Consider the following 105,554-nt stretch of genomic DNA (forward strand, 5'->3'; position numbering starts at 1 on the left):
TGGATGAGAGCTGGATATCCCGGCTGGCATTGAGTTGCAGGTCTTTGCCCGCCTGCAACTGGCCGCCCTGAATGCGGATATCGCCGTTCTGGTCTGGTGTGCCGGAAGCGGTGAGGGTGAGATTATCGCCGGTCATCAAGCTGCTGCCCTGTTGAGTGGTCTGGTGCTGTTTCAGTTCTGACCGGGAGGACTGGCTGCCGTAGGAGAGGTTGACGCCCACCAGATTGTTATTGGCTTTGTCGTCACCGCCTTTAGCGTCGGCCAGACGGGCTGCCTGGACAGCCTGTACTCCGCTAAGAGCGGCTTTGGTGCCCTGTAAAGCTTTGATACGGCTGTCACTTTCACTTCTGGCCGCTTGAACCGTTTGAACGGCGGAATTCAGGGCCCCGCCTGCGGTGCCGGATAGCGCCACGGTCAGGCCGCTTTGTTTCTGTTCGGTTTTGGTGATGGCGGTGTGACTGTTTTCCGCGCTGGTGATGTTAATGTTTTGACCGGAAAGTTGCATATCTTGGCCCGCCACGACATCACTGCCGTGAATGTTGAGCTGTTTTCCGGCGCTGAATGTCACACTGCCCTGGCTGCTGCCTACCGTGCTGCCTTTGTTGAGGTTGCTGTCGATATCGGTAGTGGATTTTTGGCTGGCTTTGCCGACGGAGAAGCCGATACCGCCGGTCTCCATCAGACCGGATTTTTTCTCTTGTTTGAAGTGCGTTTCATGGCGGGCTTCATCAGCGGTGGTGATGGTGAGCTGATTGCCTGAGGCCAGATTAACGTCCTGAGTGCCTGCTACGTTACTGCCGGTGATATTCAGGTTATTCCCGGCCTGTACAGTCACGCTGTCGCCACTGAGCGTGGTGCTCTGTGCGCGGCGTTCATGCACTTCGTCGTGGGTTTCGACGGAGGATTTGGAGAGTAAGCCTTTACTGGTCTGTTTGCTGTGTTCTACCAGGTCGGATGAAGCGGTACCGGCATCTAGTGTGATGTTGTTCCCGGCCTGAGCGGTAAGCTGTTGACCGGCGTTCACGTTAGCCGCGGTAGCATTGAGGTTCTTACCCGCTCGCAGTGCCAGGTTGCCGGCGGTGGTTATCTGGCTACCGACGTCACGTTGTTGTGTCAGATGGCGATAGTTGTCGCTCCCCCAGTCACTGTTTTCTGTGCGATGAGTGCGCAGGGTGTCCAGAGTCAAGTCGAGGCCCGCTGTTATCTCTGTCTGACCGTCTTTGCCCGCGTTCTCCACATCACTGGCCGTGAGATGGATGTTGTTGAGGGCTTTTAGCGATAAGGTGCCGTTGTCATTCTGGACATAAATGCCCGCAGGCCGATCTTGCCAACGGTCAGCACCTGCTCCGCGCAAGGTAGAGGCACTGGTGATATCCCGATCTGCCTGTGCAGAAACGCGGTCACGGCCCCGAATTTGTCCGCCGAGGTTGGTGATGTCCTGCCGGGCGGTTAAATCCACTTTGCCGCTTTGGATAAAGCCGCTGTTGGTCAGATTGCTGGCTGTCAATTTGGTGATTTCACGTCCGCTGATGGAGCCGCTGTTGGTAATATCTTTTCGGCTATTTATTGTTACGTTTTTGCCGGAGAGCAGGGCGCCGTCACCGGTCAGGTCGCCTTTATTTACGCGAGCGTAGACCTGTGGCACGGTGACCACCTGCGTGGTGCCGTCTGGCAGAGTCACGTTCCGGTTGGTCAGCCAGATAATGTCAGAGGTGAGCAGCGCCATCTGAGAGGGACTCAAGGCGATGCCGGGGGTGAGCTGTTGCTGTTTGCTGAAGGCAACACCGGCTTCCATTAACGCTTTGAACTGGGTTTCATCGTTGTTGTGGCCGGCCAGATAACGCTGACCAGTCAGTTGGGTGATTTGATCACGTACCAAGCGTTGTTCGTAGAATCCATCTCCCAGGCGTTTGTGCGCTAGTGACGGGTCGCGGGTTAACTGTTGTTGCATGTAATCCGTGCCTAGCCACTTTTTATATTGGGTGAATTTAGGGTCGGTTTCCACTAAATAATGGCTGTCACTGCCCGGCTGTACGACAAACAGGCTGTTGTCCGGCAGGCGGGTATCTGGAGCAATGATACGGATAAGGGGTTCGACGCTTTGACCTTTAACGGTATCAGACGGTAGCGTCAGTTCAAATTGTTGGCCTGTTGGTAACACCAGCGGGCGCTCATCTAATGTACCACTGTTTGGTAGAGTGATCGTCACAGGGGGGAGTACCCGTTCAGTTTGTTGAGTCGGCGAGAGTGATGGATGTTCAGGCAGTGCGTCCCGGTTTGGTAGTGCCACTGTGCCGGATGATAATATCTGCTCAGTCTGTTGACTGGTAGGCGGAAGTGTGGGGTGTTCAGGCAGTGTGTCCCGGTTTGGTAGTGCCACCGTGCCGGACGATAATATTTGCTCAGTCTGTTGACCGGTAGGTGGAAGTGTGGGGTGTTCAGGTAGTGTGTCTCGGTTTGGTAGTGCTACTGTGCCGGACGATAATATCTGCTCAGTTTGTTGGCCTGTAGGAGAAAGAAATGGACGATCGATCGGTATGTCCCTGTTCGGTAGTGTGATGGCATTGATAGTGGCGTTTGTGAACGTAACTTCACCGGCTTCCGCCATTCTTGAGGTCTGGTTAATCCTAGCCGGCGCGCTTTGAACATGACTTTGCTGCCTGTCACCTATCGTTATGCCGGTGGTGTCAGGGCGGGTATTGCCCTTCCAGGCCAGGGCTTTCAGGTCAATGGTTTCGATTATCGGTGCCGGGCGATAATCACTCCAGTCTTTTCCTTGGGATCTTTTACTCTTTCTCAGTCGACGTTTTTTCTTTTTAGGGTACCAGCGGATTTCACTGCCTTCATCTGCGGTGATACGTTCGCCTTTAGTGGCGTTATTGTGCAATTCGTCAATATCACCCCCTAGTATTCCACCCGCTATGATCTGACTGTCGTTGTTAGTCAGCATCGTGCTATTGATTGTCATATTACCGCCGGCCAGAATTTTACCTGGGTTGTTCTCTTTTATCTGGGTCTCTGTAACGGTACGGGTATACTGATACTCGTAAAATTCATTATCTCTGCTACCGTCCGGCATAATGGCATCGCGTATGCCATATCTGTTTCGATAGGAGGTGTCCACTTGTGACCAGTCATAGCGGGTAGTGTGACCACTGAGTACCGCTTCATGATGTTGAGATTTTTCTGTTTCAACGATCTGGGTGACTAGACCTTTGTTGGTATTTTTGATAATAGCGGCATCAATCCTTAGGTCACCTCCGGCCTCAATGGTTGCCGCGTCGTTGTTGAGCATCCCGGCCAGACTGGTAGCAGTCAGATTCTCATCCAGTTGTCCACCAATGCGCATGTCACCCACGCTGTAAATCAGGGCATGGTCACTGTTGTTGAGAGTCCCGGTGCCGATATCTAATTGGTCCCGGGCGGCAATGACAGCGGCTTTGCCATCTTTTGCTGTGTTATTGAGAGTGCCAGTCTTGAGGGCTATTTGGTCACCGTAAATACGTCCGGTTCCGGTGTTGTCCAGTACTTTGGCGGTGAGATGGGTCAATTCGCCGTCAATGAGTCCGGTGTTGGTCAGTGTGTTGCGGACATTGACTTCGGTTTGCTTGGCACTGATTTCCGCAGTCTGGGTATTGGTGAGGTTTTGGGCTCCCAGATGCAATGTTTGCCAGGCTTTAATTGTGCTGTCATTGATAATGTTGCCGTCGGTTTTCAGAGATAGCTTACCGTCGGCGGCGATGTTACCAGTGTTGTGGAAGTCCTGTTTTAATATTACCTCCATATCGCCCTGTGATAAGGTCTGGCCGTCACCGCTCAAGGAGTTGGCTTTAATATTGACCTTTTCACTCCCAATCAGTGTACCTTGCTGGTTATTTACTGTCAGTTTCTGGGTTTCATCTTTGATGATGAGTTGTTTTCCACCGGAGATTAGTCCTTGTTCGTTTTTCAGTGACTGGTTAATGATGGCTTGCAGGCGGTTGGTTCCCCGTAATGCGCCTTGGGTGTTATCCACTTGTTGAGATTCAATTATCAGGTCTTGGGCTTCGATACCCTGGTCAGGGTGATTAGTCTCCCGGTTAATGAGTTCTGCTGTTTTAAGTGTCAGTTGGTGGTCACTGTGGATAAAGCCGCCAGTGTTGTTCGTTTGTTTTTGCGAGTCAATCGTCGCGTCACCTATGGCGTTGACCTGCCCGCGGCGGTTGTCGAGCTGGTGAGTATTCAGGCTCATGGTGTCTGTTGACAACAGCTTACCGTCTTGGTTATCCGTATCGGCTTGCCCGGTGTCGATGGTGAGTTTTTTGCCCTGAATTTGTCCGTGTTGGTTATTCAGTTTGCCACTGGTAACTGTGGTGTTGTCATCGCCAATAATACGGCCATGTTGGTTGTCCAGTAGCTGTCCGTTTGTGTCAATATTGACAGTTTTTGCTGATTTTAATGAACCATTGTTGTTGATAAGCGTCTGGCTATGAATCTCCAGTCCACTATTGCCAGCAATCAGTCCTTTTTTATTGGAGAGGGTTGTACTGGTAATCTTAGTTTTGCCATCAGCGGCTATAAAGCTAGCATCGTTGTTTAATTCTCCGATATCTAGTGTTAAATCGCCCTGAGCAGATAATTTGCCTGATTTGTCTTTGTCGCCGACGTTATCCAGGCGTTTGCCTTGAGTGTTGAGGTTCAGGTTGCCATCAGAATCGACGGTGCCTTGTTGGTTATTAAATGCTTGGGTAATCAGCTTTATCTGTTGGGTGCCAACAATGGTGTCTTCAGTATTATTTACGGTTGCGATTTTGCGATTGGTAATCATACCAGCCTGATTATGTAAATCACCGCTGGTAATTAACATGTCGTCCTGGCTGCGGATACCGCCCCGATCACCACTGTTTTTATTGGTCAGGGAATGGCCGTGCGTATTGAGAGTCAGCTTACCTGCGGATTGCAACAAGCCGCCGCTATTGTCAGTTTGGTTCACTGATAATGTCAGCGCATCTTTTTCGCTGATGAGTGTTCCGCCTTGGTTTTTCAGTTCACCAGCAGTAACTGTCGTTGCTCCTGTACCGATGATCGCACCATCCTGATTGTCGATTTCACCGGTAGTAAGGGTCATAGTTCCTTTACTGATAACGCCTCTGGTATCGCCGCTTTTGGCGGTGGTCAGTTTTTTTCCGTGAGTATCTATCGTCATGTTGCCGTCAGACTTTATTAGTCCACCGGTACTGTCTAACGCGCCGCTGTCGAGTTGTAGGTTTTTCCTACTGACTATAGTGCCAGTTAGATTGCTTAATGTCTGTTTATGCGTATCAATATGTGTTTCATCGCTACGGATATATCCGAGATCATTGATGAGTTCACCTGTAATCAGTTTTAAGCCATCTAGTGCGAGGATTCCGTTAAATTTTCCACTATTGGTATTCGTTAGTTTCTGCTGTTGGGTATCCAGTTTCAGACTGGCTGAGGATTGTATTAGTCCGCTTTGGTTGTTGACCGCCTGTGTTGTCAGCTCGGTTTTTTTCCGCGAGATGATTTTACCGTCGGTGTTGTTGAGGTTTTGGCTGGTTAGAGTGGTTTCGCCTTGTGAATCTATCTTGCCGGCGGTGTTATCAATTTCACCGGCTTCCAGTGTCAGGTCACTGCCGCTGAGTATGCCGTGTTTATCTCCGCTTTGAGTGTTAATCAGCTTCTGGCCGTGAGTGTTGAGTGAAAGAGTTGTGTGGGATTGCAACAGACCACCGGCGTTATTTAGTTCGCCGGTATTGAGTTCCAGTTGTTGATGCTGACTGACCATTTTACCGCTGGTATTATCAACGGTGCCTGTTGATGTCACGTTGAGTCGCTTATCAGAGATAATTCTTCCCTGTTGGTTATCGATAGTGTCCGCGGTTATTGTCAACTCTCCCTTGCTTGAGATCCCCTGTTTAGGCTGGCTGTTGCGGTTGATTATTTTGCCTTGTTTCCCATCTAGAGTCAGGTTTTTATCCGCATGGATCCAGCCAGCTTCATTATTGATGCCTTGAGCGGTCAGCTTGACATTGCCTGTACCGATTATGCCTCCGGTCTTGCCGCTGTTGAGGTTAGTCAGTAGTTCACCTTGTGTATCGAGTGTCAGATCACCCTTGGATTGCAACAGTCCGTTGCTGTTATCGGTTTGTTTCACGGTCAATGTGAGTGCGCTGGTTTCACTGGCAAGGGTTCCGCCTTGGTTTTTCAGTTCACCGCCAGTAACGATCGTTGTTCCTGTGCCGATAATCACACCGTCTTGGTTGTCGATCTCGCCAGTGGTTAGCGTCAATGTTCCTTTACTGATAACGCCACCGGTATCGCCACTTTTGGCAGTGGTCAGTTTTTCTCCATGTGTGTCGAGTGTCATATCACCGATAGATTCTATTCGTCCTCCGGTATTGTTGAGTTCTCCACTGTCGAGCTGTAGGTTTTTCTTGCTGAATATGGTGCCAGCCAAGTTATTTAGTGCTTGCTGATGGGTGTTAATGAGGATTTGCTCACCACGGATAGATCCGCGGTCATTGATTAGTTTGCCGGTAGTCAGTTCCAAGGCATCTTCTGCGACGATTCCGTTTTTACCGCTATCGGTGTTAGTGAGTTCATGCTGTTGTGTATCTAATTTCAAACTGGCTAAGGATTGTATCAGTCCACGTTGGTTGTTGACTGCTTGTGTTGTTAGATCGGCTTTTCCTTTCGAGAGGATTTTACCGTCGGTGTTATCAATTTCACCGGCTTCTAGGGTTAGGTCACTGTCGCTGCGTATGCCGAGGTCATCCCCGCTTTGCGTATTAGTCAGCTTTTGGCCGTGGGTGTTAAGAGAAAGGGTTGTTTTGGATTGCAGCAAACCACTCGTGTTATTCAGTTCACCGGTATTCATGGTGAGTTGATGCTGCTGACTGACCATTTTACCGCTGGTATTATCAACGGTGCCTGTTGATGTCACGTTGAGTCGCTTATCAGAGATAATTCTTCCCTGTTGGTTATCGATGGTGTCCGCAGTTATTGTCAACTCTCCCTGGCTTGAGATCCCCTGTTTAGGCTGGCTATTGCGGTTGGTTATTTTGCCTTGTTTCCCATCTAGAGTCAGATTTTTATCCGCATGTATCCAGCCAGCTTCGTTATTTATGCCTTGAGCGGTCAGCTTGACATTGCCTGTACCGATTATGCCTCCGGTCTCGCCGCTGTTGAGGTTAGTCAGTAGCTCACCTTGTGTATCGAGTGTCAGATCACCCGCGGATTTCAACAGGCCGCCGCTGTTATCGGTTTTTTTCACGGTCAATGTGAGTGCGCTGGTTTCACTGGCGAGGGTCCCGCCTTGGTTTTTCAGTTCACCGCCGGTAACGATGGTTGTTCCTGTACCTTTGATAAAACCATCTTGGTTGTCGATTTCACCGGTGGTAAGGGTCATTGTCCCTTTACTGAAAACACCACCAGTTTTACCGCTTTTAGCGGTGGTCAGTTTTTCTCCATGCGTATCCAGCGTCATATCGCCGGTAGACTCTATTCTCCCTCCGGTACTGTTAAGTTCTCCACTGTCGAGCTGTAGGTTTTTCTTACTGAATATGGTGCCAGCCACGTTGGTTAGTGCTTGTTGATGGGTGTTAATGTGCGTTTCGTTACCACGAATATCGCCGTGGTCATTGATTAGTTTACCGGTAGTCAGTTCCAAAGCGTCTTCCGCGACGATCTTGCCGCCAGTGCTGGTCAGTTCATGCTGTTGTGTATCTAATTTCAGACCGGTTGCGGATTGTATCAGTCCATGTTGGTTGTTGACTGCTTGTGTTGTCAGATCTGCTTTTCCCTTTGAGAGGATTTTACCGTCAGTGTTGTTGAGGTTTTGGCTAGTTAGTTTGGTTTCGCCTTGTGAATCTATCTTGCCAGCGGTGTTATCAATTTCACCGGTTTCTAAGGTCAAGTCACTGCCGCTGCGTATGCCGAGGTCATCCCCGCTTTGCGTATTAGTCAGCTTTTGGCCGTGGGTGTTGAGTGAAAGAGTTGTTTGGGATTGCAGCAAACCACTGGTGTTATTCAGTTCACCGGTATTCATGGTGAGTTGTTGATTCTGGCTGAGTATTTTGCCGCTAGTATTATCAACGGTTCCTGTTGATGTCACGTTGAGCTGTTTATCGGCGATGACTCTTCCCTGTTGGTTATCGATAGCGCCCGCGGTTATTGTCAACTCTCCCTGGCTTGAGATCCCCTGTTTAGGTTGGCTGTTGCGGTTGGTTATTTTGCCTTGTTTCCCATCTAGAGTCAGATTTTTATCCGCATGGATCCAGCCAGCTTCGTTATTGATGCTTTGAGCGGTCAGCTTGACATTGCCTGTACCGATTATGCCCCCGGTTTTGCCGCTGTTGAGGTTAGTCAGTAGCTCACCTTGTGTATCGAGTGTCAGATCACTCGCGGATTTCAACAGGCCGCCACTGTTATCGGTTTTTTTCACGGTCAATGTGAGTGCGCTGGTTTCACTGGCGAGGGTTCCGCCTTGGTTTTTCAGTTCACCGCCGGTAACGGTGGTTGTTCCTGTACCGATAATCACACCGTTTTGGTTGTTAATATCGCCAGTGGTCAGCGTCATATCGCCGGTAGACTCTATTCGTCCTCCGGTACTATTGAGTTCTCCACTGTCGAGCTGTAGGTTTTTCTTACTGGTTATGGTGCCAGCCACATTGCTCAGCGCTTGCTGATGAGTGTTAATGTGGGTTTGATCACCACGGATAGATCCGCGATCGTTGATCAGTTTACCGGTAGCCAGTTCTAAAGCCTCTTCTGCGATGATCCCGCCGTCAGTGCTAGTCAGTTCATGCTGTTGTGTATCTAATTTCAGACCGGTTGCGGATTGTATCAGCCCACGTTGGTTGTTGACCGCTTGTGTTGTCAGATCGGCTTTTTTCCGCGAGAGGATTTTACCGCCGGTGTTGTTGAGGTTTTGGCTAGTTAGCGTGGTTTCACCTTGTGCATCTATCACGCCAGCGGTGTTATCAATTTCACCGGCCTCCAGTGTCAGATCACTGCCGCTGCGGATACCGCGTTTTTCTCCGCTCTGTGCGTTAATTAACTTTTGGCCTTGGGTGTTGAGCGACAGGGCTGTGCCGGATTTCAACAGACCACCGGTATTGTCAACGGTCCCGGATGTTACGGTGAGTTGTTTATCAGCTTCTACAGATCCTTGATGGTTATCAATAGCACTTGCAGTCAGCGTCAAGTCTCCTGAGCTACGGATACCCTGATTAGGCTGGCTGTTGCGGTTGGTTATGGTTCCCTTCTGCCCGTCAAGGATCAAGTTCTTACCCGCATGGATTAGGCCAGCATCGTTGTTGACGCCTTGGGTCGTCAGCTTCAGGTTGCCTATGCTGATTATGCCCCGCTCTTTGCCGCTGTTGGTGTTGGTTAGTAGCCCACCTTGTGTATCTAGTGTCAGATCACCCGCGGATTGCAGTAGTCCACCGCTATTGTCAGTGTTGTTTACCGTTAATGTCAGTGAACTGGTCTTGCTGACAAGTTTTCCTCGTTGGTTGTGGAGGTCTCCACCCGTTATCGTTGTCGTTCCTGTACCGCTGATGGTGCCATCGTGGTTGTCGATCTCGCCTGTCGTTAAGGTGAGCGTTCCCTCACTGGTGACACCGCCAGTGTCGCTACTTTTAGCGGTGGTGAGCTTTTTCCCGTGGGTGTCTAATGTCATGTCGCCATCAGATTTTATTTGTCCACTGGTACTGTCGAGCTCTCCACTGTCAAGTTGCAGATTTTTCTTGCTCTCTATGGTGCCTTTTTGGTTGCTTAGCCGTTGTTCATGGGTATCGATGTGAATGCCATGACCAAGGATAACGCCCGCATTATTAGTCAGTTTACCGCTGGAAATACGTAATGAGTTTTTGGCAATGATACCGCCAGTTTTGCCACTGTCGATATTGGTCAGGGCTTGGTTTTGGGTATCCAACAACAGGCTTGACTCTGATTGGATCTGTCCACGAGTGTTATCTAATGCTTGTGTGGTCAGTTCCGCCATCTGTTGTGACAAGAGTTGGCCGTCGGTATTGTTAACGTTACCGGCGTTAAGGGTGGTTTTTCCTTTAGCGGAAATAATGCCGGCGGTGTTGTTGATATCCCCTGTACGGAGTTCCAGATTACCTTTGCTTAATATGGTGCCTTTTTTGATCTCTTTTTCGTCACTATTTTTAGTGTCTTTAGTATTAGTCAATTTCTGTCCATGAGTATTGACTATCATGTCACTGTCGGATTGTAACAGACCAGACGTGTTATCCAGCTCACCGCTGTTTAGGGTGAGTTTTTCTTGAGCAATAACTTGTCCTGCGGTGTTGGTGAATTTATGTCCTTTGGTTTGGCTATCTATTCGCTGAGCCAGTAATGATCCTTGATGGTTATTCAACGCCTGACTTTTTGTGGTGAGCTCTGTTTTGGCTTCGATTCGTCCGTCAACGTTTTCAATGTCTTTCCCAATGATCAGTTCTGTGCTGCCACCGGTTGCAGCGATTTTTCCCCGGCTGTTATCAAGCTGTGTTGCGGTAAGTTGGATATCTTGACCGGCTTCCAGGTGTCCATCTTGGTTATTCAGAGCATCATCAACAGTCAGTTCCAAAGCGCCTTGTTTGGCTGCTATGATTTTGCCTTTGCTGTTATCCAAGGTGGCGGCGTCGATTTTCAGGTTGCCATTACCTTTAATCTCGCCATCTTGGTTATTCAGCGTCTTGGCAGTGAGGGACAGTTTACCTCTGCCGGCGAGTTGAATTGTCCCTCCTTCTGTGTTGTCTGCTTTCTCGTGGACGGTTAGGTTCAGGTCATTCCCATTACTGGCGATTTTTCCATGATGGTTGTCCAGATTTCTTGTGGTGATAGCCAATCGTTTCCCTTCATTGAGAAGGGTCCCGCTTTGGTTATTCAGTGTTTGGGTGTTCAGTACCAGCTCGCCGTTGCCGGTTTGATTAATTTTTCCCTGCTTGTTGGATAAGTCTGGAGTCGTTAAGTTGATTTCTCGTGCTACCAGTATGCCGCCGTCATTGTTAAATTGGCCTGGTGTTTTAGCTGTAAAGCTGTCAGCGGTGACTGTAGCGTTGGCGGTGCTAACCTCTTGCTGACTGGCAGTGAGTTGAATGTTGTTAGCAGAAGTTTGGCTGCCGCTGAGATCAATCTTTTTACTCTGTGCTTCCAGAGTATTGGTTGCCAGATTTTTTCCATTGGCCTGAATGTGCTGTTTGGCGGTCAGTGTCAGCGATCCGGGCAGCGTGGCTTTTCCTTTATTATCAATACCGGCGGATAGGGTGCTGCCGCTGGCGCTTTGTATCGACTCCGCTTTGATTATGGTATTGCTTCGTGCGGCAATTGTGCCGCTGTTCTCAATCAGTCCATCAACCGTGAGGCGAACTTCACCGGCGGTTGCTCCGATGTGGCCGGCGTTACGTACCCCTACGCCAAATTCGGTACCCACCAGCATGATTTTATTGGCGTACATGCCGCCCAAAGCTGCTACATCCAGCGTAAATGATGGATTCTTGCTGCTGTCAGCAGATTTTTTCTCAATGTTCTGGTGAGCTGCATCAACGATATTACGTCCGGTTGTGATTTTTAGATCTTTCGCGTGCAGTTTGCCGTTGATTACCACCGAGCGGGCAATAATTTCGGTGTAATTTTGTTGTGAGCTGTCTAGTCCCAGCCCTTCTATGCGGACTTCTCCCCGGTCAATATCAAAGCCTTTCAGTCGGCCTTGTTCCATCATGGCCTGTCCTGTGGTGAGTGTTGCGCGATGGGCGTTAATGAATCCACAGCCGTTGCAAGTGATGCCCGCCGGGTTGGCGATAATAACGTCGGCTTTTTGTCCGGCGACTTCTATCCAGCCATTAAGTTTACTGGCGTTAATACTGTTCACTTCATTGAGAATGATTTTGGCTTCTGCTTTGGCAAGCCAAGGATTGCCTGCCACCATGCCGCTCAGTTGAGTTTGGACAGCATTGTGACTGTTGTTAAGGATGACGCCTCGTTGATCGATATCAAATTGGCTGTAGGTATTACGCGAGATACCCGCGGCGTTAGGGGTCTGAATATCGATTTGTGGCGTACCGTTTGCGCTGTTCAGGATAGTCGGTTGCTGATTACCCGGTGCTTGTCCGTCGGCCACAATATTTGCTTGCGCTGTTAGGGAGATGCTGCCGGTCGCCAATAACAAACTCAGTCGTAACGCCGTTAGTCGGCAAAGGCATTGGGGTGACTGCCGACGACTGCGGCGGCGTACCGTACTACCTTGCCCGGAGGTGGCAATATCGGCCACGACCATCAGCATGTTCCGGGCTTTGTTAAAGATAATACGATACAGATGCTTGTTCATTGTTTTTCTCCACTAACACTTTTTATCTGGGATAACTTTGGCTGCGTTGTTATTTTGAATTAGTACTGCCAGTACAAACTGAATCCGGTTGTGACTGATGAGGTTTGAAAGCCATCCGGTTTGGATAACGGGATACCAGCAAACAGGTCATAGCTCACGCCTTTAAGACTGCCGCGACAGCCCAGAACGCCGCCCGCCAGATGTTTTCCCAGTCGTTGCTCATTCCCCGGCCCGCCAATTTCGCCGTAATCCATGCCCATATACAGGGATTGACCATTCAGCGGCGTTTGCCATTCCAGTTCGTTACGGCTGTACCAGCCATGATCTCCGTTTAGCGTGCGTTCGCCGTCAAATCCGCGTACGGTCCAGCGGTTGCCAATTGAAAATTGATCCTGTGGCGTCAACGGTCTGGCGCTTATTTGGCGCAAGTACTGGGTTTTGTAGATGAATGGCTGAGAAAATAGGGTAAATGGCGCAGAAAGTGCCGCAGAAAACTGGGTTGTTTTAAGTAAGGCGGTCGCTTTACCGCGGACCTCTTCTTGTGCGGGCTGTGCCCCAAACCAGCGTGTTCCCTGTTGGTAAGTCACTCCGGCATCCACGGTGGCACTACCGATGTAGTGACGATGAGATAATCCCAATTTCCAGCCAGCCGTTTCCCGGCGTTGTACATCGATTTCCAGGTCATTAATGAAACTCTTGGATGTACGACGATAAATTTCGCCGTTAACCACAGTTTTCTGGCTGGCGTTACGATGCAGGATTCGGCTGAGCTGGACATTCAGGTTTTTGCTTTTACCGCTGTATTTGTTGTCTTTACTTGGCCCGGCTACCTTTTGGTTGTAATCGTAATTACTGGCAGTGATGCCTGCCATCCAGTATCCCACCGGTAGGGAGTAGTGGATGGTGTAGTTTTTGCTGCTGCGGCCAGAAGGGGAGTGAATATCGCGCCCACCGGAGATATAAAATAGATCACTCAACGCAAGAGGATTATCCAGATATAAAGTTAATCCGCCTTGGTAACGCCCAGTGCTTTTAGAACCCGAATCGTCCAGATAGCTAGCGAGTCGCCAATGTCTTGACTGACGCCAGTTCAGTACGATATCGCTTTCTCCTAACCGTTCATTCGGTACAATTTCCATGTCGGCTTGAACAGTAGGAAAGCGTTGTAAATTTTCTAATCCCTGCTCAATATCCCGTAAGTCAAGCAGTTCTCCTTCGCGGGGAGGGAATGTGGTTATCCGTTGGATATAATTGCCACTTTCAGCGGTATAGCGAATATGCCCAATTTTGCCCGGTATGATCATGAGTTTTAATGTCTTGGAATTAAGATCCTGACTGGGAGCTAATACTCTGCTCGTGACATAGCCATGATTAATTAACCGGTTTTGTATCCGAGTCATTAATATATTAATCCCCTGGGTGCCCAGGCAGTGATTTTCTCCCTGTTGGGCTAAACGTTTTAAAGGTAACCAGTGAGGAAAATGTTCCGTGCCTTCAAGAACGACATGCGTAATAAGAAAGCAGGGCGTATCGACGGGAAATTTAGAAGGTACTGCTGTTTCAGGAACAGACAGACGAATATCCGCCGGTGGCGGTGTTAATTGGGCTTCCAGCGCTTTCTGTCGTTCTTGTTGATGAATGAGTTGCTGATCTGAAATTTCAGCGGCTTTAACATCGGTAGTTACAATAAGAAAACTAGCAAAAATAATAACCTTTTTTTTCATTATTCTTTGGCATCCCGCACGCGTCATATAATTTTTGGGGCGCTATTAGTCATGAATTTGACTTAATAATCAATATGTATATTTACGTACTGATATGATTGAGAAATACCGTCTCTTTTAAATTCTTTAATAAAAACAATTGGATGTGTTTTTGTTAGAAAATGAACAAGAATGAAAAACACTTTGTTAATTAATGAGTTATGTAACTAATGTCAGATATTTATAATTTAGTTTTATATATTGATAAATATGTGATATATGTCACTAAGAATATTATTATTTAATTGTAGTTAAAGTGACAATTGAAATTGTTTCTTTTCGGTATTGAGTGAATGATGGATATTGTTTTCTCTGGATTATTTATTAATTAATTGTCGGATATTTGTTTCTTAGCAAATATGCGAATGGGTTAAATTATTGGTGATTGTCATAATCAATCACCAAAGTGAACTAATGATTTAACGAGAAGTTTTTTTACTCTGATTTTTCCTCTTCTTCACTTGATTTACTGTTGGCTGTCAGCAAATAAGGCGATTGTTGCCAGCGGCTTGGGGCTAATTGCAATAGGTTATGCGCCAGAATAAAGCCAATTGCTAAAGCGAGTAAGATCATGATCCGAAGTAAGTTAGTCGTGTTATCCACCTGCTTGGACTCGGTTGCCAATTTGTGGGTATCCAGTGTCAGGCGCAGAAAACCTTTGGGTTCATCTTTTCCCGGAATGGGAGTGACTATCTGGTAGTTAAAATAGCTGCCCGCTTTTTTACCATCCAAAGATAGACGATCCCGCACTGAGACGTTCTCTCCGCTATGAGCAACCTGTGTTCCATTGTTAAGATAGACACTGGCATCAAGTATGCGGCTGTTTGTCGTCAGATGATGCAAATTAGCCAGTATCTGCTCATTATTAAGATCTTTGCTGCCACTCTCCATATAATCAGATAAGCTGAATGCGACTTGTTTTGCCAAGGTTTTTGCCAATTCCTCAAATTGATCCATCTGGGCTTGTTGGTGAGAACGGCTAAAATAGGAAACGCCCTGCATTAGAAATACTAATAAAGCAATGCAAATCAATATAATAGCTGTTTTATGCAGTCGGAATTTTAATTTAGCTTTGATCATAGTTATCTCTTCCAGGCTTTGGCCCATGCAATGTTGCCAGATGCAGTACAGAGAGGATAGTTTGAAGCGCAATTTTTTACTGTCAAATCATGTGGGATTACAGGAGTAGGGATTAATGTCTAATAACCTGGCTTATCACTATTTGCCGGAAGAGGTCCATAAGTGGCCGGGATTACCACTTTCGTTAAGTGGTGAAGAAGTTATGCCATTGGATTACCGGGCTGGTGACAGTGGTTGGTTGATATATGGCCGTGGCTTGGATAAACAACGTATCAGCAATTTTCAGCATCGGCTTGGCGCTGCTATTGTCATTGTTTCTTCATGGCGCATTGATGATTATCAGGTAGTACGTATTGCCGGGAATTTGACTACGCGTATTAAGCGGTTAGCTGATGAATGTCGGTTGGATGTGGTGCCTTTGGGGCAGATCCCACGGTTGCGGTCGCCAGGTTTGCTGGTGATGGATATGGATTCAACGGCAATTCAAATTGAATGTATTGATGAAATAGCCCGTTTGGCTGGCGTAGGTGATAAAGTCGCTGAAATTACTGAGCGAGCGATGCAAGGAGAGCTGGATTTTTCTGATAGTCTGCGGGAACGAGTTGCTCAGTTGGCAGGGGCTGATGCTGATATTCTGCGGCAGGTTGTAGAAAATTTGCCGCTTATGCCGGGGCTGACCAGTTTGGTGCGTAAGTTACAATCCCTTGATTGGCATGTGGCAATCGCATCGGGTGGTTTTACCTATTTTGCCGACCATTTGCGTCAGAATTTACGTTTGGTGGCTGCGGCAGCTAATCAGTTAGAAGTCAAAAATGGCAAGTTGACAGGTAAGGTTATCGGGCCAATTGTTGATGCTAAATATAAGGCTGCCACATTGGTGAAGTTGGCGAAAAAACTGGATATCCCATTGGAGCAGACTATTGCGATTGGCGATGGCGCTAATGATTTGAAGATGATCCGCAAAGCAGGGTTAGGTATCGCTTACCATGCTAAACCGAAGGTTTATGCGCAATCGAAAGTGACCATCCGTCATGCTGATCTGATGGGAGTATTGTGTGTGTTAAGTGGTGGTCTCAAACACGAAGAGCGTTAATATACCCTATGGATTTCAAGATGCATCGCGACGGCAAGGGAGCGAATCCCCGGGAGCATAGCGAACTATGTTACTGGGGTGAGTGAGTGCAGCCAACAAACAGGCAACTTGAAAGATGACGGGTATAGAGTTTTTAGGAGTGCAGAGTGGCGAAAGCAGCAAAGCGGGCATTTGTCTGTAATGAGTGTGGGGCGGATTATCCCCGCTGGCAAGGGCAATGTAGTGCATGTCATGCCTGGAATACCATTACGGAGGTGCGCTTAGCCGCAGCACCTTCCTCCCGTAATGAGCGGTTCAGTGGTTATGCGGGAGATGCTGGCGTCAGCAGAGTTCAGAAATTATCAGAGATTAGTCTGGAAGAACTTCCTCGTTTTTCTACCGGATTTAAAGAGTTCGATCGGGTGCTTGGCGGCGGGGTTGTTCCTGGTAGCGCGATTCTGATTGGCGGTAATCCGGGAGCCGGGAAAAGTACCTTGTTGTTGCAGACGATGTGTCAATTGTCTGCGCAGATGAAAACTTTATATGTTACTGGGGAGGAGTCGTTACAGCAGGTTGCAATGCGTGCGCACCGGTTGGGGTTGCCAGCTGATAATCTGAATATGTTGTCAGAAACCAGCATTGAACAAATTTGTCTGATTGCGGAGCAGGAGCAGCCAAAGTTGATGGTGATTGATTCTATCCAGGTGATGCATATGGTGGATATTCAATCTTCTCCGGGGAGTGTCGCTCAGGTCAGAGAGACTGCGGCTTATCTGACTCGGTTTGCTAAGACTCGTGGTGTTGCCATTGTGATGGTTGGTCATGTGACTAAAGATGGCTCATTAGCGGGGCCGAAAGTGTTGGAACACTGTATTGACTGCTCTGTGATGCTTGATGGTGAAGCGGATTCCCGCTTTCGCACTTTACGTAGTCATAAAAACCGTTTTGGGGCCGTTAATGAACTTGGCGTATTCGCCATGACAGAACAGGGATTGCGTGAAGTGAGTAATCCATCAGCGATTTTTCTGAGCCGTGGCGATGAAGTTACCGCTGGCAGTTCTGTCATGGTGGTATGGGAAGGAACTCGACCTCTATTGGTGGAGATTCAAGCGCTGGTGGATCACTCAATGATGACCAATCCACGGCGGGTGGCTGTGGGGTTGGAGCAAAACCGGCTGGCTATTCTGTTGGCGGTTCTTCATCGTCATGGCGGTTTGCAAATGTCCGATCAGGATGTGTTTGTGAATGTGGTGGGAGGAGTTAAGGTGGCGGAAACCAGCGCGGATCTTGCTTTACTGCTCTCTTTAGTCTCCAGTTTTCGGGATAGGCCGTTACCCCGTGATTTAGTTGTATTTGGCGAAGTTGGGTTGGCAGGAGAGATCCGTCCTGTTCCCAGTGGGCAGGAACGCATATCCGAAGCCGCTAAACATGGTTTCAAACGGGCGATAGTACCTTATGCCAATATGCCAAAAAAAGCGCTGCCAGAGATGCAAGTTTTTGGTGTGAAAAAGTTGGCGGATGCGTTATCTGTTATGGATGATTTTGATTAAACAGGGGGGAGATATGGGCCAATTTGACTACCTTAAAGAAGCGATTAAACAGACAGGTTATACGTTGCAACAGGTTGCCGATGCAAGTGGTATGACCAAAGGTTATCTCAGTCAGTTAATTAATGACAAAATTAAAAGTCCCAGCGCCCAAAAATTGGCTGCTCTCCATCACTATCTGAGGTTGCAATATCCTGTACAAAATAAAACTGTTGGCGTGGTATTCGGCAAGTTCTATCCCTTGCATACCGGGCATATCTATCTGATTCAACGGGCCTGTAGTCAGGTGGATGAGTTGCATATTATTCTTTGCCACGATGAGCCGAGAGATCGGGAGTTGTTTATAAGCAGTTCCATGTCTCAGCAACCCACGGTGAGCGATCGTCTGCGCTGGTTGCTTCAAACATTTAAGTATCAGAAAAATATCCATATTCACTCTTTTGATGAACAGGGAATTGAACCTTATCCACATGGTTGGGATGTGTGGAGTGACGGAATGAAAGCCTTTATGGCAAAAAAGGGCATTAATCCAACTTATATATATTCCAGTGAAACTCAAGATTCTCCCCGATATAAAGAGCATTTAGGAATTGAGACAATTCTTATCGATCCACAACGTTCGTTTATGAAAATCAGTGGTCGGCATATTCGTCAGGACCCATTCCGTCATTGGGAATATATTCCTACGGAAGTGAAACCTTTCTTTGTTCGTACTGTAGCGATTCTTGGTGGAGAGTCCAGCGGTAAATCTACGTTAGTTAACAAATTGGCAAATATTTTTAATACGACAAGTGCTTGGGAATATGGTCGTGATTATGTTTTTTCTCATCTGGGGGGAGATGAGATGGCGCTGCAATATTCGGACTATGACAAGATTGCATTAGGGCAAGCCCAGTATATTGATTTTGCCGTAAAATATGCGAATAAGGTCGCATTTATAGATACCGATTTTGTCACTACCCAGGCATTCTGTAAGCGATATGAAGGACGTGAACACCCGTTTGTTCAGGCATTAATTGATGAGTACCGATTTGATTTGGTGATTCTACTGGAAAACAACACCCCTTGGGTTGCTGATGGTTTGCGTAGTCTTGGCAGTGAGCAGGATCGTAAAGAGTTCCAGCAACTGCTGGAGGATATGCTGAAAAGTAATAATATTGAATATGTCAATGTGGATTCACCTGATTATGATCAGCGTTTCCTACGTTGTATTGAACTCATTCAGCAACTTTTAGCGGCTAATCCTAAATGACACGTTAGTTGAATCGTTTGTAATTAGATTTATATATAATATTTTATATGATAAATTAATAAATATATATCCAATCACAATATGCACTGTGGCTGGATATTTTTATTTTCTGTAAGTAATAAAATATATAACAGCTATTAATATTTTTGATACTTCTATTGATTATTTATTTCTTGAATAAAAACAAAATTAATAATTAAATACTTCCCGGTTGGCTTATAAATAAGTTTTTTTTAAATTTTTGATTGGTTGGGGAATAAGGGAGGGTTGATTTTTTTATTAATAATTTAATGTTCGATGTGGCGCTGTTATTATGATGATTAAATATTAATTTTAACATGTTGTTATGATATTAAGGTGTTTTTATCTATAAAAAATTATTTGTCTGATGTTATTTTTTTATTTGTACTAACAAGATAGTAGCCTATTGTTAATGAATGGTTGGTAGGCGTAGGTTGATCTTGTTTAGTGAAATTTTGATTTTAGCATGCAGATAGTCATTTGAAATAGTCACTGGTAGAAATATTGATATACTTTCAATTGAGATATTTCTTATATGATTTTCCCTCGTTTGTGTAATCTTATAATGATGAATATCTGTATTTTTACGGATTGCTCTGGCTGTAAGAGTTACTGATAATGCCAGATTTCTTACACTATTAATTATGCTGAGATAATGAATTTGAATCAAATCGCTACGATTGAAGCCATTGATATTTCATATGGTTTTTCGAAAAGTAAAGCTAACCAGAAAATGATTTCAGACATCACTCTTTCTATTTTTCCAGGTGAATTTACTTTGATTAATGGGGATCTCTGTTCAGGAAAAAGTACTTTGCTGGCAATGATTTCTGGGTTATTGCCTCTCGACGGAGGAAAAATATTAATTGCTGATAATGAATTGGGGAGGATGAATAACTTCGAGTTAGATAAATTCCATTTGATAAATTGTGGTTTTATCTTTCAAAGAATTAATTTATCTAATGAACTTACGGTTCTGGATAATTTGCTATTATCTCTCTCTTGTGGAATCACGACCTCTCATCAGGAAGCAACAGTCAGGGCAACCAAGGCACTGAATATTGTTGGCCTGAAACACAAGAAAGATATATATCCCAAGGAATTACGCGATAATGAAAAACAACGGGTGGCAATAGCCAGCGCCATTGTGAAAAGCCCTCGGTATTTGTTTGCTGATGAGCCAACCTGTTATCTTGATAATTATGACTGCCAAATAGCTATTGATATCTTAAGTTTTATTGCTCATAACCAAAGAGGTACGGTTGTTGTGGCTTCACAGGATAATAGGCTTATCAAACATGCAGATCGTATTATTACTTTGAAAGAAGGAAAGATTATCCATGATACGTATCTTACACATAACATAATGAATAAGACTATGAGCTTATATCTAAATAATTGAGTGGAAAACGGCCTGTTACCAGGCCATTTTCAATATGATTATTTGCTGATTCTCTTATATTTAATGCGATGTGGTTCCAGCGCTTCTGCTCCGAGAGTCCGCTTCTTATAGTCTTCGTATTCACTAAAGTTACCTTCAAAGAAAGTGACTTTACCTTCATCTTGGTAATCAATGATGTGGGTTGCGATACGATCAAGGAACCAACGATCGTGGGAAATAACCATCGCACAACCTGGGAATTCCAGCAAGGCGTTTTCCAGTGCGCGCAAGGTTTCGATGTCCAGGTCGTTGGTTGGTTCGTCGAGCAACAGCATGTTACCGCCGACTTGCAGCAGTTTAGCCAGATGCAGCCGCCCTCTTTCACCACCAGACAACTCACCGACACGTTTACCTTGATCAACACCTTTGAAGTTAAAACGGCCAACATAGGCGCGACTTGGCAGTTCGAAGTTACCGATACGCATGATGTCCTGGCCGCCCGAAATCTCTTCCCAAACGGTTTTCTTATCATCCATGTTGTCACGGAACTGATCGACAGAAGCGAGTTTGACGGTTTCACCTAACGTGATAGAGCCGGAATCGGGTTGTTCTTGGTTGGAGATCATACGGAACAGGGTAGATTTACCGGCGCCGTTAGGCCCGATAATCCCAACAATCGCCCCTTTTGGCAGAGAGAAGCTCAGATTGTCAATCAGAACCCGGTCGCCATAGGATTTGGTTAGGTTTTCCACTTCCAGAACTTTGTCGCCCAAGCGTGGTCCTGGTGGAATGAACAGTTCGCTGGTTTCGTTGCGCTTCTGATATTCAACGCTATTTAATTCTTCAAAGCGGGCCAGACGCGCTTTGCCTTTTGCCTGACGGCCTTTCGGATTTTGGCGAACCCATTCCAGCTCTTTCTCAATGGATTTACGACGCGCAGCTTCTGTTGCGGCTTCTTGTGCCAGACGAGCATCTTTCTGTTCCAGCCATGAAGAGTAATTACCTTCCCACGGAATACCTTCACCACGGTCAAGTTCCAGAATCCAGCCAGCAACGTTATCAAGGAAGTAACGGTCGTGGGTAATTGCGACAACGGTACCTTCGTAATCGTGCAGGAAGCGTTCCAGCCAGGCGACAGATTCGGCGTCAAGGTGGTTAGTTGGCTCGTCCAGTAGCAGCATATCGGGTTTTTCCAGCAGTAAGCGGCAGATTGCCACACGGCGGCGCTCCCCCCCGGATAGATGCTCGATTTTTGCATCCCACGGCGGCAAACGCAGGGCATCAGCGGCGCGCTCAAGCTGGTTATCAAGGTTATGGCCATCGTGGGATTGAATAATCGCTTCCAGTTCACCTTGTTCTTTAGCCAGTTTGTCAAAATCAGCGTCAGGATCAGCATAGGCTGCGTAGACTTCATCCAAACGAGTCAGCGCGTGTTTTACTTCGCTAACCGCTTCTTCCACTGCTTCGCGGACAGTGTGCTCCAGATTTAATTTAGGCTCCTGTGGTAGATAGCCAATTTTAATTCCTGGTTGTGGGCGAGCTTCTCCTTCGATATCTTTATCGATGCCTGCCATAATGCGCAGTAAGGTCGATTTACCGGCGCCATTAAGGCCAAGAACACCAATTTTTGCTCCCGGAAAGAAACTCAAGGAGATATTTTTCAGAATATGACGTTTCGGGGGAACAATTTTACCGACCCGATGCATGGTGTAGACGTATTGAGCCACGTTGCTATAAGCCTCGCTATCTCTGATTGTGATAATGCCTGTTTTGCGAAGCAAGTCGCATGAACAGGGCGCGTTGATGCCTGATTATATCCGTTTAGGTTATTGATGTTCATCTGAACACGATTTGTCACAGTTTACCCGATTTAAGTCAATAAACTCTATAACCCAATTGCTCGAATAAAATGATCCTAGGTTGAGTTGGTTAAAGTGAATCAATTTATTATATAAAAAACTAACCTGTTATGAATATATGGTTATATATCTCATCATAGGATAAATTCATGTGGTAAGCGGTGGTAATTATATTATTATGGTGTTTATGCATTCGTAATATTAACCTGTTTGATTTTATCTCCCGGAGGAGCGTGATAATGGCTAAGTGGCAATACCTTACGGTAGTTATAGGGTTAGTTTTTATTTCTGTAGCAGCAAGCGCTGATTCTCTGGAAAATCAGCGACAGAGATATCAGCAAATTAAGCAAGCGTGGAATATCGGCGATAGAGCTGAAATCGCACGACTAATGCCAACATTGAAAGATTATCCGCTTTATCCTTATCTGCAATATCGGGAGCTGACTCAGGATCTGTCACTCGCTACACCAGCGCAGGTTCGTGATTTTGTTGATCTCCACCCTAATTTGCCTCCCGCACGTTCTTTATCATCCCGTTTTATTAATGAACTTGCACGTCGCGAAGAGTGGCGCGGGATACTGGCATTCACTCCTACTGCGCCGAAATCTATTGCAGCCCGCTGTCATTACTATGTTGCTAAATGGGCCGCCGGTGAGGAACAGGTTGCCTGGCAGGGAGCGAAAGAAGTTTGGTTGAATGGTCGTTCTTTACCAGCCAGTTGCGATAAATTATTTGATGTTTGGCAGCAAAGCGGCCATTTATCAGCGAAACTGATATTACAGCGTATTAACCTGGCATTAAAAGCGGGAAATACGTCACTGGTCAGTTACCTCGCTAAACAATTGCCATTGGGATACAAAAGTATCAGTGAGAGCCTGATTAAATTGCAGGGTGATCCTGCGACTGTAGCGGATTTTGCTAATCATACCGGGCCGACTGATTTTACCCGTGTTACCACTTTAGCGGCTTTCTCGCGTTTCGCTCGTCAAGATCCGGAACAGGCAAAAGCGATCATTCCATCAATTGTCAGAGTGCAAAAGATGAATGCAAGCGAACATCAGCGATTAAAAGATATTGTTGCCTGGCAATTAATGGGCGATGTGAGCGATGAACAAGAAAAGTGGCGTGATGATGCGATCCGCGATAGCCAATCTGTTGCATTGCTTGAGCGTCGGATTCGTTTGGCGTTGGGTCATGCAGATGAACATGGTGTGGCTCAATGGATAAAATTGCTTCCGTTAAAGAACCAAAATAAAGAGGAATGGCGTTATTGGCAAGCCAACATTCTATTGGTACAGGGTAATAAGAGCGAAGGTGAGGCAATATTGCGTAAGCTGACAGAAAGCCGTGGTTTTTATCCAATGGTTGCTGCGCAGAAACTGAATGTCAGTTATCCGCTGATGATAAATAGCGCAAAAAAGCCGGATGCAGCTATTGCTTCAATGCCCGAAGTACAGAGAGTGAGAGAACTACTGTATTGGCAAATGGATAATCTTGCCCGCATAGAGTGGAACTACTTGGTTGCCAGCCAAGATAAATTAAAACAACAGCAACTGGCGCGTTATGCTTTCGACCAAAAATGGGCGGCTCTTAGTGTACAGGCGACAATAACTGGAAAAATGTGGGACTACCTTGAAGAACGTTTTCCATTGGCATGGCCGCGGGAATTTAGTCACTTCACTGCAAATAAAGACATTTCTCAAAGTTATGCGATGGCGATAGCTCGTCAGGAAAGTGCCTGGAATCCGCAAGCCAGTTCGCCAGTCGGGGCAATGGGGTTGATGCAGGTGATGCCAAAAACGGCAGAGGATACGGTTAAGAAAAATGGAATCCAGGGATATATAAACAGTAGCCAACTTATAAACCCGCTGACGAATATCGAAATCGGTACTGCTTATCTTGAATCGGTTTATCAGCGCTTTGGAAAGAATCGGATACTTGCCAGCGCGGCCTATAATGCCGGACCAACTCGTGTAGAGCGCTGGTTATCTAACAGTGATGGGCGACTCGATGCGATAGCTTTTATTGACAGCATTCCATTTTCTGAAACCCGCAATTATGTCAAAAATGTTTTGGTTTATGATGTCTTTTACAGTCATTTCATGGGGAAGTCATCAAATGTGCTGACTAATGCGGAGTGGCAAAGGCGTTATTGATTTATGGCAAACTATGTTATGCTGCCGTACTAGTTAAATAGTATAATGACTGATTGATTATGACGACGAATCATCTGACAGACCCGGCACTTTCGCCGCAAGATCATGAAGATTGGCAATGTTTCGTGACATTACTCCAACAGGCTTTTGCTGAAGATCTACAGCATCCGATTTTACAGTTATTATTGACGCCAGATGAACGGACAGCACTGGCTACCAGAGTACGAATCATCAAGGAGTTGATGAGTGGAAAAATGAGTCAACGCGAGCTGAAAAATGAACTTGGGGTGGGTATTGCGACGATTACGCGCGGCTCTAATAGCCTGAAATTTGCCTCAAACGATGTGAAAGCTTGGTTGGAACAGCAATTACTGAAATAGCAGGCCGCCAACTGCGGCCTAATGGTGAATGCCTGTTTAACGGGCGTTCAGTTCTTTATAAATTTCATGATGTACTGGCACCAAAGCGAGTATCAGAGCTTGGTGGTACACACTGGTACGAGTCAGGATGCCATCAGTAAAAAAGCCAATCGCGCCATCTTTCTGCTTGATGTTATTGATGCCAGTAAGGTAAGCCATTTCATGACCTAATTCTCGGCCTTCTCGAATACCATCAAGAATTTTCTCTGGCAACATTAGACTGGCTGAACGAGATTCTCCGCGAATTTGCTGATATTCCACCACCATCCAGGCAAATGTCATATCGTCTTCAATACCTGCTTCCACGCCGACCCAAAAATCTGCTTCAGGACGAACTTGTCTGGCCGCCATGACACGTTGACGGGCGCCAGTACGGGTTTCTGTGTTGCCAATAGGTTGTTGTGGGACGCTACTGTCTACATTGATATCTTCGATCCGATAAGTACCTGGCCCAAAAACATCATCAAAGGCGAGACTAATGGCTTTAATTTTTGCAGGGTTGGTGGTTGCGGCAATAACGTGATACATAATAGATGAGTTATCCTTTGAACGAGTATTTACGCAGTATAACGGAAAATGAAAATGTTACAGGTATATCTTGTTCGGCATGGGGAATCCGAATGGAATGCGGCACGTCGTATTCAGGGACAATCTGACAGCCCTCTGACCGAAACAGGCGAACATCAAGCCAGATTAGTGGCGCAAAGAGTAAAATCGGAAAGTATTACCCATATTATTACCAGCGACCTTGGGCGGACACGCCGAACGGCAGAGATCATTGCTGAGGTTTGTGGTTGTGAAATTATTCTGGAGCCACGTTTGCGCGAATTGAACATGGGGGTGCTTGAACGCAGAAATATTGATTCCTTGACTTCGGAAGAGGAGAACTGGCGTAAGAAAGTCCTTGATGGCACACCTGGGGGACGCATCCCCGAAGGCGAATCGATGGATGAACTCGCTGAGCGTATGAGAGCTGCGTTGGAAAGCTGCCGTAATCTACCGGTTGGCAGTCGGCCGTTGTTAGTCAGTCATGGCATTGCTTTGGGATGTTTGGTTAGCACCATACTGGGATTGCCCGCGCATGCTGAACGTCGTCTTCGCCTGAGAAATTGCTCTCTGTCCAGAGTGGATTATCAACACAGCCCGTGGCTGGCGTCAGGCTGGATTGTAGAAACGGCAGGCGATATCACACATCTGGATACGCCCGCACTGGATGAACTGCAACGTTAATGCTGGATAGGAATGAGATACTGAAATTCGATGATATGGTTCGCCGCTTCCTTATCTCTGTCATGAGTATTGGTAAGATAATATCGTTCGATATCGTATCCTTTCCTACGTGTCAGGTTTAGCATTGGCAGGCAGATACCATAGACGGTAAACAGAAAATCCTGTAAACCATCTTTGGTGCCGTAGTAACTAAATGAGACGTATTCTCCAGCCGGTAATGTAACAGGTTGGCTGCCTGCCACATCAAACAGCGCATATTGGGGTTCTACCGCTGTTGTGTACAACACAGTTTGTTCATCTTCTTTTTCTGGATTGGGAGTTGCATGATGAAGGCCATAAAGTACAGGAGGTAACACTTCTGCATTTTGCAGATAGTATGTCCAGAAATTGTGTCGCATTTCAGTACAAAAACTGGACCATTGTTCCAGTGTATAAGAACAGGTCTGCTCTATACCAACCAGTGGCTGTTCCTCTAGAGTGAGATAGGTTGCTTCGGGAATATACCTCTTATCCAGCAATATGGGCGGGCGAATACCCGTGGCGCACCACTCCTCACTGAGACGATAAAGTGCAGGTGTTTTATTAAATTGTTTTTTAAATGCGCGAGTGAAAGTTTGTTGGGAGTCAAACTGGTACTGTAAAGCAATATCCAGAATAGGGCGGCTGGTTAAACGTAAAGCAACGGCTGCCCGTGATAACCTTCTGGCACGGATATAGGAGCCAATAGCCTGGCCGGTAATGTCTTTAAACATACGTTGCAGGTGCCATTTAGAATAACCTGCTTTAGCTGCAACATTATTGAGTGATAACGGTTGATCTAAATGATTGTCTAGCCAACGTAATAAATCACGAATGATGCCGGTTTGATCCATACATCTCCTTAGTCGTTAAGACCAGAAAGAACAATATAAGAACTCATACTACTAGGCTATTTTGTTTGCCACATGAACAGGTTTACAGAGTGAGTAAAACGAATCATTCCTATGTTTGCATCTCTGTTCGGTGTCTGCGTGCTGTTGGTGTTCATAATTTATTGACAAGCGTGGCATTCAACAATAACTCTACTGGATATAAGCACTAAGTGTAAAACAAGTCTTATATTTACAATAGGATACTTATTCGTATTATTATTTCACTCATTACTTTGTGAAATTATTCTAATATGTAATTATTGTTATTAGAGGGTATTACCGACTATTTGGTATCTCGGCGGTGAGATTTTACGCTGAATTAATTAAGGCACGAGATTATATATGTTAAAAATCATAAAGATACTAGTAACAACAACATTGTTGTTCATACCTGTGACGACTCAGGCTGAAGAGATTGGCTCGGTAGACACTGTTTTCAAATTTATCGGGCCTGATCACAAAATTGTCGTGGAAGCGTTTGATGATCCTGATGTTAAAAATGTGACTTGCTACCTGAGCAGGGCAAAAACAGGCGGAATAAAAGGGGGCTTAGGACTTGCGGAAGATACTTCTGATGCGGCGATTTCTTGTCAGCAGGTTGGAGAGATTGAACTAACAGACAAGATTAAAAAGAGCAGTAAAAAAGGTCAGGTGGTTTTCCAGAAGCGAACTTCACTGGTGTTTAAAAAACTTCAAGTCGTCCGTTTCTATGATGCAAACCGTAATGCATTAGTCTATCTGACATATTCCGATAAGATGATCGATGGTTCACCGAAGAATGCGATCAGTGCTGTACCGATTATGCCGTGGAAGGCGATAGAAAATTGAGGGGCAGGATGGGGTCCTACAGGGATATCCCATCCTGTCATTTTTACAGGCTTACCAGATAGTTCAAGTTATGCTTCCAAATCACCACAGAAACGATAGCCTTCACCGTGAATGGTGGCGATGATTTCCATCGTATCTGGCGTCGATTCGAAATGTTTACGGATGCGACGAATCGTTACATCAACGGTACGGTCATGAGGTTTCAATTCACGACCGGTCATCTTTCTCAGTAAATCTGCGCGTGTTTGGATTTTGCCTGGATTTTCACAGAAATGGAGCATGGCGCGGAACTCGCTGCGTGGCAATTTATACTGCTCTCCCGCCGGGCTGATCAGAGAACGGCTATTGATATCTAATTCCCAACCGTTGAATTTATAGCTCTCAACCTGGCGACGTTCCTCGTTGATATTACTCAGATTCATGGTACGAGAAAGCAGGTTGCGGGCGCGAATAGTTAATTCACGCGGATTAAATGGTTTGGTGATGTAATCATCAGCACCAATTTCCAAGCCAAGGATTTTGTCTACTTCGTTGTCACGGCCGGTCAGGAACATCAGGGCCACATTTGCTTGCTCACGCAGTTCGCGGGCAAGCAACAAGCCATTTTTGCCTGGAAGGTTGATGTCCATAATCACCAAATTAATGTCATTGTTTGACAGAATGTGGTGCATCTCTGAACCATCGGTGGCTTCATAAACTATATACCCTTCAGCTTCGAAAATGCTTTTTAGGGTATTGCGAGTGACAATTTCGTCTTCAACAATCAAAATGTGCGGGGTTTGCATGGTTGCTACCTAGAATCGCTTAAAAATAAATCAGAATGATTCAAACTACTCTTATCTCAGGATATTTACTGGTTATTATTTGTCATCACTGAAATTATAGCTTAAATCAGTAATAACATTTATTGATATGTTTTACACTGAAAGTAAAAGTTGCTTTTCCTTTGGTGGGTATATACCCAAAAAACTGGTTAAACAGTGTTATGTTAGTCCATTAACAGCAATATAACAGCTTGCAATGCATTTACCATCTAAAAAAACTACCTTTTATTGACGTACATCAAAATTGATTGTAGCACGTTAATATTATTTATATTGGTTATTTTATACCTTGTATTCTGTCATGCAAATGACAAATTTCTGTTAATGCATCGGGTGGTTTTGTACGGAAAATAATCTCTGATGAGTTCGTCAGTGAATAAAAATAGCTGATTTTTACGAAAAGATAAAATATATTGTTAATTTTGTTAAAAATGGATTTAATAACTGAAAAATTGGCTTCAACAAGAAATATTTGTTTGTCTTGATGACCATGAGATGAATTATTCCAGTACTAAAAATATCAAAAAAATAAGATTGTTTAGAGAAAATGTTTGACTTTGTGCACAAATTCATTTAACCAATATAGGGTCAAACCCATTAAATGACAGACAGGAACCTATGCAAACTATCAGCCTGAAAACCACAATTATTATCACCACCGGAACCACAGGTTGCGGGGCGGGCTGACGCATACATAAAATAGAGAAAAAAGCCCGCATCCAAATCAGATGCGGGCTTTTTTTTGGCGCGGAATCAGGAGAAAAATGTTAATGCGAGTGCTTAAATTTGGAGGAACTTCGGTCGCTAATCACCAGCGTGTGCTGAGCGTTGCCGATATTGCAGAAAAAAAACTTTCCCAAGGCGGAGTTGCGTTGGTGCTTTCCGCACCGGCAAAAATTACCAATCATTTAGTGGCGATGATTGAAAAAACGGTAGCCGGGCAAGAGATCATTACCCATATGCATGATGCTGAGCAGATCTTTGCTGATTTATTACAGAGATTGGCGCAGGAGCAACCTGGTTTTGCTTATGAACGGTTAAAAATGATGGTTGAGCAAGAATTTGCTCAATTGAAACAGGTTCTGCATGGTATTTCGTTACTGGGGCAATGCCCGGATAGCATTAACGCTTCCCTGATTTGTCGCGGGGAGAAACTCTCTATCGCAATCATGGAGTCTGTATTGCAGGCGCGTGGTAACAAGGTCACGGTGATTGATCCGGTAGAAAATTTGTTGGCGCAAGGTCATTACCTTGAATCTACGGTAGATATCAACGAGTCTACGAAGCGCATTGCTTCTCTGAATATTCCTGATGACCATATTGTTCTGATGGCGGGATTTACGGCCGGAAATGATAAAGGGGAACTCGTTGTCTTGGGGCGTAATGGTTCTGACTATTCCGCTGCTGTTTTAGCGGCTTGTTTGCGGGCGACATGTTGCGAAATCTGGACCGATGTGGATGGCGTTTATACCTGTGATCCCAGAGTTGTGCCGGATGCGCGGTTACTAAAAGGCTTGTCCTATCAGGAAGCGATGGAACTCTCTTATTTCGGCGCCAAGGTGTTGCATCCGCGGACTATTGCCCCGATTGCTCAATTTCAGATCCCGTGTTTGATTAAAAATACCGCCAATCCAGATGCGCCGGGAACACTTATAGGTGACGGGCAGAAAGATGAAAGTACGCCGGTAAAAGGGATTACCAACCTGAGCAGTATGGCAATGATTAACGTATCAGGGCCGGGTATGAAAGGGGTGGTGGGTATGGCGGCCAGGGTGTTTGCTGTCATGTCTCGCAAAGGGATCTCGGTTGTGCTGATTACTCAGTCATCTTCAGAATACAGCATCAGCTTCTGTGTGCCTCAACGTGAATTGGAGCGTGCGCGTCAGGCGCTGAGTGAAGAATTCTATCTTGAACTGAAAGAGGGGGTTCTTGATCCTTTGGATGTGATGGAAAATCTTTCCATTATCTCTGTTGTTGGCGATGGAATGCGTACCTTGCGTGGCATCTCTGCCCGTTTCTTCTCTGCATTGGCGCGCGGTAATATCAATATCGTTGCCATCGCACAGGGGTCTTCTGAACGTTCTATCTCCGCGGTTATCGATAATGAAGTGGCAACGACCGCCGTTCGTTTGTGCCATCAGATGTTATTTAATACCGATCAGGTGATCGAAGTTTTTGTCGTTGGTGTTGGTGGTGTCGGCAGTGTTTTAATTGAGCAGATCCGTCGTCAGCAAACTTGGTTGAAGCAAAAGCACATTGATTTACGAGTATGTGGTATTGCTAATTCACGGGCTATGTTGACGGACATGAGAGGTATTTGCCTTGATAATTGGCAGCAATGTTTATCAGAGGCCAAAGAACCTTTTAGTTTGAGTCGTCTGATCCGTTTGGAAAAAGAGTACCATTTGCTGAACCCGGTGATCGTGGATTGTACCTCTAATCAGCAAATTGCTGATCAATACGCCAGTTTCTTGAGTGATGGCTTTAACGTGGTCACGCCGAATAAAAAAGCCAATACATCGTCGATGGCTTATTACCATCAGATTCGTAAGGCGGCAGAGAAATCTAAACGTAAATTTCTGTATGACACTAACGTCGGGGCTGGCCTGCCGGTTATTGAAAACTTACAAAACCTGCTTAATGCGGGTGATGAACTGATTCAGTTCAATGGCATTCTTTCCGGTTCTCTCTCTTTTATTTTCGGTATGCTGGATGAAGGAATGTCGCTATCTCAGGCGACGTTACTGGCAAAAGAGAAGGGTTATACCGAACCTGATCCGCGCGATGATCTGTCCGGCATGGATGTTGCTCGTAAGCTGTTGATCCTCGCTCGTGAATCAGGTTATGAACTTGAACTGGATGATATTGATGTGGAGCCTGTACTGCCAGCTTCCTTTGATAACAGTGGTGGTGTGGATACTTTCCTTGAGCGTTTACCCTCTCTTGATCAGGTATTCAGCCAGCGTGTGGCAGAAGCCAAAGGACAGGGAAAAGTGTTGCGCTATGTTGGCATAATTGAAGATGGTCGTTGTAAGGTGAAAATCGCCGCAGTAGATGGCAATGATCCGCTTTATAAAGTCAAAAATGGCGAAAATGCGTTGGCATTCTACACACGTTACTATCAGCCAATACCGCTGGTACTGCGGGGATACGGGGCGGGTAATGATGTTACTGCCGCAGGTGTGTTCGCAGATATGCTGCGTACCTTGTCCTGGAAACAGGGAGTTTAATTGTGATTAAAATCTATGCGCCTGCCTCTGTTGGCAATGTCAGTGTTGGGTTTGATGTACTGGGGGCGGCGGTCTCTCCGATTGATGGTACTTTATTAGGTGATTGCGTTACTGTCCGGGCAGCAGAGAGCTTCAGTTTGCATAATGAAGGGCTGTTTGTGGGGAAGTTACCTGAGAATCTGGAGCACAACATCGTTTATCAATGCTGGCAATTATTCTGTCAGCATTTGGGTAAACAATTACCTGTGGCAATGACGCTGGAAAAAAATATGCCAATTGGCTCTGGTCTTGGCTCTAGCGCTTGTTCTGTTGTTGCTGGCTTGATGGCGCTGAATGAATTTGCAGGTCTTCCGTTTAGTGAAAACCAGTTACTGGCAATGATGGGGGAACTGGAAGGACGCATTTCCGGCAGTATTCACTATGATAACGTCGCACCATGTTATCTCGGAGGTTTACAACTGATCATGGAGCAGGGGGATATTATCTGTCAGCCGGTACCTTCGTTTGATGAGTGGTTATGGGTGATGGCTTATCCGGGCATTAAAGTTTCTACCGCAGAAGCCAGAGCGATTTTACCTGTGGAATATTCGAAGCAGGATGTTATCGATCATGGCCGTTTTCTTGCTGGCTTTATTCATGCTTGTCATACACGGCAACCCGATCTGGCAGCCAAATTGATGAAAGATGTGGTGGCTGAACCATATCGTACTCAACTACTGCCGGGTTTTGCTAAGGCTCGTGAAACCGCGAAACGGATAGGAGCATTGGCGTGTGGTATTTCTGGTTCTGGGCCGACCTTGTTCTCCATTTGTAATGATATGGCGACCGCAGAAGAAATGGCTAAATGGCTGCAACAGCATTATGTTCAGAATGATGAAGGTTTTGTACACATTTGCCGTCTGGATCTCGCAGGCGCACGACAGATAGGGTAACTGATGAAACTGTATAACTTAAAAGACAACAGCGAGCAGGTAAATTTTGCACAGGCAGTTAAACAGGGGTTGGGCAAACAGCAAGGGCTTTTCTTCCCGCAAGATTTACCGGAATTTAGCCGTGAAGAAATTGACCAACTGTTGAAACTGGATTTTGTTACTCGCAGCAGTCGCATTCTTTCAGCGTTTATTGGCGAAGAAATTCCGCCAGAACAACTGGCGACACGAGTTCAGCATGCTTTTACTTTTCCGGCGCCTGTTGCCAAAGTAGAAAATGATGTTGCAACGTTGGAATTATTCCACGGCCCAACTCTGGCATTTAAGGATTTTGGCGGTCGTTTTATGGCGCAAATGTTGGCACAAGTTGCTGGTGAGCAGCCAGTAACCATCCTGACGGCGACTTCCGGCGATACGGGGGCAGCAGTAGCGCACGCCTTTTATGGTTTGAATAATGTACAGGTGGTGATCCTCTACCCACAGGGCAAAATCAGCCCGTTACAGGAGAAACTGTTTTGTACCTTGGGCGGTAATATTCACACGGTGGCGATTGATGGCGATTTCGATGATTGCCAGGCGTTGGTTAAACAAGCGTTTGATGATCAAGAGTTGAAACAAGCTCTGTATCTCAATTCAGCCAACTCAATTAACATCAGCCGTTTGTTGGCGCAAATTTGCTACTATTTTGAAGCGGTTGCTCAGCTACCAGAAGATAAACGCGAACAACTGGTTATCTCTGTACCGAGTGGGAATTTTGGTGATTTGACCGCGGGTTTATTGGCAAAATCGATGGGATTGCCAGTAAAACGTTTTATCGCTGCCACTAATGTTAACGATACGGTTCCACGTTATCTAGAGGGTGGAAAATGGTTGCCTCATCAGACCGTTGCCACGCTTTCCAACGCAATGGATGTGAGCCAGCCAAACAATTGGCCACGGATTGAAGCGCTGTTTTGTCGTAAATCCTGGCCGTTGAGTGAATTGGGATATGGTGTAGTCAGTGATGACGTGACAAAAGAGACGATTCAGGAACTGGCTAAACTGGGTTATATCTCTGAACCTCATGCCGCGGTTGCTTATCGTGTTCTGCGTGATCAATTACAAGACGGTGAATACGGATTATTTCTCGGTACGGCTCATCCAGCGAAATTTAAAGAGAGTGTGGAACAGATTCTGGGGGAGGAATTACCATTGCCCAAAGCTTTGGCAGAACGGGCTGATCTGGAGCTGCTGTCCCATTACCTACCGGCAGATTTTGCTAGGTTGCGAGCTTTCCTGATGGAAAGAGCACCCAAGTCATTATGAAAGTGGGCGCCGCACAGATCATGCGGCGTTTATTATTGATAATAAGGTCTTAATGTTGTTCAGGGCGCTTAAATACCAGCTCATTTCCTTTGGATAACGATTCATCAAAGGCGTAGCCATCCAGATTAAACTCCACCAGACGGTCAGTTTGCGTTAATTGATTCTGAATAATAAACCGGCTCATTAGCCCGCGGGCTTTTTTCGCATAAAAACTAATGATTTTATACTTACCGTTTTTCTCATCGAGGAATACAGGTTTGATAATTTTACCGGCTAACTTTTTCGTATTCACGGATTTGAAATATTCATCAGAAGCCAGATTAACCAACACATTATCACCTTGTTGTTCTAAAGCTTCATTGAGTTTTTCTGTGATGAGATCTCCCCAGAAAGCGTAGAGATCTTTACCGCGTTTATTTTCCAGCTTGATCCCCATTTCCAGCCGGTAAGGCTGCATCAGATCCAACGGACGGAGTACACCATAAAGGCCAGATAAGATACGCAGATGATTCTGAGCAAAATCAAAATCCTTATTGGAGAAAGATTCAGCCTGCATACCGGTATAAACATCACCTTTAAATGCCAGAATAGCCTGACGGGCATTTTCTGGCGTGAAATCAGCATGCCATTCACCAAAACGAGCGGCATTCAGGCCGGCAAGTTTATCGCTGATACCCATCAAACTCGAAATTTGGGCAGGCGTCAGTTCGCGACAAATACTGATTAACTGCTGTGATTGGTCGAGTAATTCTGGTTGGCTATATTCTTCCGTGGCAAGCGGGCTTTCATAATCAAGGGTTTTTGCAGGTGAAATAGTAATAAGCATAATATCGTCCCGGTTGTTCAGATGAGGATACTTTAACAGAAGATAGGATAATAAAGAATTAATCACGACGATAGCGGAAACTGTGTGCGTGGTATCTGTAGGGTAACAAGCTGATAATTTTGCATTCCATTTTATTGATCGATACTGCCATTAACGTTAAAAATATTTAAATAATTTATAAAGTTATATTTTTGTTTAATTTTATATATAAATTTAAATAAAGTTTTTTGGCTTATTAAAATATTAATTTTTGTGAATTTGATCTATTTTTCTTGGATTATAATAGAGTAATTATTACTAAAAATAAGAAAGTGTACAAAATTACGGCTTCTTATTTAATTGAAATCGGGGAAATACCATTAATGAAATCGATTGGATAAATAAAATATAAATAGGATAAGATATGGAGAATAAAAATAAGCTATTATCCTCGGATATAATATCTATCTTTGGTGCAGGAATAAGTGAAATAGCGCTTCTTTCACTTGTATATTCAATTACCAAGTCCGAGATAGATACGTCTTTAATGGTATCTGTAAGGTTAACAGCGAGTATATTAGTTTTTGTAGTTATTGGTGGGTTAACTGCTCGGTTTAGTATGCGGGATATTTGTATTACTTCGGATTTCTTCCGGGCAGTAACAATATTTCTTGCTGTATTTGTCAATAATATATATTTATTATTTTTCATATCTTTTCTCCTATCATTTTTTTCAGGTTTGAATATATCGATAAGGTCAGTGGCATACCAGGTATTTGTCAGCTCAGAAGAAAGAGTTGCTTTTATATCAAAGCAACAATTCTATTATGGGTTGCTCTCTATATCTTCTCCATTGATAGCCGTTTTTTTGATAAATATAATTTCAATACGATCATTATTTCTTGTTGAATCAATGTGTTTTATTTTATCAATTATATTTCTCTTTTTTATCGGAGATTGGGGAGCTAAAATAAAGGGAAAAGATATTTCTATGAAGTATGGTGGTTTAGAATATATTATCAAGAATAATGTTCAGAGAAATATATTGTTGTTTAGGATAAGTATTTTAACTGCAATGGTATCATACCAAGTGATTTCAACCTATATAATGACGTCTAACTATACAACAATTGTCTCTTTATTTAGTGGATTACATTCATTTTCTTTTTCTGATTTAATTGCTTATTTTTCCTTTTTAGCTTCTGTTTCAATGTTATTTGGATCTTATTTTTCTAGCTACTATTTTAATATAAGTAAATTAAAAAAATCTTTCTTTCTGGGTTCTCTGTTAATTGCAGTTGGGAGTATTCTTTGGGCTATACCTTTATCAAAAATTGTCCTGTTATTTTATACTTTAGGAACTATGCTTATTTTTATCGGACTCTCTTTTTTAAGGATATCTCTCTATACATCAGGGCAAGAGCTGACTCCAGAAAAATATTTTGCGAGAATAATATCGTCTTCGGATGCAATTTCAAGAAGTTACCAGTCAGCCTTTGGTCTTATAATAATAGGATTAATCCCTTTGCTAGGAAGTAGTATTTTATTTATCTTTTTTGCAATGTGCTCTTTGAGTTCAGTTTTTGTTGCAAAGAAAATAAGCGCTGATGTTGAGGATAAAATAACATTGAAGTAATTTATTTTGTATGAAATGATTGGCAATGGTTTCAAGTTACTGAATTCAGTGAATTCTTTATCTCGGTGTTTTTTCTAATATTCACGACACAGAAAAATCGTTGTTTGAGTAATAAGTATATAAAGCATAATTTATGAGATATTTACCTCATATCTGACAGATTATCATTGACTAACGATATTGAAATAATTTAAATATTCGCCCTTTAAAGGAGAAAGAGCTAAATTAGTAAGCTTACTTAAACAAGTAAACGAAAATAAAGTTTTTAAGAATGATTTTTCAGGAACTGATATCATTTTTATAACTAATTCAGGGCGCAAAGAAGATCCAAATTTAGCTATTAAAAAATAAAATAAGGTAGCAAATGAATATCTCTTCAATTAAGAATAATTTAATAAAGCAATATAGTACCTTAATTCTGTTTCCTATTGAGGTAATAATTAATTTATTATCTTCTTTTTTTTCATTTTTCATATTGATTTATATAATAACGCTTCCTTTGACTGGTGGTTTAGATACGGATAGAGTGGGCCTGATTATTTTCTTAATTGTAATATTAAGACCTGTCTTGAGTGTGATTAATAATCTAAGTCTATTTCTCATCACTAAAAAACAGGCTTATATTCTCTCAACATTTGGTGGTTGTTTTACTAGTAAAGAAGATGCTCAGCAGAATGAACATGATATTGTAAATTATTCCACCTATGATACTAGTGTGGTTTTGATGATATCTAAGTTAATCTGTTTCATTTATCTCTCCATTCTAATGGTCATTAATGTAGAAGGGGGAACAGTTGGCTTATTATCTTTATATCCTATATTAATACTATTATCCTTTTTTCTATTTAAAAAAACGAGCCTATCTCTCTAAGCAACTAGCAAAGATAAGGAAACGGAGATACGGATTTATTGGGGATAATTTTGAGTCTCTGTCTGCTATATTATTAACTGGGTATCAGGGAGGGAAACTTTTAAATTTGAATAGAATTATTAATATTGAAGAAAAAATAAAATGTATTGATTCATTGTGGAGAGCTGTAGATATTTCCTCAAATGCATTTTTAAAAGTTATTCCTGTTTTATTTCTCATTTTAATTGGTAAGGAAATAGATAATAGTGATAAGTTGCTAATTCTTTTATATTCTCTAATCTTGGTTGGTGAATATCTTGGTTTAGTTAGATTACTAACGCCATTTTATGATGGTTATCTGGCTAAATTGTCAATTATTAGGCGATATAAAAATTATCGATGCAAGCCAGAGAAATATTATGATTTAGATGGTACACAGGGTTTTATTGATAAAACTATTCTGGGGAATATATATTTATCAAAAGAGCTAATCAATAGAAGCATATTAAATAAGTTAAGTTATGAAGTTTTTCAAATTCATAAATATATTGATCTGAGTTCAAGCATTGGAGATCTGTCAAGAGGGCAATTGAATCTTATTTTTGCGGTAAGGAATATATATATGGCTATCATTGATAATTATAGAGGCCATATTTATTTTGATGTAAATAGCGCTGGTTGGGATTCTAACTTATTATTTGATTTAGAAAGTATAATTTCAAAAATAAAGGCAGAGTATGAAATTGATATTATATTATCATTTTCGCATAAACTTAATAATATTGAATTGGAAACAAAAAATAAACCTATAAAATCGACGTCAGATAATAGTATTGTATTAGGTGAAGGTTATAAGATTAATAAATCAAAATTCTCTCAGTTTCTATATGTTTTTAGTTATAACTCTGTAATTGGGATTATACTATTATTCATTGCTAGTTTTTCGTTATTCGAGTTGGGCAGAATTACATATAATGAATATGACAGTGAGACCTATAAGATCATATCTATATCTCTATTAGGTATGATTTCATTGATTGTAGGATCATACTTAATAGAGCTTAAGATAAGAAAAAAAGCAAGACAAGATATATATAGTTCTATTAAAAGCAACTTTAGGTCGGAAGGCTTCAACTTATTTAAGCATGAATATAATGTAATAATAAATAGATTTACCATGTATGCCAAGGATGTTTTCTGGTTTGGTTCGATATTTGTCGGAACTGTATTGTTATTCCTTAATTCTGATAATTTTATGGTTATGTTTGGTGCTATATTTATATTGTTTACTAGCGTTTATTTATTGTATCCTGTGTACAGGCATAATAGAAATAAACACTATAAAGAGTTGCATGCTTTATCAATTCGCTTTTCTTATATTAAAAAGTTACCTCAGTGTCATCTGGCTAATCGTTTTTGTCGAGCTACTATTCTATCTGGAATACATTGTTTATATACCATAGCATCGCAACGATATTTAATTAATTCTTTGGCTTCTATATTAGGTCTGATAATATCTAGTTTAATGATCTTTTATTCTTTATATCCCAGTTTTGAAGCAGATAATATTACTGCTGCTATAAACTTAGATAGTAGAATAGTCATTTTTTATTTTGCCATATTTGGATATTTGTCAGAAACTGTATCTATTAAAAGAATAACTGAACACTACAATGTTTATTATAAAAAGAGAAATTTATCTTCTAAATTATCAATTTTAGAGCAAAAATTGGAAAAACATAGAATTGTACAATTAGTAGGAAATAATGGCAGTGGTAAAACCTTTTTTCTTAAGAAATTATCTGAAATAAAAGGATACATATATATAGACCATAATTTTGATTCCTATTTAGCAAATGATAGATTTTTAGACTATCTCAATAACTCGGATTCAGCGGTAATTATATTTGATGAGTTTGATTGTAGGAAATTAATAAATAGAATTGATAAAAATAAGAAAATAATCGTTGTCTCACACATGGAAACTATTGGTTCAATATTGAACATTAGCGAAGTGGTATGAAAAGGTTGGTTACAGAGTGAATGACTGCGAGTGATCGTTTTTACCGCCTTGCAGCAAGGTCTTACCGTGTTATTATCAGTGGATGGCTCAATAACAATGCCACAATTTCACGCATAACGATGAGATATGACAAAATGACCGATAAACTAACCTCCCTGCGTAAACTGACAACAGTAGTAGCAGATACTGGGGATATTGCGGCGATGAAACTTTATCAGCCACAAGATGCGACAACTAACCCATCTCTGATCCTTAACGCTGCACAGATTCCTGAATACCGTAAATTAATTGATGAAGCAATTGCGTGGGCGCGTGAACAGAGCGATTCCCGCGAGCAGCAGATTGTGGATGCTAGTGATAAATTGGCGGTAAATATTGGCTTGGAAATTCTCAAACTGATCCCTGGCCGTATTTCGACAGAAGTTGATGCCCGTTTGTCTTATGACACTGAACGCAGTGTTGCCAAAGCTAAACGCCTGATTAAGTTGTATAACGAGGCAGGTATCAGCAATGATCGGATTCTGATCAAATTGGCTTCAACCTGGCAGGGTATCCGCGCGGCTGAACAGTTAGAAAAAGAGGGAATTAACTGTAACCTGACACTACTGTTCTCCTTTGCTCAGGCGCGTGCTTGTGCGGAAGCCGGGGTTTATCTGATTTCGCCATTCGTTGGCCGTATTCTTGACTGGCATAAAGCGAACAGCGATCAGAAAGAGTTCGCTCCACACGAAGATCCTGGCGTCATTTCTGTGACTGAAATCTACCAATACTATAAACAACATGGCTATGACACTGTAGTTATGGGAGCAAGTTTCCGTAATTCCGGTGAGATCTTGGAATTGGCGGGTTGTGACCGTTTGACTATTGCCCCTGCGCTGTTGAAAGAACTGTCCGAAGCTCAGGGTGAAGTTGAACGTAAACTGGCTTATACCGGTGAAATGAAAGCGCGTCCAGAGCCATTGAATGAAGCTCAGTTCTACTGGGAACATCATCAGGATGCAATGGCAACAGAAAAACTGGCGGATGGTATTCGTAAATTTGCTATTGATCAGGGCAAACTTGAGAAGATGATCGCTGATCTGCTGTAATGATAGGCGATAAGCTATTCTTCTAGCTTTAAAGGCGGCATAATTGGCCGCCTTTTTGCTATGTTAGTTAATTGAGGTTTATATGAATGAATTGCGCATTGGTCTGGTATCCGTCTCTGATCGTGCATCAAGCGGTATTTATCAGGACAAAGGAATTCCGGCATTGGAAGAGTGGCTAAAAAGGGCGATTACCACCCCTTTTCAGATAGAGACTCGCCTGATCCCGGATGAGCAGATCATCATTGAACAAACCTTGTGTGAATTGGTGGATGAAATCGGCTGTCATCTGGTTTTAACAACCGGTGGAACCGGCCCGGCCCGCCGAGATGTGACGCCTGATGCCACATTAGCGGTTGCAGACCGTGAAATGCCGGGTTATGGCGAACAGATGCGTCAGATTAGTTTGCAATTTGTTCCAACGGCAATTTTATCTCGTCAGGTTGGTGTTATCCGCAAACAGGCGCTGATTTTGAACTTGCCGGGGCAGCCAAAAGCAATCGCAGAAACGTTGGAAGGCTTGAAAGACGAAAACGGCAAAGTTCTGGTATCCGGTATTTTTGCCAGTGTGCCATATTGTATCCAATTGCTGGATGGCCCGTATGTGGAGACCGATGATAAGGTAGTCGCAGCTTTTAGACCGAAAAGTGCTCGGCGCTGAGCAATGGGCTAACTAGTAGAAAGAGTAAAAAAATCGAACTTTTATCCGCTACCTATAAAAAGGCAACTTCAACATTATAAGTCTATAATTCATTTGGTATGTTGATTAGTTTGTTTGGAATAAATTTCGGGGTGAAAAAATGCAACGGCCAAAAAAAGTAAGGACTGGCTTTATTGTTGGTTTGGCATTGGTTATGAGCGCAATGGCGCCAACGGTGACGTTAGCAATGGAGGCAAAGACCACGGTAGCTCAGTTGATTAATCAGCGTCTCTCTTACATGAAAGATGTGGCAGGATACAAGGCTGAGAATCATTTACCTGTTGAAGTTTTGGCTCAAGAAGAGAAGGTTCTTGCTAAATCAATAAGTGAGGCTGAATCATTCGGGTTAAGCGGGGAATCAGTTAGGCCGTTCATTATAATCCAGATGGATGCTGCAAAGGCGATTCAATATCGTTATCGAGCTGATTGGTTGTCAGTTCCTGAAAATGGTTGGCAACCGAAGTCGCTAGATGATGTTCGGATTAAAATTAGTGGGTTGAATGCGGAAATCTTCCAACAAATTGCGATCTTACTCAAAGCCGGAGAGAAAATAAGCGCTTCTGACAAAGAAATGTTTATGAAGAATATTCAACAACATAACTTAAGAGATTTAGATAAGCAGCAAATTTTCGCGGCGCTTGAGAAAGTAAAATTAAAATAAATCACAGTCCCTCGCTCTTTAGCAAGAAAAGGCGGTCTTTTTGAAGTGAGCCTTTGGAACTAGATTTGCTTTACGTTTTTTCAAGCTACCAGTAATACGTACAGCAACAATCTGTTTCGGTATGCAGATAACCCTGCCCGATGCACGAGACACTGATAATGTTGTACAGGGCTTGATACCTCTCAGATTAAAGCGACCTTATAGTTTTTCGCTGAACGTCATATGTTAAAAGTAATCTCCTACGGGCGAACTTGCGCCTTATATCTTATTGATGGTAACTCCTCGGAAGTTAAATTTGACGTATACAGCGTAAAAGCCAGTGTGCTGACAAAACCGAACCTAAAGACTAAGCTTTTTTCTTAACTCCTGCCTGTAATTGTGGCGATAATTTGTTTTTTAGGTTGACAAAATCGACATTATTCATGACATTCATGCATATTGGCATGACAAAAAATCATTTTTGATTGTCATTATATTTAAGGGGTTGGTTATGAATATCGTTGCTGAGGACATTGTTGCCCTCATAGAAGCGTCTTTGGATGCTAATTATACAGAAGTTAGAAGTGTCAGTAATAGAATAGCTAAATCCATCAGTGCCGATGATATGGATGTTGCCAAAAAAATTAAATCTATAGTAAGACGTAAGGGAGTTCCACTTCGTAGTTCGGGATATAGTGATAGTTTACCTGTTGACCCTAAATCAAGAATGCCTCTAATTGAGGAGCACCAGTGGTCAGTGACCCCTATTTTTTTGGGCGAGTCTGAAAATATTACTTTTAATGCTTTTATTGAAAGTGTTAAGCATCAAAAGAAACTAATTGAAAATGGGTTATCAGGAAGATTGGGGTTACTGTTATCAGGTCCACCGGGTACCGGTAAGACATTGATTGCTGGTCATGTTGCTTCTCAACTAAATAGGCCGTTATTCGTTGTCAGATTAGATTCAGTAATATCATCATTATTGGGTGATACAGCTAAGAATTTAAGGCAAATTTTTGATTATGTACCTTCTAGAAATGGCATATTGTTATTAGATGAGGTTGATGCGGTTGCCAAGATACGTGATGATCGGCACGAAATAGGTGAGCTTAAACGTGTTGTGAATACTTTGATACAAGGTTTAGATTCACTGGATGATAGCGCAGTAGTCATTGCGGCAACTAACCACGCAGATCTTTTAGACCCCGCGATTTGGCGACGTTTTCCATATAAAATTCGCTTTGGTATGCCAAACCTTGAAGTTAGGGAGTCTCTTTGGAATCATTTCCTGTTCCAAGACAAGGGCATATCAAAGGAGTTAAAAGCACTATCTATAATATCAGATGGATTAAGCGGAGCAGATATTGAAACTATAGCAATAGCAGCGAGAAGACAGGCAATTTTGACTAATTCGGGTATTGATATTATAGCGGTCATTCAAGCAATAATTGAGGGTGATTCATATAACTCGATTATACCTTACAGAGAAGGGTTAAGTTCGGATAATAAAAAAAGCATCGTTAATTTGCTTTCCGAAACTAAATTGTTTACTCAGGCTGAAATCGGTAGTTTTTTGAAACTAAGTAGACAGACAATTTCAAGCTATCTCAAGGAGTAGGAATTATGGCTGAGGGTGTTAGAAGTCCTTTATTAAATCCTGTACTATCTTTTTTAGATAAGCCAGTTCCCAATACAGTGAGTGGTGGCGGAAAAAACTCTAAAGATATAATTTGGGCGCGATTAGATGCTCAGAAAAAGAAGCTATCGAAAGAGCTTAGACACATTAGCGAAGATGATGGTATTGTTTCCCATTCAGGTAAAATTCATCTATTAGCTAAAATGTTTGATGATTCTCTTGCACCATCTTGGATCCCTGATGATTTATTTGAAACAGATGATTTAACAAGAATAGTTGCTCCGGCTTTTGATGGATACCTAGTCGAAATATCAGGTTCTAAAATCTCTAGTTTGATTGAGAAAATAGAAAGAGCGAAAAATGGTCGAATTAAAGTCGATATTTCTCGTCTTGAAAGTATTATTGGTTTTGATAAAAATCAAGTATTAAGAGGAAGAAAGGCAAAAGCTATTTTTGAAGCGTTCGATGATGTAGAAAAGCAGTTCAATGTTTGGGTTTTACCATTCCATGATAAAAAAGCAAGAGTATCTGTTAAGAAAGAACTTGAAGAGTTTGCTAATCAAAATATTATTGGTTTTGGTCATCCTAAATTTGATAATGTTTTTAAAAATGAAGAAACACAAAAAAAGGGAAATAGATATTTTCCAAGAAAATTGGATGAGTATTTAATCGACGGAATATTATCATTTACCACAGTAATAAATAGTTTAGAGAATTTTAATAAGTTAATTAGCTCTGGTATTGTTTATAGAATTGAGCCGGTGCATCATGTTTCAGTAAAATCAGTGCCACCAGGTAGCGGTAAAGAACCAATACCTAATTTATCTAACTTGAAAAATATCCCAACAGTAGTAATTGTTGATGGTGGTTGCTCTGCTGTTTCTTATTTACCTTTTAATGTAATGAGTATTACTCCATTAGTAGATCAGCATGATGCAGATTTAAAGCATGGTAATAAGGTTACTTCAGTAATTTGCCAAGGATCTGCGTGGAATAATAATCTCGCTTTACCTGAGTTGGAGTGCAAGTTTATTAGCGTTCAAGCAATTAATAAAAAAGGAGTCGCTATCCAACCAACAACCGAACAATTTATTAACTATCTTAGAGATGTTGCCAATGAGACAAATGGGGTATCTCAGATATGGAATCTTTCATTTAATGAGAGTGAGCCATATTATTCGAATGAGGAAATTAGTTATTTAGGGCATGAAGTTAATAGAATTGCCCGTGAGTTTAACATATTACCAATTATTTCAATCGGTAATGTAAGTGGATCAAATAGTATAAGATTGTGTCCCCCTGCCGATTGTGAATCTGCTTTAACTATAGCGGGACGATGTGCGGATGAAAATGGTATGGCAACTACACCTTGCTCGATGAGCTTGCGAGGGCCTGCTCCAGCAGGGATGAAAAAGCCAGAACTATCTTGGTTTTCAACGTTACGAATGATTGGTGGGGTAATAGATACTGGAACTAGTTACAGTACGCCTCTTATTTCATCAATAGCAGCCCATGCGTTTAAAAATCTAAAAGAACCTACTCCTGATTTAGTTAGAGCGTTGTTAATAAATAAAGCTGATAGGTGTGTACATGATTTGCGTCTAGGTTGGGGATCACCTTGGAAAGAAGGTAGTAACCTTCCTTGGTATTGTGATGAAGGGACAGTAACTCTCGCTTGGAATAGTAAAATTCGTGCAGGATTTGCATATTATTGGAATGATATTTTTCTACCTACTGAAATGTTGAAAGATGGAAAAATTAAAGGAGAAATAATATTAACAGCAATATTAAAACCCTTGGTTTCTGAACTGGGCGGCGAAAATTATTTTGCTACTAGGCTACAGTGCTCTTTGCAGAGCATTAGTAACGACGGTAAAGTAAAAAATCTTCTTGGTACTATGAAGGAATCTAAAGAAAAAGAACTTCGGTCTCGCCAAGAGTTAGCTAAATGGAGCCCGATAAGGCATCATGGCAAATCTTTTTCAGGAGTATCCGTTGATAATACGAAGTTAAGACTCTATGCTCGAATTTTTACTCGTGATTTATATCAGTTTGATATGTCATCACACCATGAACTATCAGAACAAGAGGTATCATTTGTCTTAACTTTTAAAAGTCACGATAAAAATTCTGGTATTTATAACTCAGTGAAACAACGTTTAGGACCAAAAGTTGAAGTTGGAATAATTGAGCAAGATATTGATATCGATAATACAATATAAATACATAGTATCCTCCTGTATTAGCTGCTTGATACAGGGGCGAATTAGAGATTTTTTATCTATCTATCATATCTATGTAAATTAACTGTTAGTAACGTGTCAATCCTCGCAGATGAGAGGCTTTTTCATTTCTATGCCGCTTAAAAAATTGAAGTGAACACTAGAAGTTGGATTTAAGGGGCTCACTTCACTTTTTTGCGGTAGTCTCAATTGGTGGGAGATTGACTACCAGAAAACAACGTACAATACAGCCAGAATGATCATAATGGCATAAGACGCAATGTTAAAACTGCGGTCGGTAGCAAACATAGATGAAACTAATACAATGCCTTTGGGATCATCGTCATTAGCTGATGTACTTAAACTCGTGAATGCAATAACGATCAGCGTAAAGAGTAATGTGTAGAGCATTTGATCCATAAATGGCATCGAAAATGGCATAAATTTCAGAAATAAGGCAAAAGGTATCGATAAAACCACACCAATTATCGCCCCTTTACTGGTTGTTTTTTTCCAGAACAGGCCAAGTAAAAATACGGCTAAAATACCGGGGCTGACAAGACCGGTATATTCCTGAATATATTGGAATGCCTGGTTAATACCGCCAAGCATCGGCGCAACAAAACAGGCGATAATCAGGGCAATAATGGCAGAAATACGGCCAACATTAACCAGTTTGTAGTCGCTTGAATCAGGCGCAATATATTCCCTATAAATGTCCATAGTGAAAATGGTGGCGGTCGAATTGAGCATTGACGCTAATGATGAAACGATAGCGGCTGCTAATGCGGCAAATACGATACCTTTAAAACCTACAGGTAGAAATTGGGTTAACCACGGATAAGCTTTATCTGCGTGCGTTGCATCAGGCATATTATTTAGCGCAAGATTGCCTAAACCTGCCATTAATTCCGGGGATGTTGTGATCACGTAAGCGGCAATGCCCGGCACAACAACCAAGAAAGGCAGAATAAGTTTCAGAAAAGCGGCGAAAACAATTCCTTTTTGCGCTTCTTGCACTGACTTGGCCGCAAGGGTACGTTGAATAATGTATTGGTTGAAGCCCCAATAATAGAGGTTAGCAACCCATAAACCGCCAATCAGTACAGCAACACCAGGCAAGTTTATGAATTGAGGATTACTTTTATCTAAAATCATTTCAAAGTGTCCTGGCGCTGCATCAACCATTTTTGTAAATCCGGCCATTATACCGTCACTACCGCCAATATAGCTGATGGCGATAAATGTTGTGAGCAATCCCCCTAATATCAGGAAAAACACTTGAATAACATCGGTCCAAACGATAGCCGAGAGGCCGCCGTAAATAGAATAAACCAGGGCAAAAATTGCCAGCCCAATAATGGAATAGATCAATGGAATATTCAGAATGGTTTCAAGTGCTAAACCACCCAAATAAAGCACAGAGGTCAGATTGACGAAAATATAGAGTGAGATCCAAAACACCGCTAGAATGGCTTTTAAATTTTTATTAAACCGTTGTTCCACAAATTCGGGAATAGTATAAATGCCTTTCTCAATGAAAATAGGTAAGAAATATTTACCTACGATAATTAATGTAATTGCCGCCATCCATTCATAAGAAGCTATTGCTAAACCAATGGAATAACCGGAGCCGGACATGCCAATAAATTGCTCGGCAGAAATGTTTGCCGCGATCAGTGAGGCGCCTATTGTCCACCAGGGCAAAGATTTACCTGCCAGGAAGTAATCTTCAGTGCTTTTGTCTGAGCCTTTCTTATTTCTGGATACCCAAAGCCCCACGCTGATGATAATGGCGACATAGAACATAAATACCAATATATCTACCAAGCCTAAACCGTGTTCTATCGTGGACATGTTTCTTTTCCTGGCCAGTTTATTTGATACTAAATTGTAAACGTTACCATTTGATGGAGATGTAATCAGAATCACAAAATTGTTATTAAATATCGTATTTGTAATTTATCTTAATTCTTAATAATTTGTTTTAATTAATAGATTAAGTAAATTTACTGTTAATTCTAACTCATGTTTGCAAAATATATCAAAGTTGAACACCTTATTTCTCTTTTAGGCTTATATTTAAACTTTTTGTGTAATCGTTTACATTTGCGTGATTGGTATCTCAGATTAGTGTTAATGCCCGTTGTTAAACTGTGTCCGCCCGAGTGTTAATAAAGATTGCCACAGCCGGTGTTGAAAAGTATAGATTAAGGTAAGAGACTGCCATGCCCAAAATTGCATTCAATCCTATTGAACATCCCCATCGTCGTTATAATCCGTTAACCGGGCAATGGGTTTTGGTCTCTCCCCATCGGGTGAAACGGCCGTGGCATGGGCATGATGAGCAGCCATTGATGGACAATATCCCGAGCTATGATGAGCAATGTTTTCTTTGCCCATCAAATACACGTATTTCCGGTGATAAAAATCCTGCTTATCAAGGAACCTTTGTTTTTAATAATGATTTTTCGGCTTTAATGCCCGATTCACCTGATGTACCACCATTATGTCACCCACTATTTAAAGCACAGGGGGTGAGAGGATTAAGTCGCGTAATCTGTTTTTCTCCCGATCACAGTAAGACATTGCCAGAATTGCCGGTTAAACAAATTCGTCAATTGATTGATACCTGGAATGAGCACATTGAAATACTGGGTAAGGAATATCTTTGGGTGCAAGTTTTTGAAAATAAAGGTGAAGCAATGGGCTGTTCTCAGCCTCATCCTCACGGGCAAATTTGGGCGAATAGTTTTCTGCCAAACGAAATTGAGCGTAAAGATAAACAACTGCGTGCTTATTACCAGGAACAGGGTTCCAATTTATTGATGGATTATGTTCAGGCTGAATTAGTTGATGGTAAACGGGTGGTGGTCGATACAATCCATTGGTTGGCGGTTGTGCCTTATTGGGCAGTATGGCCCTATGAAACCATGTTGTTACCTAAAATTCGTGTTCGTCGTATGAATGAATTAACGGATGAACAACGCGATGATTTGGCGGTCGCGCTTAAAAAACTCACCAGTCGTTATGACAACTTATTTCATAGCTCTTTTCCCTATTCGATGGGCTGGCATTTTGCTCCGTTCTTTGAACAAGGCACCGATATTGAACATTGGCAACTGCATGCGCTTTTCTATCCGCCATTATTGCGATCGGCCACTGTGCGAAAATTTATGGTGGGCTATGAAATGTTTGCTGAAACACAACGTGATTTAACGGCAGAGCAAGCAGCTCAGCTTTTGCGTGCTGTGAGCGATATACATTATAAAGAGCAATAATGCTCATTATCGAGTGGCTGATACCATATTTGAGAGTAATGTGATGAAAACTCTAATTAATCGCGTTAAAGATGTTTTTGATTTAGTATTTCATTATGTGCCGACACATATTATTCAAGCGCCAGGTCGGGTTAATTTGATTGGAGAGCACACTGATTATAATGATGGCTTTGTATTGCCATGTGCTATTAATTACCAAATTATGGTTGCGGCGGCGAAACGAAAAGATAATATTATCCGTGTTGTTTCGGTCGATTATGGTAATCAATTAGACGAATTTGATATTAGCCAATCTATTGCATTTCACGAAAGTAAAATGTGGGCCAATTATATTCGTGGTGTTGTAAAGTGTCTGCTTAGTCGTGGATATATATTTAACGGGGCAGATATTGTGGTAGCAGGTAATGTGCCACAAGGGGCGGGATTAAGTTCATCGGCGGCACTGGAAACAGTTATTGGTCAAACAATTAAAAACCTTTACCACTTAGCTATTAGCCAAACGGAAATTGCATTAAATGGGCAGCAAGCTGAAAATGAATTTGTCGGTTGTCATTGTGGCATTATGGATCAATTAATTTCCGCGCAAGGTAAGAAAAATCATGCGTTATTAATTGATTGTCGTCATTTAACCGCGCAAGCTGTATCTATGCCGAAAGATATTGCAGTCATGATTATTAATTCAAATAAAAAACGGCAATTGGTTGGCAGTGAATATAATATCCGTCGGGCTCAATGCGAACAAGCAGCGGCATTATTTGGGGTTAAGGCTTTGCGGGATGTGGCATTAGATGAATTTGAAAAATGGAGTGTTGAGCTTGATAGCATAGTGGCTAGACGTGCACGTCATGTAATCACAGAAAATGAACGTACACTTCTGGCAGCAAAAGCGTTGGCAGAGAGTGATATGCCATTAATCGCGGAACTTATGGCGCAATCACATCAGTCAATGCGCGATGATTTTGAAATTACCGTGCCTGAAATCGATACCTTGGTTGATATTGTGCAGCAAGCCATTGGTAAACAAGGAGGAGTGAGAATGACCGGTGGTGGGTTTGGTGGTTGTGTGGTGGCTTTAGTGCCACAAACTCTGGTTGATGTGGTTAAGGCTGCGGTAGAGCAACACTATTTTGCGTTGACAGGTCTGAAAGAGACTATTTATGTGTGTCAGGCTTCGGAAGGTGCAGGTTTGGTTGAAACATGGTAGGCAATAAAATGATAGATGCTTACTTTGAATTATTGAACGCTTCAATGACACAAGATATTGCCAGGGATGGAAAAAAAGCAAATCTTGTCTGCCTTTCCAATGCTTCGGGTTTTTCTATTGTGTTGATGGACATTGGTGCATCTTGGTTAAGTTGCCGTGTGCCCTTAAGTGGAGAGAAAAGAGAGGTTTTACTAGGTGTTGCCACCTTAAAAGATTTTTATAAACAGACCAGTTACTTAGGTGCTACCGTAGGACGATACGCCAATCGGATTGCAAATGGATGTTTTAATCTTGATGGTAAAACTTATCAATTACAGGTAAATCAGGCAGGAAATTGTTTGCATGGTGGGATTGAGGGTTTTGATAAGCGGCGTTGGACAATCACTGCAAGAGATGCCTATTCAGTGAGTTTTACGTTACAGTCACCAGATGGTGATCAGGGTTTTCCTGGTAATGTCGTTGTAACCGTTCGTTACGTATTAACCAATGATAATCATATAATCGTGGATTATTTAGCCCATACAGATGCTGCGACGCCCATTAATTTGACTAATCACGCTTATTTTAATTTGTTGGGGGCGGACGCTGGAAAAACATGTTTATCGCATCGTTTAGAAGTGAAAAGTGACGGCTATTTACCGATTGATGAAAATGGTATTCCATTGGGCCAACTGGCTTTGGTTGATAATACGGGGTTTGATTTTCGAAAACCTAAAGCAATTAACAGTCACTTTATGCTGGATAAACAGCAGCAAATTGTAAATGGATATGATCATTCATTCTGGTTGCAAGCAACTCGTTTGGACACGGATTATGCAATCTCAGTCACCTCCCCTGATGAAGCAATCACAATGAAAATATTCACCACAAAACCGGCTGTACAGTTTTACTCGGGAAATTGGCTGGGTGGAACGCCTAACCGTGATGGTGGGCGATATGAGAACTATGCGGGAATGGCATTTGAGCCACAATTTTTGCCGGATTCTCCCAACCATCCTGAGTGGGAGCAAGAGAGCTGTATACTTCGTCCTAACCAACGCTATAAGCACCGTACTTGCTATCAATTCGAAATCCATAATGCTAAAAATAGGATAGCAATACGTTCATAACGGACTGGAAGAGGGGGAAAAATCTACCTTCTTCCAACCCTTGGTTTATTACGCTTTTATCTCGCCAATGGGCAGAATAGTGCGTCCATACTGTTCATTTAGCACTTCCGCCATTGCCAGATAAAATGCGCTGGCGCCACAAATTATCCCCTCATAACCGGCAATCGTCAGAAGAGTGGTATTTCCGGTAAAGTTGCCAATGGCTAACATAGCGAACAACAGAGTCAGACCACCAAAGATAAACTGTAGCACGCGGTTAGCCTTGAAGGTGCCAAAGAACATAAATAGAGTAAACACGCCCCACAGGCCAAGATACACCGCTAAATATTGGCTGCTGGTGGCTTCCGCCAATCCCATTTTGGGGAGAAATAACAGTCCAACCAGACTGAGCCAAAACAACCCATAAGAGGTGAACGCGGTTGCGGCAAAGGTATTGCCTTTCTTATATTCAAAAAGCCCTGCCAATACTTGGGCCAGACCGCCGTAGAAAATGCCCATACTCAGGATAACGGATGCCAGTGGAAAGAAACCTGCGTTATGCAGATTCAGAAGAATGGTTGTCATGCCGAAGCCCATTAAACCTAAGGGGCCGGGATTAGCCAGTTGATTCGCGTTCATAAGTCCTCTGAAAGAAAGTCATATACCCGTCATCTTTCAAGTTGCCTCTTTGTTGGCTGCACTCACTCACCCCGGTCACATAGTTTTCTATGCTCCTGGGGATTCGCTCCCTTGCCGTCGCGATGCATCTTGAAATCCATAGGGTATAAATAGCAAAGGTGGCGAATCATAATGATCTGTCAGCAAGGAAACAATGACCTTTGAAATAATAAAAAGGTTTTTTTTTCACATCCCCCCTTGATGATGGTTTTAACGACCCCATCTTATAATCAACCGCAGTTGCTAATCGCTGTCCTATACAGCCGGTATATATAAGCAAAGGTGAGGAATCGCGTAGAGGCATAAAAATGGGTGCCATTGAAAAGCAGAAAGTTATCCTCATATTGATTAGCAACTTGACTGATTACGAATTTCTTTGGAGGCGTTTAGATGGGTAAAATTATTGGTATCGACCTGGGAACTACCAACTCTTGTGTAGCTATTATGGATGGCACGACAGCTCGTGTGCTGGAAAACAGCGAAGGTGATCGCACAACTCCTTCCATCATTGCTTATACCCAGGATGGTGAAACTCTGGTTGGTCAACCGGCTAAACGTCAGGCTGTTACTAACCCGCAAAATACGTTGTTTGCTATTAAGCGTCTGATTGGACGTCGTTTCCAAGACGAAGAAGCGCAACGCGACGTAGCTATCATGCCATACAAAATTATTGCGGCAGATAATGGCGACGCATGGCTGGAAGTGAAAGACCAGAAAATGGCTCCTCCTCAGGTTTCTGCTGAAGTTTTGAAGAAAATGAAGAAAACAGCAGAAGATTATCTGGGTGAGCCAGTGACTGAAGCGGTAATCACTGTACCTGCATATTTTAACGATGCTCAGCGTCAGGCAACCAAAGATGCTGGCCGTATCGCAGGTCTGGAAGTAAAACGTATTATCAACGAACCCACTGCGGCTGCACTGGCTTATGGTTTGGACAGAGAAGTGGGTAATCGTACTATCGCGGTTTATGACCTCGGTGGCGGTACTTTCGATATCTCTATTATCGAAATCGATGAAGTTGACGGCGAAAAAACCTATGAAGTGCTGGCAACCAACGGTGATACTCACTTGGGCGGCGAAGACTTCGACAGCCGTATGATCAACTATCTGGTTGACGAATTTAAGAAAGATCAGGGCATTGATCTGCGTAACGATCCACTGGCAATGCAACGTCTGAAAGAAGCGGCAGAAAAAGCAAAAATTGAGCTCTCTTCTGCACAGCAGACCGATGTTAACCTGCCATATATCACCGCAGATGCAACCGGTCCTAAGCACATGAACATCAAAGTGACCCGTGCGAAACTGGAATCACTGGTAGAAGATCTGGTTAAACGTTCTATGGAGCCTGTACGAGTTGCATTGCAAGATGCTGGCCTGTCAGTTTCTGATGTGAACGATGTCATTCTGGTGGGTGGCCAGACCCGTATGCCAATGGTACAGAAAGTCGTCGCTGACTTCTTCGGTAAAGAGCCACGTAAAGATGTGAACCCTGACGAAGCGGTAGCAATGGGGGCTGCGGTACAGGGCGGTGTTTTGGCCGGTGATGTGAAAGATGTCTTGTTGCTGGATGTTACACCACTGTCTCTGGGTATCGAAACAATGGGTGGCGTAATGACTTCCCTCATTGCGAAAAACACTACGATTCCAACCAAACACAGCCAGGTGTTCTCTACGGCGGAAGATAATCAGTCTGCGGTAACTATCCATGTGTTGCAGGGTGAGCGTAAACGTGCCGGCGATAACAAATCTCTGGGCCAGTTTAATTTGGATGGTATTCAGGCTGCACCTCGTGGCATGCCTCAGATTGAAGTGACTTTTGATATTGATGCTGACGGTATTTTGCATGTATCTGCTAAAGACAAAAACACCGGTCGCGAACAGCAGATCACCATTAAGGCTTCTTCCGGTCTGAATGAGGAAGAGATTCAACGGATGGTTCGTGATGCAGAAGCTAACGCTGAATCTGATCGTAAGTTTGAAGAGTTGGTACAAACTCGTAACCAGGCAGATCAACTGGTTCACGGTACCCGTAAGCAAGTAGAAGAGGCGGGTGACAAGCTGCCGGCAGAAGATAAAACTGCGATTGAAAGTGCTATTACACAGCTAGAAACCGCAGCGAAAGGCGAAGATAAAGCGGATATTGAAGCGAAAATTCAGGCTTTGGTTCAAGCTTCCGCTAAGCTGTTGGAAATTGCTCAGCAGCAGGCTCAGGCTGGTGCAACCGCAGATGCTGGCGACAGTGCGAAGAAAGATGACGACGTTGTAGACGCTGAATTCGAAGAAGTTAAAGATAAAAAATAATTGCCCTTAGCGGGCGCGGTGACAGTTAGATGATAACGACTGTTGCTGATTAACCGGCACGGGCGTTGAGGGAACTCTGCGCCCGTGCGCGCATGTTAAGGGTAAAATAAGAAATGGCAAAAAGAGATTATTACGAGGTTTTGGGGGTTTCCAAAACAGCGAGCGAAAAAGAGATTAAAAAAGCCTATAAGCGGTTGGCGATGAAATATCATCCTGATCGTAATCAGGGTGATAAAGAGGCAGAAAGCCAATTCAAAGAAGTTAAAGAAGCTTATGAAATTCTGACGGATGATCAGAAACGGGCTGCTTATGACCAATATGGTCATGCTGCTTTTGAACAAGGCGGCATGGGCGGTGGCGGCTTTGGCGGCGGCGGTGCTGATTTTAGTGATATTTTTGGCGACGTTTTCGGTGATATCTTCGGTGGTGGTCGTCGTCAACAGCGTCCAAGTCGCGGTGCTGATTTGCGTTACAGCATGGAGTTGACGCTGGAAGAAGCGGTTCGCGGTGTGACGAAAGAGATCCGCATCCCGACACTGGAAACTTGTGATACCTGTCATGGCAGCGGCGCTAAAGCAGGAACCAGCCCTGTAACCTGCTCAACCTGTCAAGGTGCTGGTCAGGTTCATATGCGTCAGGGGTTCTTCACCGTTCAGCAACCTTGTCCACACTGTCATGGCCGTGGTCAGATCATTAAAGATTCTTGCCATAAATGTCATGGTCATGGGCGAGTCGAAAGATACAAAACCCTGTCTGTTAAAATCCCGGCAGGTGTGGATACCGGCGACCGCATTCGTTTAAGTGGCGAGGGTGAAGCTGGAGCAAAAGGCGCACCAGCAGGTGATCTGTATGTTCAGGTACAGGTGAAATCGCACCATATTTTTGAGCGTCAAGAGAGTAATCTCTATTGTGAAGTGCCGGTTAACTTTGCAATGGCGGCACTGGGCGGAGAAATAGAAGTTCCAACCCTTGATGGCCGTGTGAAACTGAAAATACCTGCGGAAACCCAGACAGGTAAAATGTTCCGCATGAAAGGTAAAGGTGTTAAATCTGTCCGCGGTGGTGTTCAGGGTGATTTATTGTGCCGGGTAGTGGTAGAAACGCCGGTTAAATTGAATGAAAGACAGAAAGAATTACTGCGTGAATTGGGCGAATCTTTCGGTGGTACTGGCGAAGAAACAAATAGCCCTCGTTCTAAAAGTTTCTTCGATGGCGTAAAGAAATTCTTTGATGATTTGACCAAGTAAATATCTTCACATAATAGAGCTGGATTGCTAAATAAAGCTCGAATTATGGGTAAAAAGTCCTCGTTTTAGATGAGGACTTTTTGTTTTGATTGAGAATTATAAACTAAACGTGATTTGTGTGAGCAAATTATAGGCATCATCCTCTTTCGGTGTCACTGATGGGTGATGAGTATACGATAAGCTATTAGTCCAATAGATGCCGTTGTAAACACGATAGCTATATGCTACAGAAGCGGTTGCACTATAACTTTCAGCAAGTTGACCATTGCGGGCAAAATAATTTTTTGCATCGTCACTGAACTTATTATAGGCCAGACCAAAAGTAACCATATCGTTTGGACGCGAATCAAATGGACCAATGCTGAACAGTGATAATGAAATATCGGCATTAAACAGGTTACGATCCTTTGGCGCATAGTTGGCTTTACCGTCAATATACCAGCCACGGAAAGGCATTGACGTATCCGGCTTGGTTATTTGGTGGGTAGCGGCGATATAATGAGAGTAAGTGTAATCTTCATACTCTGAATTGTTATAGTTAAAATAAGGGGTTTTATTGAATACCGATCCACCCCGAAGCCAGATCATATTTTCAGTTTCATTAGCATTAACACGATAACCTAATTCGTTGATGACTAAAGTTCCCGCACTGGGAAGTTTCCAGCGCAGACCATAAGTATTATATTTTGAATCGACTTTTAAACCTTCTGAACTTTGACTTCTGGCAACGCCAATGTGGTCATACCAACGTTTATTTTCCGATAAAAACCGGATATCTATCGATGGACTTGGTTTGCTAATGGTTAGTCCAGCCTGGGACAACATCACACTGGTTGGCCCTAGCGCTGATGATGCTGTACTGCTACCCAAAAATAAGCCATAAAAATGGGAGAGTAGTGTCGTATAGCCATAATTTAATATGACTCGATCATTCAATAAGGGTTGATTAATGGAAAAGGCTGAGACAAAAGGATGCCCATCTTGACCATTATTTTTGAAGTTATTATAAGCATAGGTTAAACCTAAACGCAGTTGGGCTTTATCAGTGAAACCAATTCGTGATAAATCATAAGTGAGTTCTGTCGCGGCGATATTACCGGTAGTTAAGCGCTGTCCCATATAATTGGGATTAGGCGTATTTTTCCAGCTTCTTGATATATCGTAGGTTAGATTAGTAAGCAGTTGAAAATTTGCATAAAAGCCACGATCTGCCATCTCTTTTCTAAGGCCGCCCCATTCAGGAAATACCGTATCGCATGCAGATGAAACCGAAGGTGTTTCTGGTCCTCTTGGTAAAAGCGTATCATACGAATGACAGTTATTTTCCGCTGCTACAGTGACATTGTTATAAAGTAAAATAAGTGGAATCGTGAGTAAAAGAAATTTATTGGTTATTTTCATTTTCTACCTCCGGGGCTTGAAGGGTATTACCGTGACTGCTGATCACCTCTTTATACCAACTAAAACTTTTTTTACGTCGCCGTTCTAATGTTCCATTGCCTTGGTCATCACGATCAACATAAATAAACCCATACCGTTTTGACATTTCTGCGGTAGAAGCGCTGACTAAATCTATTGGCCCCCATGAGGTATATCCTAATAACTGAACTCCATCTTCAATGGCTTCCCGTATCTGAAATAAATGATCGTTAAGATATTTAATACGATAATCATCAATAATAGAGCCATCGTCTTGAATAACATCTCTGGCGCCCAAACCGTTTTCTACAATAAACAGGGGTTTTTGGTAACGGTCATATAACATATTGAGAAGATAGCGAATGCCTTTAGGATCGATTTGCCATCCCCATTCTGAGCTGGACAGATAAGGATTTTTCACCGGATTAATGATATTCCCTGACGTCTTGATAATCTCAAGGTTTGCTGTTGCGCAGCTACTCATGTAGTAACTGAAAGAGAGGAAATCAATCGTTTCTTTGAGTGCTATTTTATCTTCATTTGTGATATCAAGTGTGATATTTTTTTCTTTAAATAGACGGGTCATATAAGATGGATAATATCCACGAGCTTGTACATCAAAGAAGAATAGCCATTCACGATTCTTTTTCAATGATTCTAATATATCATCGGGATGACAAGTTAATGGATAATAAGGGGCCGCTGCCACCATATTACCTATTTTTGCATCAGGAATAATTTCATGGCAGGCTTTAACTGCGTTGGCGCTGGCAACTAATTGATAATGTAGCGCCTGATAAATATCTTGAATTTTACTGTTTTCTGGTAGTCCTGCACCGGTAAAACAGGAGAATAAAGACATGTTAATTTCATTGAATGTCAGCCAATATTTTACTTTATGTTGATAACGTTCAAAAACAATTCTGGCGTAATGGTCAAAAAATGCAATTGTTTTCCGATTTCCCCAACCACCATATTTTTTTACTAAGCCATAAGGCATTTCAAAATGAGAAAGCGTAATGAGTGGTTGAATATTATATTTTATCATTTCATCAAACAGGCGATCATAAAAAGCCAGGCCGTTTTCGTTCGGTATTTCTTCATCTCCCTCAGGAAATATACGTGTCCAGGCGATGGAGGTTCTCAGGCATTTAAATCCCATTTCAGCAAATAGCGCAATATCCTCAGGATAACGATGATAAAAATCGATACCAATATCTTTAATATGAAAATCACCTAAATTGCGTTCTATGCTGTGACCAATAACGCCGTGGGGTTGCATATCTGAGGTTGATAACCCTTTTCCATCTATTTGATGGGCTCCTTCAGCCTGATTTGCAGCCAGTGCTCCTCCCCAAAGGAAGTTATTTGGAAATTGTTTTTTCATGGTTTGTCCTCTTGTTAATTGCTCGTTAAACTTGGAAGATATTCTCTTAATATGATTCTTTAAATTAATTTTTTGCATGGGATGTTATTAGTGGAACTTTTACTTCTGATGGCAAACCGAATAAATAGGTTGCGATACAAGAGAAGATAAATGAACCTAACGAACCTAATATGACACTCCAGAAAGCACTATCTATGCCGGCGGGAGAAATAAATGAGGTAAACGCAAAGATACCCATGCCACTAACGTTATATGCTGTTCCTGAGTAAAAACCGACAATTGCTCCGCCAAGCGCCCCACCAATACAACCGATAATAAATGGACGTTTTAGTGGTAGTGTGACACCATAAATAGCAGGTTCGGTGATGCCAAAGAGACTTGATATCAGTGCAGTACCTGATAATGTTTTCATATTCTTATCACGTGTACGTAAAAATACCCCCAGAGTTGCACCTGCTTGACCAAATATTGCTGGCTGGAGCAGTGGAGAGAGCATATCTTTTTTCTGGGTCATCATGTTATTGATCATTATTGGGATAAGCCCCCAATGCAGACCGAAAATAACACAAACTTGCCACACTGCGCCCATTAGGAGTCCGGCAATGACCGGGTTTAATTGATAGAAGAAGAGATATCCGGCAGCCAGGCCATTACTAAGCTCTGTTGCTACAGGGCCAATAACGAGAAACGTTAAAGGAACGGTAATTAATAGGCACAGGAAAGGTGTGGCAAACAGTTTGACGGAGGAATGAAACCAGCTATTAAACTTCTTTTCCAGCAAGCAGCTAAACCATGCTGATAAGATAATGGGAATAACGGTTGAGCTGTAATTAATGAAAGAGATAGGAATACCAAGGAAATTGAGGTGCACGGCAGAAGTCGTTTGCGAAAGTTTAAATGCCTCGGTCATGGTGGGATAGGTTAAGGCGGCCCCGATCACCATAGTAATAAAAGGGTTGCCTCCGAACCGTTTACCTGCGGTATATCCTAATAAAATAGGCATGAAATAGAGCATGGCATCGCCGGTAGCGTATAAAATTTTATAGGTTCCGCTGTCTATGCTCATCCAATTGAACACGTCGGATAAAGCGAGAATACCTTTAATTAATCCGGCTGCGACCAATACACCTAATAGCGGAGTAAAAATACTGGAAATAATATCAATGGTGACATCAAAAATACGTTTTAAACCTTTCGCATTATCTTGTTTTATCCCTTGCGGCGACGTTACACTTTGTTTAACCTCAGTTTTTTCTGTATTATCTTGTAAGTATTGATTAATATCGTCGTAAACATCCCCTACGTGACTACCGATGACTACCTGATATTGCCCACCACTCTCTACTACGGTAATAATTCCCTTAGTCTGTTTGAGTAATTCGCTATTGGCCAGACTGCTATCTTTAAGTTTAAATCGTAAACGAGTAGCACAATGGACCAGGCTAGATATATTCTCTTTCCCACCTATTGCGCTGACTATTTTCTCTGCCAGACTTTCGTATCTCATTGGACTTCCCCTTCATTTAATACGCTGAAAACAGCGAAAGACCGAATTTAAGGCAAAAAAAAACCTAACCCATCATCTACAATCGCCTTGGAATAAGGGGATCGTGACGTGATGGATTAGGTTTTGCCCGACGTTAGTCGCAACTAAGTCGGTAACAAGCCTATATCAATTGGTTAAAAACTAATTACTCCTTGTGATACTTGCAAGTTATTAAATTTAATTTTGGTAAAAATGTGATACTTATCATAAATACCTTGGGTAAGTTGGGTATGTTGCTGTGTCGTTGACTTTGTAAAAATAATGTCTTAGCCTGAAAGATAACATAATGAATATAGTGTACAGGAGTGTTACTGATAAGATCAGGCACAACCAGGTCACAAATATATTTCACCTATTTTATAGATTTAGGTTAGTGCATATAATGGTTTATCCTGTAAGGTATCTATTTTGTTAACGATAGTAAAACTCATAAATAATAATGTCGTTCTTGCCATTGATGAGAACAATAATGAAATTATTCTAATGGATAAGGGCGTAGGCTTTAATAGAAAAAAGGGGGATAAACTTAATATTCAGGATGTTGCAAAAGTCTTTACTGTTGAAAAGAACGATAAGATTAATCAGATCTTTGCCACTATTCCAGCTTCAGTTATAGAGCTAACCGAGAAGATTATCTCATTAGGGGAAGATATTCTTGGCAAATCTCTCAACGATTCATTACTCATTACTCATTACTTTATCAGAACATTTAAACTTTGCATTTGAGCGTGTGAGTAAAGGATATCAGATTAGTAATGTCTTGCAATGGGAGATCCCTCATCTATATTCGTTGGAATATGAAGTTGGCAAACAGGCTCTTATCCATATTAATAGCCAGCTTGAAAAGCCATTACCGCCGATAGAAGCTTCATTGATTGCCTTGCATTTTGTTAATGCTCAATATGAGGGGCAAACGATGGGAGACACATTAAAATTAACGAATCTAATTAATAAAACTGTTAAGCTTATTCACTACTATTTCCATGTTAACCTTGATACAACGTCTGTAAATTACTCTCGTTTTATTACACATCTGCGATACTTCCTGATTAGACAAAATAAAAATGAGCATTCTTCTGCTATTGAGATGGATTTTTCATTGCAAGAATTGATAGAAGAAAAATATTTCAAAAGTTACAACTGCGCAGTTAAGCTAATTAAATATCTGAGGGAGAAATACCAATGGAAAGTGCCTGATGATGAATTGATTTATTTAGTGATTCATATAGAACGGGTGGTTAATGATAGTTACAAGGGCAGAGATTTTTAATGAGTGGATCGTCAAACGAGTGTCAATTGCCAAGCCAAGCTAAGAGTATGAGATGAGTATATTTGTGTGATTTAGATTTTTTAGTCATAGATTAGAGGTGGGAGATAAAATGAATGGTGAAGATTTTGCAAAAGAGATTATTGTGTTTCTTGGTGGAGGAGCAAATATAAATAAAAGTTGGCATTGTGTGACTAGATTGCGTTTTAATATTATAGATGATAGTCAAGTAGATATTGCAGCGATCAAAAAAATGCAGGGGGTTATGGGAGTACGTTTTCACAGCGGGCAATTACAAATAATTATTGGTAATAGAGTTGTTGAAATATTTAGTGAAATCATTAAGCAATTAACAGAAAATCAAGAAAATGATGATGGCGCCAAAAAGGGTTTCATTAGTCATATTCTTGATATTATTTCAGGCATATTTATTCCCGTATTGCCGGTAATTATAGGCGCGGGTTTACTGAAAGGCGGATTGATTTTTTTATATGTGATGGATTGGGTTTCAGAGAAGAGTCATGAGTATAAATTATTATATATTCTTTCTGATGCCCCTCTCTATTTTTTGCCTGTTCTTTTGGCTTTTTCAGCGGCAAGAAAATTTAAAACAAATGAATTTATTGCAACTACGTTAGCGTGTATTTTAATTTATCCAACATTATCTGACCTTGTGAGCAGTTCTGGTGGTGGGTATTTCAGTGCATTTGGTATTACTATTCCGGCTGTTCATTATAGTTATACTACCATTCCAATTATTTTAGGTGTTTGGTTGCTCAGTTATATTCATCGATGGATAGATAGGTTTATTCCGTCGATATTAAAAATAATATTTACACCATTATTGGTTTTATTAATTTCCGCACCTATTTTATTGATTATTGCCGCACCGTTGGGAAATATAATTGGTTTGTATCTTGAAAAGTGGCTTTTAATATTATTTTCCGTGGCTGGACCATTTGCGGGATTATTGTTAGGTGGATTAGTCCCTATTTTAGTCATTGCAGGGGGGCATTATGCCTTTTTGCCGAGTGTTTTTGCTAATTTTAAATCTCTCGGATACGATTTTATGTTATTACCTATCAGTTTTGTTAGTAATATTGCACAAGCTGGCGCGACATTAGCAGTTGCAATTAAAACTAAAGATAGCCAAATGAAATCATTAGCTTATTCATCTTCATTCTCTGCTTTTTTAGGCGTAACTGAACCCGCAATGTATGGTGTTACGCTTAAATTAAGGAAGCCTTTTTATGCTGCATTAATGGGGGGCGCAGTTGGCGGCGCTATTGTGGGTATTTTCTCGGTGAAAATATTTGCTTTTAGTGTACCGGGATTGGTGTCATTACCTTTTTATATGCAAAAAGGTAGCAATAACTTTATTTTTATTTTGCTTGGTATTGTTAGTAGTTTCTTAGTGGCATTTATATCCACTTTATTAATGAAATTAGAATCTAATGTTGATTCTATAGTATTAATAAAGTCAAAATTTTCAAAAAAGAATAAAATCACATTACGTTCTCCGATGACCGGTACAATAGCATCTCTCTCAAATGTACCCGATGATACTTTTTCTGAAAAAATTATTGGTGATGGTATCGCTATTATTCCTACCGAAGGTGTGGTTAAATCGCCTTTTAATGGTAAGGTTTCAATGATTACTCCGACTGGGCATGCTATTGGTTTAATTTCTGATCAAGGAGTGGAATTATTAATTCATATTGGTATTGAAACGGTAGGTTTGCAAAGCGCAGGATTTAATTTGCAAATTATAGAAGGACAGAAAGTGGTTGCTGGTGAGGTATTAGTTAATTTTGATCTGGAATTTCTTCAAGAGAATGAAATCCAGATTATATCGCCAATTATTGTCACCAATAGTGAGGAATATCACTCAATAATTCCTACTAAAAGAAAAGAAGTTATTGGATGTAAAGATAATTTGTTGGTTATTAATCGATGTTAATTTATTTTTCAAGTAATTAGTGTATCTTGATAATATTCTTGATGTTTATTTTTTGTATTTAAAGATTGCATATAACCAGTTTTTATATCCGTTAATTATTTGTTCTTTTTTCTCGTTGTTATTGTATTTTTTATTTTATCTGCTGAATTTTTAGATATTATCTCGTTATATAAATTATGAAAAAATATATTTTTCATAATATGAAGTCATATTGAATACTAATATTTTGAGATGAAAAATTAAACCATCTACATTGACAATTAGCCCTAAAAGGGCTACTTTTTATTGTGTAATAATATAAGGTAGCGGAATGGCCGCAGCCTGGCATCCCTAAAAAGGAAGAACGATGAGTACTACTGAAATGACTACTGCTGAACTCGAAAAAATCCACGCTGAAATAGCAAAATTAATGGCAGAAACGACAAAGATAAATCGTGAGGCTACATGGTATCCGATTGTTGTGGCTTCTAGCCTTATTGGTGCGGTAGCTACCATCACAACTCTATTGCTCAAATTCATTTAATTAATTGGCCCCGTAAGGGGCTTTGTTCTGGAATACTTATGCGACTGATCGGCAATTATTCTCCTCCTACTACAGAAGATCTCATTAAACTCAAAGAAGAATTAGGCTTCACCGGAGAACAAATGGCCGATTTAGCGGGAGTTTCCGGTAACAACCAATGGAGAAAATACACGGGTGGGAAAATGCCACGCGTTATTTCTTCGCATATTCTATTCTATATAGCAACACAGTTAACGCTATCAGAAGATGATTTAAACCGCATTTTGGTTAAAATGCGGGAAATTGGTGCTAATGTAAGATAAATAGGGCCTCTCCCACTTAACGATTTCCTCTGATTGATAATCTATTTTATTGAGATGTAGATCATCAATAGATCGGTTATAGCGAATTATTCTGGTCATAAAATCGATTTTTTTCGAAACCATAGCTAGAGTACTATTTAAGACCGATCAGTTTCAGAGGTTAATCATTGTGACAGCAATTATTCGTCAATTCCTGAAATTAGAAGCGGCTGGAGGGCTCCTTCTTATCATTGCTGCCATTATTGCGCTGATAATGGCAAACTCACCACTACAAGATATTTATCAGCAATTTCTTAATCTTCCGGTGGTAGTGCAATTCGCTGCACTGGAGATCAATAAGCCCTTATTGTTGTGGATTAATGACGGCTTAATGGCGGTCTTTTTCTTGATTGTTGGTCTGGAAGTAAAGCGGGAACTTCTGGAAGGCTCTTTGGCAGGGCGTGATAAGGCAGTATTTCCGGTGATAGCGGCGATAGGTGGTATGGTCGCTCCGGCACTAATATATCTGTTATTTAATGGTAATGATGAGTTTACCCGTCAGGGGTGGGCTATTCCTGCGGCAACCGATATTGCTTTTGCCTTGGGTGTGATGGCGCTATTGTCTAAACGAGTACCAACAGAACTTAAGGTTTTCTTGTTGGCGCTAGCGATTATTGATGATCTAGGCGTTATCGTGATTATCGCTCTGTTTTATACCAAAACGGTTTCTCTTGTGGCGCTTGGATTGTCAGCCGCGATGATTGCTTTGCTGGTTTGGATGAATTGGCGTGGTGTCGAAAAAACATCGGCTTATCTGGTTGTTGGCGCTATTCTTTGGGTTTGCATCCTGAAATCAGGTGTTCATGCAACACTGGCTGGCGTCATCATTGGTTTTCTGATTCCTCTGCGTAGCCAGAATGGTCATTCACCATCTGAATCACTTGAGCATGGTTTGCATCCTTGGGTGGCGTATCTTATTTTGCCATTATTTGCTTTTGCCAATGCGGGTGTCGTCCTGAATGGCGTTACGTTAAATGGCTTGACTGATATATTACCACTAGGTATTGCTGCGGCTCTGTCTCTTGGTAAGCCATTGGGAATTTTTCTGTTTAGCTATATTTCTATTAAGATCGGATTTGCTAAATTGCCGCAGCAGATTAATCTTAAACAGATATTTGCGGTTTCCGTTCTTTGTGGAATCGGTTTTACTATGTCTATCTTTATTTCAGGATTGGCTTTTGAAGGGGTAGATGAATCTTTCAGTATCTATTCCCGTCTTGGCATTCTGATGGGTTCAACCATCGCTGCGTTTATGGGGTATGGCTTGTTACGAATGGTCTTACCAAAGAAAAAGTGATGGCAGTGCCGTGGTAAATTCATTAATTTAGCCGGTAGTTTCAGAAAGAATTTCCGAACTGACTCTCATTTTTGTACTCGCGGTACAATAATAAAATGGTATCGCGGATATTTTATGTAGTGGAAAACAGGAAATCGCCGTAAAACGGTAAATTAGAGATGTATGGCTAGGTAGTCTGTTAGACGAAAGCGATACATAAGGAAAAATATATGCGGGTGTCACATCTGAATTTTAATCATCTCTATTATTTCTGGCATGTTTGCAAGGAAGGATCTGTGGTTGGGGCGGCAGAGGCGCTTTATCTAACACCTCAGACGATTACTGGACAGATAAAGGCGCTGGAGGAGCGTCTGGGAGGCAAGCTGTTCAAACGTCAAGGTCGGGGTTTAGTACCATCGGAACTAGGGCAGCTTATCTTCCGCTATGCGGATAAGATGTTTATGCTGAGCCAGGAGATGTTGGATATCGTTAACTACAGCCGTGAATCTAACCTTTTATTTGATGTTGGTGTTGCTGATGCACTGTCCAAACGTCTGGTTAGTCAGGTATTGGAAACGGCGGTTGTGGAGCATGAACAGATCCATCTACGCTGTTTTGAATCAACCCATGAATTGTTGCTGGAACAACTCAGCCAGCACAAACTTGATATGATTTTATCTGATTGTCCGGTGGATTCTTCCCAACAGGAAGGGCTGTTCTCGGTAAAACTGGGTGAATGTAATGTGAGTTTTTTCTGCCGACAACCTATTCCGGAAAAACCTTTCCCGGAATGTTTGGAGGAACGTCGTTTATTGGTTCCAGGGCGTCGCTCTATGTTGGGGCGTAAGTTGTTGACTTGGATTCGTAATAAAAATCTTCAAGTTGAAGTACTGGGTGAATTTGATGATGCCGCGTTAATGAAAGCGTTTGGTATGTATCATAATGCGATTTTCGTAGCGCCATCTTTGTATACCAATGATATTTTTGCAGATAATGATATTGTCGAAATTGGTCGATTGGATGCCGTGCAGGAAGAGTATTATGTGATTTTTGCTGAACGGATGATTCAACACCCGGCTGTTCAAAGGGTATGTAATAAAGATTTTTCTGCGTTGTTTAATGTGCCATCTAAGAAGCGCGTTTAAAAAATAATTGATAATAACTGCAAACACAAAAAAACCGGCGCAGGCCGGTTTTTCAGTAATCTAAACGCAAATTATTGCATTGCGTTGATTTGAGCCGTCAGATTAGATTTATGACGTGCTGCTTTGTTTTTGTGGATCAGACCCTTACAGGCGTGACGATCGACAATAGGTTGCATGTCATTAAATGCTTTCTGTGCAGCTTCTTTATCGCCAGTAGCGATAGCAGCATGTACCTTCTTGATGAAGGTACGCACCATAGAACGACGGCTAGCGTTGTGCTGACGACGTTTTTCAGACTGTATGGCGCGTTTCTTAGCTGATTTGATATTAGCCAAGGTCCAACTCCCAAATATATTCTATCGAGGACAATTCAAAGGTCGAGGAATATGCCTGTTCAACCTTCTTTTGTCAATGGATTTGTGCAAATAAGCGCCGTTGTACCGCGGCAACTTGTTTCGTTGTGATGGCGCAGGATTTTATCAGCTTACTTAGCGGGAATACAGTCTTTCACAATAAAAATCTCATTGAATAGTCCAGATAGAAATAAAATGAATATTTTTCGGGATTCCTGCTCGTTTTTGTTGTATGAATCAGGGCTATTGATTTAAATCATCTTATGATGGTGGGTTAACCTTGAGCTTTGTACAAGGTATAATTTGGCAATTTCCAGGGTATTGAGCCAGCTATGGAGCTAATTCGCGGTATACGTAATATCCGGACATGTCACCGCGGTTGCGTGTTGACGATTGGTAATTTTGATGGCGTTCACCGAGGTCATCAGGCACTACTGAAACACTTAAAACACGAAGGGCAGCGTCTGGGATTACCAGTAATGGTGATGATTTTTGAGCCACAACCCTTGGAGTTTTTTGCTAAGGGTAATGCTCCTGCGCGTCTGACGAGATTGAGGGATAAAGCCAAATATCTCGCCCAATGTGGGGTGGATTATTTATTATGCGTGAAATTTGACAGAAATTTTGCGGCAAATACGCCAGAAGCTTTTGTTTCGCGGTTGCTGGTGGAAAAATTGGGTGTTAAGTTTCTCGCTGTAGGTGATGACTTTCGTTTTGGTCAAGCTCGCAGTGGTGATTTTGCCTTTTTGCAGCGAGCCGGTGAAACATACGGTTTTGACGTGACCAATAGTGAAAGTTTTTGTGATAATGGCTTGCGGATCAGCAGCACAGCTATCCGTCAAGCACTGCAAAATGATGATTTGGTATTAGCCGAAACATTATTAGGGCATCCATATAGCATTTGCGGCCGGGTCGTTCATGGTAAACGACTAGGGAGCACTATTGGTTTTCCAACAGCTAATTTGCCGTTAAAACGATTAGTGGCTCCTGTACAAGGCGTTTATGTTGTTGAAGTCTATGGATTAGGAGACAAGCCCTTACCGGGTGTTGCCAATATTGGTACACGTCCAACAGTCTCCGGTCAGGGTCAACAACTTGAAGTACATCTAATTGATACCCAAATGGATCTCTATGGGCGTTATATTGATGTGGTGTTACGCAAAAAATTGCGTAATGAGCAGCGGTTTGCTTCCCTTGATGCACTCAAGCAGCAAATTGCTAATGATGTGGTCGCTGCTAGGGAATTTCTTAAACAGCGACCTGTGTCATGTATCTAGCGGAAAATTGGAATTGAGAATCGAATGAGTGACTATAAAAACACCTTGAATCTGCCAGAAACAGGGTTTCCAATGCGTGGAGATTTAGCAAAGCGCGAACCAGATATGTTAAAACGTTGGTACAAAGATGAGTTGTATCAGGTAATTCGTAAAGCAAAAGCCGGTAAAAAAACATTTATTCTGCATGACGGCCCTCCTTACGCGAATGGCAGTATTCATATTGGTCACTCAGTCAATAAGATTCTCAAAGATATTATTATTAAATCCAAAGGGATGGCGGGGTATGACTCGCCATATATTCCCGGTTGGGATTGCCACGGTTTACCTATTGAGCTTAAGGTTGAGCAGATTATTGGTAAGCCGGGGGAAAAATTTTCCGCTGCTGAGTTTCGTGCCGAGTGCCGCAAATATGCTAAAGAGCAGATTGAAGGTCAGAAGAAAGACTTTATTCGTCTGGGCGTATTCGGTGACTGGGAACGTCCATATCTGACGATGGACTTTAAGACCGAAGCCAACATTATTCGCGCATTGAGCCGTATTATCGCTAATGGTCATTTGTTGAAAGGCGCTAAACCTGTTCACTGGTGTGCTGATTGTGGTTCATCATTGGCCGAAGCGGAAGTTGAGTATTACGATAAGACTTCGCCGTCGATTGACGTGCGTTTTAAGGCAGTTGATGCAGCCGCCGTTTGTGAGAAATTTGGGGTGCAGGCACCAGATCAACCAGTCTCTCTGGTTATCTGGACAACCACGCCGTGGACATTGCCGGCTAACCGAGCGATTGCTTTGCATGCTGAATTTAACTATCAATTAGTACAGATTGAGGGTGAATGCCTGATCCTGGCGGCTGATTTGGTAGAAAGCGTGATGAAGCGAGCGGGTATAACTTCGTGGGTGGTATTGGGGAGTTGTGCAGGTGCTGCATTGGAGCTGTTACGCTTTAAACATCCCTTTATGGGCTTTGATTCGCCGGTTGTGCTAGGTGATCATGTGACTCTGGATGCAGGTACCGGAGCTGTGCACACGGCGCCAGGTCATGGCCCGGACGACTTTGTTCTTGGTCAGAAATATGGTTTGGAAGTTGCAAATCCGGTTGGCCCTAATGGTTGCTATCTGCCCGGTACTTATCCTTCTCTGGATGGCATGTTTGTCTTTAAGGCGAATGATGTTGTGCTGAATATCCTGAGTGAAAACAATGCGTTGCTGCATTTGGAAAAATTACAGCACAGCTATCCTTGTTGCTGGCGCCATAAAACGCCTATCATTTTCCGGGCTACGCCGCAGTGGTTTGTCAGCATGGATCAAAAGGGTCTGCGTAAACAATCGTTGCAAGAGATCAAAGGCGTTCAGTGGATTCCGGGTTGGGGTCAGGCCCGTATTGAGGCAATGGTTGAAAACCGCCCTGACTGGTGTATTTCACGTCAACGTACTTGGGGCACGCCGATGTCTCTTTTTGTCCATAAAGAGACAGAAGAACTTCATCCACGTACTATCGAATTGATGGAAGAAGTTGCAAAACGTGTTGAAGTTGACGGCATTCAGGCGTGGTGGGATCTGGAACCCGCCGAACTGCTTGGTGATGACGCGGCTAACTATGTCAAAATTTTTGATACGTTGGATGTATGGTTCGATTCGGGATCAACTCACGCAACGGTGGTTGATGCTCGCCCTGAATTCCAGGGTAACGCTGCGGATATCTATCTTGAAGGTTCAGATCAGCACCGTGGCTGGTTTATGTCTTCCCTGATGATCTCAACGGCAATAAAAGGTAAAGCGCCTTACCGTCAGGTGTTAACGCATGGTTTCACTGTCGATGGTCAGGGCCGTAAGATGTCTAAATCTATCGGTAACACCATCAGTCCTCAGGATGTCATAAATAAATTAGGGGCAGATATTCTGCGTCTATGGGTTGCTTCTACTGATTACACCGGTGAAATTGCGGTATCTGATGAGATCTTGAAACGCTCTGCTGATGCATATCGTCGTATCCGTAACACGGCGCGTTTCTTGTTGGCAAACTTGAATGGTTTTGATCCTGAACAGCATAAGGTTGAGCCAGAAGAGATGGCGGTGCTGGATCGTTGGGCTGTAGGCAGAGCTCAGGCAGCGCAGGCAGACATTGCAAAATGTTACGATGAATATGATTTTCATACCGTTGTTCAGCGTATGATGCAATTCTGTTCTGTGGAGATGGGTTCATTCTATCTCGATATCATTAAAGACCGTCAGTACACCGCTAAGAGCGACAGTGTGGCGCGTCGTAGTTGTCAGACTGCGTTGTATCATATTGCGGAAGCGCTGGTTCGCTGGATGGCGCCTATCCTCTCCTTTACTGCCGATGAAGTTTGGAATGAGTTGCCTGGCAAACGTGCTCAATATGTATTTACCGAAGAGTGGTATGACGGTTTGTTTGGTCTGGCCGCGGGCGAAGCAATGAATGATGCTTTCTGGGCTGATTTGTTGGCAGTGCGTGGTGAAGTTAACAAAGTGCTGGAGCAGGCCCGGGCAGACAAACATATCCGTAGTTCATTAGAAGCCGCAGTGACGTTGTACGCCGATAATGAACTGGCGGACAAACTCAATAGCCTCGGAGATGAATTGCGTTTCGTTCTGCTAACATCTCAGGCTGTTGTTGCAGATTATGAGCAGGCTGGTGAAGATGCGCAACAAAGCGAAATCAATGGCTTGAAAATTGCTTTCCGCAAAGCGGATGGCGAAAAATGCCCTCGTTGCTGGCATTACGCTAAAGATGTGGGATTGGTGGCGGAACACGCAGAACTTTGTGGCCGCTGTGTAACTAATGTTGCCGGTAACGGCGAAGAACGTAAGTTTGCCTGATGAATAAACCCATTTGCTCCACCGGCCTTCGCTGGCTTTGGTTAGTTGTTGTGGTATTGATTCTGGATCTGGGTAGTAAACAGTTAGTGTTGCAACACTTTCATCTGTATAAATCCGTTCCATTGATACCTTATTTTAATCTGACTTATGCCCAGAATTTTGGGGCGGCTTTCAGTTTCCTTGCAGAGAAAGACGGTTGGCAGCGTTGGTTATTTGCATTCATTGCTGTTGCTATTTCAGTTGTATTGATGGTGATGATGTATCGTGCCAGTGCAAAGAAGAAACTGAATAATATCGCTTATGCCCTGATTATTGGTGGAGCATTGGGTAATCTGTTTGACCGGTTGGTTCATGGTTTTGTCATCGATTTTATTGATTTTTATGTCGGTGATTGGCACTTTCCAACTTTTAATATCGCCGATATGGCGATATGTATCGGGGCTGGATTGGTTATCATTGATAGCTTTTTAAACCCTGATGAAAAGACAATCAAAGTGGGATAAGTAATATGTCAAACCAGGTGCAGGAGGATAGTGCAGTTTTATTGCATTTCATTTTAAAACTGCAAGATGGCTCCATTGCCGACTCCACTTACACTCAGGGTAAACCTGCATTATTTCGTTTAGGTGATGGAACCCTTTCCTCACCTTTGGAACAGCAGCTTACTGGGCTAAAAGAGGGAGATAAACATACCTTTACTCTGGCTGGTGAGGCTGTATTTGGTAAACCGAATCCTGATCTAATCCAATATTTTACTCCGCGTGATTTTGCTGAAACGGGGATGCCTGAAATTGGCACTATAATGTTATTTACGGCGATGAATGGCAGTGAAATGCCAGGCATAGTCAAAGCCGTAACAGAAGAATCTGTGACTGTTGATTTCAATCATCCGTTAGCTGATCAGAATGTTACGTTTGAAGTCGAAGTGTTGGAAATTGAACCACAATTGGAGGAAAACCATGCAGATATTGCTGGCTAACCCTCGCGGTTTTTGTGCCGGCGTTGACCGTGCTATCAGTATCGTAGAACGCGCACTGGAATTATATGGTGCGCCGATCTATGTTCGTCATGAAGTTGTGCATAATCGTTATGTTGTAGATAACCTGCGCAAGCGAGGGGCTGTCTTTATTGAAGAAATTTCAGAAGTACCGGATGATGCGATTCTGATTTTTTCAGCACATGGTGTTTCACAGGCTATTCGTGCTGAAGCGCGTTCTCGCAATTTGACCATGTTGTTCGATGCGACTTGTCCTTTAGTGACTAAAGTCCATATGGAGGTAGCGAGAGCCAGCCGCAAGGGTAAAGAAGCTATTCTGATTGGTCATGCTGGACACCCCGAAGTTGAAGGTACAATGGGTCAGTACAACAATGCGGAAGGTGGAATGTATCTGGTTGAATCTCCGGAAGACGTATGGAACTTGAAAGTCAAAGATGAAGATAACTTGTGTTTTATGACTCAAACCACGTTATCCGTTGATGATACTTCAGAAGTGATTGATGCACTTAATGCACGATTCCCAAACATTGTTGGTCCTCGTAAAGATGATATCTGCTATGCGACGACTAACCGTCAGGAAGCAGTACGGGATTTGGCGTCTGATGCTGATGTTGTCTTGGTTGTGGGTTCGAAGAATTCATCTAACTCTAATCGGCTTGCTGAATTAGCTCAGCGAGTTGGTAAGCCTGCTTATCTGATAGACTCTGCTGAAGATATTAAAGAAGAGTGGATTACCGGTACCTCCCTGATTGGTGTAACCGCTGGCGCTTCGGCACCGGATATTTTAGTTCAGCAAGTTATTGAACGCCTGAAAAATCTTGGGGCTGATTCTGTCAGGGAATTACATGGTAGGGAAGAAAATATTGTGTTTGAAGTACCGAAAGAGTTACGTGTTGAAGTCAAAGAAGTTAGATAAATAATCTAATTTATCAAGATAAATAATAATAAAGTAGTGTATATGCTCTTTATTTAAAACATTCATCTGACTGATCATCATGTTAAATCAGGAAAAGGACTAACTTCATAGTGAGGGCTTATGGCTGATACAGATATTCGTGTTGCTATTGTTGGCGCTGGTGGGCGTATGGGACGTCAGTTGATTCAGGCTATTTATCAATTAGATGGTGTGGCTCTTGGTGCAGCTTTGGAACGTTCCGGTTCTTCTCTGATTGGCGCAGATGCTGGAGAGTTAGCAGGTATTGGTCATACAGGTGTGATTGTTTGTGATGACCTGAAAAGTATCGTTGATAATTTTGATGTCCTTATCGATTTTACCCGCCCGGAAGGAACGTTGACTCATCTTGAGATTTGTCGTCAGAACGGTAAAGCGATAGTGATTGGTACAACTGGTTTTGATGAGGCTGGTAAGCAGGCAATTAAAGAGGCTTCTGCTGATATCCCGATTGTTTTTGCTGCGAATTTTAGCGTGGGTGTGAATCTGGTACTTAAGTTATTGGAAAAAGCCGCGAAAGTGATGGGTGAGTATAGCGATATCGAAATTATCGAAGCACATCACCGCCATAAAGTGGATGCACCATCAGGAACAGCTTTAGCAATGGGAGAATCTATTGCGCATGCTTTGGGGCGGGATCTTAAATCGTGTGCTGTCTATGCCCGTGAAGGTTATACCGGTGAACGTGATCCGAAAAGTATTGGTTTTGCGACTGTCCGTGCCGGGGATATCGTGGGTGAGCATACCGCTATGTTTGCTGATATTGGAGAGAGAGTAGAGATAACTCATAAGGCTTCCAGTCGGATGACGTTTGCAAATGGCGCTGTAAAGGCTGCTCTATGGCTAAGTGGTAAAAATAGTGGTCTTTTTGATATGAAAGATGTGTTGAATCTCGATTTGATTTAAGAATTTTTTTTGTAATTTATTGATATCGCATGATTAAATATTTTATTATGCGATTTTTAATTTCTTTGTTTGATTTTATTATTTTTTGGTTTGTTTTTTCTATTTTTATCTTATTTCCAACCTTGATTTTTTGTTTTTTTCTCCTTTTTATGATTATTTTTAACTTTTCATCTGAGAATCAAGTTTTCTATGCTGATTACCGTTTTCTAAATTAGTTTTGTTGCTGTTTTTAGTCTTATTTTATTAATTCACTCAGTGAAATGTGTAAAAAAATAAGAAAAGTAACATTTTTTGTAGACAACTCTCCATCTCATCATTAGAATGCGCGCAATTTGCCAAAATTTTGCCTAAAAAGCAGCTTTGGCATTGATTTTGAGGAACAGATCTGAATTAATATGCACTAATTGCGAGTAATTATTCTTTGGAGGGTGTTTTGATTAAGTCAGCTATATTGGTTCTGGAAGACGGAACCCAATTCCACGGTCGTGCCATCGGTGCGGAAGGGGCGGCAGTTGGGGAAGTGGTTTTCAATACCTCGATGACCGGATATCAAGAAATTCTCACAGACCCTTCCTATTCCCGCCAAATTGTCACTCTTACTTATCCCCATATTGGTAATGTCGGTGTTAACTCAGTCGATAAAGAATCACTAAAAGTACAGGCTCAAGGGCTGGTGATTCGTGATCTGCCACTGTTGACCAGTAACTTCCGCTGCGAAGAAACGCTTTCCGATTACCTTAAACGCCATAATATTGTTGCGATAGCAGATATCGATACCCGTAAACTTACGCGTTTGTTAAGAGAAAAGGGTTCACAGAATGGTTGTATTATAGCAGGTAAACAGATTGACGCTCAGGTGGCACTGGAAAAAGCGCAAGCGTTTCCGGGACTGGAGGGGATGGATTTAGCAAAAGAGGTGACAACTAAACAGATTTATCCGTGGTTACAGGGGAGCTGGACACTGGCGGGGGGATTACCGGAAGATAAGCAAGAGCAGGATCTGCCTTATCATGTTGTTGCTTATGACTTTGGTGCAAAACGTAATATTTTGCGAATGTTGGTGGATCGTGGTTGCCGCCTGACAGTTGTTCCCGCCCAGACACCGGCTGAAGATGTACTGAAACTGAATCCAGATGGTATTTTCTTATCTAATGGACCGGGGGATCCAGCACCTTGTGACTATGCAATCGAAGCAATTAAAACCCTACTTGAGACAGAGATTCCAATCTTTGGTATCTGTCTTGGACACCAATTGCTGGCATTAGCGAGTGGCGCGGAAACCATGAAAATGAAATTCGGCCATCATGGTGCTAACCATCCGGTAAGAGATCTTGAATGTAATGTTGTCATGATTACTGCCCAAAACCACGGTTTTGCTGTAGATGAAGAATCACTGCCGTCAAATCTGAACGTTACTCATAAATCTCTGTTTGACGGCACGTTGCAAGGGATTCATCGCACGGATAAACCTGCATTCAGTTTCCAGGGGCATCCAGAAGCCAGCCCTGGTCCACATGAAACAGCATCGTTATTTGATCACTTTATTGACCTAATTGAGCAGTATTGTCAGAAAAATAATCGTCATAACACCAAGTAATCAGGAGAAAATAAAATGGCAAAACGTACTGATATTAAAAGTATCCTGATCTTGGGAGCTGGTCCAATTGTTATTGGTCAGGCTTGTGAGTTCGACTACTCAGGAGCACAAGCTTGTAAAGCGTTACGGGAAGAAGGTTATCGTGTCGTTCTGGTGAACTCGAACCCTGCAACCATTATGACTGATCCAGAAATGGCCGATGCCACTTATATTGAGCCGATCCACTGGGAAGTGGTGCGTAAAATCATTGAAAAAGAGCGTCCTGATGCGATTCTGCCAACAATGGGCGGACAAACTGCACTCAACTGTGCGCTAGAACTGGAGCGTCAGGGAGTACTGGAAGAGTTTGGCGTTACCATGATTGGTGCTACCGCCGATGCGATTGATAAAGCGGAAGATCGTCGCCGTTTCGATATAGCAATGAAAAAGATCGGCTTGGAAACTCCGCGTTCTGGTATCGCCCATTCAATGGAAGAAGCGTTGGCAGTTGCTGATAAAGTCGGTTTTCCTTGTATTATCCGCCCTTCCTTTACTATGGGAGGAAGCGGTGGTGGTATTGCTTATAACCGTGAAGAATTCGAGGAAATTTGTGAGCGTGGCCTGGATCTTTCACCAACCAACGAACTTTTGATTGATGAATCTCTGATTGGTTGGAAAGAGTATGAAATGGAGGTTGTGCGGGATAAAAATGATAACTGCATTATCGTCTGCTCGATTGAAAACTTTGATGCGATGGGGATTCACACCGGTGATTCCATCACGGTTGCTCCGGCGCAAACGCTGACGGATAAAGAGTATCAAATCATGCGTAACGCTTCGATGGCGGTATTGCGTGAAATCGGTGTAGAAACTGGGGGATCTAACGTACAGTTTGCGGTGAACCCCAAAAATGGCCGTTTAGTTATCATCGAAATGAATCCACGCGTTTCCCGCTCTTCTGCGTTGGCTTCGAAAGCGACAGGTTTCCCGATCGCTAAAATTGCCGCTAAATTGGCGGTGGGTTATACCCTTGACGAATTGATGAATGATATCACTGGCGGCCGCACGCCAGCTTCCTTTGAACCTTCCATTGACTACGTAGTTACTAAGGTTCCTCGTTTTAATTTCGAGAAATTTGCTGGCGCCAATGATCGTCTGACAACCCAGATGAAATCTGTTGGTGAGGTGATGGCGATTGGCCGTACTCAGCAAGAATCTTTGCAAAAAGCATTGCGTGGTTTGGAAATCGGGGCAACCGGTTTTGATCCGAAAGTCAATTTAGATGATCCAGAAGCACTGACTAAAATTCGTCGCGAATTGAAAGATGCGGGTGCTGAGCGTATCTGGTATATCGCCGATGCTTTCCGTGCGGGTATGTCGGTTGATGGGGTGTTTAACCTGACTGATATTGATCGCTGGTTCTTAGTGCAAATTGAAGAACTGGTGCGATTGGAAGAGCAGGTGGCAGAGCAAGGCATTAACAGCTTGACGGCCGATTTCCTGCGTCATCTGAAACGCAAAGGTTTTGCTGATGCACGTCTGGCAAAACTGGTTGGAGTGGCCGAAAAAGAGATCCGTAAGCTGCGCCACAAATATAATCTGTATCCGGTTTATAAGCGCGTTGATACCTGTGCGGCAGAATTTGCGACTGATACTGCATACATGTATTCCACTTATGAAGATGAGTGTGAGGCTAATCCGAATAGTGATAAGCCAAAAATCATGGTATTGGGTGGTGGCCCTAATCGTATTGGGCAAGGGATTGAATTCGACTATTGTTGTGTTCATGCAGCTCTGGCACTGCGTGAAGATGGGTATGAAACCATCATGGTGAACTGTAACCCAGAGACTGTTTCAACGGATTACGATACTTCGGACCGTCTCTATTTCGAACCGGTGACTTTGGAAGATGTTCTTGAGATTGTACGTGTTGAGCAGCCAAAAGGGGTGATTGTTCAGTATGGCGGTCAGACTCCGCTGAAATTGGCGCGTGAACTGGAAATCGCCGGTGTTCCTATTATTGGTACCAGCCCGGATGCGATTGATCGTGCGGAAGATCGTGAACGTTTCAAACAGGCAGTAAATCGCCTTGGCTTGAAACAACCTGAAAATGCCACAGTAACCACGATAGAACGCGCAGTTGAGAAGGCAAATATTCTTGGTTATCCGCTGGTGGTTCGTCCATCTTATGTTTTGGGTGGCCGTGCAATGGAAATCGTATATGACGAAGCTGACTTACGCCGTTACTTCCAGACTGCGGTTAGTGTCTCTAATGATGCTCCAGTATTGCTTGATTGTTTCCTTGATGATGCCGTGGAAGTGGACGTTGATGCTATCTGTGACGGTGAGCGTGTATTGATCGGCGGCATTATGGAACATATTGAGCAGGCAGGCGTGCATTCCGGCGACTCAGCTTGTTCACTGCCTGCTTACACCCTAAGTCAGGAAATTCAAGATGTTATGCGTCAGCAGGTAGAAAAACTGGCATTTGAATTAGGTGTACGTGGTTTGATGAATGTCCAGTTTGCCGTCAAGAATAACGAAGTTTATCTGATTGAAGTTAATCCGCGTGCAGCTCGTACTGTGCCATTTGTTTCTAAAGCGACTGGTTTACCTCTGGCGAAAGTTGCGGCTCGGGTGATGGTTGGCCAATCTCTGGCTGAGCAGGGTGCAACTCAGGAGATCATCCCTCCATACTATTCGGTGAAAGAGGTTGTATTGCCTTTCAACAAATTCCCAGGTGTAGATCCGATTCTTGGGCCTGAAATGCGGTCAACTGGAGAAGTGATGGGAGTTGGCCGTACATTTGCCGAAGCTTTCTCAAAAGCACTATTGGGGTGTAGCGCTAAAATGCCACAAAGTGGTAGAGCACTTCTGTCAGTGCGTGAAGGTGATAAAAGCCGGGTTGTGGATTTGGCCGCTAAACTGCTGAAACAGGGTTTTGAACTGGATGCGACTCATGGTACAGCGGTTGTGCTCGGTGAGGCGGGGATTAACCCTCGTCTGGTGAATAAAGTTCACGAAGGGCGTCCGCATATTCAGGATAGAATCAAAAATGGTGAATATAGCTATATTGTAAACACAACTGCGGGTCGTCAGGCAATTGAGGATTCCAAACTTATTCGCCGTAGTGCACTGCAATATAAAGTGCATTATGACACCACATTGAATGGTGGGTTTGCGACAACAATGGCACTGAGTGCAGATCCTACTGAGCAGGTGATTTCTGTACAGGAAATGCATGCGGCAATTAAAAGTTAGTCTGTATTTTGATTAATTGAAGTAATAAAAAAGTGCGCTTTGTTAGGCGCACTTTTTATGTTTATTGAAAAGTTAAAGAGAAAAAATCACTGTCTGTTATCCCAGCGCCACTTTGACACCTAAGCCAATCAAAACAATGCCTAGTAGTTTATCGATAATCTTCTGAGTCTTAGCTAACCCACGGCGTACCGGGGCACTTTGGATCAATATGACTAACAGAGGCCAATAGATGACTGCCAATCCCCAGATAATAGAGGCATACCACAATTTCTCACCAACACCAGAATTGACATTTAGCAACTGAGTAAATATTGCCAGGAAGAACAGCGTTGCTTTGGGATTGAGCAAATTACATAAAAACCCCTGCATAAATGCTTTCTTAAAAGTAACAATCTGTCGTGGCTGATTGTCTAGGGAGATGCTGTTGCTACCGCGAGAAAGCAGGCCATTGATGCCAATCCAAATAAGATAAGCCGCTCCGGCATATTTCATCAGATTAAACAGCCACGGCGTTGTGGTGATAACAATGGCCAACCCGGCGACACAGTAAGCCATATGGCAAGCGATAGCGGCGATTAAGCCTACAACTGTCATCATGGCGGCAGAACGTTGGTAACGTATGGCATTTTTGACTACCAAAAAGAAATCAGGACCGGGAGAGAGCATACCCAACGTTGAGATAGTGATGACGACTAGTGATGTTTCCAGCATAATGTACCCTATAGTTAATATTAGTTTTGTTATTATTTTGATCAATAAATGCCTTAAGTAATAAACCGAGTATAAATTAATTTTTTGTACTTAAGAAGGTGTTGAGCCTATCGACGGGGTACATCCCTTTCCGTATAGTGTCATCAATTTTTATACTATTTGCCTATTAAGGTGGCTTAATGAATATCAGCTTGATCGCTGCTTTAGCTATGGATCGGGTTATCGGCATGGAGAGTAAAATGCCGTGGAATCTGCCGGGGGATTTAGCCTGGTTTAAACGTAATACATTGAATAAACCCGTTATTATGGGGCGAGTCACTTATGAATCTATAGGTCGCCCGTTACCGGGAAGACTCAATATTGTATTGAGTAATCAGCCGGGTAATGATGAACGTGTAACCTGGGTCAGCTCAGTTGATGAAGCACTGGCGGTGGCGGGTGATGCGGAAGAAGTTATGGTCATGGGTGGTGGTAAAGTTTATGACCAATTTATTTCACGAGCGAATCGTATGTACCTGACGCACATTGATGCAGAAGTGATAGGTGATACGCATTTTCCTGACTATGAACCGGATGAATGGGATTCTGAATTTACTGAATACCATGATGCCGATGAATTAAATTCTCACAGCTACTGTTTTGAGATTTTACAACGTCGCCTCTAATTGATAGAACACGCCGATGAGCTTTTTTCACGGCGTGTCTGGCTTTAATGCTGTTTTACTGCGGTAACGATGATTGTGTGAAATATTGTTTATCTTCCCAACGTAGCATCGTCAGTTGTCCTCCCCAACAACAACCTGTATCCAATGCATAAAATCCGTCGGGTGTTCCCTGGCCTTCTAATGATGCCCAGTGACCGAAAACGATGGCGTACTCTGATGGGATCTGGCGTGGCAGTGCAAACCAAGGTTTTAGCGGCGCAGGTGCATTTTCGGGCTTATCTTTGCACAACATATCTAACTGACCGTTTGGGAAACAGTAACGCATACGTGTCAATGTATTGGTACTGAAACGCAAACGCGCCAGCCCGGAAAGTTCTGGCGACCAGTTGTTTGGCATATCTCCATACATGGAGTTGAGAAACAGAGGGTAGCTGCTACTGTTGAGCATGGTTTCAACTTCGCTGGCGCACATTTTGGCTGTTTCCAAATCCCATTGAGGCGTGATGCCAGCATGTGTCATGAGTAGTTTTAGATCATCATCGCACTGTAGTAACGGTTGTTTGCGTAGCCAATTAATTAATTCATCAGCATCTGGCGCCGACAGTAACGTATCAATTTTATCTTTAGGTTTATTACGGCTGATCCCGGCATAAACTCCCAATAAATGGAGATCGTGATTGCCTAATACCACTTTTGCGGCTGAGCCTAGCTGTTTAACATACCGGAGAACATTAAGAGAGTCCGGGCCGCGGGCAACTAAATCCCCTGTTAACCACAACGTGTCCTTTTTAGGATCAAAATCGGCTTTAGTTAATAAAGCTCGTAATTCACGATAACAGCCGTGAATATCACCAATGAGATATGTAGACATAATCAATCAATTAATCAGCGTTGGGATAGCCAGACGGAAAACTGGAATGGCAACACGGAATGGTTCACCATTGTGGTCAACCATTTCATAATGGCCTTCCATAGTACCCAAGGGCGTTTCCAATATTGCGCCGCTGGTGTAACGGTATTCGGTCCCTGGCTGGATTATAGGTTGTTCACCAACAACACCTTCCCCCTGAACTTCCGTTTGATGACCATCACTGTTAGTAATTAGCCAGTAGCGATTAATTAACTGAACCCGTTCGCGCCCAAGATTTCGGATAGTGATTGTATAGGCAAAAACGAAACGCCGTTGATCGGGACACGATTGACTTTCTACATAAACACTTTGTACCTGAATAGAAACCCTGGGCGTATTAATCATAATTGACTCCTGTTATGACTGCATTTCAGGTTGCTCTGATAGCCAGTTTGCCATTTTACAGTACTGTTCAACAGAAATATTTTCTGCACGGGTACTTGGATCGATACCAAGTTCCGTTAGCTGTTCTACAGTAAAAAGATCACCGAGGCTGTTACGGATGGTTTTACGCCGTTGGTTGAAAGCTTGAGTTGTGATCCGGCTCAGCATACGAATATTTTTGACGGGGTGAGGTATGCTTTTATGCGGTATCAGACGTACAACGGCTGAATCGACTTTAGGTGCGGGAGTAAACGCGGTTGGCGGTACTTCTAACACAGGGATAACCTGACAATAATATTGAGCCATGACACTCAAACGCCCGAAAGCTTTACTTCCGGGGCCGGCAACCAGACGGTTCACCACCTCTTTTTGTAACATAAAATGCATATCAGCAATAGCATCAGTATAGCTGAAAAGGTGGAACATTAACGGCGTGGAAATATTATAAGGTAAATTACCAAAGACGCGCAGCGGCTCCCCTCTTTGCTGAGATAATTCGCCAAAATTAACCGTCATGGCATCTTGCTGGATAATGGTAAGTTTATCTTTCAATTTTGGATGAATTTGTAGACGAGCGGCTAAATCGCGGTCAAGTTCAACTACGGTCATTTTATCCATGCGCTCGCCGACCGGTTCTGTCAATGCTCCAAGACCGGGGCCAATTTCCAATACTGCCTGGCCGGGTTGTGGATTGATAGCGGCAACAATACTATCAATGACAAATTGATCGGTTAAGAAGTTCTGCCCGAAACGTTTACGGGCAAAGTGCCCTTGGTGGACTCTGTTATTCATTGCTGTTTTGTATCATTTTAATTGCTAAATTCAATGCGGTGATGAAACTTCCCACATCAGCTTGGCCTGTTCCAGCCAGTTCCAGTGCTGTGCCATGATCGACCGAAGTACGGATAAATGGCAGACCTAATGTAATATTCACTGCTCTGCCAAAACCTTGGTATTTTAACACGGGTAATCCCTGGTCGTGATACATCGAGAGTACGGCGTCTGCATGTTGAAGATATTTAGGTTGAAACAGGGTATCTGCCGGTAAAGGGCCTTCCAGCACGATGCCTTCTGCTCTCAGGCTGGCTAACGCAGGAATAATAACATCAATCTCTTCCCGTCCCATATGGCCGCCTTCTCCCGCATGGGGATTCAGACCACAGACATAAATACAGGGTTTTGCCAGGCCGAACTTTGTTTTCAAATCATGGTTAAGAATAGTAATCACTTCCCGCAGACTATCGAAAGTGATGGACTTTGGTACATCAACAATCGGCAGATGAGTCGTAGCCAGGGCAACCCGAAGTTCTTCTGTTGCAAGCATCATGACGACTCGCTGGCATCCACTGCGATCGGCAAAGAATTCGGTATGGCCGATAAAAGGCACGCCGGCATCATTGATATTCCCTTTATGAACCGGTCCTGTGACTAATGCTGAGAATTCTCCGTTTAAACAGCCGTCACAGGCTCGCGCCAGTGTTTCGGTGACATATCTGCCGTTTTCTTGATTCAATTCACCGGCGATTGCGGGAGCATGAAGAGGAACTGGCAATATTGTCAACGTCCCGGCAGCCTGTGGCTCGGGGATTTTGTCAGCAGAGTATTCTTGTAATTGCAAAGGTAAATTAAGTTGTCTGGCTCTGTCGAGAAGCAGGTTGGGGTCTGCGCAAGCGACCAATTGCATTGGCCAACTTTGTTGAGCAAGAGCAACCGTTAAATCGGGCCCAACCCCGGCAGGCTCGCCGGGGGTAATAACAATTGGTTTATTGATAATAATCGGTTTATTGTTGTGCATTGCTGCCATCTAAAATTTTCACATAAGCCGAGGCGCGTTGTTCCTGCATCCAGCTTTGTGCTTCTTCGGTGAATTTACGGTTGAACAACATACGGTAAGCGCGATCTTTCTGAGCGGCGTCTGTTTTATCAACTTTGCGCGTATCCAGTAGTTGGATCAGATGCCAGCCAAAAGATGAGTGAACAGGTTGGCTGATTTCACCTTTATTCAAGCGCATTAACGCGTCACGGAAAGCAGGATCGTAGATATCGGGGGTCGTCCAGCCGAGATCGCCACCACGTAGGGCTGAGCCAGGGTCGTCTGAAAACTCTTTTGCGGCATCGGCAAAATCAGTTTTTCCGCTGCGAATATCACTGGCGATTTGCTGCAACTTGGTGCGCGCTTGATCATCGGTCATGACAGGAGAAGTTCTTAATAGAATATGGCGGGCGTGAACTTCAGTGACGGCGATAGTTGGGGTACCGCCACGGATATCATTGACTTTGAGAATATGGAAACCAACACCGGAACGGATTGGGCCAACGATGGCTCCTTTTGGAGCGGATTGTAGTTGTTCAGCAAACAGGGTTGGTAATTCCTCAAGCCGACTCCAACCCATGTTGCCGCCTTTCAGCGCTTGTGGATCAGCAGAGTAGGCGATAGCCAATTTACCGAAATCAACGCCATGTTTAAGTTCAGACATAATTTTCTGTACTATTGTCATGGCTTTTTCCATTTGTGCCTGATCAGGGTTTTCTGGCAATGGGATCAGAATATGGCTGATGTTCAATTCAGTATCGTTGGTATTCTGGCTGCTAATTTGTTTGGCTAAGGCGTCAATTTCTTGAGGCAGAATGGTGACACGACGGCGAACTTCATTGTTACGTACTTCTGCTATCTGCATCTCTTTACGAATTCGATTACGGTAAGTATCGAAACTCATACCATCGGCAGCGATACGATGTTTCATTTGATCCACGGTGATGTGATTCTGGGCTGCGATATTGGCAATGGTAGAATCTAGCGCTTGATCGGGAATGGTGATCCCCATCTGTTTTGCCATTTGCAGCAGGATATTATCCATAATCAGACGCTCAAGGATCTGATGACGAAGTATTTGTTCGTCCGGTATTTGCTGGCCGGCATGTTGCGCATCCAGTTTAACAGTCTGTAAAAGGCTGTTGATGTCGCTTTCCAGTACCACCCCGTTATTAACGACCGCAGCAATTTTATCCATTTGCTGAGGCGCAGCGAAGGCAGTAGTCACTGAAAACATCAATCCGAAAATGAGAGTTCTCCAGTTCTTCATACTTTTCCCATCATATGTAGGTTCCGCAATAGCGGATTTATCATGTTTAATATCAAAATGCACGTTGGTATGGCATGATGCCAGACTGCAACATTTTCTGGCTACCCAGACTATGATTGTTACTTAAGCCACGAAGTTCAAAGTTAAATGACCATTTGTTGTCATATTCGCTATCGTTGTCTTTCCAGCCAACGATTTTGCGCTCATAGCCAACGTTAACTGCCCAGCAACAAGTGTTGTATTGTAAACCCACTAACTGACTTGCCGGTTGTTGTTCTTTGGTATCGTAATAGTAGGCGCCTACGAAACCCCAGCGATCACTTAACGGCCAACTTGCAACCAGACCAACTTGAGAAATCCCTTGCTGGAAAGCCGGAGCACTTTTAGCGGTAGCTTGGATATAATCTCTGTCAACAAAACGATAATTCAACTGTACAAGTCGGTCTTCATCACGGCGATATTCTAGTACTGCATTTCCCATCGTTACGCTGCTCAGGCGAGTATCGTATTGCATACCCCCTTTCAAGCCCCAGGAATCATTAATTTTCCAGTAAGTGTCACCTGCCCAGGTCATCATACCTGTACTATCTTTACTGTTGATGATGGTTTCTTTACCGGTGCGTGGACGTTCAAAGTAATAGATTTGACCTAATGACAGGTTAAAACGTTCAACTAAACCTTCATCATAAAGGCGGGTAGTAAGACCGGTAGTCACTTGATTGGCAGATGAAATACGGTCCAGTCCACCATAAAAGCGGTCACGGAACAAGCCGGTATAGTCAGTTTGTAATAAAGATGAGTCGAAGTTATTAATATTATCTTGGTCTTTGTATGGCACATACAGATACTGAACTTGCGGTTCTAGCGTTTGGGTGTAATTGCTGTTCAGGTATGTTGAACGTTCAAACACCATTTTGGCTTCGCTTTTGAACTGTGGCAGAACCCGGTTAACAGATTCTTTATATTCAGTATTCTCAAGAGATTTAGGAATATCTTGCTGATAGTGAGTCGCCATCAGCTTAACTTCATTATTCATACTGGCCCAGCCATTGGAGAGTGGCAGATTAATGGAGGGTTCCAGATGCCAGCGGGTTGCTTCCGGGTTGTTTTTACCAACGCTGGTGAATTTTGCCGCCTGACCATAGACTTTAAGGTCAAATGGCCCCAGATCGTTTTTGTAATAGTTTAGATCTAACTGTGGTTCAGCTCTGTAGGCTTTTCTACTGGTATCTTTAGAGAAAATCTGGAACTGTTTAGTTGATAGAGTGGCATTCCAGTTCTGTTGAGCATAGCCCAGACTGAATTTTTGTGTGGCATAGCCATCGGTGGTGGAACCATATTGAGAGCTGAAATCAGAAAAATATTCGGGATCACTGACTTTGGTATAGTCGATATTAAAACGCCATACCCTATCCATCACACCACTGTGTCTCCAATAAAATAACCAGCGATTATCACTTTCTCTGGCGGTACGTGTGTTTGTCTTTTTGTCTTTGACATATTGCTCATCGTTATTCAGCCAGTCGAGAGCAAGGGTACCTATACCTGCTTCGGTTAAGTAGCGGAATTCATTATCCAGTTTTAAACCACGTTTACTGAGATAGTGCGGTGTAATCGTCGCATCATAATTCGGTGCAATGTTCCAGTAATAAGGTAGCTGAAATTCAAAGCCGTCTTTTTTGGAATAGCTGGCGTTAGGAATAAGAAACCCTGAACGGCGTTTATTACCGATAGGTAATTGAAGATACGGACTATAAAATACGGGAATATTAGCCAATCTGAAACGGGCATTCCATATTTCGGCCACTTCTTCTTCGCGATCGAGAATGACTTCGGAACCGACAACGCTCCAGCTATCATTACCCGGCAGGCAGGAGGTAAAAGTACCATTATCTAGAATGGCATAACGGTTTTCACCACGCAGTTTCATTTTGTCTGCGGTGCCGCGCCCTTGACGCCCGACCATCTGATAATCACCCTGATACATGTCGGTATCTTTATTATTTAAATTAGACCAGGCGCGCGGGCCTTTTAGAATAATCTGCGGATCATCATAATGAACATTACCCGTTGCGGTCACGGTTCTTAACGGAACTTCATCTTCTGTTTGATCAAGTTGTACTTTATCTGCGGTTAGGGTCTTATTACCCTGTTTAATATTAACATTACCGATAAATTTAGCAGAACGTGGATAATCTGCTTGTGAATCATCTGCCAGAATATTGATAGGAAGTTGATTGAGATCGCCATTAATTATTGGCTGATCGTAAACAGGTATACCCAGCATACACTGTGCTGCGAGATCAGCATGTGCATGCTGACCATAAAGTGCGGCCCATACCGTTGTGGCCAGCAAAGTTGGATAACATTTCTTCATAGATATTTATGCGGTTCCGTCATCAGTGGCATTATGCCGGGCAAACCTCAAGAGACTAGCGCACTCGATGAATATGCGCCAGTGTAAAGTCATACCTTTACTTATCTTGCCGTTAGGCACGGAGCTGAATGAATAGTATGATAATGCAAAACGACACTCAGAGCATTGGTGAATTGAGGAGTATATGCATTATTGGGGAAAATTGCTTGGGCTGATTTTTGGTGTTGTGTCTGGAGCAGGCTTTTGGGGGATTGTCATTGGTCTGTTTATTGGTCATATGCTTGATAGGGCTAGTGCGCGGAGAAACCAAGGTTTTTTTGCAAATAATCAGTCTCGCCAACTGCTATTTTTCAGTAGTACTTTTCAGGTGATGGGGCATATTACTAAATCAAAAGGGCGGGTGACTGAAACAGATATCCGGCTTGCGAGCCAGTTAATGGAGCGAATGCAACTTCACGGACAAGCCAGGATAGCAGCACAGCAAGCTTTTCGTGAAGGTAAAGAGCCCAATTTTCCTTTGCGTGAGACACTAAGACAATTGCGTCGTGCCTGTTTTGGCCGCTCTGACCTAATTCGCATGTTTTTGGAAATCCAATTACAGGCAGCATTTTCTGATGGTCAATTGCATCCGAATGAAAGGAAAGTGCTGTTTATTATTGCTGATGAACTTGGGATCTCTCGTAACCAGTTTGAACAATTCCTTGCCATGATGGAAGGTGGCCGCAATTTCGGTGATGGAGGGGAATGGCAGCAACGGCAGTATGGTGGTTATCAGAGGGCTGCACAGGGGCCAACACTCGCGGACGCTTGCAAGGTGTTAGGTGTGCGTGAAAAGGATGACGCGACGACAATTAAACGCGCCTATCGTAGATTGATGAGTGAACACCACCCGGATAAGCTGGTAGCAAAAGGTTTACCACCGGAAATGATGGAGATTGCTAAACAAAAGGCCCAGTCAATTCAGGCTGCTTATGATCTCATTAAAAAAGAGAAGGGTTTTAAATAGCCTATTTTTTATTTTTAAAAACATGGCACTAAATGTATAGGGGAATAATATCCCCTACGGCTGTTGAGTTTATTTTTTATTTCTCTAAAATATTAGAATATTTTATGTTTTATTTTGTTTTAATTTAGGAGGAATGCAAAAAATGGCAAATATCCGTGTTCTTTTGGCTTGTTGTGGCTTGGCCTTGTGTCTGATATTGGCTTCATTGGATTCGGTTACTGTATTTGTCTATTAATCAAAAATCGGCTTTACACTGAAAATGCATTGGTGTTCCATAGACTGGATGTGTGATATATAACTCTTGTGCATGTAATTGCAGGCGAGTTGCCATTGCTCTTGCCTGCTGATGAGCGTAAAACTGATCTCCCAAAATCGGGTGCTCAAGTGCTAGCATATGTACTCTGAGCTGATGTGAACGGCCGGTTATCGGTGAGAGTTTTACTCTGGTTGCCTCATCTTCGTAAGCGAGTACTTCGTATTCAGTCTGAGCTGATTTCCCGGTTTCAAAACACACTTTCTGCTTTGGCCGATTCGGCCAATCGCAAATCAGCGGTAAATCGACAAGACCCGTTTTTGGTTCCAGACGTCCCCAAACCCGTGCAATATAGGTTTTTTCCGGTTCTCGTTCACGGAACTGGCGTTTCAATTCACGCTCTGCGTCTTTGGTCAATGCAACTACCATGACGCCGCTGGTTGCCATATCTAGCCGGTGAACAGATTCTGCTGCCGGAAACTGTTGTTGTATCCGCGTCATAATACTGTCTTTATGTTCTTCTGCCCGACCGGGAACAGAAAGCAGCCCACTGGGTTTATTGACTACGATGATATGTTGATCCTGATAGAGCACATGTAACCAGGGATCGGTAGGAGGGTTATAAGCTTCCATTGAGGCTCCGGTAGCTGAATATTAGGGGAGGCTAGGAATAGGGCGCTTAGTAAAGTTTACCCCATTCCGGTTCAGCCTCCGGGTATTGCTAATATTTACTGATGCGTAACGACAACAAGGCGAATAGCATCCAGACGCCAGCTTGCCTGATTTAAGTTAAGCAGTAACTGTTGGCGATTGGATTCAATGGCTTCCAATTCATCATCGCGAATATTTGGATTGACGGCCTTCAATGCTTCCAGGCGGGAAAGTTCAGCAGTGAGATTTTCATCTGCTTGCTGTTTCGCTTGTTCAATCAGTGATTGAGCCTGAGTCTCTACTAAACCTTCGGCCTGTTGCAAAATAGCGTGAACTTCTTTTTGTACCGCATTGACCAGTTTACTTGCAGTATGACGATTCACCGCATTAAGCTGGCGGTTAAAGCTTTCAAACTCCACTTGACCAGCCAGATTATTGCCTTTCAGGTCCATCAGTATCCGCAATGGCGTTGGTGGAAGGAAACGGGTCAATTGCAGGTGTTTCGGAGCCTGAGCTTCAACTACGTAGATCAGCTCTACCAGCAGGGTTCCGACAGGTAACGCTTTATTTTTCAAAAGGGATACCGCACAGCTACCCGTATCACCGGAAAGGATCAGATCCAACCCATTACGAATAATTGGGTGCTCCCAACTGATAAATTGGGCATCTTCACGGGACAGTGACTGTTCACGATTAAAAGTGATAGTACAACCATCTTTTGGCAACCCAGGGAAATCAGGGACCAGCATATGATCGGATGGCGTCAGCACTATCATATTGTCATTGCGATCTTCCTGATTGATACCAACGATATCAAATAAGTTGAGAGAGAAGTTCACCAGATCAGTATCATTGTCATACTCTGAAATTTTTTCTGCCAGCCGCAAACCATGCTCGCCGCCATTGGAATTCATTTCCAGCAGCCGGTCACGGCCTTGCTCCAGTTGCTGTTTGAGTTGCTCATGTTGCTGGCGACACTGATCAATAAATTCCCCAAATTTTTCCTGGCTATTGGGTTTGGCAAGATAGTTCAGCAGAGTTTCATAATAGTGATCATAAATAGTACGACCGGTTGGACAGGTATGCTCGAATGCGTCCAAACCTTCGTGATACCAACGAATCAGGACTGCTTGGGCGGTATTTTCCAGATAAGGCACACTAATCTGGATATCACGGCTTTGGCCGATACGATCCAGACGTCCAATACGCTGTTCCAGTAAATCTGGATTGAATGGTAAATCAAACATCACTAATTGATTAGCGAACTGAAAGTTGCGGCCTTCTGAGCCAATTTCGGAGCACAGTAATACCTGAGCGCCTTCTTCTTCGGAAGCAAAATAAGCTGCGGCGCGATCACGTTCAACCAGTGATAGACCTTCATGGAAAACAGCACCGCGAATCCCTTCACGCTCACGTAGTACCTGTTCTAATTGCAGAGCGGTGGTTGCTTTCGCACAAATTACCAGCACTTTTTCATGGCGATTCGCCATCAGAAAACCAAGTAACCACTCTACGCGGGGATCAAAGTGCCACCAGGTAGCATTTTCGCCTTCAAACTCTTGATAAATTTGTTCTGGGTAGAGCATATCCCATGCGCGTGCTTCCAGCGATTTTTTAGCGCCCATAATATCGGAGACTTTAATAGCGGTCTGATATTGTGATGGCAGAGGCAACTTTATCTGGTGCAGTTCGCGACGGGGGAAGCCTTTTACGCCATTACGGGTATTACGGAACAGAATACGGCTGGTGCCATGACGATCCATCAGCATGGAAATCAGTTCACGGCGTGCAGTTTCACTTTCATCACTGTTACTATTGGCGGCTTTCAGCAGAGGCTCAATATCCTGCTCACTAATCAACTCACCCATTAGGTTTAATTGATTATTATTAAGCTGTTCACCGGATAATAGCAGTGTGACAGCATCGGCAACTGGACGGTATTTTTGTTGTTCGTCAATAAAAGCTTGATAATCGTGGAAGCGGTTTGGATCAAGTAGGCGTAGACGAGCAAAATGGCTTTCCTGCCCTAGCTGTTCTGGTGTTGCAGTCAATAGCAATACACTGGGGATCTGTTCAGATAACTGTTCGACAACCTGATATTCACGGCTAGGAGCATCCTCGCTCCAGGCCAGATGGTGAGCTTCATCCACTACCATCAGATCCCAATGGGCTTCAAGCATATGCTCAAAACGCTGTTTGTTACGGCGGACAAAATCCAGTGAACAGAGTACCAATTGTTCTGTTTCAAATGGATTATCACTGTCGTGTCGTGCTTCGGTATAGCGGCTATCGTCAAACAGGGCAAAGCGCAGATTAAAGCGGCGTAGCATTTCTACCAGCCATTGATGTTGAAGGCTCTCCGGCACAATCACCAGAACACGTTCAGCACGACCGGCCAGCAATTGCTGGTGGATGATCATCCCGGCTTCGATAGTTTTACCCAAACCGACTTCATCGGCCAGCAGAACCCTTGGCGCGTAGCGTTTGCCGACTTCATTAGCGATATGAAGTTGATGAGGGATCAGGCTTGCGCGGATACCTCGCAAACCGCTTTCAGCTAATTTAAATTGCTCGCTTTGATATTTACGGGCGCGAAAACGCAAGGCAAAGCGGTCCATACGGTCAATCTGACCAGCAAACAGGCGATCCTGTGGTTTGTTGAAGGTAAGTTTACTGTCAAGGAACACTTCGCGCAGACTGATATTTTCTTCCAGAGTATCAAGTCGTGTGCCTGTATAAATCAGCAGGCCATTTTCTAGTTGGACTTCATCCACTTTGAGTTGCCAGCCTTCGTGGCTGGTGACAACATCCCCCGAGTTAAACATAACACGGGTAATAGGAGAATCATTGCGTGCATAGAGGCGGTTTTCGCCGCTGGCAGGAAAGAGCAAAGTGACCATTCGTGCGTCCAGTGCAACAACGGTTCCTAATCCAAGTTCGCTTTCTGTATCGCTGATCCAGCGTTGACCGAGGGTAAATGGCATAAATTTTAACTCAGTTTCTGTTAGATAATGTTATTCATAGGTGGAGGACGACAGCTTTTTATTTGGTCTAACGGAGATAATGGGCAACAGCAAAACACCCCGTTAATTCCCTTATCACTCGTCAAAGGGGCGATATGTTAATGGAAGCAAAGCCGGTCGTCACCTGCAAAAAATAGTAATCAGCCAAAAGGCATTACCATCTGTCCGGTGAGTAAAGTTATAAAGTCATCCTGTAAAAACGGCAGGATAGCATCAGCGATAGGCTGAAGTTGCTTATTGATATAGTGATCATAGTCTGGTGATGAATGCAGATTTTCCAGTGGTTCCGGCCCGGATTGTGTCATGACATAGCTTATCCAACCCCCATTTTGGTACTGCAAGGGCCGGTTATGTTGCAGATTGTATTCATCTGCCAGCCTTGCTGCCCTTACATGGGGTGGTACATTGCGCTGATAGTCAGACAACTTCCGGCCCAACCTTTTACGGTAGATTAGTTTATCATCAAATTTTCCTTTTAGGGTACTGGTAACATAACCACGGATGAACTCTTGATAAGGCTGTTCATGAAAAATCAATGAATACAGTTGCTTCTGGAAATTTTGCGCCAGAGGCGTCCAGTCAGTGCGTACCGTTTCCAGACCTTTATAGACCATGCGGTCGCCACTCAGACCGGCATAACGCTTTTTACTGCCTTGTTCAGCCCCACGGATGGTTGGCATCAGAAAACGGCGATAGTGAGTTTCAAATTCCAACTCAAGGGTGCTTTTAAGCCCAAAATGTTCTTGCAGGTGTTTTTGCCACCATTGGTTAACGAATCGCGCAAGTTCTTTGCCGATACTGAGAGCCAATTCTTCTTCATGCGCCTGTTTCAGCCAAATAAAGATAGAATCTGTATCACCGTAGATAACTTGATAGTTTTGAGATTCAATCAGCTTTCTGGTCTGGAGCATAATTTCGTGGCCGCGCATAGTAATGGAAGAAGTCAGGCGCGGGTCGAAGAAACGACAGCCCTCCGCCCCAAGAACACCGTAAAAAGCGTTCATGATGATCTTCAATGCTTGTGACAATGGGGCGTTATGCTGTTTTTTTGCTGCGTCACGTTCATGCCAGATTTGCGTCACGATATCAGGCAGACAGTGCTGAGTACGGGAAAAGAAGGCATTGCGAAAACCGGGAACCGCATGCTCGCTGTCCGGCTGTGCCAGACCTTCCACCATACCGACAGGATCGATAAGAAAAGTGCGGATAATCGAGGGATACAGACTTTTATAATCCAACACTAGCACTGAATCATACAAGCCGGGGCGAGAATCCATCACGAAACCACCGGGGCTGTTATCTTCAGGCTTCCCGCCTGGATTTGGGGCGACATAACCGATGCGGTGCATTTTTGGCATGTAAAGATGGGTGAAAGCGGTGACTGAACCGCCACTGCGATCTACGGCGAGACCGGTAACTGTTGCCCTTTCCAACAGGAACTTCATTAAGTGGGTTTTATCGAAAATCTGGTTTACCAGAATACAGTCTTGCAGATTATATTGTGCCAGTGCGGGCTTATCTTGCTGGAAACGGCGGTCAATCTCATCCATACGCTGATAGGGTGTATCAATGGCTTTGCCTTCGCCCAATAGCTCTTGCGAGACATATTCCAGACTGAAAGAAGGAAAATTCCAGGTAGCGGTTTTCAGTGCTTCAATACCATCAATAATCAACCGACCGGCCGTAGAAGCGAAAAAGTGCCCCGGTTTAAAGCCGTGCTCCCGCCACTCCAGTAACCCTCCAGCCCGTCCAAATTTCAGTGGAACACCATAGCGTTCAGCATGTTTTTGTAAAATCCGCAGATCGAACTGAATCAGGTTCCAGCCAATAATGGCGTCAGGGTCATATTTTTCCAGCCATTCGTTGAGTCTTTCCAGCATTTGCGGACGACTTGCTACATATTCCAAATCAAAATTTACCGGGTGCTCATTACTGTTAGCAGGGCCAAGCATAAATACTTTTTGCTGATCACATCCTGCTAATCCAATGGAATAGAGTTCTCCATGCCTGCTGGTTTCAATATCCAGGGATACCCATTTCAATGTTGGGCGATAAGCTGGGTTAGGCTTCATCTGATAGCTACCATTAGGCGCCTGACTGAACCAGATGGGAGCAGTGATAAAACGTTCCATCATAAACCTGTCTGGTGGACGGATATCTGCTTCATAAACTTGAATTTCCTGTTGCTGTAGCACTTTCTCAATCCGTTGTAATTGGCGATATTGCCGGCAATAAAGCGCGGCAACAGGCTGGCGATTGAAATCTTTCAATGACAGTGGGCGGAGATGGTAGTTGCGCTCTTGCGCCAGAATTTTTTCCACCTGCGGCATATTAGCTTGCAAGATAAAAGCAACAGCTTGTTGGTGAAGAATTTTTATATGACGTGGCCCCTGATCTGTCGCCAGCCAGTATTCCACCTCAATACCCGAGGGAGTATCCCGCCAATGGCGTGTCAGTATAAAACCTTGTTCAGCATGATTCTGTTGCATATAGAGGCAGGCGCTTATATTTGTTGAAAATAACTACAATTATAGCATTGAGTCATGGTTATTTATACAGTTGCCTAATCTCACTATATTGTGATGTGGTGCATAAATGATAATCGAAACATTGCCGAAACTATCTCTTTATTGCAAAGAATAGAAAATAAAATAATTTTAAGTGAGATAGGCAGATATTATTGAATATATCTATAAGAATATAGTCGTAGAAAACGTATTTCATTCGTTATTGGCATTGCTATAATAATATTATCTGGCTTTATTCTTAAGTGTGTTTATATAATTCAATACTACCAATAATTAAAGTTACAGTAATGATGGATAATAACGTATTCCATGTGATATACCCGTTATCTTCCAAGTTTCCTCTTTGTTGGCTGCACTCGCTCACCCCGGTCACATAGTTATCTATGCTCCCGGGGATTCACTCCCTTGCCGTCGCGATGCATCTTGAAATCCATAGGGTATAATAGATACCATTGCCTCATAATTACCACCCATTTGTCTGGCTAATATATAATAATTTCCGGCACAAGGTACGGCGGAATATAGAATAGCAATATTCGCAGGCACGTCTGACGAACCTAAATATTTAATACTCTAAATAACTATTTATTTAAATTGTTAAAAATCATGGTTATTAAAATATGGTTATTATTAGTAGAAAAAATTGTTTGAGAATATTTAGATTTTATCTGATGAGTAACCCATCCGGTAACGTTCGAGAGAGCGGCTGGCTTTATGGGTAGGAATAATAAAGTATTCCATTTTACAAAAATTCGCCAGAGATGAGTTATGGATGATAATCTACTATGGATAATTGCTATTGAGATAGATTTTTATATTTCATAACTTAACCAGAGCTATTTTTCTTATCTTATCTAGCAATAAAACATAAATCTAACGTAGTAAGTATAGAACCAATAAAGAATAAAAATGGAGGCAAAAATAAAATAGCTTATTGATCTAATTTTATTGTTTTTAAATAAAACATATGACTTGTAAAAACAGGCTATATAAAAAGGACTAAGTGGGATTAATATAAATATGGAAGTGATTATATCAATGCCTCCATCTTCATATTGCCATATATCACAATCAATTGAGTTGAAGTCAAAAAAGTCTGTAACCCTAGGAAAAGCGAATGAGTTAATTAATCCAAAGGATAAAAAACTTAACATAAAAAATGTAAATATATCTGATATTTTCATTTTTTATCCTTTAAGTAAATTATCTAAATAATCTAGCCGCTTATATATACTTACTCCGTAAGAAATCCATTTTTTTTCATCAGTAGTGCTTAATTCTGGCGGAGTGTTCATTATTCTTATGAAATCTCCCTTTTTTCTTGTTATACCACGGTTATATCTAGAACCAGCCATGATATATTGTTCTTTTGTTAAGTTCTTGGTATCTGCATTAGGATAATCATAGAGAATTAAATCTCTTAAATGACGAGCAACCATTTTAATATTAAATTCATCAATTTGAAGGCAAGTTGCAATTTCTAACTGGTCTGTTGTTGTTAATGTATTTGAGTCGAAACCCATCATATCTGCTACATGTCTTATCTGTATTGCAACTATACCCGTAGAAGTTTCATTTGAGCCTTTTGAGCGAGTTTTATCAAGATTAAAAGCCTGTTCACGCCATTGCCTCATTGTAATAGTGTTTAACTTCCACATATCTGGTTTACCGCCCGCTTCTATTCTGGCAACACCAGCCAAAAGATTTGGTGGGATTTGTTCTATATGGGCATATTTTAAAATTAGGTTTCTGTTATATTTCACATATGCATCTTTATAACCATCCAGATAATTTACTGAGCCTGGAATAAATTGATTAAGAAGATAAATTGAAGCATCTATTTCATCCCATCTCCTAAAAGATGGCCTGGAATTTGGGTTATATGTACAAAAATTATTACTTAATACCCTGTCACGCAATTGATTCATTCTTAATAAACCTCATCATCTCTGATGCTATAAGCAGAAGTACCAGCAATGTGATGACTCCACGTTATATTTTGATAAATGACAGAGATACTCTCTTCTGGTTGATTTTCTGCATGAGTTAAAGAGTGGGGGTAATTAGTATTAAAAGCATTTATTTTTGCTTTTGTTAATTCTATTGAATAAAACTTTTCTTGAGCACCTTCTGATGAAGTTCTATAAAAATCTAACAGGATATGAAGTTCTTCGTTGTTTGAAATTGCCAGTCCAAGTAAAGGAGAGGATTTATCGATGGGTTTTATGATATTAAAAGGATGATGGCTTACGTGTTGTACTCGCGTTAAAGAATGGGTAGCGGAGTAAACTAGTATTTGATCCCGGTGGTTCTCTTGATATTTATTACCAATAGAATCAAAAGTAGAACAGCCTGCTGAAATTAACCCTTGGTTCTTTCCTTTTATGGTCGCATAAATCAAATTAGACATTATTAAATCCTTTATGAAAAATTAATACATAAAAAATACTTATAACAAAAAAAGATTTATATTGCCCAGTTTTATTTTTAAAATATAGACTTTGGTCACAGAAGGAAATAATCTAAATACTAAGCTATATCCTGTTCCCGTTTATTCTGATAGCGATGACATTGATAACGCCTAAATGGAAGCGACCTTCTTTCCCAAAATAGCTGCTTCAGGAACAGTGCCGGCAACCAGTGTATTTGTTAAGCCGTCATAATGGATATTGCCATCAACGATTAATAAAGCGCGATCAGCTATACGAGCGGCATCATCCAGATTATGGGAAACCATCAGTAATGTAAGCTGGCGTTCGTGGCAAATTTGTTCCAGTAATACCAGCATTTCATTACGCAGTGCCGGATCTAGGGCAGAAAATGGCTCGTCAAGTAATAAAATTGGCTGTTGGCGTACTAGGCAACGGGCTAATGCTGCCCGCTGCCGTTGTCCACCAGAAAGTTGAGCTGGCAGACGGGTCAGGCAATTTTCCAACGAAACTTGAGAGACTATTTGCTGTAATATCTGTTTCTGCGTGCTATTAAGGTGTAATCCGGGGTGTAAGCCTAGCCCAATATTTTGCTCAATTGTCAAATGAGAGAAGAGATTATTTTCTTGAAACAACATGGAGACTGGGCGTTGAGCAGGTGACGTGCTGGTATGATTTTTCCCATTCAGCCATAGGGAACCTCGTTCTGCTGTTTGAAAACCGGCGATCAGGCTTAGGAGTGTACTTTTACCCGCCCCGCTAGGGCCTAGGATTGCGATACGTTCTCCGGCTTTAATTTGCAAGTCAAAGCGCATCACCAGATGTTCATAGCGGTAAGTCAGATTTTCAAGTTTAAGCATTACGTGGTCTCGGTAAGCGTTCAAGTAAACTAAACAGCATAAAACATAACAATAACAGCAATAAAGCAGTGATCGCGCCATCCTGACTCCGGTAAGCCCCGATTTGCTGGTAGAGATAGAAAGGCAGAGTACGGAAATCTTCATTGCCAAATAGCGCGACAACGCCAAAATCTCCAATAGAGAGAACACACGCAAAGGCCAGCGCTTGTGCCAGCGGAACTTTCAGTGCTTTTAGTTCAATCCAGCGCAGTCGGTTAATACCTTGAATATTCAGGGAGCGACACAGTGGATTATAGCGGGCCGCCAGATCCTTCATTGGATTATCCAGAACTTTCAGGGCATAGGGAATTGCCATCAGTGCGTTGGTTAAAATCACCAGACCATAGGGTGAACGGGGCAGGCCGACGGTATCATTGAGCAACAGAAAGAATCCTGTTGCCAATACAATGCCCGGCATAGAAAGGATTAGCAAACCACTCATTTCTATTGCTTGTCCCCAATGAGGGAAATGACGCAGGTACAGCTCACGGCTGCTCCACAGCAGCATCATAGTGAATAAAACACATAATAACCCTGCCCCTAAAGCAATCACTACTGAGGTGATACATGCTTGCCACAATGCAGGCTGGCGCAATACATTAAGCAACCCGCTGTTCAGGCCATCCACGATAACCGCCAATAGTGGCGGTACGAGTAGTAATAATGCAGCGATAATTAACAGGCTGTCACAGATTTTTCTCAACAAAGTATCCTGTGGATTACGCCATTGTTGTTGGTTGCTGTAGCCGACAGATAGGGCACTGTTAAGCTTCTGGCTGAGGAGCACAAGGCCAAGGCAGCAGATAATCTGAATCAACGCCAATAACGCGGCACGGTTGAGATCATAGTCATAGCTTAACGCCTGATAGATTGCCAGTTCGACAGTTGTTGCAGCAGGTCCGCCACCTAACGCCAGCACGGTAGCAAAACTGGCGAAACAGAGCATAAAAATCAGTGCGCCAGTGGGCAGGATCTGGCGGCGCAGATAAGGCCATTCAACAAAACGGAAATGTTGCCATTCATTCATACCTAGCTGCGCCGCTAATTGCCGCTGTTCCACCGCGATGTTTTCCAGTGATTGCAGTAAAAGCCGTGTTGCTAGCGGCATATTAAAGAAGATATGCGCCAGCAAAATTCCTGGTAAACCATAAGGGGTGAAATGGTAATCGATGCCGATCCATTCACAGAACTGAGCCAGCCAGCCGGCTCTGCCATAAACCGTCAGAATGCCGAATAGCGCGACTAATACAGGCAAAACCAGTGTCATAGCACACAGGCGGAGAAATAGAGTTCGGCCTGGAAAATGACGGCGATAGAGTGCCCTGGAAAGAACAATCGCCGGGATAACAGAAAACAGCGCCGATAAAAAAGCCTGCCAGAATGTAAAACCCACTACATGCCACAGATAGCTATCTTCTGCCAGTAGAGACCAATTACGTTCAGGTGCATTAAACCAAAGCGCACCGAACGCTAGTAAGGCGACCAATAGTAAAAGACCGGAGGCAATGACCCCCGGTAACAGCCATCCGGCCATCAGCGGCTGACAGCGCTTTGCCATGCACGAATCCATTGGTTACGGTATTTTGCGACTTCTTCTGCGGGATATTGCAGCGATTTTTCAGGTATTGAAAGTTGTGAATACACTTCCGGGAGTGGGATATCAATGACCGGATACATCCAGTTAGTGGTTGGAATTTCCTGTTGGAAAGCAGGAGTCAGCATAAATTGCATAAATTTTTGGGCAAGCTCCGGCTGCTTGCTAGAGGCTAGTTGTGCGGCCACTTCGACTTGCAGGTAATGACCTTCATTGAAGGTAGCGGCAGCATAATCGTCTTTCTTCTCAGATAAAAGATGGTAGCCCGGTGAAGAGGTATAGCTCAACACCATATCGCCTTCTCCTTTCAGGAACAGACCATAAGCTTCGCTCCAACCTTTGGTAACAGTGAGTGTTTTCTTCGCCAGTTTTTGCCAGGCTTGTGGGGCATCATCACCATAAATTTTCTGCATCCATAACAGCAAACCTTGCCCCGGTGTGCTGGTGCGAGGATCTTGATAGATCACTTTCCAGTTATTGTGGCTATTGATGAGCTCATCCATGCTTTTTGGCGGGTTTGGCAAAGTCTTTTTGTTGTAAATGAAGGCAAAATAGCCGTAGTCATAAGGAATGAAGATTTGGTTATGCCATGACACCGGCAGTGCCAGTTTGCTGATATCCACTTGACTTGCAGTGAACAGCCCCGTTTGTTGCGCCGCTTGAACCAAATTGTTATCTAACCCAAGGATGATATCGGCAGCAGTACGCTTTCCTTCCATTCTTAGGCGATTGAGCAAAGAAACGCCATCTTCCAGAGCGACCAGTTTCAGTTCACAGTCACATTCAGCTTCGAAGGCTTTTTTAATTGCTGGCCCGGGTCCCCATTCTGCGGCAAAAGAATCATAGGTATAAACCGTTAATACCGGTTTAGCTTGTACAACCTGACTCAATAGCAACGTAGAAGCTGATAGGGCCGTCAGTGCGATTAATTTGGAAAATAACGTCTTAAACACTTTGCTCTCCTTACATTAAGAGGATTGGCAAAGGATTTGAGGAGGCGCTAAACGGCAAGATGATGTCTGTGAAATAGTTAGCAGCTCAAATCCCTACGCCGGTATTAGCCGGATCAGGTTCGGCGGGTTTACTCTCAGCAAGGCTGTTTTAAACAGCCAGCACCCCGTTGAGATGGCGCTATTGTAGAGATTTAGCTAGCGACTGCAAAGTCCAATGATAGAGGTTTACCACTTGAGGGTAGTGTGAAACAATTAGTCATCTTTCAAATTTAGTTTATCGAGGTAGTCTGGTGATCGATGATGATGGCTACCGCCCGAATGTAGGAATTGTAATTTGTAATCGGCAAGGCCAGGTTTTGTGGGCCCGGCGTTATGGGCAGCATTCCTGGCAATTTCCTCAAGGGGGCATTAATCCGGGGGAATCACCAGAACAGGCTATGTACCGGGAACTGTATGAAGAAGTGGGGTTAGGTCGGAAAGATGTACGTGTTCTGGCCGCTACTCGTAATTGGTTGCGTTACAAATTACCCAAGCGTTTGGTGCGTTGGGATACACGACCTGTCTGTATCGGTCAAAAACAGCGGTGGTTTTTATTACAACTGCTCTGTAATGAAGAAGATATTAATGTGCAACACAGTAATACCCCGGAGTTCGATGGTTGGCGTTGGGTCAGCTATTGGTACCCTGTCCGGCAGGTTGTCTCTTTTAAGCGTGATGTTTATCGGCGCGTGATGAAAGAGTTTGCTTCGGTTGTAATGCCAATGCAGGAAAACTCACCCCTGCCACGTTCTTCGTATTCTTATCGTCGCAAAAGAAGTTAGGTGAGTTCTATGCTCATGCGCTTACGGGAAATTGTTGAAAAAGTTGCGATGGCAACCAATCTGGCCGAAGCGCTTGAGCTATTGGTGAACGAAACCTGTTTGGCGATGAACACAGATGTCTGTTCTATCTATCTTGCTGATCATCAACGGCGGTGTTATTACCTGATGGCAACCCGAGGGTTGAGGAAACCCCGGGGAAGGGCTGTCAGTTTGGCTTTTGGTGAGGGAGTCGTCGGACAAGTTGGTCAATTGTCTGAACTGATTAATCTGGCTGATATTCGCAGCCATCCAAGTTTCAAATATTTGCCTCAAGTGAAAGAGGATAGCTTCCGCGCATTTTTGGGCGTTCCGGTGGTCTATCGCCGCCAGTTGCAAGGTGTTTTAGTCGTACAACAGCAGGAACAACGCCTGTTTAATGAAACCGAAGAGTCCTTTATGGTGACGCTTGCGACACAATTGGCGGTAATCCTTGCTCAAGCTCAGACTAAGGGATTGTTTGGTCAGTATCGGCAAACCAGAATTAAAGCGCTGGCAATTTCCAATGGCATCGTGATGGCTCAGGGGTGGCAAGATTGTTCCCAACCCTCACTTGACCAAATTTTTGAAGCTTCAACCCTTGATCACGCGGCGGAACGTTCTCGTTTGATTCAGGCGCTTGAAGATGCAACGGCGGAATGTCGTCGGCTCAGTAAACGTTTTACCGCGGGTTCTCAAAAAGAGAGTGCCGCAATTTTTGATCTTTATTCCTACCTTTTGAATGATCCTCAGTTGAAACAAGATCTGTTCTCCTGTGTTGAACAGGGATCTGTGGCGCAATGGGCGGTTAAACAAGTTATTGAGAAATACGCAGAACAATTTGCCAGCTTGCAGGATGCTTATATGCGGGAAAGAGCATCGGATCTACGGGCACTTGGGCAGCGATTATTATTTCATCTTGATGATTCGCTGACTGCCAGCCATCAATGGCCTGAATGGTTTATTCTGGTTGCAGATGAACTGAGTGCCAACCTATTGGCAGAAGTGCCGCAAGAAAGATTAGCTGGGGTTATTGTTCGTGATGGCGCTACCCATTCACACTCAGCCATATTGGTGCGTGCAATGGGTATCCCGGCCATTATGGGAGCAGATATCCAGCCGGAACTTCTGCACAATCGTATGCTGATTCTTGATGGTTTCCGTGGAGAAGTATTTATTGAACCTGAGCCACTGATTTCGCAGGAATATAAACAGATTATTGAAGAAGAAAAAGCACTGAGCAAACTGGCTGAGGGGGATGTTGATCAGGAAGCGCGGCTCAAAAGTGGTGAACGCATTCTGGTTCAGCTCAATGCAGGTTTGAGCCTGAAATATGAGTTACAAATCAGTAACAGTATTGATGGTGTTGGACTCTATCGCACTGAAATACCCTTTATGCTGCACAGCGGTTTCCCGTCAGAAGATGAACAAAAAGCGCGTTATCAGGAGATGTTGCAATTATTTCCCGATAAACCGGTGGTATTACGTACACTTGATATCGGTGCCGATAAACAACTGCCTTATATGCCGATTAGCGAAGAGAACCCTTGTTTGGGATGGCGTGGTATACGGGTGATGCTGGATCAACCGGAGATTTTTCTTATTCAGCTTAGGGCAATGCTCAGGGCTAACGCTGAGACGGGTAATCTGAAAATCTTGCTGCCAATGGTAACGAGTGTAGAAGAAATTGATGAAGCTAAGCGATTAGTAGACAGGGCGAAAGAGGAAGTCGAGCAAATGTTGGCGCGTCAAATACCTATGCCTCAACTTGGTGTAATGATTGAAGTTCCTTCGATGATTTTCTTGTTGCTACAACTCAAAAAGAGAGTCGATTTTGTGTCTATTGGCACCAATGACCTAACACAATATCTATTGGCTGTGGATCGGAATAATACTCACGTCGCTTCTCTTTATGATTGCTTGCATCCGGCGGTAATTCGGGCATTAAAACTGGTATTTGACAATAGCCAACGAGCAGGTCTTACAGCCAGTATTTGTGGTGAAATGGCAGGAACCCCGATGGGTGCGTTATTATTGATTGGTCTTGGCTATCGTAGTCTGAGTATGAGTGGTTGTAGTGTGCCAAGGATTAAGTATTTATTACGCCATCTGGAGATGGCTCAGGTTGAAAAATTAATGGCTGAAATACTACAAGCTGAAACCAGCCTAAGAGTAAAGGAACTATCAGTAACGTTTATGGAGCAGCATGGGGTTGGCGGTTTGGTCAGAGGTGGCATTTAATCCGTTTAACGGCCTGTGTTATGATTTTCAATCAATTGCCTTAGGGCATTAACGCTAAATATTAAGTGGGGAAAGATGAGTAACAGCTACCTGGCATTTCCTAATATTGACCCGGTTATTTTTTCAATAGGTCCAATATCCCTCCATTGGTATGGTTTCATGTACCTGGTTGGGTTTGTATTCGCCATGTGGCTAGCGACACGCAGGGCAGCGAAACCCAATAGTGGTTGGACAAAAAACGAAGTAGAGAACTTGCTTTATGCGGGTTTTGCTGGCGTATTTGTTGGTGGCCGTCTGGGCTACGTCCTGTTTTATAATTTCCCTGCCTTTCTCGACAACCCGCTTTATTTATTTAAAGTCTGGGACGGTGGAATGTCTTTCCACGGTGGTTTGGTGGGGGTTATCTGTGCAATGTGGTGGTTTGGTCGCAGAACGAAACGCCATTTCTTACAAGTTGCTGACTTCATTGCACCGTTAGTCCCTTTTGGCTTAGGCATGGGGAGAATCGGTAATTTTATTAACGGCGAGTTGTGGGGACGTGTCACATTGGATACGCCGTGGGCGATGCTGTTCCCAAGCTCCCGCAGTGAAGATATTGCACTGGCTGCAACGGAACCTTCATTGCTATCAGTACTTGAACAATATGGCGTTCTGCCACGTCACCCTTCGCAACTTTATGAAATGGCGTTAGAAGGGATAGTTCTGTTCATTATTTTGAATTTATATATCCGTAAACCTCGGCCGATGGGCAGTGTTTCTGGTTTATTCTTAATTGGTTACGGTATCTTCCGGGTAATAGTCGAGTTTTTCCGCCAACCGGATGCACAATTGGGTTTATTCGACGGGATTAGCATGGGACAAATTCTTTCTATACCCATGATCCTGGCGGGAATTTTAATGGTGATATGGGCATACAAACACCAAGGTAATAAGGTACAAGAGGTAAAATGAAACAGTATCTGGATTTAATGACAAGAGTGCTTGCAGAGGGCACTCCGAAGGCAGACCGCACCGGGACGGGAACTCTCTCCATTTTCGGGCATCAGATGCGTTTCAATTTGCAGGATGGCTTTCCGCTAGTGACAACTAAACGTTGCCATATCCGTTCAATTATTCATGAACTTCTTTGGTTTCTGAATGGTGATACGAATATTAAATACCTGCATGAAAATGGGGTGACTATTTGGGATGAATGGGCGGATGACAATGGTGATTTGGGGCCTGTGTATGGTAAGCAATGGCGTGCATGGGGCACCGCAGATGGCCGCCAGATTGACCAATTGAAAACCGTACTGGAACAGCTTAAAAGCGATCCAGATTCACGTAGAATCATCGTTTCTGCTTGGAACGTTGGTGAACTGGATAAAATGGCATTAGCGCCATGCCACGCTTTCTTCCAGTTTTATGTTGCGGATGGCAAACTTTCCTGTCAGCTTTACCAACGTTCCTGTGACGTATTCCTTGGCTTACCGTTCAATATTGCGAGCTATGCGTTGCTAGTTTATATGATGGCGCAACAGTGTGATTTGGAAGTGGGCGATTTTGTCTGGACTGGTGGCGACACCCATCTTTATAGCAACCATATGGAGCAGACAAAATTACAACTCAGCCGTGAACCGCGTTCACTGCCAAAACTGGTGATAAAGCGTAAACCAGCATCACTTTTTGATTATAAATTTGATGACTTTGAAATAGTTGATTATGACCCGTACCCGGGAATAAAGGCACCGGTTGCTATTTAGTTGTTTGGTTATTAGCAATAATCTGGAGGGAGACTATTGAGTGTGAATTGTCTCCCTTTTAATTTTGATAATATAAACACAAACGTGCAGAAGTAGAGAAAAAAGGCCATAAATACTATTTTTCAGAAAATACTATTTCTCAGAAGAAAGTCAGAGATCTGCTTGGTAATTCAGAGTATTTGGAGTGTAGGATGTTTATTGTGAAAAATGGGATATCTAAATTGGAACGTGGGAAAGATCAAGCAGATATAAACGCAGAACAACAGGCGATAGCGTTGTTTAAAATCGCTATGCTGTCTAAGAAAGACATTATAGAAGGTAGAAAAATGGTCCCCGAAGAAGCACTTCGTAGGCGCAGGGAACATCGGGCTTGATATATACCCGTTATCTTTCAAGTTGCCTCTTTGTTGGCTGTACTCACTCACCCGGTCACATAGTTCTCTATGTTCCCGGGGATTCGCTCCCTTGCCGTCGTGATTCATCTTTAAATTCATAGGGTATAGTAAAAAACTCTCTATGGCGTATTAGTCTTAACCCGAATTCTGGATAAGAAATTGACATGAAGCCTGTTCCAGGAGCAATGTTTTGGTGCACGCCGAAACAGCTCCGGGGAGGAACAGGCTATGAACAAGTTAGTTGAAATTTTCTGCGATGTCGATGATTTTTGCCGCTTCTTTATTCCTCAATGGGAATTATTTTGTTTCG

75 protein-coding genes, 1 riboswitch and 1 other annotated feature are annotated in these 105,554 nt (G+C 43.1%); of the genes, 46 read left to right on the forward strand and 29 right to left on the reverse strand.

Annotated features, from left to right (window positions below; translation table 11 throughout):
• The 3 genes from EAE90_RS13020 to EAE90_RS13030 all read right to left on the reverse strand — a co-directional run.
• The coding region (locus EAE90_RS13020; RefSeq protein ID WP_214053849.1) for a two-partner secretion domain-containing protein at positions 1-12,337 on the reverse strand (12,337 nt) is incomplete at its 3' end.
• A gap of 59 nt (positions 12,338-12,396) precedes the next feature.
• Positions 12,397-14,061 carry a ShlB/FhaC/HecB family hemolysin secretion/activation protein gene (locus tag EAE90_RS13025; RefSeq protein WP_214053850.1) on the reverse strand — a complete coding sequence of 555 codons (1,665 nt, stop codon included), beginning with the start codon at positions 14,059-14,061 and terminating at the stop codon, positions 12,397-12,399.
• Positions 14,062-14,535: 474 nt separating this feature from the next.
• Positions 14,536-15,180: a YtjB family periplasmic protein gene (locus EAE90_RS13030; RefSeq protein WP_214053906.1), complete on the reverse strand. Its 645-nt coding sequence runs from the start codon at positions 15,178-15,180 to the stop codon at positions 14,536-14,538.
• 115 nt (positions 15,181-15,295) lie between these two features.
• Between EAE90_RS13030 and serB the strand changes: the two genes are divergently transcribed.
• The 4 genes from serB (at position 15,296) to EAE90_RS13050 (ending at position 20,474) form a co-directional block, all read left to right on the forward strand.
• Positions 15,296-16,273: a phosphoserine phosphatase gene (gene serB / locus EAE90_RS13035; protein WP_214053851.1), complete on the forward strand. Its 978-nt coding sequence runs from the start codon at positions 15,296-15,298 to the stop codon at positions 16,271-16,273.
• 146 nt (positions 16,274-16,419) lie between these two features.
• Positions 16,420-17,802: a DNA repair protein RadA gene (gene radA, locus EAE90_RS13040; protein ID WP_214053852.1), complete on the forward strand. Its 1,383-nt coding sequence runs from the start codon at positions 16,420-16,422 to the stop codon at positions 17,800-17,802.
• A 13-nt stretch (positions 17,803-17,815) separates the two neighbouring features.
• Positions 17,816-19,051 carry a multifunctional transcriptional regulator/nicotinamide-nucleotide adenylyltransferase/ribosylnicotinamide kinase NadR gene (nadR, locus tag EAE90_RS13045; RefSeq protein ID WP_214053853.1) on the forward strand — a complete coding sequence of 412 codons (1,236 nt, stop codon included), beginning with the start codon at positions 17,816-17,818 and terminating at the stop codon, positions 19,049-19,051.
• 676 nt (positions 19,052-19,727) lie between these two features.
• Positions 19,728-20,474, forward strand: coding sequence for an ABC transporter ATP-binding protein (locus tag EAE90_RS13050; protein WP_214053854.1), 747 nt, complete (start codon positions 19,728-19,730; stop codon positions 20,472-20,474).
• A gap of 38 nt (positions 20,475-20,512) precedes the next feature.
• Here EAE90_RS13050 and ettA read toward each other — a convergent pair whose 3' ends face one another.
• Positions 20,513-22,180 (reverse strand): energy-dependent translational throttle protein EttA, encoded by a 1,668-nt coding sequence (gene ettA, locus EAE90_RS13055; protein WP_214053855.1) that lies wholly within the window; start codon positions 22,178-22,180, stop codon positions 20,513-20,515.
• 371 nt (positions 22,181-22,551) lie between these two features.
• Between ettA and sltY the strand changes: the two genes are divergently transcribed.
• Together sltY and trpR are read left to right on the forward strand one after the other, a co-directional pair.
• Positions 22,552-24,468, forward strand: a complete 1,917-nt coding sequence (gene sltY / locus EAE90_RS13060; protein ID WP_214053856.1) for a murein transglycosylase — start codon at positions 22,552-22,554, stop codon at positions 24,466-24,468.
• Between the two features lie 59 nt (positions 24,469-24,527).
• Positions 24,528-24,848 (forward strand): trp operon repressor, encoded by a 321-nt coding sequence (trpR, locus tag EAE90_RS13065; protein WP_214053857.1) that lies wholly within the window; start codon positions 24,528-24,530, stop codon positions 24,846-24,848.
• Positions 24,849-24,884: 36 nt separating this feature from the next.
• Here trpR and yjjX read toward each other — a convergent pair whose 3' ends face one another.
• On the reverse strand, positions 24,885-25,415 hold the full coding sequence (yjjX, locus tag EAE90_RS13070; RefSeq protein ID WP_036777059.1) for an inosine/xanthosine triphosphatase: 531 nt from the start codon (positions 25,413-25,415) through the stop codon (positions 24,885-24,887).
• Between the two features lie 54 nt (positions 25,416-25,469).
• Here yjjX and gpmB point away from each other — a divergent pair, with 54 nt between their 5' ends.
• Entirely contained in the window at positions 25,470-26,117 is a 648-nt protein-coding gene (gene gpmB, locus EAE90_RS13075) for a 2,3-diphosphoglycerate-dependent phosphoglycerate mutase GpmB (RefSeq protein ID WP_214053858.1), read from the forward strand.
• Here the strand turns inward: gpmB and robA are convergent.
• Positions 26,114-26,989, reverse strand: coding sequence for an MDR efflux pump AcrAB transcriptional activator RobA (robA, locus tag EAE90_RS13080; RefSeq protein WP_214053859.1), 876 nt, complete (start codon positions 26,987-26,989; stop codon positions 26,114-26,116). The two genes, gpmB and robA, sit on opposite strands and share 4 nt — an antisense overlap.
• Before the next feature lie 381 nt (positions 26,990-27,370).
• Here robA and creA point away from each other — a divergent pair, with 381 nt between their 5' ends.
• Positions 27,371-27,856 carry a protein CreA gene (gene creA / locus EAE90_RS13085; protein ID WP_214053860.1) on the forward strand — a complete coding sequence of 162 codons (486 nt, stop codon included), beginning with the start codon at positions 27,371-27,373 and terminating at the stop codon, positions 27,854-27,856.
• A gap of 68 nt (positions 27,857-27,924) precedes the next feature.
• Here the strand turns inward: creA and arcA are convergent, their stop codons facing one another.
• Positions 27,925-28,641 (reverse strand): two-component system response regulator ArcA, encoded by a 717-nt coding sequence (arcA, locus tag EAE90_RS13090; protein ID WP_214053861.1) that lies wholly within the window; start codon positions 28,639-28,641, stop codon positions 27,925-27,927.
• A 664-nt stretch (positions 28,642-29,305) separates the two neighbouring features.
• Positions 29,306-29,425, forward strand: a sequence feature (Thr leader region).
• A 25-nt stretch (positions 29,426-29,450) separates the two neighbouring features.
• On the opposite strand from arcA, the gene thrA reads away from it, so the two are divergent.
• Genes thrA through thrC form a run of 3 tightly spaced genes read left to right on the forward strand, consistent with a single transcriptional unit; the run spans position 29,451 to position 34,144 of the window.
• Positions 29,451-31,910, forward strand: coding sequence for a bifunctional aspartate kinase/homoserine dehydrogenase I (thrA, locus tag EAE90_RS13095; protein ID WP_214053862.1), 2,460 nt, complete (start codon positions 29,451-29,453; stop codon positions 31,908-31,910).
• Positions 31,892-32,842 (forward strand): homoserine kinase, encoded by a 951-nt coding sequence (gene thrB, locus EAE90_RS13100; RefSeq protein WP_214053907.1) that lies wholly within the window; start codon positions 31,892-31,894, stop codon positions 32,840-32,842. Before thrA ends, thrB begins: the two co-directional genes overlap by 19 nt.
• Before the next feature lie 3 nt (positions 32,843-32,845).
• On the forward strand, positions 32,846-34,144 hold the full coding sequence (thrC, locus tag EAE90_RS13105) for a threonine synthase (protein WP_214053863.1): 1,299 nt from the start codon (positions 32,846-32,848) through the stop codon (positions 34,142-34,144).
• 49 nt (positions 34,145-34,193) lie between these two features.
• Here thrC and yaaA read toward each other — a convergent pair whose 3' ends face one another.
• Entirely contained in the window at positions 34,194-34,970 is a 777-nt protein-coding gene (yaaA, locus tag EAE90_RS13110; protein ID WP_214053864.1) for a peroxide stress protein YaaA, read from the reverse strand.
• A 403-nt stretch (positions 34,971-35,373) separates the two neighbouring features.
• On the opposite strand from yaaA, the gene EAE90_RS13115 reads away from it, so the two are divergent.
• The 8 genes from EAE90_RS13115 to EAE90_RS13150 all read left to right on the forward strand — a co-directional run bounded on the left by EAE90_RS13115 (position 35,374) and on the right by EAE90_RS13150 (position 45,741).
• Positions 35,374-36,585, forward strand: a complete 1,212-nt coding sequence (locus tag EAE90_RS13115) for an MFS transporter (protein WP_214053865.1) — start codon at positions 35,374-35,376, stop codon at positions 36,583-36,585.
• 364 nt (positions 36,586-36,949) lie between these two features.
• Positions 36,950-37,456, forward strand: a complete 507-nt coding sequence (locus EAE90_RS13120; RefSeq protein WP_214053866.1) for a hypothetical protein — start codon at positions 36,950-36,952, stop codon at positions 37,454-37,456.
• A 106-nt stretch (positions 37,457-37,562) separates the two neighbouring features.
• On the forward strand, positions 37,563-39,458 hold the full coding sequence (locus tag EAE90_RS13125; RefSeq protein WP_214053867.1) for a hypothetical protein: 1,896 nt from the start codon (positions 37,563-37,565) through the stop codon (positions 39,456-39,458).
• A gap of 134 nt (positions 39,459-39,592) precedes the next feature.
• The gene (gene tal / locus EAE90_RS13130; RefSeq protein WP_214053868.1) at positions 39,593-40,546 is read left to right on the forward strand and encodes a transaldolase; all 954 of its coding nucleotides are present in this window, start codon (positions 39,593-39,595) and stop codon (positions 40,544-40,546) included.
• Positions 40,547-40,628: 82 nt separating this feature from the next.
• Positions 40,629-41,204: a molybdopterin adenylyltransferase gene (gene mog, locus EAE90_RS13135; protein WP_105398607.1), complete on the forward strand. Its 576-nt coding sequence runs from the start codon at positions 40,629-40,631 to the stop codon at positions 41,202-41,204.
• Between the two features lie 139 nt (positions 41,205-41,343).
• Positions 41,344-41,904, forward strand: coding sequence for a chorismate mutase (locus EAE90_RS13140; RefSeq protein ID WP_214053869.1), 561 nt, complete (start codon positions 41,344-41,346; stop codon positions 41,902-41,904).
• A 490-nt stretch (positions 41,905-42,394) separates the two neighbouring features.
• Positions 42,395-43,501: an AAA family ATPase gene (locus EAE90_RS13145; protein ID WP_214053870.1), complete on the forward strand. Its 1,107-nt coding sequence runs from the start codon at positions 42,395-42,397 to the stop codon at positions 43,499-43,501.
• A gap of 5 nt (positions 43,502-43,506) precedes the next feature.
• A complete protein-coding gene (locus tag EAE90_RS13150) occupies positions 43,507-45,741 on the forward strand; it encodes a S8 family serine peptidase (protein WP_214053871.1) in 2,235 nt (744 codons plus the stop codon).
• 225 nt (positions 45,742-45,966) lie between these two features.
• On the opposite strand, the gene EAE90_RS13155 is transcribed toward EAE90_RS13150, so the two are convergent.
• Positions 45,967-47,598 (reverse strand): sodium/sugar symporter, encoded by a 1,632-nt coding sequence (locus tag EAE90_RS13155; protein ID WP_214053872.1) that lies wholly within the window; start codon positions 47,596-47,598, stop codon positions 45,967-45,969.
• A gap of 371 nt (positions 47,599-47,969) precedes the next feature.
• On the opposite strand from EAE90_RS13155, the gene EAE90_RS13160 reads away from it, so the two are divergent.
• Genes EAE90_RS13160 through galM form a run of 3 tightly spaced genes read left to right on the forward strand, consistent with a single transcriptional unit; the run spans position 47,970 to position 51,335 of the window.
• On the forward strand, positions 47,970-49,022 hold the full coding sequence (locus EAE90_RS13160; protein WP_036777039.1) for a UDP-glucose--hexose-1-phosphate uridylyltransferase: 1,053 nt from the start codon (positions 47,970-47,972) through the stop codon (positions 49,020-49,022).
• Positions 49,023-49,065: 43 nt separating this feature from the next.
• The gene (gene galK, locus EAE90_RS13165; RefSeq protein ID WP_214053873.1) at positions 49,066-50,226 is read left to right on the forward strand and encodes a galactokinase; all 1,161 of its coding nucleotides are present in this window, start codon (positions 49,066-49,068) and stop codon (positions 50,224-50,226) included.
• Positions 50,220-51,335, forward strand: coding sequence for a galactose-1-epimerase (gene galM / locus EAE90_RS13170; protein ID WP_422615995.1), 1,116 nt, complete (start codon positions 50,220-50,222; stop codon positions 51,333-51,335). The genes galK and galM overlap by 7 nt, the downstream gene beginning before the upstream one ends.
• Before the next feature lie 48 nt (positions 51,336-51,383).
• On the opposite strand, the gene satP is transcribed toward galM, so the two are convergent.
• Positions 51,384-51,953 carry an acetate uptake transporter gene (gene satP / locus EAE90_RS13175; protein WP_036777030.1) on the reverse strand — a complete coding sequence of 190 codons (570 nt, stop codon included), beginning with the start codon at positions 51,951-51,953 and terminating at the stop codon, positions 51,384-51,386.
• 429 nt (positions 51,954-52,382) lie between these two features.
• On the opposite strand from satP, the gene dnaK reads away from it, so the two are divergent.
• Both dnaK and dnaJ read left to right on the forward strand, forming a co-directional pair.
• On the forward strand, positions 52,383-54,293 hold the full coding sequence (gene dnaK / locus EAE90_RS13180; protein WP_214053874.1) for a molecular chaperone DnaK: 1,911 nt from the start codon (positions 52,383-52,385) through the stop codon (positions 54,291-54,293).
• 113 nt (positions 54,294-54,406) lie between these two features.
• On the forward strand, positions 54,407-55,540 hold the full coding sequence (gene dnaJ / locus EAE90_RS13185; protein ID WP_214053875.1) for a molecular chaperone DnaJ: 1,134 nt from the start codon (positions 54,407-54,409) through the stop codon (positions 55,538-55,540).
• Between the two features lie 96 nt (positions 55,541-55,636).
• On the opposite strand, the gene EAE90_RS13190 is transcribed toward dnaJ, so the two are convergent.
• From EAE90_RS13190 to EAE90_RS13200, 3 genes are all read right to left on the reverse strand, one after another.
• Complete coding sequence (locus EAE90_RS13190) at positions 55,637-56,941, reverse strand: carbohydrate porin (protein WP_082303643.1); 1,305 nt, start codon at positions 56,939-56,941, stop codon at positions 55,637-55,639.
• The gene (ascB, locus tag EAE90_RS13195; protein WP_036777023.1) at positions 56,925-58,346 is read right to left on the reverse strand and encodes a 6-phospho-beta-glucosidase; all 1,422 of its coding nucleotides are present in this window, start codon (positions 58,344-58,346) and stop codon (positions 56,925-56,927) included. Before ascB ends, EAE90_RS13190 begins: the two co-directional genes overlap by 17 nt.
• A gap of 64 nt (positions 58,347-58,410) precedes the next feature.
• Complete coding sequence (locus EAE90_RS13200; protein WP_214053876.1) at positions 58,411-59,853, reverse strand: PTS transporter subunit EIIC; 1,443 nt, start codon at positions 59,851-59,853, stop codon at positions 58,411-58,413.
• A 447-nt stretch (positions 59,854-60,300) separates the two neighbouring features.
• On the opposite strand from EAE90_RS13200, the gene EAE90_RS23840 reads away from it, so the two are divergent.
• The 7 genes from EAE90_RS23840 to nhaR all read left to right on the forward strand — a co-directional run bounded on the left by EAE90_RS23840 (position 60,301) and on the right by nhaR (position 66,404).
• Positions 60,301-60,618 (forward strand): CAT RNA binding domain-containing protein, encoded by a 318-nt coding sequence (locus EAE90_RS23840; protein ID WP_246550693.1) that lies wholly within the window; start codon positions 60,301-60,303, stop codon positions 60,616-60,618.
• Positions 60,548-61,162: a PRD domain-containing protein gene (locus EAE90_RS13205; RefSeq protein WP_246550695.1), complete on the forward strand. Its 615-nt coding sequence runs from the start codon at positions 60,548-60,550 to the stop codon at positions 61,160-61,162. Before EAE90_RS23840 ends, EAE90_RS13205 begins: the two co-directional genes overlap by 71 nt.
• A 109-nt stretch (positions 61,163-61,271) precedes the next feature.
• Positions 61,272-63,119, forward strand: coding sequence for a beta-glucoside-specific PTS transporter subunit IIABC (locus EAE90_RS13210; RefSeq protein ID WP_214053877.1), 1,848 nt, complete (start codon positions 61,272-61,274; stop codon positions 63,117-63,119).
• A gap of 346 nt (positions 63,120-63,465) precedes the next feature.
• Complete coding sequence (locus EAE90_RS13215) at positions 63,466-63,642, forward strand: hypothetical protein (RefSeq protein ID WP_160169991.1); 177 nt, start codon at positions 63,466-63,468, stop codon at positions 63,640-63,642.
• A 38-nt stretch (positions 63,643-63,680) separates the two neighbouring features.
• Complete coding sequence (locus EAE90_RS13220; protein WP_036777018.1) at positions 63,681-63,944, forward strand: helix-turn-helix domain-containing protein; 264 nt, start codon at positions 63,681-63,683, stop codon at positions 63,942-63,944.
• Between the two features lie 169 nt (positions 63,945-64,113).
• Entirely contained in the window at positions 64,114-65,280 is a 1,167-nt protein-coding gene (gene nhaA, locus EAE90_RS13225) for a Na+/H+ antiporter NhaA (protein WP_214053878.1), read from the forward strand.
• 209 nt (positions 65,281-65,489) lie between these two features.
• Positions 65,490-66,404, forward strand: a complete 915-nt coding sequence (gene nhaR / locus EAE90_RS13230) for a transcriptional activator NhaR (protein ID WP_214053879.1) — start codon at positions 65,490-65,492, stop codon at positions 66,402-66,404.
• 71 nt (positions 66,405-66,475) lie between these two features.
• Here nhaR and rpsT read toward each other — a convergent pair whose 3' ends face one another.
• Complete coding sequence (gene rpsT, locus EAE90_RS13235) at positions 66,476-66,739, reverse strand: 30S ribosomal protein S20 (RefSeq protein WP_105398585.1); 264 nt, start codon at positions 66,737-66,739, stop codon at positions 66,476-66,478.
• Between the two features lie 350 nt (positions 66,740-67,089).
• Between rpsT and ribF the strand changes: the two genes are divergently transcribed.
• The 8 genes from ribF (at position 67,090) to carB (ending at position 78,564) form a co-directional block, all read left to right on the forward strand.
• Positions 67,090-68,034: a bifunctional riboflavin kinase/FAD synthetase gene (ribF, locus tag EAE90_RS13240; protein WP_214053880.1), complete on the forward strand. Its 945-nt coding sequence runs from the start codon at positions 67,090-67,092 to the stop codon at positions 68,032-68,034.
• Between the two features lie 24 nt (positions 68,035-68,058).
• On the forward strand, positions 68,059-70,872 hold the full coding sequence (gene ileS, locus EAE90_RS13245; protein WP_214053881.1) for an isoleucine--tRNA ligase: 2,814 nt from the start codon (positions 68,059-68,061) through the stop codon (positions 70,870-70,872).
• Complete coding sequence (lspA, locus tag EAE90_RS13250; protein WP_036777004.1) at positions 70,872-71,375, forward strand: signal peptidase II; 504 nt, start codon at positions 70,872-70,874, stop codon at positions 71,373-71,375. The genes ileS and lspA overlap by 1 nt, the downstream gene beginning before the upstream one ends.
• A 5-nt stretch (positions 71,376-71,380) precedes the next feature.
• A complete protein-coding gene (fkpB, locus tag EAE90_RS13255) occupies positions 71,381-71,851 on the forward strand; it encodes an FKBP-type peptidyl-prolyl cis-trans isomerase (protein ID WP_036777002.1) in 471 nt (156 codons plus the stop codon).
• Positions 71,832-72,785, forward strand: a complete 954-nt coding sequence (gene ispH, locus EAE90_RS13260) for a 4-hydroxy-3-methylbut-2-enyl diphosphate reductase (protein ID WP_214053882.1) — start codon at positions 71,832-71,834, stop codon at positions 72,783-72,785. The genes fkpB and ispH overlap by 20 nt, the downstream gene beginning before the upstream one ends.
• 120 nt (positions 72,786-72,905) lie before the next feature.
• Positions 72,906-73,727 (forward strand): 4-hydroxy-tetrahydrodipicolinate reductase, encoded by an 822-nt coding sequence (dapB, locus tag EAE90_RS13265; protein WP_214053883.1) that lies wholly within the window; start codon positions 72,906-72,908, stop codon positions 73,725-73,727.
• Between the two features lie 433 nt (positions 73,728-74,160).
• Positions 74,161-75,324 (forward strand): glutamine-hydrolyzing carbamoyl-phosphate synthase small subunit, encoded by a 1,164-nt coding sequence (gene carA, locus EAE90_RS13270; RefSeq protein WP_214053884.1) that lies wholly within the window; start codon positions 74,161-74,163, stop codon positions 75,322-75,324.
• A gap of 15 nt (positions 75,325-75,339) precedes the next feature.
• On the forward strand, positions 75,340-78,564 hold the full coding sequence (carB, locus tag EAE90_RS13275; protein ID WP_214053885.1) for a carbamoyl-phosphate synthase large subunit: 3,225 nt from the start codon (positions 75,340-75,342) through the stop codon (positions 78,562-78,564).
• A 96-nt stretch (positions 78,565-78,660) separates the two neighbouring features.
• Here carB and EAE90_RS13280 read toward each other — a convergent pair whose 3' ends face one another.
• Positions 78,661-79,275, reverse strand: coding sequence for a LysE family transporter (locus EAE90_RS13280; protein ID WP_214053886.1), 615 nt, complete (start codon positions 79,273-79,275; stop codon positions 78,661-78,663).
• 179 nt (positions 79,276-79,454) lie between these two features.
• Here EAE90_RS13280 and folA point away from each other — a divergent pair, with 179 nt between their 5' ends.
• Entirely contained in the window at positions 79,455-79,940 is a 486-nt protein-coding gene (gene folA / locus EAE90_RS13285) for a type 3 dihydrofolate reductase (RefSeq protein WP_214053887.1), read from the forward strand.
• 55 nt (positions 79,941-79,995) lie between these two features.
• Here folA and apaH read toward each other — a convergent pair whose 3' ends face one another.
• From apaH to lptD, 6 genes are read right to left on the reverse strand one after another with little or no spacing between them, the layout of a single operon-like run.
• On the reverse strand, positions 79,996-80,811 hold the full coding sequence (gene apaH / locus EAE90_RS13290) for a bis(5'-nucleosyl)-tetraphosphatase (symmetrical) ApaH (RefSeq protein WP_214053888.1): 816 nt from the start codon (positions 80,809-80,811) through the stop codon (positions 79,996-79,998).
• 6 nt (positions 80,812-80,817) lie between these two features.
• Positions 80,818-81,195, reverse strand: a complete 378-nt coding sequence (apaG, locus tag EAE90_RS13295; RefSeq protein ID WP_214053889.1) for a Co2+/Mg2+ efflux protein ApaG — start codon at positions 81,193-81,195, stop codon at positions 80,818-80,820.
• Positions 81,196-81,207: 12 nt separating this feature from the next.
• On the reverse strand, positions 81,208-82,026 hold the full coding sequence (rsmA, locus tag EAE90_RS13300) for a 16S rRNA (adenine(1518)-N(6)/adenine(1519)-N(6))-dimethyltransferase RsmA (RefSeq protein ID WP_214053890.1): 819 nt from the start codon (positions 82,024-82,026) through the stop codon (positions 81,208-81,210).
• Positions 82,019-83,038, reverse strand: a complete 1,020-nt coding sequence (gene pdxA, locus EAE90_RS13305; protein ID WP_214053891.1) for a 4-hydroxythreonine-4-phosphate dehydrogenase PdxA — start codon at positions 83,036-83,038, stop codon at positions 82,019-82,021. The genes rsmA and pdxA overlap by 8 nt, the downstream gene beginning before the upstream one ends.
• Entirely contained in the window at positions 83,016-84,317 is a 1,302-nt protein-coding gene (gene surA / locus EAE90_RS13310; RefSeq protein ID WP_214053892.1) for a peptidylprolyl isomerase SurA, read from the reverse strand. Before surA ends, pdxA begins: the two co-directional genes overlap by 23 nt.
• Before the next feature lie 52 nt (positions 84,318-84,369).
• Positions 84,370-86,694, reverse strand: a complete 2,325-nt coding sequence (gene lptD, locus EAE90_RS13315; RefSeq protein WP_214053893.1) for an LPS assembly protein LptD — start codon at positions 86,692-86,694, stop codon at positions 84,370-84,372.
• Between the two features lie 184 nt (positions 86,695-86,878).
• Here lptD and djlA point away from each other — a divergent pair, with 184 nt between their 5' ends.
• Positions 86,879-87,700, forward strand: coding sequence for a co-chaperone DjlA (djlA, locus tag EAE90_RS13320; protein WP_214053894.1), 822 nt, complete (start codon positions 86,879-86,881; stop codon positions 87,698-87,700).
• Between the two features lie 235 nt (positions 87,701-87,935).
• On the opposite strand, the gene rluA is transcribed toward djlA, so the two are convergent.
• From rluA to thiB, 8 genes are all read right to left on the reverse strand, one after another.
• Positions 87,936-88,586 carry a bifunctional tRNA pseudouridine(32) synthase/23S rRNA pseudouridine(746) synthase RluA gene (gene rluA / locus EAE90_RS13325; protein WP_214053895.1) on the reverse strand — a complete coding sequence of 217 codons (651 nt, stop codon included), beginning with the start codon at positions 88,584-88,586 and terminating at the stop codon, positions 87,936-87,938.
• 95 nt (positions 88,587-88,681) lie between these two features.
• Positions 88,682-91,588: an RNA polymerase-associated protein RapA gene (gene rapA / locus EAE90_RS13330; RefSeq protein ID WP_214053896.1), complete on the reverse strand. Its 2,907-nt coding sequence runs from the start codon at positions 91,586-91,588 to the stop codon at positions 88,682-88,684.
• A gap of 179 nt (positions 91,589-91,767) precedes the next feature.
• Entirely contained in the window at positions 91,768-94,116 is a 2,349-nt protein-coding gene (locus EAE90_RS13335; RefSeq protein WP_214053897.1) for a DNA polymerase II, read from the reverse strand.
• A gap of 1,226 nt (positions 94,117-95,342) precedes the next feature.
• Positions 95,343-96,083, reverse strand: coding sequence for a hypothetical protein (locus tag EAE90_RS13340; protein WP_214053898.1), 741 nt, complete (start codon positions 96,081-96,083; stop codon positions 95,343-95,345).
• Between the two features lie 2 nt (positions 96,084-96,085).
• The gene (locus tag EAE90_RS13345) at positions 96,086-96,565 is read right to left on the reverse strand and encodes an Hcp family type VI secretion system effector (RefSeq protein ID WP_036776964.1); all 480 of its coding nucleotides are present in this window, start codon (positions 96,563-96,565) and stop codon (positions 96,086-96,088) included.
• 171 nt (positions 96,566-96,736) lie between these two features.
• Complete coding sequence (gene thiQ / locus EAE90_RS13350; protein WP_214053899.1) at positions 96,737-97,444, reverse strand: thiamine ABC transporter ATP-binding protein ThiQ; 708 nt, start codon at positions 97,442-97,444, stop codon at positions 96,737-96,739.
• Positions 97,437-99,041, reverse strand: a complete 1,605-nt coding sequence (gene thiP, locus EAE90_RS13355) for a thiamine/thiamine pyrophosphate ABC transporter permease ThiP (RefSeq protein WP_214053900.1) — start codon at positions 99,039-99,041, stop codon at positions 97,437-97,439. The genes thiQ and thiP overlap by 8 nt, the downstream gene beginning before the upstream one ends.
• Positions 99,017-100,030, reverse strand: coding sequence for a thiamine ABC transporter substrate binding subunit (gene thiB / locus EAE90_RS13360; protein ID WP_214053901.1), 1,014 nt, complete (start codon positions 100,028-100,030; stop codon positions 99,017-99,019). The genes thiP and thiB overlap by 25 nt, the downstream gene beginning before the upstream one ends.
• 72 nt (positions 100,031-100,102) lie before the next feature.
• Positions 100,103-100,207: riboswitch (TPP riboswitch) on the reverse strand.
• Positions 100,208-100,320: 113 nt separating this feature from the next.
• Here thiB and rppH point away from each other — a divergent pair.
• The 5 genes from rppH to EAE90_RS13385 all read left to right on the forward strand — a co-directional run bounded on the left by rppH (position 100,321) and on the right by EAE90_RS13385 (position 105,223).
• Positions 100,321-100,851, forward strand: a complete 531-nt coding sequence (gene rppH, locus EAE90_RS13365; protein WP_214053902.1) for an RNA pyrophosphohydrolase — start codon at positions 100,321-100,323, stop codon at positions 100,849-100,851.
• Between the two features lie 9 nt (positions 100,852-100,860).
• Entirely contained in the window at positions 100,861-103,107 is a 2,247-nt protein-coding gene (gene ptsP, locus EAE90_RS13370; RefSeq protein WP_214053903.1) for a phosphoenolpyruvate--protein phosphotransferase, read from the forward strand.
• A gap of 75 nt (positions 103,108-103,182) precedes the next feature.
• Positions 103,183-104,058, forward strand: a complete 876-nt coding sequence (gene lgt, locus EAE90_RS13375; RefSeq protein WP_214053904.1) for a prolipoprotein diacylglyceryl transferase — start codon at positions 103,183-103,185, stop codon at positions 104,056-104,058.
• On the forward strand, positions 104,055-104,849 hold the full coding sequence (gene thyA / locus EAE90_RS13380; protein ID WP_214053905.1) for a thymidylate synthase: 795 nt from the start codon (positions 104,055-104,057) through the stop codon (positions 104,847-104,849). Before lgt ends, thyA begins: the two co-directional genes overlap by 4 nt.
• A 191-nt stretch (positions 104,850-105,040) precedes the next feature.
• Positions 105,041-105,223: a hypothetical protein gene (locus EAE90_RS13385; RefSeq protein ID WP_246550699.1), complete on the forward strand. Its 183-nt coding sequence runs from the start codon at positions 105,041-105,043 to the stop codon at positions 105,221-105,223.
• Positions 105,224-105,554 lie beyond the last annotated feature (331 nt).

This window comes from Photorhabdus caribbeanensis, from assembly GCF_018448885.1.
GTDB lineage: Bacteria > Pseudomonadota > Gammaproteobacteria > Enterobacterales > Enterobacteriaceae > Photorhabdus > Photorhabdus caribbeanensis.

Coding starts and splice junctions, on each gene's coding strand:
- EAE90_RS13025 (WP_214053850.1), bottom strand. CDS start 14,061: ATGAAAAAAAAGGTTATTATTTTTGCTAGTTTTCTTATTGTAACTACC.
- EAE90_RS13030 (WP_214053906.1), bottom strand. CDS start 15,180: ATGATCAAAGCTAAATTAAAATTCCGACTGCATAAAACAGCTATTATA.
- serB (WP_214053851.1), top strand. CDS start 15,296: ATGTCTAATAACCTGGCTTATCACTATTTGCCGGAAGAGGTCCATAAG.
- nadR (WP_214053853.1), top strand. CDS start 17,816: ATGGGCCAATTTGACTACCTTAAAGAAGCGATTAAACAGACAGGTTAT.
- EAE90_RS13050 (WP_214053854.1), top strand. CDS start 19,728: ATGAATTTGAATCAAATCGCTACGATTGAAGCCATTGATATTTCATAT.
- sltY (WP_214053856.1), top strand. CDS start 22,552: ATGGCTAAGTGGCAATACCTTACGGTAGTTATAGGGTTAGTTTTTATT.
- trpR (WP_214053857.1), top strand. CDS start 24,528: ATGACGACGAATCATCTGACAGACCCGGCACTTTCGCCGCAAGATCAT.
- yjjX (WP_036777059.1), bottom strand. CDS start 25,415: ATGTATCACGTTATTGCCGCAACCACCAACCCTGCAAAAATTAAAGCC.
- gpmB (WP_214053858.1), top strand. CDS start 25,470: ATGTTACAGGTATATCTTGTTCGGCATGGGGAATCCGAATGGAATGCG.
- robA (WP_214053859.1), bottom strand. CDS start 26,989: ATGGATCAAACCGGCATCATTCGTGATTTATTACGTTGGCTAGACAAT.
- creA (WP_214053860.1), top strand. CDS start 27,371: ATGTTAAAAATCATAAAGATACTAGTAACAACAACATTGTTGTTCATA.
- arcA (WP_214053861.1), bottom strand. CDS start 28,641: ATGCAAACCCCGCACATTTTGATTGTTGAAGACGAAATTGTCACTCGC.
- thrA (WP_214053862.1), top strand. CDS start 29,451: ATGCGAGTGCTTAAATTTGGAGGAACTTCGGTCGCTAATCACCAGCGT.
- thrC (WP_214053863.1), top strand. CDS start 32,846: ATGAAACTGTATAACTTAAAAGACAACAGCGAGCAGGTAAATTTTGCA.
- yaaA (WP_214053864.1), bottom strand. CDS start 34,970: ATGCTTATTACTATTTCACCTGCAAAAACCCTTGATTATGAAAGCCCG.
- EAE90_RS13115 (WP_214053865.1), top strand. CDS start 35,374: ATGGAGAATAAAAATAAGCTATTATCCTCGGATATAATATCTATCTTT.
- EAE90_RS13120 (WP_214053866.1), top strand. CDS start 36,950: ATGAATATCTCTTCAATTAAGAATAATTTAATAAAGCAATATAGTACC.
- tal (WP_214053868.1), top strand. CDS start 39,593: ATGACCGATAAACTAACCTCCCTGCGTAAACTGACAACAGTAGTAGCA.
- mog (WP_105398607.1), top strand. CDS start 40,629: ATGAATGAATTGCGCATTGGTCTGGTATCCGTCTCTGATCGTGCATCA.
- EAE90_RS13140 (WP_214053869.1), top strand. CDS start 41,344: ATGCAACGGCCAAAAAAAGTAAGGACTGGCTTTATTGTTGGTTTGGCA.
- EAE90_RS13145 (WP_214053870.1), top strand. CDS start 42,395: ATGAATATCGTTGCTGAGGACATTGTTGCCCTCATAGAAGCGTCTTTG.
- EAE90_RS13150 (WP_214053871.1), top strand. CDS start 43,507: ATGGCTGAGGGTGTTAGAAGTCCTTTATTAAATCCTGTACTATCTTTT.
- EAE90_RS13155 (WP_214053872.1), bottom strand. CDS start 47,598: ATGTCCACGATAGAACACGGTTTAGGCTTGGTAGATATATTGGTATTT.
- EAE90_RS13160 (WP_036777039.1), top strand. CDS start 47,970: ATGCCCAAAATTGCATTCAATCCTATTGAACATCCCCATCGTCGTTAT.
- galK (WP_214053873.1), top strand. CDS start 49,066: ATGAAAACTCTAATTAATCGCGTTAAAGATGTTTTTGATTTAGTATTT.
- galM (WP_422615995.1), top strand. CDS start 50,220: ATGGTAGGCAATAAAATGATAGATGCTTACTTTGAATTATTGAACGCT.
- satP (WP_036777030.1), bottom strand. CDS start 51,953: ATGAACGCGAATCAACTGGCTAATCCCGGCCCCTTAGGTTTAATGGGC.
- dnaK (WP_214053874.1), top strand. CDS start 52,383: ATGGGTAAAATTATTGGTATCGACCTGGGAACTACCAACTCTTGTGTA.
- dnaJ (WP_214053875.1), top strand. CDS start 54,407: ATGGCAAAAAGAGATTATTACGAGGTTTTGGGGGTTTCCAAAACAGCG.
- EAE90_RS13190 (WP_082303643.1), bottom strand. CDS start 56,941: ATGAAAATAACCAATAAATTTCTTTTACTCACGATTCCACTTATTTTA.
- ascB (WP_036777023.1), bottom strand. CDS start 58,346: ATGAAAAAACAATTTCCAAATAACTTCCTTTGGGGAGGAGCACTGGCT.
- EAE90_RS13200 (WP_214053876.1), bottom strand. CDS start 59,853: ATGAGATACGAAAGTCTGGCAGAGAAAATAGTCAGCGCAATAGGTGGG.
- EAE90_RS13210 (WP_214053877.1), top strand. CDS start 61,272: ATGAATGGTGAAGATTTTGCAAAAGAGATTATTGTGTTTCTTGGTGGA.
- EAE90_RS13215 (WP_160169991.1), top strand. CDS start 63,466: ATGAGTACTACTGAAATGACTACTGCTGAACTCGAAAAAATCCACGCT.
- EAE90_RS13220 (WP_036777018.1), top strand. CDS start 63,681: ATGCGACTGATCGGCAATTATTCTCCTCCTACTACAGAAGATCTCATT.
- nhaR (WP_214053879.1), top strand. CDS start 65,490: ATGCGGGTGTCACATCTGAATTTTAATCATCTCTATTATTTCTGGCAT.
- ribF (WP_214053880.1), top strand. CDS start 67,090: ATGGAGCTAATTCGCGGTATACGTAATATCCGGACATGTCACCGCGGT.
- ileS (WP_214053881.1), top strand. CDS start 68,059: ATGAGTGACTATAAAAACACCTTGAATCTGCCAGAAACAGGGTTTCCA.
- lspA (WP_036777004.1), top strand. CDS start 70,872: ATGAATAAACCCATTTGCTCCACCGGCCTTCGCTGGCTTTGGTTAGTT.
- fkpB (WP_036777002.1), top strand. CDS start 71,381: ATGTCAAACCAGGTGCAGGAGGATAGTGCAGTTTTATTGCATTTCATT.
- ispH (WP_214053882.1), top strand. CDS start 71,832: ATGCAGATATTGCTGGCTAACCCTCGCGGTTTTTGTGCCGGCGTTGAC.
- dapB (WP_214053883.1), top strand. CDS start 72,906: ATGGCTGATACAGATATTCGTGTTGCTATTGTTGGCGCTGGTGGGCGT.
- carB (WP_214053885.1), top strand. CDS start 75,340: ATGGCAAAACGTACTGATATTAAAAGTATCCTGATCTTGGGAGCTGGT.
- EAE90_RS13280 (WP_214053886.1), bottom strand. CDS start 79,275: ATGCTGGAAACATCACTAGTCGTCATCACTATCTCAACGTTGGGTATG.
- folA (WP_214053887.1), top strand. CDS start 79,455: ATGAATATCAGCTTGATCGCTGCTTTAGCTATGGATCGGGTTATCGGC.
- apaH (WP_214053888.1), bottom strand. CDS start 80,811: ATGTCTACATATCTCATTGGTGATATTCACGGCTGTTATCGTGAATTA.
- apaG (WP_214053889.1), bottom strand. CDS start 81,195: ATGATTAATACGCCCAGGGTTTCTATTCAGGTACAAAGTGTTTATGTA.
- rsmA (WP_214053890.1), bottom strand. CDS start 82,026: ATGAATAACAGAGTCCACCAAGGGCACTTTGCCCGTAAACGTTTCGGG.
- pdxA (WP_214053891.1), bottom strand. CDS start 83,038: ATGGCAGCAATGCACAACAATAAACCGATTATTATCAATAAACCAATT.
- surA (WP_214053892.1), bottom strand. CDS start 84,317: ATGAAGAACTGGAGAACTCTCATTTTCGGATTGATGTTTTCAGTGACT.
- lptD (WP_214053893.1), bottom strand. CDS start 86,694: ATGAAGAAATGTTATCCAACTTTGCTGGCCACAACGGTATGGGCCGCA.
- djlA (WP_214053894.1), top strand. CDS start 86,879: ATGCATTATTGGGGAAAATTGCTTGGGCTGATTTTTGGTGTTGTGTCT.
- rluA (WP_214053895.1), bottom strand. CDS start 88,586: ATGGAAGCTTATAACCCTCCTACCGATCCCTGGTTACATGTGCTCTAT.
- rapA (WP_214053896.1), bottom strand. CDS start 91,588: ATGCCATTTACCCTCGGTCAACGCTGGATCAGCGATACAGAAAGCGAA.
- EAE90_RS13335 (WP_214053897.1), bottom strand. CDS start 94,116: ATGCAACAGAATCATGCTGAACAAGGTTTTATACTGACACGCCATTGG.
- EAE90_RS13340 (WP_214053898.1), bottom strand. CDS start 96,083: ATGAATCAATTGCGTGACAGGGTATTAAGTAATAATTTTTGTACATAT.
- EAE90_RS13345 (WP_036776964.1), bottom strand. CDS start 96,565: ATGTCTAATTTGATTTATGCGACCATAAAAGGAAAGAACCAAGGGTTA.
- thiQ (WP_214053899.1), bottom strand. CDS start 97,444: ATGCTTAAACTTGAAAATCTGACTTACCGCTATGAACATCTGGTGATG.
- thiP (WP_214053900.1), bottom strand. CDS start 99,041: ATGGCAAAGCGCTGTCAGCCGCTGATGGCCGGATGGCTGTTACCGGGG.
- ptsP (WP_214053903.1), top strand. CDS start 100,861: ATGCTCATGCGCTTACGGGAAATTGTTGAAAAAGTTGCGATGGCAACC.
- lgt (WP_214053904.1), top strand. CDS start 103,183: ATGAGTAACAGCTACCTGGCATTTCCTAATATTGACCCGGTTATTTTT.
- thyA (WP_214053905.1), top strand. CDS start 104,055: ATGAAACAGTATCTGGATTTAATGACAAGAGTGCTTGCAGAGGGCACT.
- EAE90_RS13385 (WP_246550699.1), top strand. CDS start 105,041: ATGTTTATTGTGAAAAATGGGATATCTAAATTGGAACGTGGGAAAGAT.